Source organism: Variovorax sp. VaC1, assembly GCF_043658315.1.
GTDB lineage: Bacteria > Pseudomonadota > Gammaproteobacteria > Burkholderiales > Burkholderiaceae_C > Variovorax.
Map to the genome: position 1 here is coordinate 283,158 of NZ_JBIGLT010000008.1, position 112,652 is coordinate 395,809.

99 protein-coding genes (2 of these 99 cut by a window edge) are annotated in these 112,652 nt (G+C 68.0%); 55 read left to right on the forward strand and 44 right to left on the reverse strand.

What is annotated here, in order from left to right; all coding sequences use genetic code 11:
- On the forward strand, positions 1-1,490 hold the 3' portion of the coding sequence (locus ACGLHS_RS29170) for a phosphocholine-specific phospholipase C (protein ID WP_394485314.1). It extends 700 nt beyond the left edge of the window; 1,490 of the gene's 2,190 nt are visible here — the last part of the coding sequence; the start codon falls outside the window, past its left edge; it ends in the stop codon at positions 1,488-1,490.
- A gap of 49 nt (positions 1,491-1,539) precedes the next feature.
- Here ACGLHS_RS29170 and ACGLHS_RS29175 read toward each other — a convergent pair whose 3' ends face one another.
- On the reverse strand, positions 1,540-2,550 hold the full coding sequence (locus ACGLHS_RS29175; RefSeq protein WP_394485315.1) for a bile acid:sodium symporter family protein: 1,011 nt from the start codon (positions 2,548-2,550) through the stop codon (positions 1,540-1,542).
- Between the two features lie 70 nt (positions 2,551-2,620).
- On the opposite strand from ACGLHS_RS29175, the gene ACGLHS_RS29180 reads away from it, so the two are divergent.
- Positions 2,621-3,559 (forward strand): LysR family transcriptional regulator, encoded by a 939-nt coding sequence (locus ACGLHS_RS29180; RefSeq protein WP_093245904.1) that lies wholly within the window; start codon positions 2,621-2,623, stop codon positions 3,557-3,559.
- On the opposite strand, the gene ACGLHS_RS29185 is transcribed toward ACGLHS_RS29180, so the two are convergent.
- The 7 genes from ACGLHS_RS29185 to ACGLHS_RS29215 form a co-directional block, all read right to left on the reverse strand.
- Entirely contained in the window at positions 3,504-3,938 is a 435-nt protein-coding gene (locus tag ACGLHS_RS29185; protein ID WP_394485316.1) for a response regulator, read from the reverse strand. The genes ACGLHS_RS29180 and ACGLHS_RS29185 overlap by 56 nt on opposite strands.
- Before the next feature lie 121 nt (positions 3,939-4,059).
- Positions 4,060-5,046 (reverse strand): quinone oxidoreductase, encoded by a 987-nt coding sequence (locus tag ACGLHS_RS29190; protein WP_093245907.1) that lies wholly within the window; start codon positions 5,044-5,046, stop codon positions 4,060-4,062.
- A gap of 116 nt (positions 5,047-5,162) precedes the next feature.
- Positions 5,163-6,059 (reverse strand): DUF5672 family protein, encoded by an 897-nt coding sequence (locus ACGLHS_RS29195; protein ID WP_394485317.1) that lies wholly within the window; start codon positions 6,057-6,059, stop codon positions 5,163-5,165.
- A gap of 24 nt (positions 6,060-6,083) precedes the next feature.
- Positions 6,084-6,875, reverse strand: a complete 792-nt coding sequence (locus ACGLHS_RS29200; protein ID WP_093245910.1) for an SDR family oxidoreductase — start codon at positions 6,873-6,875, stop codon at positions 6,084-6,086.
- A gap of 11 nt (positions 6,876-6,886) precedes the next feature.
- The gene (locus ACGLHS_RS29205) at positions 6,887-7,849 is read right to left on the reverse strand and encodes a DMT family transporter (RefSeq protein ID WP_394485318.1); all 963 of its coding nucleotides are present in this window, start codon (positions 7,847-7,849) and stop codon (positions 6,887-6,889) included.
- Positions 7,850-7,886: 37 nt separating this feature from the next.
- Positions 7,887-9,500, reverse strand: a complete 1,614-nt coding sequence (locus tag ACGLHS_RS29210) for a gamma-glutamyltransferase family protein (protein WP_394485319.1) — start codon at positions 9,498-9,500, stop codon at positions 7,887-7,889.
- 16 nt (positions 9,501-9,516) lie between these two features.
- The gene (locus ACGLHS_RS29215; RefSeq protein WP_394485320.1) at positions 9,517-10,479 is read right to left on the reverse strand and encodes a Bug family tripartite tricarboxylate transporter substrate binding protein; all 963 of its coding nucleotides are present in this window, start codon (positions 10,477-10,479) and stop codon (positions 9,517-9,519) included.
- Positions 10,480-10,724: 245 nt separating this feature from the next.
- Here ACGLHS_RS29215 and ACGLHS_RS29220 point away from each other — a divergent pair, with 245 nt between their 5' ends.
- The 4 genes from ACGLHS_RS29220 (at position 10,725) to ACGLHS_RS29235 (ending at position 15,692) form a co-directional block, all read left to right on the forward strand.
- On the forward strand, positions 10,725-11,702 hold the full coding sequence (locus tag ACGLHS_RS29220) for a LysR family transcriptional regulator (RefSeq protein ID WP_394485322.1): 978 nt from the start codon (positions 10,725-10,727) through the stop codon (positions 11,700-11,702).
- Between the two features lie 158 nt (positions 11,703-11,860).
- Positions 11,861-13,432, forward strand: coding sequence for an AMP-binding protein (locus ACGLHS_RS29225; RefSeq protein ID WP_394485323.1), 1,572 nt, complete (start codon positions 11,861-11,863; stop codon positions 13,430-13,432).
- A 20-nt stretch (positions 13,433-13,452) separates the two neighbouring features.
- Positions 13,453-14,649: an acyl-CoA dehydrogenase family protein gene (locus ACGLHS_RS29230; RefSeq protein ID WP_394485324.1), complete on the forward strand. Its 1,197-nt coding sequence runs from the start codon at positions 13,453-13,455 to the stop codon at positions 14,647-14,649.
- Between the two features lie 50 nt (positions 14,650-14,699).
- Positions 14,700-15,692, forward strand: a complete 993-nt coding sequence (locus ACGLHS_RS29235) for a tripartite tricarboxylate transporter substrate binding protein (RefSeq protein WP_394485325.1) — start codon at positions 14,700-14,702, stop codon at positions 15,690-15,692.
- Between the two features lie 67 nt (positions 15,693-15,759).
- Here the strand turns inward: ACGLHS_RS29235 and ACGLHS_RS29240 are convergent, their stop codons facing one another.
- From ACGLHS_RS29240 to ACGLHS_RS29270, 7 genes are all read right to left on the reverse strand, one after another.
- A complete protein-coding gene (locus ACGLHS_RS29240) occupies positions 15,760-17,271 on the reverse strand; it encodes a tripartite tricarboxylate transporter permease (protein ID WP_093245921.1) in 1,512 nt (503 codons plus the stop codon).
- A 19-nt stretch (positions 17,272-17,290) separates the two neighbouring features.
- Positions 17,291-17,779, reverse strand: a complete 489-nt coding sequence (locus tag ACGLHS_RS29245; RefSeq protein WP_093245923.1) for a tripartite tricarboxylate transporter TctB family protein — start codon at positions 17,777-17,779, stop codon at positions 17,291-17,293.
- A gap of 133 nt (positions 17,780-17,912) precedes the next feature.
- Entirely contained in the window at positions 17,913-19,709 is a 1,797-nt protein-coding gene (locus tag ACGLHS_RS29250) for a GspE/PulE family protein (protein ID WP_093245924.1), read from the reverse strand.
- Positions 19,706-20,500 carry a spermidine synthase gene (locus ACGLHS_RS29255; protein ID WP_394485326.1) on the reverse strand — a complete coding sequence of 265 codons (795 nt, stop codon included), beginning with the start codon at positions 20,498-20,500 and terminating at the stop codon, positions 19,706-19,708. The genes ACGLHS_RS29250 and ACGLHS_RS29255 overlap by 4 nt, the downstream gene beginning before the upstream one ends.
- Entirely contained in the window at positions 20,500-21,027 is a 528-nt protein-coding gene (locus tag ACGLHS_RS29260; RefSeq protein ID WP_394485327.1) for a DNA-deoxyinosine glycosylase, read from the reverse strand. The genes ACGLHS_RS29255 and ACGLHS_RS29260 overlap by 1 nt, the downstream gene beginning before the upstream one ends.
- An 89-nt stretch (positions 21,028-21,116) precedes the next feature.
- Positions 21,117-21,521, reverse strand: coding sequence for a hypothetical protein (locus ACGLHS_RS29265; RefSeq protein ID WP_093245927.1), 405 nt, complete (start codon positions 21,519-21,521; stop codon positions 21,117-21,119).
- 135 nt (positions 21,522-21,656) lie between these two features.
- Entirely contained in the window at positions 21,657-22,517 is an 861-nt protein-coding gene (locus tag ACGLHS_RS29270) for a TatD family hydrolase (RefSeq protein ID WP_394485328.1), read from the reverse strand.
- Between the two features lie 88 nt (positions 22,518-22,605).
- Here ACGLHS_RS29270 and ACGLHS_RS29275 point away from each other — a divergent pair, with 88 nt between their 5' ends.
- Genes ACGLHS_RS29275 through ACGLHS_RS29290 form a run of 4 tightly spaced genes read left to right on the forward strand, consistent with a single transcriptional unit; the run spans position 22,606 to position 26,652 of the window.
- The gene (locus ACGLHS_RS29275; RefSeq protein ID WP_394485329.1) at positions 22,606-23,598 is read left to right on the forward strand and encodes a S1C family serine protease; all 993 of its coding nucleotides are present in this window, start codon (positions 22,606-22,608) and stop codon (positions 23,596-23,598) included.
- A 24-nt stretch (positions 23,599-23,622) separates the two neighbouring features.
- Positions 23,623-24,648 (forward strand): MoxR family ATPase, encoded by a 1,026-nt coding sequence (locus tag ACGLHS_RS29280; protein WP_093245932.1) that lies wholly within the window; start codon positions 23,623-23,625, stop codon positions 24,646-24,648.
- On the forward strand, positions 24,629-25,618 hold the full coding sequence (locus ACGLHS_RS29285) for a DUF58 domain-containing protein (protein ID WP_093245933.1): 990 nt from the start codon (positions 24,629-24,631) through the stop codon (positions 25,616-25,618). Before ACGLHS_RS29280 ends, ACGLHS_RS29285 begins: the two co-directional genes overlap by 20 nt.
- Positions 25,615-26,652, forward strand: coding sequence for a VWA domain-containing protein (locus ACGLHS_RS29290; protein ID WP_093245934.1), 1,038 nt, complete (start codon positions 25,615-25,617; stop codon positions 26,650-26,652). Before ACGLHS_RS29285 ends, ACGLHS_RS29290 begins: the two co-directional genes overlap by 4 nt.
- Positions 26,653-26,659: 7 nt before the next feature.
- Here the strand turns inward: ACGLHS_RS29290 and ACGLHS_RS29295 are convergent, their stop codons facing one another.
- A complete protein-coding gene (locus ACGLHS_RS29295; RefSeq protein WP_093245936.1) occupies positions 26,660-27,244 on the reverse strand; it encodes a TetR/AcrR family transcriptional regulator in 585 nt (194 codons plus the stop codon).
- Between the two features lie 135 nt (positions 27,245-27,379).
- Here ACGLHS_RS29295 and ACGLHS_RS29300 point away from each other — a divergent pair, with 135 nt between their 5' ends.
- The gene (locus ACGLHS_RS29300) at positions 27,380-28,186 is read left to right on the forward strand and encodes an SDR family NAD(P)-dependent oxidoreductase (protein ID WP_394485331.1); all 807 of its coding nucleotides are present in this window, start codon (positions 27,380-27,382) and stop codon (positions 28,184-28,186) included.
- On the opposite strand, the gene ACGLHS_RS29305 is transcribed toward ACGLHS_RS29300, so the two are convergent.
- Positions 28,165-28,818: a TetR/AcrR family transcriptional regulator gene (locus ACGLHS_RS29305; RefSeq protein ID WP_394485332.1), complete on the reverse strand. Its 654-nt coding sequence runs from the start codon at positions 28,816-28,818 to the stop codon at positions 28,165-28,167. The genes ACGLHS_RS29300 and ACGLHS_RS29305 overlap by 22 nt on opposite strands.
- A gap of 78 nt (positions 28,819-28,896) precedes the next feature.
- Positions 28,897-29,499, reverse strand: a complete 603-nt coding sequence (locus ACGLHS_RS29310) for a phenylacetic acid degradation protein PaaY (protein WP_394485333.1) — start codon at positions 29,497-29,499, stop codon at positions 28,897-28,899.
- 152 nt (positions 29,500-29,651) lie between these two features.
- On the opposite strand from ACGLHS_RS29310, the gene ACGLHS_RS29315 reads away from it, so the two are divergent.
- The 21 genes from ACGLHS_RS29315 (at position 29,652) to ACGLHS_RS29415 (ending at position 50,491) form a co-directional block, all read left to right on the forward strand.
- Positions 29,652-30,455, forward strand: coding sequence for an enoyl-CoA hydratase-related protein (locus ACGLHS_RS29315; protein WP_394485334.1), 804 nt, complete (start codon positions 29,652-29,654; stop codon positions 30,453-30,455).
- 6 nt (positions 30,456-30,461) lie between these two features.
- Entirely contained in the window at positions 30,462-30,905 is a 444-nt protein-coding gene (gene paaI, locus ACGLHS_RS29320) for a hydroxyphenylacetyl-CoA thioesterase PaaI (RefSeq protein WP_093245942.1), read from the forward strand.
- A 17-nt stretch (positions 30,906-30,922) separates the two neighbouring features.
- Complete coding sequence (paaK, locus tag ACGLHS_RS29325) at positions 30,923-32,233, forward strand: phenylacetate--CoA ligase PaaK (RefSeq protein ID WP_394485335.1); 1,311 nt, start codon at positions 30,923-30,925, stop codon at positions 32,231-32,233.
- Between the two features lie 40 nt (positions 32,234-32,273).
- A complete protein-coding gene (paaA, locus tag ACGLHS_RS29330) occupies positions 32,274-33,284 on the forward strand; it encodes a 1,2-phenylacetyl-CoA epoxidase subunit PaaA (RefSeq protein WP_394485336.1) in 1,011 nt (336 codons plus the stop codon).
- Positions 33,281-33,580, forward strand: a complete 300-nt coding sequence (paaB, locus tag ACGLHS_RS29335; RefSeq protein WP_394485337.1) for a 1,2-phenylacetyl-CoA epoxidase subunit PaaB — start codon at positions 33,281-33,283, stop codon at positions 33,578-33,580. The genes paaA and paaB overlap by 4 nt, the downstream gene beginning before the upstream one ends.
- 14 nt (positions 33,581-33,594) lie before the next feature.
- Positions 33,595-34,374, forward strand: a complete 780-nt coding sequence (gene paaC / locus ACGLHS_RS29340) for a 1,2-phenylacetyl-CoA epoxidase subunit PaaC (protein ID WP_394485338.1) — start codon at positions 33,595-33,597, stop codon at positions 34,372-34,374.
- On the forward strand, positions 34,374-34,898 hold the full coding sequence (paaD, locus tag ACGLHS_RS29345; protein WP_394485339.1) for a 1,2-phenylacetyl-CoA epoxidase subunit PaaD: 525 nt from the start codon (positions 34,374-34,376) through the stop codon (positions 34,896-34,898). The genes paaC and paaD overlap by 1 nt, the downstream gene beginning before the upstream one ends.
- 13 nt (positions 34,899-34,911) lie before the next feature.
- Entirely contained in the window at positions 34,912-36,006 is a 1,095-nt protein-coding gene (paaE, locus tag ACGLHS_RS29350; RefSeq protein WP_394485340.1) for a 1,2-phenylacetyl-CoA epoxidase subunit PaaE, read from the forward strand.
- Between the two features lie 50 nt (positions 36,007-36,056).
- Positions 36,057-37,202, forward strand: a complete 1,146-nt coding sequence (locus ACGLHS_RS29355; RefSeq protein WP_093245952.1) for an ABC transporter substrate-binding protein — start codon at positions 36,057-36,059, stop codon at positions 37,200-37,202.
- A gap of 199 nt (positions 37,203-37,401) precedes the next feature.
- Positions 37,402-38,430 carry a branched-chain amino acid ABC transporter permease gene (locus tag ACGLHS_RS29360; protein WP_394485341.1) on the forward strand — a complete coding sequence of 343 codons (1,029 nt, stop codon included), beginning with the start codon at positions 37,402-37,404 and terminating at the stop codon, positions 38,428-38,430.
- Entirely contained in the window at positions 38,427-40,343 is a 1,917-nt protein-coding gene (locus ACGLHS_RS29365) for an ATP-binding cassette domain-containing protein (protein ID WP_394485342.1), read from the forward strand. The genes ACGLHS_RS29360 and ACGLHS_RS29365 overlap by 4 nt, the downstream gene beginning before the upstream one ends.
- Complete coding sequence (locus tag ACGLHS_RS29370; RefSeq protein ID WP_093245956.1) at positions 40,340-41,071, forward strand: ABC transporter ATP-binding protein; 732 nt, start codon at positions 40,340-40,342, stop codon at positions 41,069-41,071. Before ACGLHS_RS29365 ends, ACGLHS_RS29370 begins: the two co-directional genes overlap by 4 nt.
- A 180-nt stretch (positions 41,072-41,251) precedes the next feature.
- Positions 41,252-43,303: a phenylacetic acid degradation bifunctional protein PaaZ gene (gene paaZ / locus ACGLHS_RS29375; protein WP_394485343.1), complete on the forward strand. Its 2,052-nt coding sequence runs from the start codon at positions 41,252-41,254 to the stop codon at positions 43,301-43,303.
- Entirely contained in the window at positions 43,303-44,061 is a 759-nt protein-coding gene (locus ACGLHS_RS29380; RefSeq protein WP_394485344.1) for an SDR family NAD(P)-dependent oxidoreductase, read from the forward strand. The genes paaZ and ACGLHS_RS29380 overlap by 1 nt, the downstream gene beginning before the upstream one ends.
- A gap of 29 nt (positions 44,062-44,090) precedes the next feature.
- Complete coding sequence (locus tag ACGLHS_RS29385) at positions 44,091-44,651, forward strand: isoprenylcysteine carboxylmethyltransferase family protein (protein WP_093245960.1); 561 nt, start codon at positions 44,091-44,093, stop codon at positions 44,649-44,651.
- A 110-nt stretch (positions 44,652-44,761) separates the two neighbouring features.
- Entirely contained in the window at positions 44,762-45,211 is a 450-nt protein-coding gene (locus ACGLHS_RS29390; RefSeq protein WP_093245961.1) for a hypothetical protein, read from the forward strand.
- A 171-nt stretch (positions 45,212-45,382) separates the two neighbouring features.
- A complete protein-coding gene (locus ACGLHS_RS29395; RefSeq protein WP_394485345.1) occupies positions 45,383-45,967 on the forward strand; it encodes a phosphatase PAP2 family protein in 585 nt (194 codons plus the stop codon).
- A complete protein-coding gene (locus ACGLHS_RS29400) occupies positions 45,964-47,028 on the forward strand; it encodes a glycosyltransferase family 2 protein (protein ID WP_093245964.1) in 1,065 nt (354 codons plus the stop codon). Before ACGLHS_RS29395 ends, ACGLHS_RS29400 begins: the two co-directional genes overlap by 4 nt.
- Positions 47,025-48,668 (forward strand): ArnT family glycosyltransferase, encoded by a 1,644-nt coding sequence (locus ACGLHS_RS29405; protein ID WP_394485346.1) that lies wholly within the window; start codon positions 47,025-47,027, stop codon positions 48,666-48,668. The genes ACGLHS_RS29400 and ACGLHS_RS29405 overlap by 4 nt, the downstream gene beginning before the upstream one ends.
- Positions 48,661-49,527: a ChbG/HpnK family deacetylase gene (locus ACGLHS_RS29410; RefSeq protein WP_394485347.1), complete on the forward strand. Its 867-nt coding sequence runs from the start codon at positions 48,661-48,663 to the stop codon at positions 49,525-49,527. Before ACGLHS_RS29405 ends, ACGLHS_RS29410 begins: the two co-directional genes overlap by 8 nt.
- Positions 49,528-49,699: 172 nt before the next feature.
- Positions 49,700-50,491, forward strand: a complete 792-nt coding sequence (locus ACGLHS_RS29415) for a CPBP family intramembrane glutamic endopeptidase (protein ID WP_394485348.1) — start codon at positions 49,700-49,702, stop codon at positions 50,489-50,491.
- Positions 50,492-50,536: 45 nt separating this feature from the next.
- On the opposite strand, the gene ACGLHS_RS29420 is transcribed toward ACGLHS_RS29415, so the two are convergent.
- The 4 genes from ACGLHS_RS29420 to ACGLHS_RS29435 all read right to left on the reverse strand — a co-directional run bounded on the left by ACGLHS_RS29420 (position 50,537) and on the right by ACGLHS_RS29435 (position 54,310).
- The gene (locus tag ACGLHS_RS29420; protein WP_394485349.1) at positions 50,537-51,148 is read right to left on the reverse strand and encodes a flavin reductase family protein; all 612 of its coding nucleotides are present in this window, start codon (positions 51,146-51,148) and stop codon (positions 50,537-50,539) included.
- A gap of 92 nt (positions 51,149-51,240) precedes the next feature.
- The gene (locus ACGLHS_RS29425) at positions 51,241-52,800 is read right to left on the reverse strand and encodes a transporter associated domain-containing protein (RefSeq protein ID WP_394485411.1); all 1,560 of its coding nucleotides are present in this window, start codon (positions 52,798-52,800) and stop codon (positions 51,241-51,243) included.
- Between the two features lie 236 nt (positions 52,801-53,036).
- Positions 53,037-53,510, reverse strand: coding sequence for a hypothetical protein (locus ACGLHS_RS29430; protein ID WP_394485350.1), 474 nt, complete (start codon positions 53,508-53,510; stop codon positions 53,037-53,039).
- Positions 53,511-53,584: 74 nt separating this feature from the next.
- Positions 53,585-54,310, reverse strand: coding sequence for a hypothetical protein (locus ACGLHS_RS29435; RefSeq protein WP_256327446.1), 726 nt, complete (start codon positions 54,308-54,310; stop codon positions 53,585-53,587).
- A gap of 375 nt (positions 54,311-54,685) precedes the next feature.
- Here ACGLHS_RS29435 and ACGLHS_RS29440 point away from each other — a divergent pair, with 375 nt between their 5' ends.
- From ACGLHS_RS29440 to ACGLHS_RS29450, 3 genes are all read left to right on the forward strand, one after another.
- A complete protein-coding gene (locus ACGLHS_RS29440) occupies positions 54,686-55,603 on the forward strand; it encodes a class I SAM-dependent methyltransferase (protein ID WP_394485352.1) in 918 nt (305 codons plus the stop codon).
- A gap of 101 nt (positions 55,604-55,704) precedes the next feature.
- Positions 55,705-56,385 carry a ParB-like protein gene (locus tag ACGLHS_RS29445; protein ID WP_093245973.1) on the forward strand — a complete coding sequence of 227 codons (681 nt, stop codon included), beginning with the start codon at positions 55,705-55,707 and terminating at the stop codon, positions 56,383-56,385.
- Positions 56,382-58,055, forward strand: a complete 1,674-nt coding sequence (locus ACGLHS_RS29450) for a SulP family inorganic anion transporter (protein ID WP_394485354.1) — start codon at positions 56,382-56,384, stop codon at positions 58,053-58,055. Before ACGLHS_RS29445 ends, ACGLHS_RS29450 begins: the two co-directional genes overlap by 4 nt.
- Here ACGLHS_RS29450 and ACGLHS_RS29455 read toward each other — a convergent pair.
- On the reverse strand, positions 58,030-58,986 hold the full coding sequence (locus tag ACGLHS_RS29455; RefSeq protein ID WP_093245975.1) for a helix-turn-helix domain-containing protein: 957 nt from the start codon (positions 58,984-58,986) through the stop codon (positions 58,030-58,032). The two genes, ACGLHS_RS29450 and ACGLHS_RS29455, sit on opposite strands and share 26 nt — an antisense overlap.
- A 230-nt stretch (positions 58,987-59,216) precedes the next feature.
- On the opposite strand from ACGLHS_RS29455, the gene ACGLHS_RS29460 reads away from it, so the two are divergent.
- The 6 genes from ACGLHS_RS29460 to ACGLHS_RS29485 are packed head-to-tail and all read left to right on the forward strand — an operon-like array spanning position 59,217 to position 65,163.
- Complete coding sequence (locus ACGLHS_RS29460) at positions 59,217-60,407, forward strand: amino acid ABC transporter substrate-binding protein (RefSeq protein ID WP_394485356.1); 1,191 nt, start codon at positions 59,217-59,219, stop codon at positions 60,405-60,407.
- Positions 60,408-60,411: 4 nt separating this feature from the next.
- The gene (locus tag ACGLHS_RS29465) at positions 60,412-61,290 is read left to right on the forward strand and encodes a branched-chain amino acid ABC transporter permease (protein WP_394485357.1); all 879 of its coding nucleotides are present in this window, start codon (positions 60,412-60,414) and stop codon (positions 61,288-61,290) included.
- Positions 61,287-62,222 (forward strand): branched-chain amino acid ABC transporter permease, encoded by a 936-nt coding sequence (locus ACGLHS_RS29470; protein ID WP_394485359.1) that lies wholly within the window; start codon positions 61,287-61,289, stop codon positions 62,220-62,222. Before ACGLHS_RS29465 ends, ACGLHS_RS29470 begins: the two co-directional genes overlap by 4 nt.
- Entirely contained in the window at positions 62,215-62,967 is a 753-nt protein-coding gene (locus ACGLHS_RS29475) for an ABC transporter ATP-binding protein (protein WP_394485361.1), read from the forward strand. The genes ACGLHS_RS29470 and ACGLHS_RS29475 overlap by 8 nt, the downstream gene beginning before the upstream one ends.
- Positions 62,964-63,674, forward strand: a complete 711-nt coding sequence (locus ACGLHS_RS29480; RefSeq protein WP_394485363.1) for an ABC transporter ATP-binding protein — start codon at positions 62,964-62,966, stop codon at positions 63,672-63,674. The genes ACGLHS_RS29475 and ACGLHS_RS29480 overlap by 4 nt, the downstream gene beginning before the upstream one ends.
- 37 nt (positions 63,675-63,711) lie before the next feature.
- Positions 63,712-65,163 carry an aldehyde dehydrogenase gene (locus ACGLHS_RS29485; RefSeq protein ID WP_394485365.1) on the forward strand — a complete coding sequence of 484 codons (1,452 nt, stop codon included), beginning with the start codon at positions 63,712-63,714 and terminating at the stop codon, positions 65,161-65,163.
- Positions 65,164-65,181: 18 nt separating this feature from the next.
- Here the strand turns inward: ACGLHS_RS29485 and ACGLHS_RS29490 are convergent, their stop codons facing one another.
- The 6 genes from ACGLHS_RS29490 to ACGLHS_RS29515 form a co-directional block, all read right to left on the reverse strand.
- On the reverse strand, positions 65,182-65,811 hold the full coding sequence (locus ACGLHS_RS29490) for a hypothetical protein (protein WP_093245985.1): 630 nt from the start codon (positions 65,809-65,811) through the stop codon (positions 65,182-65,184).
- The gene (locus tag ACGLHS_RS29495; RefSeq protein WP_394485367.1) at positions 65,811-67,379 is read right to left on the reverse strand and encodes a substrate-binding domain-containing protein; all 1,569 of its coding nucleotides are present in this window, start codon (positions 67,377-67,379) and stop codon (positions 65,811-65,813) included. The genes ACGLHS_RS29490 and ACGLHS_RS29495 overlap by 1 nt, the downstream gene beginning before the upstream one ends.
- A gap of 11 nt (positions 67,380-67,390) precedes the next feature.
- Entirely contained in the window at positions 67,391-68,644 is a 1,254-nt protein-coding gene (locus ACGLHS_RS29500; protein ID WP_394485369.1) for a toxic anion resistance protein, read from the reverse strand.
- Positions 68,645-68,661: 17 nt separating this feature from the next.
- Complete coding sequence (locus tag ACGLHS_RS29505; protein WP_394485371.1) at positions 68,662-69,786, reverse strand: hypothetical protein; 1,125 nt, start codon at positions 69,784-69,786, stop codon at positions 68,662-68,664.
- A 66-nt stretch (positions 69,787-69,852) separates the two neighbouring features.
- A complete protein-coding gene (locus tag ACGLHS_RS29510; RefSeq protein WP_394485373.1) occupies positions 69,853-71,154 on the reverse strand; it encodes an aminotransferase class V-fold PLP-dependent enzyme in 1,302 nt (433 codons plus the stop codon).
- A gap of 3 nt (positions 71,155-71,157) precedes the next feature.
- The gene (locus tag ACGLHS_RS29515) at positions 71,158-72,051 is read right to left on the reverse strand and encodes an amino acid ABC transporter substrate-binding protein (RefSeq protein ID WP_394485374.1); all 894 of its coding nucleotides are present in this window, start codon (positions 72,049-72,051) and stop codon (positions 71,158-71,160) included.
- Positions 72,052-72,188: 137 nt separating this feature from the next.
- Between ACGLHS_RS29515 and ACGLHS_RS29520 the strand changes: the two genes are divergently transcribed.
- Together ACGLHS_RS29520 and ACGLHS_RS29525 are read left to right on the forward strand one after the other, a co-directional pair.
- A complete protein-coding gene (locus ACGLHS_RS29520; RefSeq protein WP_394485412.1) occupies positions 72,189-73,118 on the forward strand; it encodes a LysR family transcriptional regulator in 930 nt (309 codons plus the stop codon).
- A gap of 150 nt (positions 73,119-73,268) precedes the next feature.
- The gene (locus tag ACGLHS_RS29525) at positions 73,269-76,214 is read left to right on the forward strand and encodes a GH92 family glycosyl hydrolase (protein ID WP_394485375.1); all 2,946 of its coding nucleotides are present in this window, start codon (positions 73,269-73,271) and stop codon (positions 76,212-76,214) included.
- 153 nt (positions 76,215-76,367) lie between these two features.
- Here the strand turns inward: ACGLHS_RS29525 and ACGLHS_RS29530 are convergent, their stop codons facing one another.
- The 3 genes from ACGLHS_RS29530 to ACGLHS_RS29540 form a co-directional block, all read right to left on the reverse strand.
- Positions 76,368-78,602: a ParB/Srx family N-terminal domain-containing protein gene (locus ACGLHS_RS29530; RefSeq protein WP_394485376.1), complete on the reverse strand. Its 2,235-nt coding sequence runs from the start codon at positions 78,600-78,602 to the stop codon at positions 76,368-76,370.
- 204 nt (positions 78,603-78,806) lie between these two features.
- Positions 78,807-81,095: a hypothetical protein gene (locus ACGLHS_RS29535; RefSeq protein ID WP_394485377.1), complete on the reverse strand. Its 2,289-nt coding sequence runs from the start codon at positions 81,093-81,095 to the stop codon at positions 78,807-78,809.
- 339 nt (positions 81,096-81,434) lie between these two features.
- Positions 81,435-81,620, reverse strand: a complete 186-nt coding sequence (locus ACGLHS_RS29540) for a hypothetical protein (RefSeq protein ID WP_093245999.1) — start codon at positions 81,618-81,620, stop codon at positions 81,435-81,437.
- Positions 81,621-82,011: 391 nt separating this feature from the next.
- Here ACGLHS_RS29540 and ACGLHS_RS29545 point away from each other — a divergent pair, with 391 nt between their 5' ends.
- Complete coding sequence (locus ACGLHS_RS29545) at positions 82,012-83,547, forward strand: FAD-dependent oxidoreductase (protein WP_394485378.1); 1,536 nt, start codon at positions 82,012-82,014, stop codon at positions 83,545-83,547.
- A 22-nt stretch (positions 83,548-83,569) separates the two neighbouring features.
- Positions 83,570-84,832, forward strand: a complete 1,263-nt coding sequence (locus ACGLHS_RS29550) for a lactonase family protein (protein ID WP_394485379.1) — start codon at positions 83,570-83,572, stop codon at positions 84,830-84,832.
- A 13-nt stretch (positions 84,833-84,845) separates the two neighbouring features.
- On the opposite strand, the gene ACGLHS_RS29555 is transcribed toward ACGLHS_RS29550, so the two are convergent.
- From ACGLHS_RS29555 to ACGLHS_RS29595, 9 genes are all read right to left on the reverse strand, one after another.
- A complete protein-coding gene (locus tag ACGLHS_RS29555; RefSeq protein ID WP_394485381.1) occupies positions 84,846-86,318 on the reverse strand; it encodes an amidohydrolase family protein in 1,473 nt (490 codons plus the stop codon).
- Positions 86,315-87,226, reverse strand: a complete 912-nt coding sequence (locus ACGLHS_RS29560) for a MurR/RpiR family transcriptional regulator (RefSeq protein ID WP_093246006.1) — start codon at positions 87,224-87,226, stop codon at positions 86,315-86,317. The genes ACGLHS_RS29555 and ACGLHS_RS29560 overlap by 4 nt, the downstream gene beginning before the upstream one ends.
- Positions 87,227-87,237: 11 nt before the next feature.
- A complete protein-coding gene (locus tag ACGLHS_RS29565; protein ID WP_394485382.1) occupies positions 87,238-88,551 on the reverse strand; it encodes an amino acid deaminase in 1,314 nt (437 codons plus the stop codon).
- Positions 88,548-89,525, reverse strand: coding sequence for an ABC transporter ATP-binding protein (locus ACGLHS_RS29570; protein WP_093246007.1), 978 nt, complete (start codon positions 89,523-89,525; stop codon positions 88,548-88,550). The genes ACGLHS_RS29565 and ACGLHS_RS29570 overlap by 4 nt, the downstream gene beginning before the upstream one ends.
- A 172-nt stretch (positions 89,526-89,697) precedes the next feature.
- Positions 89,698-90,738, reverse strand: a complete 1,041-nt coding sequence (locus tag ACGLHS_RS29575; protein ID WP_394485383.1) for an ABC transporter ATP-binding protein — start codon at positions 90,736-90,738, stop codon at positions 89,698-89,700.
- Positions 90,738-91,577: an ABC transporter permease gene (locus tag ACGLHS_RS29580; protein WP_093246010.1), complete on the reverse strand. Its 840-nt coding sequence runs from the start codon at positions 91,575-91,577 to the stop codon at positions 90,738-90,740. The genes ACGLHS_RS29575 and ACGLHS_RS29580 overlap by 1 nt, the downstream gene beginning before the upstream one ends.
- Before the next feature lie 11 nt (positions 91,578-91,588).
- Positions 91,589-92,530, reverse strand: a complete 942-nt coding sequence (locus tag ACGLHS_RS29585) for an ABC transporter permease (RefSeq protein ID WP_093246181.1) — start codon at positions 92,528-92,530, stop codon at positions 91,589-91,591.
- A gap of 11 nt (positions 92,531-92,541) precedes the next feature.
- Positions 92,542-93,801 carry a lactonase family protein gene (locus tag ACGLHS_RS29590; RefSeq protein WP_394485384.1) on the reverse strand — a complete coding sequence of 420 codons (1,260 nt, stop codon included), beginning with the start codon at positions 93,799-93,801 and terminating at the stop codon, positions 92,542-92,544.
- Between the two features lie 18 nt (positions 93,802-93,819).
- Positions 93,820-95,394 carry an ABC transporter substrate-binding protein gene (locus ACGLHS_RS29595; protein WP_394485385.1) on the reverse strand — a complete coding sequence of 525 codons (1,575 nt, stop codon included), beginning with the start codon at positions 95,392-95,394 and terminating at the stop codon, positions 93,820-93,822.
- 193 nt (positions 95,395-95,587) lie between these two features.
- On the opposite strand from ACGLHS_RS29595, the gene ACGLHS_RS29600 reads away from it, so the two are divergent.
- Complete coding sequence (locus tag ACGLHS_RS29600) at positions 95,588-95,977, forward strand: RidA family protein (protein ID WP_093048728.1); 390 nt, start codon at positions 95,588-95,590, stop codon at positions 95,975-95,977.
- A gap of 4 nt (positions 95,978-95,981) precedes the next feature.
- On the opposite strand, the gene ACGLHS_RS29605 is transcribed toward ACGLHS_RS29600, so the two are convergent.
- Positions 95,982-96,578, reverse strand: coding sequence for an ATP-dependent Clp protease proteolytic subunit (locus ACGLHS_RS29605; protein WP_394485413.1), 597 nt, complete (start codon positions 96,576-96,578; stop codon positions 95,982-95,984).
- Between the two features lie 68 nt (positions 96,579-96,646).
- Here ACGLHS_RS29605 and ACGLHS_RS29610 point away from each other — a divergent pair, with 68 nt between their 5' ends.
- Entirely contained in the window at positions 96,647-97,480 is an 834-nt protein-coding gene (locus ACGLHS_RS29610; RefSeq protein ID WP_394485386.1) for a sigma-70 family RNA polymerase sigma factor, read from the forward strand.
- A 124-nt stretch (positions 97,481-97,604) separates the two neighbouring features.
- Here ACGLHS_RS29610 and lolD read toward each other — a convergent pair whose 3' ends face one another.
- Together lolD and ACGLHS_RS29620 are read right to left on the reverse strand one after the other, a co-directional pair.
- Positions 97,605-98,282, reverse strand: coding sequence for a lipoprotein-releasing ABC transporter ATP-binding protein LolD (gene lolD / locus ACGLHS_RS29615; protein WP_093246016.1), 678 nt, complete (start codon positions 98,280-98,282; stop codon positions 97,605-97,607).
- On the reverse strand, positions 98,275-99,531 hold the full coding sequence (locus ACGLHS_RS29620; RefSeq protein WP_093246018.1) for a lipoprotein-releasing ABC transporter permease subunit: 1,257 nt from the start codon (positions 99,529-99,531) through the stop codon (positions 98,275-98,277). Before ACGLHS_RS29620 ends, lolD begins: the two co-directional genes overlap by 8 nt.
- Positions 99,532-99,586: 55 nt before the next feature.
- On the opposite strand from ACGLHS_RS29620, the gene ACGLHS_RS29625 reads away from it, so the two are divergent.
- The 8 genes from ACGLHS_RS29625 to ACGLHS_RS29660 form a co-directional block, all read left to right on the forward strand.
- Entirely contained in the window at positions 99,587-100,552 is a 966-nt protein-coding gene (locus ACGLHS_RS29625) for a hypothetical protein (RefSeq protein ID WP_394485387.1), read from the forward strand.
- On the forward strand, positions 100,549-102,270 hold the full coding sequence (recJ, locus tag ACGLHS_RS29630; RefSeq protein ID WP_394485389.1) for a single-stranded-DNA-specific exonuclease RecJ: 1,722 nt from the start codon (positions 100,549-100,551) through the stop codon (positions 102,268-102,270). Before ACGLHS_RS29625 ends, recJ begins: the two co-directional genes overlap by 4 nt.
- A 161-nt stretch (positions 102,271-102,431) precedes the next feature.
- A complete protein-coding gene (locus ACGLHS_RS29635; RefSeq protein ID WP_394485390.1) occupies positions 102,432-103,580 on the forward strand; it encodes a diguanylate cyclase domain-containing protein in 1,149 nt (382 codons plus the stop codon).
- Positions 103,581-103,882: 302 nt separating this feature from the next.
- Positions 103,883-108,088, forward strand: a complete 4,206-nt coding sequence (locus tag ACGLHS_RS29640) for a DUF4132 domain-containing protein (protein WP_394485391.1) — start codon at positions 103,883-103,885, stop codon at positions 108,086-108,088.
- The gene (locus tag ACGLHS_RS29645) at positions 108,085-108,519 is read left to right on the forward strand and encodes a hypothetical protein (protein WP_394485392.1); all 435 of its coding nucleotides are present in this window, start codon (positions 108,085-108,087) and stop codon (positions 108,517-108,519) included. The genes ACGLHS_RS29640 and ACGLHS_RS29645 overlap by 4 nt, the downstream gene beginning before the upstream one ends.
- A 17-nt stretch (positions 108,520-108,536) precedes the next feature.
- Positions 108,537-109,694, forward strand: a complete 1,158-nt coding sequence (locus ACGLHS_RS29650; RefSeq protein WP_394485393.1) for an AAA family ATPase — start codon at positions 108,537-108,539, stop codon at positions 109,692-109,694.
- A gap of 10 nt (positions 109,695-109,704) precedes the next feature.
- Positions 109,705-112,164 (forward strand): DUF5682 family protein, encoded by a 2,460-nt coding sequence (locus ACGLHS_RS29655; RefSeq protein WP_394485394.1) that lies wholly within the window; start codon positions 109,705-109,707, stop codon positions 112,162-112,164.
- Positions 112,161-112,652, forward strand: partial view of a VWA domain-containing protein gene (locus tag ACGLHS_RS29660; protein ID WP_394485396.1) — the 5' end (the start) only. It continues 633 nt past the right edge of the window; the window shows 492 of its 1,125 coding nt (coding positions 1-492); it begins with the start codon at positions 112,161-112,163; its stop codon lies off the right edge, out of view. Before ACGLHS_RS29655 ends, ACGLHS_RS29660 begins: the two co-directional genes overlap by 4 nt.

The following is a 112,652-nucleotide window of genomic DNA, read 5'->3' on the forward strand; positions in this document are numbered from 1 at the left end:
GGACCACCTATCCGGAGCGGCTGGAGGCCAAGGGAATCCGCTGGAAGCTCTACCAGGGCGGCTCGGAGGGCTACAACAACCTGACCAAGGAGGCCGACAACTTCACCGACAACTCGCTGGAGCACTTCGCGGCCTACCAGACGAGCGGCGTCCTTCGGGACAAGGGCGCCTCCAGACACACCCTGGTCGAATTCGCCAGCGACGTCAGCAAGAACAACCTGCCGCAGGTCAGCTGGATCGTCGCACCGCAAAAATTCTGCGAACACTCGAGCGCCACGAGCGTCAATGGCGCGCTGTACATCGAGGCCATCCTGAGCGCGCTGACGTCGAACCCCGAGGTCTGGAGCAAGACGGTCTTTCTCATCAACTACGACGAGAACGACGGCCTGTTCGACCACGTCGTTCCGCCGATGCCGCCACTGCAAGCCGTGGCGGGCAACGCCAACGACAGCGGCCTTGTGTCCAAGGGACTGATCGACAGCCTCAAGGATGAGTTTCTCGACCTGGACCGCTTCCCTTACGAAAAGGGCTCGCTGGTGCCGAGCGGCGACCCCGGCGGACTGCAGCCCGTCGGCCTGGGTTCGCGCGTGCCCATGCTCGTCGTGTCGCCATGGAGCGCCGGAGGATGGGTCTGTTCGCAGACCTTCGACCACACCTCGGTCCTGCAATTCCTGGAAGCGCGGTTCGGCGTTGCCGAAACCAACATCTCGCAATGGCGCCGGGCCGTTTGCGGAAACCTGACGTCGGCCTTCGACTTTTCAGGCAACCAGGACACGTCGGTTCCGAAGATCGCGCCGGTCGCATCGATCACCGTCGGCACGCGGACCGACTACGTACCGAACCCGCAGTTGATGCCCTCCCAGGAGCCGGGCACGCGCAAGGCGCGGCCCCTGCCCTACGAGCACTTCGTGCACAGTCGCGTCGATACGCGCAACGTGCAGCTCTGGCTCGACTTTTCCAACACGGGCAGCGTGGGCGCCGCGTTCTGTGTGTACAACCGCCTGAAGCCCAACGACAACCCGCGCCGCTACACCGTCTCGCCGGGCGATGTGCTGTCGGACTACTGGCTCCTGTCGGACACCAAGGGCGCCTACGACTTCGCCGCCTACGGGCCGAACGGCTACCTGTGCCAGTACAAGGGCAATGCCTCCGCGGTGTCCCAAGGCACGGCCAGCCCCGAAGCGAAGGTCTGCTACGACGTCACCAACGGCAATGTCGCCCTGACGCTGACCAACAGCGGATCGGCGGCCTGCTCGGTGACGGTGAGCAATGCCTACAGCAAGGAGGCCGCACGCACCCACAACCTGGCCGCTGGAGCCACGCTGCAAGACCTCTGGGTTCTGGGTGCGAGTTCGGGCTGGTACGACCTGTCGGTCACCTCGGATGCCGGGTCGTCGTCCAACGCGCCGTTCCTTCGCCGCTTTGCGGGACACGTAGAAACCGGCAAGGCCAGCATGAGCGACCCGGGGCCGCTGAACAGCAACCGCTGAAGCCCGAAGCCATTGGGGCCCGGCGAATCTTCGCCGGGCCCCATGAAAGCTATTTGGCCTTGGCGAGCCCGCCAGCACCGGCGGGCTCGACCTCTCGCCGCGCATAGCGCTGCGCCAGCACGGCACAGACCATCAGCTGCATCTGGTGGAACAGCATCAGCGGCAACACGATCGCGCCCACCGCATGCGAGGCAAACAAGACCTTCGCCATCGGAATCCCGCTGGCCAGGCTCTTCTTCGATCCGCAAAAGACGATGGTGATCTCGTCGGCGATATCGAAGCCGAACTTGCGCGCCATCAGCGTGGTGAGACCCAGGGCCAGGGCCAGCAGCACGGCGCATACCAGCAGCAGGCCCAGCAGCGCACTCACGGGGATCTGCTTCCAGAGCCCTTCGATCACGGCCGCGCTGAACGCGGTGTAGACCACCAGCAGGATCGAGCCCTGGTCGACGAACTTCAGCACGGCGGCGCGCTTCTGGATCCACTTGCCGATCACCGGGCGCAGCAGGTGGCCCGCCACGAAGGGCACCATCAGTTGCAGCAGGATGCGGCCGATCGAATCGAGCGACGACGACGAGGTGATGCCGCCGCCGTTCGGCAGCACGATCAGGTTCACCAGCACGGGCGTGATGAACACGCCCAGCAAGGTCGAGGCCGAGGCACTGCAGATGGCCGCGGGCATATTGCCGCGCGCCATGGCCGTGAACGCGATGGCGGACTGCACCGTGGCCGGCAGCACGCAAAGGAACAGCACGCCTGTGTAGAGCTCGGGCGTCACCAGCGGCGACAGCACCGGCCGCAGCGCCAGCCCGAGCAGCGGGAACAGCACGAAGGTGCTCGCGAACACCAGTAGGTGCAGCCGCCAGTGCGTGATGCCCGCCATGATCGCCTCGCGCGACAGCTTGGCGCCGTGCAGGAAGAACAGCAGGCCGATGGCGACGGTCGTCAGACCCTCGAAGAAATGTGCGATGCGCCCGCTCGCGGGCAGCAGGCTGGCGAAGGTCACGACCGTGACGAGCGCGAGCGTGAAGTTGTCGGGGAGAAAGCGTGAACGGGCCATGGGGTGCATTGGAGCGCTTTGGCATTCAAAAGAGAAATGGATTTATCGGATGGATATATGATTTCGACGCATGAACGTCACGCTTCGCCAGCTCCGCGTCTTCCGCTCGGTGGCCGAGGGGCGCAATTTCAGCCGCGCCGGCGATCAGGTCGGCCTGAGCCAGCCGGCCGTCAGCCGCTCGATCCTGGAGCTTGAATCGCAGCTCGGCCTGAAGCTGCTCGACCGCACCACGCGCGAGGTGATGCTGACCGAAGCCGGCCAGTCGCTTGCGGCCCGGCTCGACCGCGTGCTCGACGACCTCGACCAGACGCTGCAGGACGTGGCCGGCCTGGCCAGCGCGCGCGGCGGCAAGGTGCGGGTGGCCAGCAGCCCCACGCTGTCGGCCAACCTGATGCCCGGGTGCATCGCGGTCTGCGCCGACAAGGCGCCGGGCATCCAGTTCCTGCTGCTCGACCGCATCCAACAAGACGTGCTGGACAGCGTGCGCAGCGGCGAAGTCGATTTCGGCGTGGTGATCGAGCCTTCGGAAGCCGACGACCTGCATTGCGAGCCGATTCTGAACGACCCCTTCGTGCTGGTGGTGCCGCCCGCGCATCGGCTGGCCCAGAAGGCCTCGGTGCGCTGGACGGCACTCGACGGGCAGCCGCTGGTGCTGCTCGACCACGCCTCGGGCAGCCGCCGCCTGATCGACCAGGCCCTGGAGCGCCACGGCGCGCAGTGCGAGGTGAAGCAACAGCTCGGCCATCCGACCACCGTCTTTCGCATGGTCGAGGCGGGCATCGGCATCAGCGTGATGCCGGGGATGTCACTGCCGCCCGAAGGGCTGGCTCAGTTGGTCGTGCGCCCGCTGGTGCCGCGCGTGCAGCGCGCGATCATGCTGATCCGCCGGCGCAACCGGGCGCTGTCGCCGCTCGCGCAGCAGGTGTGGGGCATCGTGCGCGACACCGCCGCGCTCAGTGCGACAACGGAGTCTGGCGCGACGACGCCGGCAAGGAAGACGGCCGCCTGAACCGCTCCTGCCGGTGGCGCAGGCAGAAGTCGATCAGGTCTTCGACCTCGGTGGCCTTGTCGAACACCGCGTCGGCGCCGAGCAGTGCGCATTTGCGGCGCATGGCCGGCGTGGCGTGGTTGCTCAGCACCACCATCTTCTGCATCGGGTCGCGGTTGCGGCAGGCTTCCAGCACGCTGAAGCCGGTGCCGTCTTTCAAGAACAGGTCGACGATGGCCAGGTCCCACTGCGAGGGGTTGTCCGTCAGCCAGCGCGAGCCCTCGGCTTCCGATTCGGCCTGGCCGACAGGATCGCAGCGCGCCACCTCCCGCAAGGTGCCCACGAGGTTCTCGCGGATGGTGGGGTTGTCTTCGACGATGAAGGTGCGGACGGTGTTCATGACGCTTGCCTCGTAGCTTTTGCCACAGGCTACAAAGTGCGCCCGGCACAAGTCGAAGGCATGACACCCCCACGCGGGTAGGACAAGGCTGGCGACGCCCGTCCCTCCCTTTCGCGCAGGCCTACAGCGTCAGGATCGTGCAGCCCGTGGTCTTGCGCGCTTCCAGGTCGCGGTGCGCCTGCTGCACGTCGGCCAGTGCATAGCGCTGGTCGATCGGGATCTTCACCGCGCCGCTGCGCACCACCGCGAACAGGTCGTCGGCCATGGCCTGCGTGCTTTCGCGCGTGGCCATGTGCGTGAACAGCGTGGGCCGCGTGACGTAGAGCGAACCCTTCGATGCGAGCGTGCCGAGGTTGATCGGCGGCACCGGGCCCGAGCCGTTGCCGAAGATCGCCAACAGGCCGAAGGGGCGCAGGCAATCGATGGAGCCCTCGAAGGTGTCCTTGCCCACCGAGTCGTACACCACCTTCACGCCCTTGCCGCCGGTGATCTCTTTCACGCGGGCCGCGAAGTTCTCGGTGCTGTAGTTGATGGCATGCGCCGCGCCATGCTCGAGCGCGAGCTTGCACTTGGCGTCGCTGCCGGCCGTGCCGATCAGCTGCAGGCCCAGCGCCTTGGCCCACTGGCAGGCGATGAGGCCGACGCCGCCGGCGGCCGCGTGAAACAGGATGAAATCGCCGGGCTGCAGGCCTTCCGCAGGCAAGGTCTTCTTCAGCAGGTACTGGGTGGTGAGGCCCTTGAGCATCATGGCCGCGCCGGTCTCGAAGGAGATGTCGTCGGGCAGCTTGCAGACGTTCTTGGCCGGCATCACGCGCAGCTCGCAGTAGGCGCCGGGCGGCGGGCTGGCGTAGGCGGCGCGGTCGCCGGCCTTCAGGTGCGTCACGCCCTCGCCCACCGCCTCGACCACACCCGAGGCTTCCATGCCCAGTTGCAGCGGCATCGCGAACGGATAGAGACCGCTGCGCTGGTAGGTGTCGATGAAGTTCAGGCCCACGGCCTTGTGGCGGATGCGGATCTCGCCGGGGCCGGGTTCACCGACTTCGACCTCGACGATCTTCAGTTCTTCGGGACCGCCATGGCGGTCGATACGGACGGCTTTGCTCAACATCGTTGCAGTCTCCACAGGCGGAAAAAGAAGAGGCGCATCGTGCCACGTTTGGCGTTTGCGCGACGCCGCGGGACATTGCCCCGGCACGTCGGCGCCCATGCAGGCGCGGCCTGGCCTCAGGCCGGGTTTTGTGGCAGCTCGGGCGCGAACTCGATGCGGTAGCCGCTGCGCTCGAACATCTGCAGGATCTCGCGCTCGCCATACCAGCCGTCGAGTTGCGACAGCGGAATCAGCGAACGCAAGGTGAGCGGCGCCAGGCTCACCAGTTGCCGCACCTTGGCATGGTGGCCGAACAACTGCATCGCGTCATAGCCGTGGTGCAACTGCGGCCCCGCATGCTCGATGGCGAAGCTGCGCGCCAGATCCAACGGCGCGAAGCGCATGCCGACGGCTTCGAGGGCCGGACGCAGCACGCCGCTCAGTTGCACGTCTTCGAGCAGCGCGTTGTGCTGCCAGTGCATCCTGAGCGGATCGCCCGCCACCACATCGGGCGGCGGAATCTCGACGCGGATGTGCGGATGGTCGACCAGCGCCCGCATGAAGCGCCGGCTGCGCAGGCTGAAGCCGCCGTTCTGGATCGGCGTGACGACGTGGTCGGGCTTCTGCAGCTCCTGCGCCCAGTCGAAGCTGTTGCGCCAGAACGTGCCCTGCGGCGAATCGATCTTCGCCAGATGGATCGGCGCACCGATGTAGTCGCAGTTCAAGAACGCGTCGTTCCAGTTGGCGGCATTGACGACCCAGCCGTCGTCCTGCACCACCAGCGCGAACTCGGTCTGCACCACGCGCCAGAGCGCGAACATCATGAACCAGCCGTACTCGTGGTAGTTCATCGGCGCGATCGCCACATGCCCGATGCCCGGCGCCAGGTTGTCGGGCGCCTGCGGGCTGCACAGCAGGGCGAGCGTACCGGGCATCTGCGACTGGCTCAGTTGCAGGGCCATCGCCGCGCCGCGCGCATCGGGCAGGCCGGTGACCGACACCAGGGTGATCTGCCGGAAAGCCTCCCCGCTCATTTGCACGCGCGCTCCGCGGTGGCGTCAGTAGGTGCCGGGGTAGGCGCCGCCGTCGGCCAGCACGTTCTGGCCGGTCATGTAGCCGGCCTGCATGCTGCAGAGAAAGGCGCAGATGGCGCCGAACTCGGCCGGCGTGCCGAAGCGCCGGGCCGGAATGTTCTTCTTGCGGGCTTCCCACACGGTGTCGAAGTCCTGCCCGGTCTTCTGTGCCGTGCCGGCCATCGTGCCCTTCAGGCGGTCGGTGTCGAAGGAGCCCGGCAGCAGGTTGTTGATGGTCACGCCCTGCGCCGCGATGGGCGTGCGCGCCACGCCGGCCACGAAGCCGGTCAGGCCGCTGCGCGCGCCGTTCGACAGGCCCAGGATGTCGATGGGCGACTTCACCGAACTCGACGTGATGTTCACGATGCGACCAAAGCCGCGCTTGGCCATGCCGTCCACCGTGGCCTTGATCAGCTCGATGGGCGTGAGCATGTTGGCATCGACCGCCTTGATCCACGCCTCGCGGTCCCAGTTGCGGAAGTCGCCGGGAGGCGGGCCGCCTGCGTTGGTGACGACGATGTCGAAGTCGTGCCCCAGCGCGAACACCGCCGCACGGCCGGCTTCGGTGGTGATGTCGGCCGCCACGTGCTTGACGAACGGACCCGATGCACCCGCGGCTTCGGCCAGCTTCTTCGCGGCCGCATCCAATGCCTCGGCGCCGCGCGCCACGATCACCACGTTGACGCCTTCGCGCACCAGCGCCTCGGCACAGCCGTAGCCCAGCCCCTTGCTCGCGCCGCACACCAGCGCGGTCTTGCCTGCAATACCCAGATCCATGTTGTTTGCTCCTATCGTGCAGGGGCTTGCCGCCCCTTGCGTGTGAAAACGAAGATGCCCGCGATGACGAGCACGGTGCCGGCGGCGATCCACGGTGTGAACGGCTCGCCGAGTATCACCACCCCCATGAGGATGGTCGACAGCGGCCCGATCATGCCGGTTTGCGCAGCCACGGCGGGGCCGATGCGCTCGATGGCCATCATCACCATGAGGACGGGCACCGCCGTGCACAGCGTGGCGTTGAGCACCGACAGCCAGATGACCTCGGGCGCGAGCCCGAAGGCCACACCCATCGGCCGCGTCAGCACGAACTGCAGGATGCACAGCACGCAGGCCACGGTGGTGGCCAGGCCCACCAGCCGCAACGAGCCCAGGCGCTTGACGAACTCGCCGCTGTAGACGAGGTAGCCCGCATAGCTCACCGCGCTCAGGAACACAAGGAACGCGCCCCAGGCCGCCGCGCCGCCGCCCTTGCCGCTGCCGCCGGTCCACAGTTCGTGGCCGAACACCAGCAGCACGCCGGCATAGCTCACGACCATGCCCAGCACCTGCTGGCGCGTGGCGCGCCGGCGGTACATGAGCCAGCCGAACAGCAGCACCAGCGTGGGGTTGAGATAAAGAATGAGCCGCTCGAAGCTGGCAGAGATGTAGGCCAGCCCCGCAAAGTCGAGAAAGCTCGCAAGGTAGTAGCCCGAGAAGCCCAGCCCGACCACGCCGAACCAGTCGCGCGAAGTGAGCTTCGGCTTGCCGCGCCCCGCCCACCACGCCATGACGGCGAAGAGCGGCAGCGCGAACAGCATGCGCAGCATGATGAGCGTGATGGCGTCCACGCCGTAGCGGTACGCCAGCTTGACGATGATGGCCTTGCCGCTGAACGCGATGGCGCCCAGCGTGGCAAGGACCAGGCCGGTCGCATAGCCTTTTTTGGCGCCGTCGTGAGGGGGGATGCCGAGCGACGCGGCTGTCTTGTTCATCCCCCGATCATCGCGGCAACCCCGAGACCTTGCTTGCTCAGTACCCTGCCGCCACGCCGTCGCGGCGCGGGTCGCTGGCGGCCACATAGCCTTCGACCGACGGCTCGCCCGCACGCCAGATGAACTGGCCGGCGCCGAAGTCCTGGTACGAGTCGTTGATCACTTCCAGGTGATGGCCCAGGTCGCGCAGGCCTTGCAGGGTGTTGGGGTTCATCGCGGCCTCGACGTTGATCTCGAGCCCCGCGTTGAAGCGCCAGCGCGGCGCATCGCAGGCCGCCTGCGGGTTCTGCTTGTAGTCGAGCATGCGCACCAGCGTCTGCATGTGGCCCTGCGGCTGCATGTTGCCGCCCATCACGCCGAAGCTCATGACCGGCTGGCCGTCCTTGGTGAGGAAGGCCGGAATGATCGTGTGGAACGGGCGCTTGCCCGGTGCCACCACGTTCGGGCTTTCGGCCTTCAGGCTGAAGCCGTGGCCGCGGTTCTGCAGGCTGATGCCGAACTCGGGCTCCACGCAACCCGAGCCGAAGCCCATGTAGTTGCTCTGGATGAAGCTCACCATCATGCCGCTCTCGTCCGCTACCGTGAGGTAGATGGTGCCGCCCTTGACCGGGTTGCCGGCCTTGAAGTCCTGTGCCTTCTTCACGTCGATGAGGCGGGCGCGCGAGGCGAGGTAGGCGTCGTCGAGCATCTGCTCGGTCGTCACTTCCATGGTCTTGCGTTCCGACACGTAGCGGTACACGTCGGCAAAGGCCAGCTTCATCGCTTCGATCTGCAGATGCTGCGACTGGACCGAGTCGACCGGCAGCGAGGCGATGTCGAACTTCTCCAGGATGCCCAGCGCGATCAGCGCCGCGATGCCCTGCCCGTTCGGCGGGATCTCGTGCAGCGTGTGGCCACGGTAGTCGCGCGAGATCGGTTGGACCCACTCGGGCTGGTAGGCCGCGAGGTCGGCCACCGTGAGCGCGCCGCCCTGCTCCTTCGAGAACTTCGCGAGCGCCTCGGCGATCTCGCCGTTGTAGTAGGCCTCGCCCTTGGTGCGGGCGATGGCCTTGAGCGCGCGTGCCGCGGCGGTGAAGCGGAACATGTCGCCCACCTCGGGCGCGCGGCCCCAGGGCAGGAAGGTCTGCGCAAAGCCCGGCTGCGACTGCAGCACCGGCGTGGCCGCGGCCCACTTGCCCTGCACCACCGGCGGCACGAGGTAGCCGCGCTCCGCGATGTCGATGGCCGGGGCCAGCAGGTCGGCGAAGGGCAGCTTGCCGAAGCGATCGCTCATCGCGACCCAGCCGCGCACCGCGCCCGGCACCGTGACCGAGTCGATGCCGCGCATCGGCGGCGTGGCGGCGTCGGCGCCGTACTTGGCCTTGAAGTATTCGGGCGTCCAGGCCTTGGGCGCCGGGCCCGAGGCGTTCAGGCCGTGCAGTTCCTTGCCGTCCCACAGGATGCAGAAGGCGTCGCTGCCCAGGCCGTTGCTCACGGGCTCGACCAGCGTCATCACCGCCGCGGTGGCAATGGCCGCATCGACCGCGTTGCCGCCCTGCTGCAGGATGCGCAGCCCGGCCTGCGAGGCCAGCGGGTGCGAGGTCGACACCACGTTGCGCGCAAAGATCGGGATACGGGTGGAGAGGTAAGGGTTGTTGAAGTCGAAGTTCATGTCGGTGTGCCTTGCCTTATTCGTTGGTGATCTTGCGTTCGACCACGATCTTCTTCCACTTGGCGGCGTCCGTTGCCACCAGCTTGGCGAACTGGTCGGGCGTGCCCGGCGTCGCGGGCTCGATGCCCAGGCGTGCGAGCTTTTCTTTCACATCGGGGTCGGCCAGCGCCTCGTTGGCGGCCTTGTTGACCTTCGCGACGATGTCGGCCGGCAGGTTCTTCGGACCATAGAAGCCGAACCACGTGTTCGACTCGTAGCCGGGCAGCGTGTCGGCGATGGGCGGCAGGTCGGGTGCCAGCGGGCTGCGCTTGAGCGATGTCACGCCCAGCGCGCGCAGGCGACCATCGCGCACGTGCGGCATGCCGGTGGGCAGCGAGTCGAACAGCACGTCGACCTTGCCGCTGATCAGGTCGGGAATGGCCAGCGCCGTGCCCTTGTACGGAATGTGCGTGACGAAGATGTTGGCCTGCGACTTGAACAGCTCGGCCGTGAGTTGCACGATGGTGCCGTTGCCGCTCGACGCGTAGTTGAGCTTGCCGGGGTTCTTCTTGGCGTAGTCGATCCACTCGCGCACCGTCTTGGCCGGCGAGTTCACGGGCACCAGCATGATGCTGGCCGCGTCGCCCACATGCGCGATGGGCGTGAAGTCGCGCACCGTGTCGTAGGGCAGCTTGTTGATGGCCGGGCCGATGGCGTGCGTGCTGGTGGTTGCCAGCAGCAGCGTGTAGCCGTCGGGCGCGGCCTTGGCGGCCTGGTCGGAGCCGATGGCGCCGCCGGCACCGGGCTTGTTGTCGATGACGAGCGTGGTGCCGAGCTTCTCGCCCATCTTCTGGCCCAGCGTGCGGGCAAAGAGGTCGGTGGCACCCGCCGCGGGGAACGGCACGATCAGCCGGATCGGTTTGTTCGGGTAGTTCTGGGCCAGGGCGGAAGTCGCGGCCAGCATCATTGCGGCAGCAAGCACGAAGCTTGTTCGTTTCATGGTGATGATTTTCTCCGAGGTCTTTGTCTTTGTATCGGTGCGCCGCGACCCGGCGTGGCCGAAGGATTGGACGCCTGCGGCATTGAAAATGGAAATGGATTTATCGGATAGATATATGAGTCGAATGCATTAATTGCGCCCACGGCCACCCAGGGCCGCGACACGCCGGTGCTTTCCTGCCGACAATGCCCCGTTCCGCATCGCCCGACACTGCCCACCTTCCTTCCAACCGCAACGACAACACCGTGGACCTTCGCGCGCTCCGCTACTTCATCACCGTGCTCGAGGCCGGCAGCCTCTCGCGGGCGGCTGCCCTGCTGTACGTGGCCCAGCCGGCGCTCACGGCGCAGATCAAGAAGCTCGAAAGCGAACTCGGCGCCCAGCTCTTCGAGCGCTCGCACGCGGGCGTCACGCCGACGCCCGCCGGCATGCAGCTCTACCACGATGCGCGGCGGCTGCTGTCCGACGCGGCCGCGTTGCGGGAACGCTTCCAGCGCCCCACGCAGGGCCTGGAAGGCTCGGTCACCCTCGCGGTCCCGTCGCTGCTGTCGTCCCTGCTGATGGGCCCGGTGCTCAAGCAACTCAAGCTGCGCCATCCCTTCGTGCGCGTCTTCGTGCTGGACGACCTGAGCCTGATGGTGAAGAAGACCATGCTCGACCGCCGGGCCGACGTCGGCATCATGGTCGACACGCCGACGCTCGAAGGCCTGGTGTGCGAGCCGCTGGCGAGCGAATCGATCTTCCTGTGCGGCTTCGACGTGAACGGCATCGCCGCGCCCTTGCTCAAGCGCCGGCGCGCCGCCCGCAAGGCAACAGCCCGCCGTGGCCGCGACGAAATCACCTTCGCGCGCGCGGCGCAATTGCCGCTCGTGCTGCAGTCGCGCCGCTTCAGCATCCGGCAGGCAGTCGAGCAGGCGGCATCGGAGCTGGGCATCGAGCTGAACGTCGCCTACGAGCACGACTCCGCGCGCGTGCTGCGCTCGCTCTACCAGGCCGGCGCCGGCTTCACCTTCACGCCGGCCTGCGCACTCGACGACTCGGCCCTCGCGGACGAACGCTGGATCTGCGCGCGCGTGACGCAGCCGCAACTGCCGCGCAGCTACACGCTGGCCACGCTCGCGAACCGCCCGGCCGACCCGGTCGTGCAGGCCGTGATCGACGTGCTGCGCGAAGAAATCGCCCGCATGGTCGGCCAGGGCCTCTGGGACGCCGACCTGCCCTGACCCCGGCCCGCCGACGCGGGCGCCACGGCCTTCGCAGCCGGCCATCAGAAATAGTGATGGCCGCGCATCAGCAAACGGTATTTCCTCCCTGGCGCCCTGCGCCGCGATAGTCGCGCCAGTCCACTCGCACATGGAAGTGGCGCACAGGAGATAGCCTTTTGAATTCCCCATCCTTCGAGGTCGCCAACGTCGGCGCCCTCGTCTCGCGCGCATCCCGCGCATTTGCCCGGCAGGTCGCGATCAAGAGCCCGGCACGCTCGATCACCTACGAAGAACTCGACAGGCGCTCCAACCGCCTGGCCAATGCGCTGCTCGCGCACGGCCTGGCGCGCGGCGCGCGTGTCGGCGTGTGCCTGCCGAACTGCATCGAGGTGGTCGAGCTCGAACTGGCCTGCTACAAGGCCGCGCTGGTGAAGGCACCGATCAACGCGCGGCTCTCGCCGGTCGAGGTGGCCGGGATGATCGCCAACAGCGAAGCCGAGCTGATCGTGACCACGGCCGCGCGCGCCGAGGCCTTCCTGCCCCTTTTGCAGACCGCCCCGCCGCAACTGCTGCTGATCGACCAGCCCGGCGGCAGCGCGCACAGCTACGAAGCCGCACTGGCCGCCGCCAGCGACACCTTCGACGCCGCGCGCGTGCAGTCCGGCGAACTGGCCGTGCTGCACTACACCTCGGGGTCGAGCGGCGTGCTGAAGGCGGCGATGCAGACCTTCGGCAACCGCCTGGCGCAGCTGCGCAAGTTCCTCATGCGACCCGACGGCATGCGGCCCGGCGAACTGCTGGGCCTGGTCGGGCCGATCACACATGCCTCGGGCATGCAGCTCGTGCCGGCGCTGTGCAGCGGCGCGACCATCCGGCTGTTCGACGGCTTCGAGCCCGACCGCTTTCTGGCCGAGATGCGCGCCGACCGCGTGGCCCACACCTTCATGGTGCCGACCATGATCAACATGCTGCTCGCGCAACTGCAGGGTCAGTACCTGCCGTTGCCCGACCTGAAGCGGCTCGGCTACGGCGCGGCGCCGATGGCACCCGCACGCATCATGCAGGCGATGGACGTGTTCGGGCCGATCCTCTCGCAGGGCTACGGCGCCGGCGAAACCACTTCCGGCGTGTGCGGGCTCTCGGTCGAAGACCACCTGTTCGCACGCGCCGCCATGCCCGAGCGCCTGGCCTCCTGCGGACGGCCCTTCCTCGAATCGCGCGTGGAAATCGTCGACGACGAAGGGCGGCCCGTGGCGGTCGGCAAGATCGGCGAGATCGTCGTCAGCGGCCCCGACATCTTCGCGGGCTACTGGCGCGCGCCGGAGCTGACGGCCGAGGTGCTGAAGAACGGCAGCTATCACACAGGCGACCTCGCGCGTGCCGACGACGACGGCTACATCTACATCGTCGATCGCAAGAAAGACATGGTGATCACCGGCGGCTTCAACGTCTACCCGTCGGAGGTCGAGGCGGTGCTCTACCAGCACGCGGCCGTTGCCGATGCCTGCGTGTTCGCGGTGCCCGACGACAAGTGGGGCGAGGCCGTGGCCGCGCACATCGTGCTCAAGCCCGGCGAGGTGCCCGACAGCGCCGCGCTCGATGCGTTCTGCGCCAGCCGGCTCGGCGGCTACAAGCGGCCGCGAACCATCGAGTTCGTGAACGCGCTGCCCAAGAACCCGAACGGCAAGGTCGCGCGCAAGGTCATCCAGGCGCCCTACTGGGCCGACCGCGCGCGGCGCGTCAATTGAACGGACGGGAAGGAACATCCATGAACGACGCACTTGCCGCAGGCACGCACTTCGAAGGCTCGGCGCAGGCCGCGGAACTGATCGGGCGCATCCGCGATTTCATTCACGGCGAGCTGGCCGCCATCGTTGCCGAGCACGGCATCGACCATGAGCACAGCCCCGACCGCGAAACGCTGCGGCGCATCTGGCGGCGCTCCAACGAACTCGGCTTCTACGGCATCACGCTGCCGAAGGCGATGGGCGGGCTGGGCCTGTCGGTGCTCGACCACGTGCTCATCAAGGAAGCCATCTACGCCAGCGGTTCGCCGCTCGCGCCGCACGTGTTCGGCGAACTCAGCGGCCCGCCCCGGGTGGGCGCGCTCGCGCGGCAGGCCACGCCCTGGCAGCTCGAACAGTTCATCGTGCCGGTGGCAAATGCCGACAAGGCGATCTGCTTCGCGCTGACCGAGGCCGAGGCCGGCTCCGATGCCGGCGCGGTCCAGACGCGGGCCGAGCGGCAGGGCGACGACTACGTGCTCACCGGCCGCAAGCGCTTCATCTCGGGCTCGCCTTTTGCCGACTTCGCGCTCGTGATGGCCTCGACCGCCCAGGACCCCGCCCAGCGCGAGGTCTCGGCCTTCTTTGTCGACCTGGGCCTGCCGGGGGCGCGCGTGGAGTCGGGCTACAAGACCATGGCCGGCCAGTCGCACACGGGCGACATCGTGCTCGAAGGCTGCCGCGTTCCCGCGCGCAACATGATCGGCGAGCCGGGCCGCGGCCTGGCGCTGGCGCTCGGGCGCATCACGGTGAACCGGCTGCTGCATTGCCCGGCCATGGTCGGGCTGGCGCGCGTGGCGCTCGACGATGCCATCGCCTACGCAAAAGGCCGCCGCCAGTTCGGCCGCGCCATCGCGCAGTTCCAGGCCATCCAGCACATGCTGGCCAACATGGCGACCGACCTGGCCGCCGCGCGCGGACTGATGATCGCCACCGCGCGCCAGATCGACGCCGGCGGCGAGGCGCGCGCCGAGGCCTCGATGGCCAAGCTGTTCTGCTCCGAGTCGGCCTTCCGCATCGCGGATTCGGCGGTGCAGATCCATGGCGGCGAAGGCATCGTGCAGGGCCGGCGCGTGGAGTTTCTGTTCCGCATGCTGCGCATGTACCGCGTGCTCACCGGCACCAGCGAAATCCAGCGCAACACCATCGCGCGCGAACTGCTGGGCGACCCGGCCCCCTGATGCCGCCGCAGCGCCGCCCTTCACAACAACCAGACCGAGAGACAAGCACCATGAACCCCGATTGCATCGCCTCGCGGCGCCTGCTTTGCCAGGCGCTGGCCGCGTCGCTGCTGCCCGCCGCATGGCCCGCGCTGGCGGCCGACAGCGACTGGCCGAGCCGGCCCATCAAGTGGGTACTGCCCTACCTTGCGGGCACCGGCCCGGACATCACGGCACGCACGCTGGCAGAGGCCGTGAGCCCGCTGCTCGGGCAGCCCGTCGTGATCGAGAACCGCGCCGGCGCCGCCGGCAACATCGGCGCCCGGATGGTCGCGCACGCGCCCGCCGACGGCTACACGTGGATCTATTCCGCCGCGCCGATGGCGGCCAACATGCGCATGTACGCCAACCCCGGCTACGACGCGGTGAAGGACTTCCGCCACATCATGCGGCTGACGACCTCGGACATCCTGCTGATCGTCCACCCGTCCTCGGGCATCCAGAGCGTGCGTGAACTGGTCGAGCGTGCGCGCGCCAATCCGGGCAAGCTGGACTACGCCTCGGGCGGCGTGGGCACACCTTCGCACCTGGGGGTCGAGCTGTTCCTGAGCGCCGCCGGCGTGCAGGCCACGCACGTGCCTTACAAGGGCGCATCGGAAATGGTCAACGCGGTGCTCGGCAAGCAGGTCTTCTTTGCGATGCCGATCTTCAGCGTGGCCTTTCCGCATGTGCAGGCAGGCCGGCTCAAGGCGCTGGCGATTGCCGGCAACCAGCGCAACGCCACGCTGCCCGATGTGCCGACGCTCGCCGAAGCGGGTGTGCCGGGCGTGTCGCTCACCTCGTGGGGCGGCATCTCGGTGCCGGCGCGCACGCCCGATGCCATCGTCTCGAAGATCCACGCGGCGTTCGAGCAGGCCATCCGGCAACCCGCGGTGCGCACGGTGATCGAGGCCTCGGGCGGCGTCGTCAGCCCGTCGAGTCCACAGGACTACGCCAAGGGCTTCGCGCAAGAGATCGCACTGACCGAAACCATGATGAAGAAGGCGCAGCTGGCGCCGATGTAGCACCGGCTGCTTCTCCATGAAAAATGGCGCCCTCGGGCGCCATTCTTGTTTGTACGAAAGACCGGGGTCAGTCTTCGACGAAGGCCTCTTCGCGCTTCGACTTCACGGCCGGCAGCAGCACGATGATCAGCAGCAGCGCGGCGGCGGCCAGCAGGCTGGCGGAGATCGGACGCGTCACGAACACGCTCCAGTCGCCACGCGACAGCAGCAGCGAGCGGCGCAGGTTCTCTTCCATCATCGGCCCGAGGATGAAGCCCAGCAGCAACGGTGCAGGCTCGCAACCCAGCTTGAAGAACATGTAGCCCACCAGACCGAAGATGCCGACCATCCACACATCGAAGGTGTTGTTGTTGGTCGAGTACACGCCGATGGCACAGAACAGCACGATCGCCGGGAACAGGTACTTGTACGGCACCGACAGCAGCTTGATCCACATGCCGATCAGCGGCAGGTTCAGGATGATGAGCATCGCATTGCCGATCCACATCGAGGCGATCAGACCCCAGAACAGCTCGGGGTTGCTGGTCATCACCTGCGGGCCCGGCTGGATGTTGTGGATGGTCATCGCGCCCACCATCAGCGCCATCACGGCGTTGGGTGGAATGCCCAGCGTCAGCAGCGGAATGAAGGAGGTCTGCGCGCCGGCGTTGTTGGCCGACTCAGGCGCCGCCACACCGCGGATGTTGCCCTTGCCGAAGGGCACTTCGCCCGGCTTCAGCTTGGTCTTCTTCTCGATGGTGTAGGCCGCGAAAGCCGCCAGCAGCGCACCGCCACCGGGCAGGATGCCCAGTGCAGAACCCAGCGCCGTGCCGCGCAGCACCGCGGGCGTCATGCGCTTGAAGTCTTCCTTGGTCGGGAACAGGCCCGAGACCTTGGCGGTGAACACTTCGCGCTCGTCGTCCGGACGCGAGAGGTTGGCAATGATTTCGCCGTAGCCGAACACGCCCATGGCGATGGCCACGAAGCCGATGCCGTCGGTGAGTTCAGGAATGTCGAAGCTGTAGCGTGCGACGCCCGAGTTCACGTCGGTACCGACCAGACCCAGCAGCAGACCCAGCACGATCATCGCGATGGCCTTGAGCAGCGAGCCCGAAGCCAGCACCACGGCGCCGATCAGGCCCAGGATCATCAGCGAGAAGTACTCGGCCGGGCCGAACTTGAAGGCCAGCTCGGTCAGCGGCGGCGCGAACGCGGCCAGGATCAGCGTGCCGACGCAACCCGCGAAGAACGAGCCCAGGCCCGCTGCCGCGAGTGCCGGACCTGCACGGCCCTTGCGTGCCATCTGGTAGCCGTCGATCACGGTCACCACCGACGACGATTCGCCCGGCAGGTTGACCAGAATCGCGGTGGTGGAGCCGCCGTATTGCGCGCCGTAGTAAATACCGGCCAGCATGATCAGCGCCGACACGGGCGGCAGTGCGTACGTGGCGGGCAGCAGCATCGCGATGGTCGCGACCGGGCCGATGCCGGGGAGCACGCCGATCAGCGTGCCCAGGATGCAGCCGACCAGGCAGTACAGCAGGTTGGTGAAGGTAAAGGCAACGCCAAAACCCATCGAGAGGTGTTCAACCAATTCCATGATGTGAGCAGCTTTCTTCTCAGCCGGTGATGAAGGTCGGCCAGACCTGGATCTGGAGCTTCAACGCCCAGATGAATGCGACATAGCTGCCAACGGCCAGTACGGTCGCGAGGGCCAGTACTTTCTTCAGATCGAACTCGCTGCCTGCGAGGCTGGAGATGATCACCAGCGCGTAGATGGCAATGATCATGCCCATGGCCGGCACGCCCACGCTCGGCAGGCCGCCGAGCAGCACGCCGAAGGCAAGGTTGGCGCCCAGGATGAACACCACCTGCTTCCAGGCCCATTTGCCGATCTTTTCGCCGTCGGTGGTTTCAACGGTGAGCCCGCTGAACATGATCCCGAGGCCAATGAGGGCCATCAGGATGCCGAGCATCAACGGAAAGTAACCCGGCCCCATGCGGGCACCGCTGCCCACGCTGTAGGTGGTGGCACCCCATGCGAATCCGACGCCCACGATGGTGAACATCAGACCCGAGAAAAAGTCTTTCTGACTTTTGATCTTCACGAACAGTCTCCTCGAACAATTTCGATGCGGGATTGTCCAGTCAGGCACTGGTCAGGTTGATGTGGATTCCACTAACGAAAGACCTAGGGATAACCCGAAAGACCACACACCCTCTTTCGCGGAGGGCCAGAGCTTATTCGAGCGGAGGCGTCGCGCTCAACACTTCTTCGATGGTCGTCACGCCTTCGGCCACGCGCAACGCACCGGCCAGGCGCAGCGGCCGCATGCCGTCGATCACCGCCTGGCGCCGCAGGCCCGTCAGGTTCGGCTCCTTGGTGACCTGGTCCTTGAAGGGCTCGGTCACGCTCAGCAGTTCGTACAGGCCCATGCGGCCCATGTAGCCGGTCATGCGGCAGTCGACGCAACCCACCGGCTTGTAGGCCCGCACCGAGCCGGTGATCTGCCAGGGCTTGACGATGGTCTCGAGGCTTTCGCGCGTGACCGTGTCGTCGGGCTGCTTGCAATGCGGGCACAGCGTGCGCACCAGCCGCTGCGCGAGCACGCCCAGCATCACGGCCGTGATGAGGTACGAGGGCACGCCCAGTTCCATCATCCGCGTGATGGCGCTCGGCGCGTCGTTGGTGTGCAGCGTGCTGAACACGAGGTGGCCGGTGAGCGCGGCCTGCACCGCCATCTCGGCGGTGGCGAGGTCGCGGATTTCGCCGACCATGATGATGTCCGGGTCCTGGCGCATCAGCGCGCGCAGGCCTTCGATGAAACCGAAGTCGAGCTGCGGCTGCACCTGCGTCTGGTTGAACGAAGGCTCGATCATTTCGATCGGGTCTTCGACCGTGCTCACGTTGACCTCTTCGGTCGCCACGCGCTTGAGCGTGGAGTACAGCGTGGTGGTCTTGCCCGAGCCGGTCGGCCCGGTCACCAGGATGATGCCGTTGGGCCGCGTCACGAGCTGCTCCCAGCGGTGCGCATCGTGCTGCGCGAAGCCCAGCGCGTCGAGGTCTTTCACTGCCGTGTCGGGGTCGAAGATCCGCATCACCATCTTCTCGCCGAAGGCGGTCGGCAAGGTCGACAGGCGCATTTCGATTTCGTCGCCGCGCATGTTGCGGGTCTTGATGCGGCCGTCGAGCGGACGGCGCTTTTCGACCACGTCCATGCGGCCCAGCAGCTTGATGCGCGCGACCATCGCGTTCATCACGCCCATCGGCATCTGGTAGGCCGGATGCAGGATGCCGTCGATGCGAAAGCGGATCACGCCCTGCTCGCGGCGCGGCTCTAGGTGGATGTCGCTCGCGCGCTGGTCGAAGGCGTATTGCCAGAGCCAGTCGACCACCTGCACCACGCTCTGGTCGTTGGCATCGAGCTGCTTGTTGCTCTTGCCCAGCTCCACCAGTTGCTCGAAGCTCGCGCCGCCGGTGTTGCCGCCGGCCTTCTGCGCGGCGCGCACCGACTTCGCAAGCGCGAAGAACTCGGCCGTGTAGCGTTGGATGTCGGCCGGGTTGGCCACCACGCGCCGCACCGTGCGCTTGGACTGGCGCTCGACCTCGGCGATCCAGTCTGTAAGGAAGGGCTCGGCCGTGGCCACCACCACCTCGTTCGGCAGCACCTGCACCGGCAGCACCTTGTGGCGCTCGGCATAGGCCGCGCTCATGGTGTCGGCCACCTTGCCCACGTCGACCTTGAGCGGGTCGATGCGCAGGTACGTCAGGCCGGCGCGGCCCGCCAGCCACTGCGTGAGCATTTCGAGATCGAGCGGCTTGCTGTCGCTCTCGCGGGTCATCGCCACATTGGCCAGGCGCACCAGCGGTGCCTGCCGGCTCTCGGCCTGCGCGCAGCGCGCGATGGTGCGCTTGGCCTCGACCGGAGAAATGACGCCATCGGTGGCCAGCCATTCGATCAGGCGGCGCAGGTCGAGCGGGCCTTCGTGGCGGCCGGCCAGGGGAACAGGGGCGGAAGCAGCAGGAACAGCGCTCATGAGCCGGAAGGTCGGGTGATTGAAATATTCAGGGGCTTGAACACCCGCAACCACTTCGGCGCGGGCAAACCCCAGCGAGTCTGGATCGTTTGCGCGCGCTCGGCAAGCACCTCGCGCTTCGGGCGGCTGGGCGTGCGCTGCGCCAGCACCACCGTGTTGCCTTCGCGCGTCGGCTTGAAGGCCCAGACGGCATCGGCACCGAAGGCGGCCACGATTTTTTCGAGGCTGCGCTCATAGCTCGACGAACGGCCGAAGAGGTTGACCGTCATGCAGCCGTCTTCGGTGAGCAGCGCACGGCAGTCGGCGTAGAAATCTTCGCTGTCGAGCACCGGCGCGGCGGCCTCGTGGTCGTACAGGTCGACCTGCAGCGCATCGACCGTGCCCTGCCATTCGGGCTTGCGGATCTCGAGCGCCGCATCGGCGATCACCACGCGCAGCTTCGGGTCGTCGGCCGGCAGCTTGAACCAGCCACGACAGGCCGACACCACCTGCGGATTCAGCTCGACGGCGGTGGTGCGCATGCGCAGCGTCTTGCGGCTGAACTTGGTGAGCGTGGCCGCGCCCAGGCCGAGCTGCATCGCATGGTGGCTCGCCACGGTCTTTCCGTCGACGAACAGCAGCCACGCCATCATGCGTTGCACGTATTCGAGTTCGATCTCGAACGGCGCGTCGAGCTTCATCGAGCCCTGGACCCATTCGGTGCCCAGGTGCAGGTAGCGGATGTCGCCCCAGTCGGAAAAATTGACTTCGGGGAGAACGAGGGCTTTGGCGGGTGTTTTGCTCGATGCCATCAGAGAAGGTGGTGGGCGACGAAGACCTCGCGCCAGGCCGCGAGCTTGCGCTCGAAGCTCCACGACGCGTTGGCGGGACTGGTGGAAGGCAGCTGGTAGACCGGCACGCCCAGGGTGCGCGTGTGGCGGGCGTGCTTGAAGCTCTCGCCACCGTTGTGCGCAATGGCCGCGAGCCGGGGCAGGTGAAGGCCGGCGATGTCGTTGGCCACCGGCGCGCGGATGGCCGAATCGAGGCTGCCCTCGCGCTCGCAGGCGCCGTACACGTCCCACACGCCCAGGCCGCGATCGAGCAGCCAGCCGCAGCGCTTGCCGTAGCTGTCTGCGCCCGACGGGAGTGGTTTTTCGGGCCAGACGGCTTGCAAGATCTTCCAGAACTGGTTTTGGGGGTGTGCATAGTACTGCTGCTGCGCAAGCGACTTGACCCCGGGAAAACTGCCGAGGATCAGCACGACCGTGGACGGCGAAACGATGGGCGCGAGCCCCGTGAGCACGGTGCTCGCGGCGGCGGGTGCGGCGGATGGATTCATGGGCGGTATCTTGGCACCGCTGGCGAGCGCCCATGAAAAAACCCGCCGCAGCGGGTTCTTTCGTTCAGGCCGAAGCCTGTGCTGCCAATTTACTTCTTGGCGGCTTCGTTCTCGGCGGTGCCGGGGATCTTCTCGCCGATGGCCTTGCCGGTGCTGCGCATGCCGTCGGCCGTCTTGTGGCCGGCGTTTTCAACGGCTTCGCCGGTCTTGGCGGCGGCATGCTTGGTGGCCTTGGTGGCCTTCTTCGTGGTGCGCTTGGTGGCGTCCCATGCCTTCTTGGTGCCGCGTTCGGTGGCGGCAACGGCCTTCTTGGTGGTGCGCTTGGTCGCGTCGACTGCGTCCTTGCCGGCTTCCTTCACCTTTTCGGTGGTGCTGGGTTCGGCCGTAGCAGGCGTCGCAGCGGGAGCGGTGGTCTGCGCCACGGCCGACACGCCGATGGAGGCGAGTGCCAGGGCGAGGACAACGGGCACGGTGCGAATGAAAGACGTGGTCATGAAAAAGCTCCTGGATGTTGGATGAAGTTTTTGAAGTGACGTGCTTGCCACTGGACTAGCAACGAACTTGCGAACCTCAAGGATGACAGCAAATCTGCAGCATCTGCACACACGGGCGCAGAACGGGGCATTGACCTACGCGGCCTGCGGCGGGCGCGCCGACAAGGCCATCAGACTTTCGAGCTTCGGCAGCGTTTCGACCGCATTGCGCGTGGTGGCCCGGGCCAGCTCGTCGATGCCGATGCCCCGCAGGCCGGCCACCACTTCGGCGATGCGCGGCAGCTCGCCCGGCTCGTTGCGGCCCTGCGGCTCGCCAGCGGCGCGTTGTTCTTGCGTGCGGTAGAGCCAGTGCGGCTGGATGTCGGGCGCATCGGTTTCCATCACGATCGATTCGAGCGGCAGCGTGCTGGCCAACCGCCGCAACTGCAGCGCGCGCTCGAAGGTCACGGCGCCGCCGAAACCCAGCCTGAGCCCGAGCGCGATGCAGGCCTGGGCCTGCTGCTCGCTGCCGTTGAAGGCATGCGCGATGCCGCGCCACGGTTGGCCGCCCGCCGTTTGCCGCAGATGCTTGAGCACCTTGTCGACCGAACGCCGCACGTGGATGAGGATGGGTAACCCGTGCTTGCGTGCCAGTTGCAACTGAGTGTGAAAGAAGCGCTCCTGTTTGTCGCCGTCCAGGCCCTCGACGAAATAGTCGAGCCCGATCTCGCCGACGGCCACCAGCCGGGGGTCGTCGCGGCGCGCGGTCAGCTCGGCGTCGAGCGCGTCCAGGTCGGCGTCTTTCGCGTCGCCGGTGCACAGCGGGTGGATGCCCAGCGCGTACGCGTCGCCCTGCGCGTAGGCCAGTTCGCGCACGGTGGCGAAGTTGAAGACGGCGACCGCCGGAATCACGCACATCGCCACCCCCAGCCCGGCGGCGCGGGCGCGGATCGCGGGCATCTCCGCACCGAATTCGGGCGCATCCAGGTGGCAGTGGGTATCGACAAATGCAGCCATCGCGCGATGATGCCCGAAGGGATGCGCAGGCGCGGAAAGCGTGCTACTGTGAACTCCTTCACGCGATTTTTTTGCCGGAGGTTCTCCGATGCGCAGGCCCGCTTTCTACAGCCGTTCGCCCCGCACGCTGCCGCCGGCCGCAGAACAGGCGGCCGACGAGGCAGAGGCGCCGGCGTCGCCTGATGCGGCAGCCGGTGCCGCGCCCAATACCTCGACACACACCGGCTGGCAACCGGGCCGCCGCAGCTTCGCGCTGCTGATCGTGCTGAGCGCCGCGCTGGTCACCGGTGCCGCGCTCTGGGCGCCGCGCCCCGGAAGCAAGGTCCTCACGCAAAAGGACATCGACGCGGCCGTGCTGCGCACGCTGCAGACCAACACCCTGCCCTCGCCCGCGGCCAAGGCGGCCGACATCATCCGGCCCTCGGTGGTGCGGGTCGTGAGCTACGGCGAAGAAAAGAACACCCCCGAGGCCCGGCTGCAAAAGCGCGGCCGCAACCTCGCCAAGGGCAAGCCACCGGACGCCGCCTCGCCGCCCGGCGAAGTCGAGCGCGGCGTGGGCACGGGCGTGGTGATCGTCGACAAGGGCGTGATCCTTACCAACCTGCACGTGATCGCGGGCGCCGACAAGATCAAGGTCACCTTCTTCGACGGCCTCGAAGCCGTCGCCACCATCACCGGCGTGCAGCCCGAGAACGACCTTGCCGTGCTGCAGGCTCAGAAGGTGCCCGACGACCTGATCCCGGCCACCATGCGCTCGACCGCCGACCTGCGCCCCGGCGACCAGGTGGCCGCGGTGGGCTTTCCGTTCGGCATCGGGCCGTCGGTGTCGGCCGGCGTGGTGTCGGGGCTCAACCGCTCCTTCCGTTCGCCCGAGGGCAAGCAGGAGCTGGGCAACCTGATCCAGTTCGATGCCGCCGCCAACCCCGGCAATTCGGGCGGCCCGCTCATCAACATGGACGGCGAGGTGCTGGGCATCGTCACCGCCATCCTCAACCCGACGCAGCAGCGCACCTTCATCGGCATCGGCTTCGCGGTGCCCATCGAGAACGCGGCCTCTGCGGCAGGTTCGCCGCCTTTCTGATTTCTTCGAAAGAAAGCCCTTCGCATGAGCACAGAGAACCCGATCCCCTCCACCTTCGCCACCGCGCCCGCCACCGCCGAGCTGATGGAGCAGATCCTCTACGAGGTCAAGCGCGTGGTCGTGGGCCAGGACCGCTTTCTCGAGCGCGTGATGGTCGCGATGCTCGCAGGCGGCCACCTGCTGGTCGAGGGCGTGCCGGGCCTGGCGAAGACGCTCACCGTGAAGACGCTGGCCGACACCGTGCGCGGCCAGTTCAAGCGCATCCAGTTCACGCCCGACCTGGTGCCGGCCGACCTGGTGGGCACGCGCATCTACAACCAGAAGACGGGCGAGTTCAGCACCTCGCTCGGCCCGGTGTTCGCCAACCTGCTTCTGGCCGACGAAATCAACCGCGCGCCGGCCAAGGTGCAGAGCGCGCTGCTCGAAGTGATGCAGGAGCGGCAGGTCACCATCGCCGGCGAAACGCACAAGGTGCCGCGCCCCTTCCTCGTGATGGCCACGCAGAACCCCATCGAGACCGAAGGCACCTACCCGCTGCCCGAGGCGCAGGTCGACCGCTTCATGATGAAGGTGATGGTCGACTACCCGAGCGACGAAGAAGAGTTCGTGATCGTGCAGCGCGTGATCGGCCCGCAGGTGCAGGTCAACGCGGTCGCCACCACCGACCAGCTCGCGGCGCTGCAGGCCGAGGCGCGGCGCGTGTATGTCGACCCTTCGCTGATCCAGTACGCCGTCAAGCTGGTCTCGGCCACGCGCACGCCCGAGAAGCACGGCCTGAAAGACCTGCGCCGCTTCATCACCTTCGGCGCCAGCCCGCGCGCCAGCATCAGCCTGACCGAAGGCGCGCGCGCCCTGGCGCTGCTGCGCGGCCGCAGCTATGCGCTGCCCGAAGACATGACCGCGCTGGTGCCCGACGTGCTGCGCCATCGCGTGACACTGTCCTACGAGGGCCTGTCCGAAGGCCTCACGCCCGACGGGCTGGTGGAAAAGATCATGCGTGCAGTCCCCGCTCCCGCGAAACCCTTGGAACATGAAAAGCTGGTGGCGTAAGGCCCCCGCGGCCGCGAACGACGAACGGCTTGCCGCGCAGGCCGGTGGGGCGGAGCGCGCGTTGCGCCGGCTCGAATGGACCGTCATCCGCCGCCTCGACGGCCTGCTGCAGGGCGACTACCGCACGCTGATGCGCGGCGTCGGCCTCGACCTGGCCGACCTGCGCGAGTACCAGCACCACGACGACGTGCGCCACATCGACTGGAACGTCACCGCGCGGCTTCAGGTGCCGCATGTGCGCGTGTTCACCGAAGACCGCGAGATGGCCGCCTGGTTCGTGCTCGACCTGAGCCGCTCGGTCGATTTCGGTTCGGGCCTGAAGGCCAAGCGCGAAATCTCCGCCGGCTTCGTGGGCGTGCTGGCACGCCTGCTTACGCGGCACGGCAACCGGGTCGGCGCGCTGGTCTACGGCAAGGACCTCGAAGCGGTGATTCCCCCGCGCACCGGCCGCCGCCACGTGCTGCACCTGCTGCATGCGATGGAGCGCCGCGCCGACAAGGCCGATGCGGCGCCCGCGCAGAAGGGCATGACCCGTCTCGACGAACTGCTGAAGTCCGCCGCCGCGCTGATGCCGCGCCGCTCCACCGTGTTCGTGGTGTCCGACTTCCTGAGCGAGCCCGGCTGGGAGCGTCCGCTGGGCCAGCTGGTGCAGCGCCATGAAGTGATCGCGGTGCGCCTGTTCGATCCGCTCGAACTGGAGCTGCCCGACCTGGGCCTGGTGCCGCTGCGCGACGCGGAAACCGGCGAGCAGCTCTGGGTCGACACCCACGATGCCGGCTTTCGCAAGCGCTTCGCGCGGCTGGCGTCCGAGCGCGAAGCCACGCTGCGCGCGGCGCTCGCCAAGGCGGGCGTCGATGCGCTCGAACTCTCGACCAACGACGACCTGGTGGAAGCCATCGTTCGTTTTGCCGACATGCGCAAGCGCCGCGCGCGCATCGGCCTGGCGGGCCTGAAGGCGGTGGCAGCATGAACTTTGTCTGGCCTCAATTCCTCTGGCTGCTGGCGGCGTTGCCGCTGCTGGTGTTGCTCTACCTCTGGCTGATCCGCCGCAAGAAGAAGCTGGCGGTGCGCTATGCCAGCCTGTCGATCGTGCGCGAGGCCATCGGCACGGGCCAGAGCGTGCGGCGCCACATCCCGCCCCTGCTGTTCCTGCTGGCCATGGCCGCGATGCTGGTGGCCGCCGCGCGGCCGCTGGCGGTGGTGGTGCTGCCGTCGAACCAGCAGACCATCATCCTCGCGATGGACGTGTCGGGCAGCATGCGCGCGGCCGACGTGCTGCCCAACCGGCTGGTGGCGGCGCAGGAAGCGGCCAAGAGCTTCATCAAGGACCTGCCGCGCAGCGTGAAGGTGGGCATCGTCGCCTTCGCGGGCAGCGCGCAGGTGGCGCAGTTGCCCACCACCAACCACGACGACCTGGTCACCGCCATCGACAGCTTCCAGCTGCAGCGCGCCACGGCCACCGGCAACGCCATCGTGGTGTCGCTGGCCACGCTGTTCCCCGACGCCGGCATCGACGTCGAGCAGTTCAGCGCGCCGAGCCGCCAGCGCGGCATGCCGCTCGACCAGACGGAGAAAAAGCTCAAGGACTTCACGCCCGTCGCGCCCGGCTCGTACACCTCGGCCGCGATCATCATGCTGACCGACGGCCAGCGCACCACCGGCGTCGATCCGCTCGATGCGGCCAAGGCCGCGGCCGACCGCGGCGTGCGCATCTACACGGTGGGCGTGGGCACGGTCGATGGCGAAACCATCGGCTTCGAGGGCTGGTCGATGCGCGTGCGGCTCGACGAAGACACGCTCAAGGCCATCGCCCAGAAGACGCAGGCCGACTACTTCTACGCCGGCACCGCGAACGACCTGAAGAAGGTCTACCAGACGCTGAGTTCCAGGCTCACCGTCGAGAAGAAAGAGACCGAAATCTCGGGGCTCTTCGCGCTCGGCGCGGCGCTGCTTGCGCTGCTGTCGGCGGGGTTGTCGCTGCTCTGGTTCAACCGGATTCTCTAGGCCGCTTTCAGGCGCCCGTGGCCGACTTCGACGCCAGTCGTTCGAGGCCGGTGCGCACTTCGTCCAGCACCTCGTTCGACAGGGCTTCGTCGTTCACCGCGCGGGCGATCACCACGCCGCCGAGCATGGCGGCGAGCATCAGGATGGCGTCGGCGCGCGCGGCCTTCTTCGTGCGCCACGGAAAGTGTTTCGTGAAGCGCTCGATGGTGGCCTTGAAGTGCGCCGTCAGCGACGCACTCAGGCCCTGCTCGCGCCCCGTCTGCTCCGCGAATGCCGCCATCAGGCAGCCCTGGCTGCGGTCGTCGCGGTGGTCGGCGCTCAGGTAGGCGCGCATGTAGGCCAGCAGGCCTTCCGGCTTTTCGGCCACGCTGTCGATCTGGTCCAGCGCGGCGGCCGAGGCATGGTCGATGCACTCGGCCATCAATGCCTCCTTCGAGGCGAAGTGGTTATAGAACGGCCCGTGCGTGAGGCCCGTGGCCTTCATGATCTCGGCCACGCTCACGCCACCGAAGCCGCGCTCCTTGAACAGGCGCGAGGCTTCGGCAAGGATCTTCTGGTGCTTTTCGGCGGTTTCTGCTGGGGGGTATCGCATGCGACCTCTTCCTGTTCCGGGCTGCGTCAAGCGCGTGCTTGACGTTAAGCATGATAACCATCATGCTTCGCCATCTCAAACATGACGACCATCATGTTTGAAACCGACCCACCCTATTTCCTGAATGGAATCGACATGAGCGAACAAGCAAACCCCGGCACCGCCGTCGTCACCGGCGCCTCGGCCGGCCTCGGCAAGATCTATGCGGACCGCCTCGCCCGGCGCGGCCACGACCTGCTGCTGGTGGCCCGGCGCGGTGACCGGCTCGAAGAAGTGGCCCAGGCCCTGCGCGCCGCATACGGCGTGAAGGTGCAGACGCTGGTGGCCGACCTGGGTGCGGCCGACGACCTGGAACGCGTGGCGGCCGTCGTGGCCGCCGACCCCGCCATCACGCTGCTCGTCAACAACGCCGGCACCTCGACGCTGGCACCGGTCGCGCAGACCTCGACCGCGCAGATGCAGCAGATGCTCGGCGTGAACATCCACGCCCTCGCCCGCCTGAGCCATGCGGTGCTGCCGGCCTTCAAGGCGCGCAACCGCGGCACGCTGGTCAACGTGGGCTCGGTGCTGGGCTTTCACACGCTGCCAGTCAGCAGCATCTACAGCGGCACCAAGGCTTTCGTGGTGGCCTTCACGCGGGGCCTGCAGGCCGAAGTCGCGGGCACCGGCGTGAAGGTGCAGCTGGTGTTGCCGGCCGCCACGGCCACCGACATCTGGGAGCTGTCGGGCGTGCCGAAGTCGACCCTGGCCGAGGGCACGCTCATGGCCGCCGAAGACTGCGTGGACGCCGCGCTGGCCGGGCTCGACCTGGGCGAGCCGATCACGCTGCCTTCGGTGAATGAAGCCGCGCTGCTGGCCAGCTTCACCGACGCGAGCGCCCGCCTGTTCACCGCCTCGCAGACCGGCAAGCCGGCAACGCGCTACCTGGCGGCGGCTGCCTGAGCCTCGGCCATCTTGGCCGCGATCGCGGCGTAGTCCGGTGACTGGACCGCGCCGACACCGCCCAAAAACAGATCGGCCACGATCGGCGCAATCGCCGCGTGGTCGAGTTTTCCGCCGGGCTTCATCCAGGTGAACATCCAGTTGATCATGCCGAACAGGAGCATGGTCAGCGGCTTGGCCAGGTCGTCGCTCGGCGCGCCGGGCCGCAGCGCGGAGACGGCGCGCGCAAAACCCGCGACCACCTCGCGCTCCTTGTCGAGCACGCGCTCGCGGTCGGCCTCTTCCAGAAAGCGCACGTCGTCGGTCAGCACGCGGTGCGCGTCCTGCGCGCCGGCGTATTCTTCGACGATGCGGTAGATGAAGCGGCGCAGCCGCTGCTCGTCGGTATGGGGCGAGGCCTCTTCCTCGGCCACCAGCGCCGCCAGCTTCGAGACGTGCGTCTCGGCGATGCTGATCAGGAGGCTGCTCTTGTCCTTGTAGTAGTGATAGAGCGTGGCCTTCGAGAGATTGCAGGCCTCGGCCACCTGGTTCATGGACGTGGCGGGATAGCCCCGGCGCGCGAACAGCTGGGCCGCCTGCGCAAGGATCAGTTCACGCTGGTCGTCGTAGGTGGCGGATCTTCCACGCGGCATCGGGTCTGGTTCCTGGAGTGAGCGGTTGGGGGCAACGCGCGATCTTGCACGAAGCGCGAATGGCGTCGTCGGCTGCCGTCAGTTGCGCTTCGTGGCAATGAGCGAGCGCACGTCGGTGGCAGGCAGGCGCGGCCGGTCCTGTTCCACCTCGGCGAGCGGCGCCACCTCGCGCAGGCTGGCCAGGCTGCGCACCGTGAGCGCCTGGTAGGTGTGCGTGCCTTCGAGCTTCCAGGCGATTTCTTCCGCGCTCAGCTCGCGCCGCACCTTGGCCGGAATGCCGGCCACCAGCGAGCGCGCCGGCACCTTCATGCCGGCCGGCACGAAGGCACAGGCCGCGACGATGGCCTGCGCGCCGATCTCGGCCTCGTCCATCACCACCGCGTTCATGCCCACCAGCGCGTCGCGCCGCACGATGCAGCTGTGCAGGATGGCGCCGTGCCCGATGTGGCCGTTGACCTCGATCACCGTGTCGTTGTCGGGAAAGCCGTGCACGCAGCAGTGGTCCTGCACGTTCGAGCCCTCCTGCAGCACGATGCGGCCGAAGTCGCCGCGCAGGCTGGCACAGGGGCCCACATAACAACGGGGGCCGACGATCACGTCGCCGATCAGCACGGCCGTGGGGTGCACGTACGCGCTCGGGTCGACGACCGGGATCACGCCGTCGATGGAATAGCTGGGCATTGGGTCCGTCTCCTTTTTTGCAGGGCTCAGGGTTTGCCCTGAAATCAACCCGCTTGTGCTGGAATCATGGTCGATCCTAAAATCAACCGAACGGTCGGTCAATAGTGTTTGCACGCCGATACGTCCCCCACACAGGATGAGAGACACAAGCCATGAGTGAATCTTTGGTACTCACCAGCAACGCCGGCGCGGTGCGCACGCTGAGCCTGAATCGCCCCGCGGCGCTGAACAGCTTCACGACGGAACTGCACGCCGAACTGCTGGCGGCGTTGTCGCAAGCCGCCACGGACGACACCGTGCGCTGCGTGGTGCTCACCGGCGCCGGGCGCGCCTTCTGCGCCGGGCAGGACCTGGCCGATCCCTCGGTCGCGCCCGACCCCACGCCCGGCGCGGCCCCCAAGGACCTGGGCCACGTCATCTCCACCTACTACGCCCCGCTGGTCGACATGCTCCGCTCGATGCCGGTGCCGGTGATCGCCGCCGTCAATGGCGTTGCGGCCGGAGCGGGTGCCAACCTCGCGCTGTGCTGCGACCTCGTGGTGGCGGGTCGCTCAGCCAGCTTCATCCAGGCCTTCACCAAGATCGGCCTCGTGCCCGACACCGGCGGCACCTGGCTGCTGCCGCGCCTCGTGGGCCCGGCGCGCGCGCTCGGCATCGCGATGCTCGGCGACAAGCTGCCCGCCGAAGAAGCCGCGCGCATCGGACTGATCTGGCAGTGCGTGGACGACGCGGCGCTGGCCGACACCGTCGCCTCGCTCGCCTCGAGGCTCGCCGCCATGCCGACCCGCGCGCTCGTCGCCACCCGCCACGCCATGGCCGCCGCGCAGAACACCGACCTGGACACGGCACTCGCCGAAGAAGCCCGCATCCAGCGCGAGATGGGCAATGCCAGCGACTACCGCGAAGGCGTCGAAGCCTTCCGCGCCAAGCGCGCCCCGCAATTCAAGGACCGCTGACACGCCATGACCGAAACCAACCGCACGCCCCAGCAAACGGCCGAGTACGTCCGCGACGGCATGTTCGCGAACGACAACGCCACCAAGGGCCTCGGCATGCGCATCGTCGAGGTCGGCCCCGGCCAGGCCACCCTCGAGATGCGGGTGCGCCCCGACATGCTCAACGGCCACGCCACCTGCCACGGCGGCTTCATGGCCACGCTGGCCGACTCGACCTTCGCCTTCGCTTGCAACTCGTACAACGAGCTGACCGTGGCCTCGGGCTTCTCGATCGACTTCATCGCACCGGCGCGCGAAGGCGACCTGCTCACCGCACGCTGCCACGAAGTGTCGAAGGCCGGCCGCACCGGCGTGTACGACACCGAAATCACCAACCAGCGCGGCGAGCGCATCGCGATGTTCCGCGGCCGCTCCTACACCGCCAAAGGCCGCCCCGCCGTCCCCGCCTGAAGAAGAGACAAGCCACCATGACCGCCCGACACCCCGCCCCCGGCGAACTCGACCCCATCGAAACCGCGAGCCGCGACGAGATCGCCGCGCTGCAGCTCACCCGCCTGCGCGCCACGCTGCAGCGCGCGTATGACAACGTGCCGCACTACCGAAAGGCCTTCGATGCCAAGGGCGTGCACCCGAACGACCTGAAGTCGCTTGCCGACCTGTCGAAGTTTCCGTTCACGGTGAAGAGCGACCTGCGCGACAACTATCCCTTCGGCATGTTCGCGGTGCCGCGCGAACAGGTCGCGCGCATCCACGCGTCGTCGGGCACCACCGGCAAGCCGACGGTGGTGGGCTATACGCTGAAAGACATCGACACCTGGGCCGGCCTCGTCGCCCGCTCCATTCGCGCGGCGGGCGGACGGCCCGGCGACATGGTGCACGTGTCGTACGGCTACGGCCTCTTCACCGGCGGCCTGGGCGCGCACTACGGCGCCGAGCGCGCGGGCTGCACCGTCATCCCGATGTCGGGCGGCCAGACCGAGAAGCAGGTGCAGATCATCCAGGACTTCAAGCCCGACATCATCATGGTCACGCCCAGCTACATGCAGGTGATCATCGAGCAGTTCGAGCGCCAGGGCCTCGATGCAAAAGACAGCTCGCTCAAGATCGGCATCTTCGGCGCCGAGCCCTGGACCGAAGCGATGCGCCGCGACATCGAGGCCAAGGCCGGCATCGATGCGGTCGACATCTACGGCCTGTCGGAAGTGATGGGCCCCGGCGTGGCCAGCGAATGCGTCGAAAGCAAGGATGGCCCCGTGATCTGGGAAGACCACTTCTATCCCGAGATCATCGACCCCGAGACCGGCGAGCTGAAGGCCGACGGCGAAGAAGGCGAACTGGTCTTCACCTCGCTCAGCAAAGAGGCCATGCCGATCGTTCGCTACCGCACGCGCGACCTCACGCGCCTGCTGCCGCCCACCTCGCGTTCGTTCCGCCGCATGGGCAAGATCGTCGGGCGCAGCGACGACATGATGATCATCCGCGGCGTCAACGTCTTCCCCACGCAGGTCGAAGAGATCGTGCTCGCGCACAAGTCGCTCTCGGGCCTCTACCAGGTGCACGTGAGCCGTGCCGACAAGCTCGACCAGGTCGAGGTGCACTGCGAGCTCAACCCCGCCGAGGCGGCTTCGGCGGACCGCTCCGCCATCGGCGAATGGGTGCAGCACCGCGTGAAGACGCTCATCGGCATCTCCACGCGCGTGGTCGTCCACTCGCCCAACGAGATGGAACGCACCCAGACCGGCAAGGCCCGCCGCGTGATCGACACCCGCCCGCGCTGAACGCACAGCGCGCGCACCACCCCACCGAAAGGACACGCACATGTACACCCAGGCCATGGACACCATGGGCAAGGACGCAGGCGACGGCAAGCAGAAGGCCGTGCGCTCCGCCGAGGAGATGCGGCTCGAGGAGCGCTTCGACGCGCACATCGACGCCGGCGACTTCATCGAGGCGAAAGACTGGATGCCCGAGCACTACCGCAAGACGCTCGTGCGGCAGATCAGCCAGCACGCGCATTCTGAAATCGTCGGCATGCTGCCCGAGGGCAACTGGATCAGCCGCGCGCCCACGTTGAAGCGCAAGGCCATCCTCTTGGCCAAGGTGCAGGACGAAGGCGGCCACGGCCTCTACCTGTACGCCGCCGCCGAAACGCTGGGCACCTCGCGCGACCAGATGTTCGACGCGCTGCACAGCGGCAAGGCCAAGTACAGCTCGATCTTCAACTACCCCACGCTCACCTGGGCCGACATGGGCACCATCGGCTGGCTGGTCGATGGCGCGGCCATCATGAACCAGGTGCCGATCTGCCGCTGCTCGTACGCACCGTATGCGCGCGCCATGATCCGCATCTGTCGCGAGGAGAGCTTTCACCAGCGCCAGGGCTACGAGGCCCTGCTGACGATGATGACCCACGGCACCGACGCGCAGAAGGCGATGGTGCAGGACGCGGTCAACCGCTGGTGGTGGCCCTCGATCATGATGTTCGGCCCACCCGACGACCAGTCGCCCAACAGCGCGCAGTCGATGCGCTGGGGCATCAAGCGCTTCAGCAACGACGAGCTGCGCCAGAAGTTCATCGACGCCGCCGTCGAGCAGGCCCGCATCCTCGGCGTGACGCTGCCCGACCCCGACCTGAAGTGGAACGAAGAGCGCCAGGCGCACGACTTCGGCGCCATCGACTGGAGCGAGTTCTGGCGCGTGGTGGGCGGCGACGGCCCCTGCAACCGCGAGCGCCTGCAGGCGCGCGTCGACGCCTGGGAAGACGGCGCCTGGGTCCGCGAAGCCGCGATGGCCCACGCCAACAAACAACCATTGAAGGAGGCCGCATGAGCGCCGATACCAGCAAACAAGAGTGGCCCCTGTGGGAAGTGTTCGTGCGCAGCAAGGCGGGCCTGGACCACAAGCATTGCGGCAGCCTGCACGCGGCCGATTCGAAGATGGCGATCCAGATGGCGCGCGACGTGTACACGCGCCGCCAGGAAGGCAGCAGCATCTGGGTGGTGCGCTCCGAGCAGATCGTGGCGAGCGACCCCAGCGAGAAGGACATGTACTTCGATCCGGCGGAAGACAAGGTGTATCGCCACCCGACCTTCTACGCGCTGCCCAAGTCCGTGGACCACATGTGAGCGAGCGGCACGCCATGCAAGCATCGATCGAACTGAACCGCACGCCGGCCGTGCAATACCTGCTGCGCATCGGCGACACCTGCCTCGTGCTCGCGCAGCGCCTGGGCGAGTGGTGCGGCCATGCGCCCGTGCTCGAAGAAGACATCGCGATGGCCAACATCGCGCTCGACCTCGTCGGCCAGGCGCGCGGCCTGCTCACGCATGCCGGCAAGCTCGAAGGCGAAGGCCGCGAGCACGACGAAGACCAGCTCGCCTACCTGCGCGAGGAGCGCGACTACTTCAACCTCACGCTGGTCGAGCTGCCGCGCGGCGACTTCGCCTTTGCGGTGCTGCGCAACACCATGGTCGCCACGCTGCTCAAGCTGCTGTGGCAGCGCCTGGCCGCGTCGAGCGATGCCGAAGTGGCCGCCATCGCCGGCAAGGCCGTGAAGGAAGCGCGCTACCACCAGCAGCACTCGGGCGACTGGGTCGTTCGCCTGGGCGACGGCACCGACGAATCGCGCCGCCGCACCGAGAAAGCGCTGAAGCAGCTCTGGCTCTACGTGCCCGAGCTGTTCGAGAGCGACGCGGTGGACGAAGCAGCCAGCGCCAGCGGCCTCGGCCCGGCATGGAGCGAACTGCGCGAAGCCTGGCTTGCAGAGATGCAGCAGGTGCTCGACGCCGCCGGCCTCGCGATGCCTGCCGAAGCCGCCTTCCGCAGCACCGGCAAGCACGGCGTGCACAGCGAGCACATGGGCTACATCCTCACCGAGATGCAGCACCTGCAGCGCACCTTCCCCGGAGGCGTGTGGTGATGAACGCAGTGGCGTCGCGCGTCGATGCGGCGTGGGCCGTGCTGCACACGGTGCTCGACCCCGAGGTGCCGGCCGTGTCGGTCTGCGACCTGGGCATCGTGCGCGAGGTGATCGAACACGACGACGGCCTGGAGATCGTGCTCACGCCGACCTACTCCGGCTGCCCCGCGACCGAAGCCATCGAGCACGACGTGCTGGCCGCCATCGAACAGGCCGGCCTGGGCCATGCCCGCGCCACGCTGCGCCGCGCGCCCGCATGGAGCAGCGACTGGATCAGCGACGAGGGCCGCGCCAAGCTCAAGGCCTACGGCATCGCACCGCCGGCCCACCTCACACCCGAAGCGGCGGCCGACACCGCCATGCCGATCAAGCTCTTCGGCCGCATTGCCGGCGAACGCATCGCCTGCCCGCGCTGCGCGAGCGAGCGCACCGAGCGCCTGTCGGCCTTCGGCTCAACCGCCTGCAAGGCCCTGTACCGCTGCATGGCCTGCCGCGAGCCTTTCGAACACTTCAAGCCAATCTGAGACGGTCCCCACGATGAGCACCCTTTTCCATCCCTTGCGCGTGAAGGCCATCGAGCCCGACACGGCCGAGGCCGTCATCGTCTCGTTCGAAGTGCCGGCCGACCTGCGCGAAGTCTTCGGCTTCACGCAGGGCCAGTACCTCACCCTGCGCCACGCCGTCGACGGCCAGGACCTGCGCCGCTCGTACTCGATCTGCGCCGGCCTGGACGACGGCGAGCTGCGCGTCGGCGTGCGCAAGGTGCGCGGCGGCGTGTTCTCCAACTGGATCAATGCCAGCCTGCAGCCCGGCGACACCCTGCAGGTGATGGCGCCGCAGGGCCGCTTCTTCGTACCGATCGAGCCGGCCTCGGCGCGGCACCACGTCGGCATTGCGGGCGGCAGCGGCATCACGCCGATCCTGTCGATCATGAAGACGGTGCTGGCGCGCGAGCCGCAGAGCCGCTTCACGCTGATCTACGGCAACCGGCAGCTGCAGTCCACGATGTTCAAGGAAGAGATCGAGGACCTGAAGAACCGCTACATGACGCGGCTGGTTCTGCAGCACGTGTTCTCCGACGAGCACACCGATTCGCCACTGGGCTTCGGCGTGATGAACCGCGAGAAGATCGGCGAGTTCCTGGCGTCGGTGGTGCCGGCGAAGAACATCGACCACGTGTACGTCTGCGGCCCGTTCCAGATGAACGACGAGGCCGAGGCCGCGCTGCTGGCCGCCGGCGTGCCCGAAGAGCGCATCCACATCGAGCGCTTCGGCGTTGCGCTGCCTTCGGCCACCTCGGCCAACCAGGTCGGCGCGGTGGTGCACGAGGCGCTGCCGGGCGATGCCAAGCAGGCGCGCATCACCATCGTGCGCGACGGCCTGCAGCGCGAGATCACCTACACCGAAGGCCAGCCGAGCATTCTCGATGCGGCGTCGGCGGCCGGCCTCGAAGTGCCGTTCTCCTGCACTTCCGGCGTGTGCGGCACCTGCCGCGCCAAGTGCGTGGACGGGGAAGTCCGAATGGAACGGAACTTCGCGCTCGACAAGAATGAGGTCGCTGCAGGTTTCATATTGACCTGCCAGGCTCACCCCCTCACCGAACGCGTCACGCTCTCTTTCGACGAGCGGTGATCGAAGATACTTCAGGCCTCAACCATTTTTCAACCCGGAGACAAGTCCAAATGAAATTCTTCAAGCCCTTGCTGATCGCCGCGCTGTGCGCCACCGCCGCCGCGGCCTGGGCCGACGTCAATGTCGGCGTGACGGTCTCGGCCACCGGCCCGGCCGCCTCGCTCGGCATTCCCGAGAAGAACACCATCTCGCTGATGCCCAAGACCATCGCGGGCCAGAAGATCAACTACATCGTGCTGGACGACGCCTCGGACACCACGGCCGCCGTGGCCAACACGCGCAAGCTCATCGCCGAGAACAAGGTCGACATCATCCTGGGCTCGACCACCACGCCCAACTCGCTCGCCATGATCGACGTGGCCAGCGAAGCCAAGACGCCGATGATCTCGGTGGCCGCCTCGGCCCGCATCATCGAGCCGATGGACGCCAAGAAGAAGTGGGTGTTCAAGACGCCGCAGAACGACATCATGATGTCGCTCGCCATCGCCGAGCACATGGCCGCCAACGGCGTGAAGACGGTGGCCTTCATCGGCTTCTCGGACGCGTACGGCGAAGGCTGGTCGGAAGAATTCGCAAAAGCCGCCGCGCTGAAGAAGATCACCGTGGTTGCCAACGAGCGCTACTCGCGCACCGACACCTCGGTGACGGGCCAGGCGCTGAAGATCATGGCCAGCAAGGCCGACGCCGTGCTGGTCGCGGGCTCCGGCACGCCGGCCGCGCTGCCGCAGAAGACGCTCAAGGAGCGCGGCTACACCGGCAAGATGTACCAGACCCACGGCGTGGCCAATGCCGACTTCCTGCGCGTCGGCGGCAAGGACGTCGAAGGCACCTTCCTGCCCGCGGGCCCGGTGCTCGTGGCCGAACAGCTGCCGGCCAGCAACCCCGTGAAGAAGTCCGCGCTGGCTTACGTCGCGGCCTATGAAGCGGCCTACGGCAAGGGCTCGGTGTCGACCTTCGGCGCGCACGCCTGGGACGCCGGCCTGCTGATGAGCTCGGCCGTGCCGGTCGCGCTGAAGAAGGCACAGCCGGGCACGCCGGAGTTCCGCGCCGCGCTGCGCGATGCGCTGGAGCAGACCAAGGAAGTGTCGGGTGCGCACGGCGTGTTCAACATGACCGAAAAGGACCACCTGGGCCTCGACCAGCGCGCACGCGTGATGGTGAAGATCGAAAACGGCGCCTGGAAATACCAGCCCTGATCGCGTCTGCCTTGCTCCCTCCCCCGCTGGGGGAGGGCCGGGGTGGGGCAGGCGGCACGTGATGAAGCACTGCGCCGAACGCGCCACGCCCCCTTCCCAACCTTCCCCCAGAGGGGGAAGGAGCAACACAGAGCAGTGCGGCTGAAGGCGCTGCCGCAGACACTGATTCGACACACGGGCCGAGCCCAAAGGTTTTTTTATGGATTCGCAGATTGCCCTGCTCCTGGGGCAGGACGGCATCGTCAACGGTGCCGTCTACGGCTTGATGGCGCTCGCGCTGGTGCTGGTGTTTTCAGTCACGCGCGTCATCTTCATTCCCCAGGGCGAGTTCGTCGCCTTCGGGGCGCTCTCGATGGCGATGCTGCAAGCCGGCCGCGTGCCGGCCACGCTGTGGCTGCTGCTGGCGCTGGCGGTGATGGTGCTGGTGGTCGAGGCCTGGCGCTGGAAGCGCGGCGCGGTGGTCGACTGGGCCTCGGCGCTCGTGTGGTGCGTGGTGCTGCCGCTGGCCGCCGCCGCGCTGGTGCTGCTGCTCAAGCCCACCTCCATGGCGGGGCAGACGCTGACCACGCTGGTTCTCATCACGCCGCTTGGGCCCCTGCTCTATCGCCTGGCCTACCGGCCGCTGGCGGATGCCAACGTGCTGATGCTGCTGATCGTCTCGGTCGCGCTGCATGGCGTGCTGGTCGGGCTGGGCCTGTTGTTCTTCGGTGCCGAAGGTTCGCGCACCACGGCGTTTTCGGAAGCGCGCTTCGACATCGGCGGCATTCCGATCAGCGGGCAATCGCTGGTCGTGGTCGGCGTCACGCTGCTGCTGGTGATCGCCATGTTCCTGTTCTTCGGCCGCTCGATGGTCGGCAAGGCCTTGCGCGCCACCGCCATCAACCGCGTGGGCGCCCGGCTGTCGGGCATTCCGACCGAGCTGTCGGGTGACCTGAGCTTTGCGCTCGCGGCGCTCATCGGCGCGGTCTCGGGCCTGCTGATCGCGCCGCTGACCACCGTGTACTACGACACCGGCTTCCTCATCGGCCTGAAGGGCTTCGTGGCCGCCATCGTCGGCGGGCTCGCCAGCTATCCGCTCGCGCTGGCCGGCGCGCTGCTGGTCGGCCAGCTCGAAGCCTTCGCCTCTTTCTGGGCCAGCCCCTTCAAGGAAGTGCTGGTCTTCACCTTGATCATTCCGGTGCTGTGGTGGCGTTCGCTGCGCAGCCATCACGTGGAGGACGAGGAATGAACCCGTCTTCGAACAACATCGCTGCCGTCGACAACGCGCCCCCCATGGGCAAGCCGCTGGTCACGCCGCGCCAGCTCACGCTGGTCCTCGTGGTCCTGCTGGCGCTGGCCTGGGGCTTCCTGCCCGAATTCACCGTCTCGGTGCTCAGCAACATCGGCCTCTATGCATTGGTCGCGGCCGGGCTGGTCATGCTGACCGGCGTGGGCGGCATGACCTCCTTCGGCCAGGCCGCGTTCGTCGGCATGGGCGCCTATGCCACCGCGTGGATCTGCACCTCGCCCACCGCCGCCGCGTGGATGGGCGGCGCGGTCAGCCCCGCGCTGCTGCCATGGGCCGGCCTGCTGCTGGGCCTGGTCTTCACCTTCGCGCTCGCATGGGCGCTGGGCGCGGTCACGCTCAAGCTGCAGGGCCACTACCTGCCGCTGTGCACCATCGCCTGGGGCCTGAGCCTGTACTACCTGTTCGGCAACATGGAGTTCCTGGGCGGGCAGACCGGCATCACCGGCGTGCCGCCGCTGGTGGTCGCGGGTGTCTCACTGGCCACGCCGCGCGCGCTGGGCGTGGTGATCTGGGCCGTGCTGCTGCTTGCGCTGTGGGCACTGCACAACCTGCTCGACTCGCGCGAAGGCCGCGCGATCCGCGCGCTCAAGGGCGGACGGCTGATGGCCGAGTCGATGGGCGTGGACACGGCGCGCCACCGCATCAAGCTGTTCGTGCTGGCTGCGCTGCTCGCGGCGATCTCGGGCTGGCTCTACGCGCACCTGCAGCGCTTCGTGAACCCGACGCCCTTCAACCTGAACATCGGCATCGAGCTGCTGTTCATGGCGGTGGTCGGCGGCGCGGGCCACCTGTGGGGCGCGGTGCTCGGCGCGGCGCTCATCACGCTGCTGAAGGAAAAGCTGCAGGACGTGCTGCCCTCGCTGCTGGGCACCAGCGGAAACTTCGAGGTGATCGTGTTCGGCTTGCTGATGCTGTTCGTGCTGCAGCGCTTTGCGGATGGCCTCTGGCCCACGCTGTCGCGGCTGACCAGCCGCTGGGTACGCAACGAGGCGAAGCCCGCCGCAGCCTCTTCGGCAACGGCATCGAAGGTGGCACCCGCGCAACTCGCGCAGCGCACGCTGCCGGCCAGCGGCGAACTGCTGCTGCAGGCCGACAACGTCAGCAAGCGCTTCGGCGGCCTCGTTGCCAACAACGAGATCTCGATGACGCTGAAGGCCGGCGAGATCCATGCGCTGATCGGCCCGAACGGCGCCGGCAAAAGCACCTTCTTCAACATGATCTCGGGCGTGGACGATCCCAGCTCCGGCGAAGTGCGGCTCTCGGGCCAGTCGATGGCCACCAAGCCGTCGCGCGCCTTCGCCGCGCTGGGCCTGGGCCGCACCTTCCAGCACGTGCGCCTGCTCGGCCAGCGCAGCGTGGTCGAGAACGTCGCGCTCGGTGCCCACCTGCGCGCCAGGCGCGGCTGGCTCTCGGCGATGCTGCGGCTCGACCGCGCGGAAGAAGCCGCGCTGATGGCGGAAGCTCGCAGGCAGATCGAACGCTGCGGCCTCGGCGCGCATGCCGACACGCCGGCCGCGTCGCTCTCGCTCGGCCAGCAACGCGTGGTCGAGATCGCGCGCGCACTGGCCGGCCAGCCGTCGGTGCTGCTGCTCGACGAACCCGCCGCCGGCCTGCGCCACCTGGAAAAGCGCGCCCTCTCGGAGCTGCTGAGCCAGCTGCGCGCCGAGGGCCTGGGCATCCTCGTGGTGGAACACGACATGGAGTTCGTGATGAACCTCGCCGACCGCATCACGGTGCTGGAGTTCGGCACCGTCATCGCCACCGGCACGCCCGCCGAAGTGCAGGCCAACCCGCGCGTGCTCGAAGCCTATCTGGGCGGCGCCGACGACGAACTGCTGGAAGACGCACGATGAGCCACCCCCTGCTTCAACTCGACGGCTTCTGCGTCGCCTACCGCACCGTCGAAGCGGTGCACAGCGTGCACCTGCATGTGAACGAAGGCGAGATCGTCACCGTGATCGGCCCCAACGGCGCCGGCAAGACCACGCTGCTGTGCGCGGCGATGGGCCTGCTGCCCTCCACCGGCAGCCTGTTGCTGAACGGCGAGCGCATCGCCCGCCCCGGCGTCGAAACCATGGTGGCGCGCGGCGTGGCCCTGGTGCCCGAGCGGCGCGAGCTGTTCGGCGAGATGTCGGTCGAAGACAACCTGCTGCTCGGCGGCTTCTACCAGTGGCGCAAGGGCAAGCGCGACCAGCGCGCGCGCATGGAAGAAGTCTTCGAGATCTTTCCGCGCCTGCGCGAACGCCGGCCGCAGATGGCCTCGACGCTGTCGGGCGGCGAACGCCAGATGCTGGCCATCGGCCGCGCGCTGATGGCGCGTCCGCGCCTGCTGATGCTCGACGAACCTTCGCTCGGCCTCGCGCCGCTGGTGGTGCGCGAAGTGCTGCGCGTGGTCGCGCAACTGCGCAGCCATGGCGTCTCGGTGCTGCTGGTGGAACAGAACGCACGCGCCGCGCTGCAGGTGGCCGACCGCGCCTATGTGCTGGAGATGGGCGACGTGGCGCTCGAAGGCAACGCGCGCGACCTGCTGCATGACCAAAGAATCATCGACACGTATCTGGGCATCGGCAACAAGCATTGACGCCGTTTCCTCGCTCCCGGTCTTTCTCCCTCCCCTTCCGGGGGAGGGTCGGGGTGGGGGCAGGCGGCACTTGATGAAGCACTGCGCCGAACGAGCCATGCCCCCATCCCTGCCTTCCCCCAAAGGGGGAAGGAGCAAGACCCGGACGGCCTCATCCGTCACTGACGAAAGGACACCCTCATGACCACCCTTCAAAGCTACATCGCCGGCCGCTGGATCGGCAAGGAGGCCTCGCAGCAACTGCGCAGCGCCATCAACGGCACCGCCGTGGCCAGCACGCACGCCGAAGCCATCGACTTCGCCGAAGCGCTGAACCACGCGCGCCGCGTCGGCCTGCCCGCGCTGATGGCGCTCGACTTCCAGCAGCGCTCCGAGCGGCTGAAGGCGCTGGCCAAGTTCCTGGCCGCGAACAAGGAAACGCTTTACGCCATTTCGGCCCACACCGGTGCCACGCGCGCCGACAGCTGGATCGACATCGAAGGCGGCGCCGGCACGCTCAGCGCCTACGCCGGCATCGGCTCCAACGAGCTGCCCTCGGGCAACCTCGTGCACGAAGGCCCGGCCTTCCCGCTCGGCAAGAAGGGCGGCTTCGCGGGCACGCACATCCTGGTGCCGCGCGGCGGCGTGGCGGTGCACATCAACGCCTTCAACTTCCCGGTGTGGGGCCTGCTCGAGAAGTTCGCGCCCAGCTTCCTGGCGGGCATGCCGTGCATCGGCAAGCCGGCCACGGCCACCAGCTACCTCACCGAAGCGCTGGTGCGGCTCATCGTGCAGTCGGGCATCCTGCCCGAAGGCAGCCTGCAACTGGTGATCGGCTCCACGGGCGACCTGCTCGACCGGCTCGAAGGGCCGGACGTGGTCACCTTCACCGGTTCGGCCGACACGGCAGCAAGGCTGCGCGTGAACGCGAACCTGGTGCGCCAGTCGATCCCGTTCAATGCCGAGGCCGACTCGCTGAACTGCGCGATCCTCGCGCCCGACGTGACGCCCGACGACGAGGAGTTCGATCTCTTCGTGAAAGAGGTGGCGCGCGAGATGACCATCAAGGCCGGCCAGAAGTGCACGGCGATCCGCCGCGCGATCGTGCCGCGCCAGCACCTCGATGCCGTGGCCGAACGCCTGCGCGCACGGCTCGCGAAGACGGTCATTGGTGACCCGTCGCGCGAAGAAGTGCGCATGGGCGCCCTCGCCTCGCATGCGCAGCAAGCCGACGTGGCCGAGCGCGTCGCGGCGCTGCTGCAGGGCGCCGAGATGGTGTACGGCGAGCGCGACGGCTTCTCGCCTGTGGGCGACGGCGTGAACGAAGGCGCCTTCTTCGCGCCCACGCTGCTGCTGAGCCGCAAGCCGCTCGAACACGATGCAGCGCACGACATTGAGGCCTTCGGCCCCGTCAGCACGCTGATGCCCTACGACGGCATCGACGAAGCGTTGGCACTGGCCGCGCGCGGCCGTGGCAGCCTGGTCGGCACGCTGGTCACGCGCGACCCGGCCATCGCGGCCAAGGCGATTCCCGTCGCCGCCGCATGGCACGGCCGCCTGCTGGTGCTCGACCGCGAAGCCGCCGCCGAATCGACCGGCCACGGCTCGCCGCTGCCGCAGCTCAAGCACGGCGGGCCCGGCCGCGCGGGTGGCGGCGAAGAACTCGGCGGCCTGCGCGCCGTGAAGCACTACCTGCAACGCGCCGCGGTGCAGGGCTCGCCCACCATGCTGGCCGCGATCACGCGCGAGCACGTGCGCGGCGCGGCCGTGCGCGAGAGCGACATCCATCCGTTCCGCCGCTATTTCGAAGACCTGCAGATCGGCGACTCGCTGCTCACGCACCGCCGCACCGTCGGCGAGGCCGACATCGTGGCCTTCGGCGGCATCTCGGGCGACTATTTCTACATGCACTTCGACGACGTGGCGGCCAAGGAATCGCCCTTCGGCAAGCGCATCGCGCACGGCTACTTCGTGCTGTCGGCGGCGGCGGGGCTGTTCGTGTCGCCCGCGCCGGGCCCGGTGCTCGCCAACTACGGGCTGGACACGCTGCGCTTCGTCAAGCCCGTGGGCATCGGCGACACCATCCGCGCGCGCCTGACCTGCAAGCGCAAGATCGACCGCAACAAGAAGGACGCGAGCGGCCAGGGCCAGGGCGTGGTGGCATGGGACGTGGAAGTGACGAACCAGGACGGCGAACTGGTCGCCAGCTACGACATCCTGACCCTCGTTTCCAAGAAGCCCGAGGCCTCCTGATGTTCGATCTCACCGGCAAAACAGCGCTCGTCACCGGCGGCAATGGCGGCATCGGCCTGGGCATGGCGCAGGGGCTGGCCAGGGCCGGCGCCCGCGTCATCGTCGCCGCGCGCAATGCGCAGAAATCGGCCGCCGCGGTCGAGGCGCTGAAGGCGCTGGGCAGCGACAGCTTTGCGCTCGAAGCCGACGTGAGCGACGAGGCCTCGGTGCAGAAGCTGTTCGACGACGCCGCCGCGCGCTGCGGGCGGCTCGACATCCTCATCAACAACGCCGGCACCACGGTGCGCAAGCCGGCCGACCAGCTCTCGCTGGACGAGTGGAACAAGGTGCTGGGCACCAACCTCACCAGCGCCTTTTTGTGCAGCCGCGCCGCGCATCCGCACCTGAAGGCGGCGGGTGGCGGCAAGATCATCAACATCGGCTCGATGATGTCGATCTTCGGCGCGCCCTACGCGCCGGCCTATGCCGCGAGCAAGGCGGGCATCGTGCAGCTCACCAAGTCGACGGCGCTCTCGTGGGCGGCGGACAACATCCAGGTCAACGCCATCCTGCCGGGCTGGTTCGAGACCGAACTCACCGACGGCGCGCGCAGCCAGATCCCGGGCCTGTACGACCGCGTGGTGGCACGCGCCGCCGCCGGCCGCTGGGGCCAGCCGGTCGACATCGCGGGCACGGCCGTGTTTCTGGCGAGCCCCGCGTCGGACTACGTGACGGGCACCGCCATTCCGGTCGACGGCGGGTTTTCGATCTCCGGCTGAGGCGCGCGGCGCGTGTAGATTCGGCCGCCATGCTCCTCTGGTTCCAGATCCTCGTTTTCATCGCCGGCACGGCCGCGCTGCTGTATGTCTCGCGCGGGCCGCTGCGGCAGCCCGGCTCGCACGGCTTCTACCGTTTCTTCGCGTGGGAATGCATGCTGGTGCTGATCCTCGTGAACCTGCCGGTGTGGCATGTCGACCCGCTCTCGGCGACGCAGCTGCTGTCGTGCGTGTTCCTGGCGCTGTCGATCTGGCTGCCGATCCATGCGGTGCGGCTGCTCAAGGCACAGGGCAAGCCGAGCGATGCGCGCAATGACGACCCGGCCCTCTACGGTTTCGAGAAGACTTCGTCGCTGGTGACCAGCGGCGCCTTCCGCTACATCCGCCATCCGATGTACACGGCGCTCATGCTGCTGGCATGGGGCGCCTTCCTCAAGCAGTTCACCTGGCTCACGCTGGCGCTGGTGCTCGCGGCCACGCTGCTGCTGGTGCTGACGGCGCTGCGCGACGAGAAGGAATGCATCGCGCATTTCGGCGATGCCTACCGCGCGTACATGCGGGGTACGCGGCGCTTCATTCCGTTCGTGCTTTAGTACGCCCCGGCGCGGGTGCGCGCCTTATACCCGCACCCCGTGACATTACCTTGCGGGAAGCTGACGCTGACGATCAGGTTCCATTCACGAGAGCGGTCTAGCATCCGCGCATGTTGCTCGCACGCGTCCGCAATTTTGCGCAAGCGCACCACAGGATGTGGTGCGTCGCGGGCGTCTTCCTGATCCTTCTGCAGCCCTTCATCGCGGTCCATTTCCGCTGCGACGGGCTCGAAGACGAGCCGATGCTGCGGGTACGCAGCCTCGGCGACACCACGCAGTTCGAGGCCGACGACCGCGCCGACCACCCGCGCGACCACGAAACCACGGTGTTCGCCCAGACACCGGCGAGCATCGACCACCCCGACGCGCTGGCCTCCGCGCTGGCCGGCTTCATGGCGATGGTCCTGGCCATGCTGCCGCTGGCGCTGGTGATGACCCGGCTGGTCACGCCGGTCGAACGCGAAGCACCGGAACACGTGCCGCCGCATGGTGGCGCCCCGCCTCTTCCACGGCCCTGGCGGCGACTGCCGCCCACTGCTGCTCCGCCTTCCGGGACCTGAGAAGCGACGCCGCGCGCGCCGCATGTTCCCGCTGCGCTATGGCGTGCGGGCTCTCTTCCTCGCCGAAAGGTCGTGACCCATGACCCCTTTTTTCTGGTGCGTGCGCAGCAATTGGCGCCACCGTGCGCCCATCTCTTTTTCTTTCTTCAACCCTCTCGCGAGGGTCGCATCGTGAACGCGCTGAATCTCGCTCTCTTTCATTGGATCAATGCCGGCAACCAACCCACCCAGGGGGTGCTGGTGGTCGCAAGGGGTTTTGCCCTCTGGGCCGCCTGGCTGTCCGCCGGCATCCTCGCCCTCGCCCTGTGGCGCCGCCGTGGTGAACGCGCCTACCTGTTCGCCGTGGCGGCAACGGCCGGCGTGACCTCGCTCGTGTCGCACGGCATCGCGATGCTGCTGAACGTGCCGCGCCCCTTCGTGCAGGGGCTGTCCCCGGCCTACATCACGCATGCCGCGAGCGGCTCGCTGCCCAGCACGCACGCGGCCGTGATGTCGATGGTGGCGCTGGCCTTCCTGCTGCGCCCCGGCCTGCGCGCCCTCGGCGTGGTGCTGCTGGCGCTGGCCGCCGCCACCGGCTGGGCACGCATCTACGTGGGCGTGCACTTTCCGATCGACATCGCCGCGGGCTTCGTGCTCGGCAGCGCGATGGCCTGCGCGCTCGCCCTCGCCTTCCGGATCTTTCATTTTTTCGCGTTGCGGGCCGGCCGCGCGTCGGGCCACGGCCCCGCCGACCGCTCGCTCTGGAGACCCTCATGACCTCTTCGACCACCGCGAGGCATTCGCGCGCCGGCATCGGCGCCATCCCGTCGCAAGCCGGCCAGGACACGGCGCCCCAGGCCGCCATGCCGACGGCGGCGGAGACGCACACCCGCAGCATCTCTTGCGTGATCCCTTGCTACAACGAGGCAGCCAACCTGCGCCACCTGCTGCCGCTGCTCGAAGACATTCTCTGGGCCACGCGGCTGCGCTGGGAAATCATCGTGGTGGACGACGGCAGCACCGACGACACCGCCGCCGTCGCGCAGGCGTGGTGCGAGCTGTCGGGCTTTCGCTGCATCTCGCTGTCGCGCAACTTCGGCAAGGAAGCCGCGCTCACCGCCGGCCTTGCCGCTGCCAAGGGCGACGCCGTGGTCCTGCTCGACGGCGACCTGCAGCATTCGCCCGAGCTCATCCACGCCATGATCGCGCAGTGGATGGCCGGCGCCGAGGTGGTGTACGCGGTGCGCCAGGAGCGCAGCGACGAAAGCCGCTTCAAGCAGATCGGCAGCAAGCTGTTCTACAAGTTCGTCAACTCCTCCGACCGTTTCGAGGTACCGAAGGACGCGGGCGACTTCCGCCTGATGGACCGCAAGGTGGTCGATGCGCTGATGAGCCTGCCCGAGCGCAGCCGCTTCATGAAGGGCCTGTACGCGTGGGTGGGCTTCCGTGCCGTGGCGCTGCCGTACACGCCGGCGCCGCGCGCCGAAGGCACCACCACGTTCAATGCGCGGCGGCTGCTGAACCTGGCCATCGACGGGCTCACCGCCTTCACGACCTGGCCGCTGCGCCTGGTCAGCGTGGCGGGCCTGATGCTCGCCGTGCCGGCCTTCGCCTATGGCGCCTACGTGGCCGTGGACCACCTGCTGTTCGGCAACTCCGTCTCGGGTTGGACCACCATCGTCGTGAGCCTGATGTTCTTCATCGGCATCCAGATGATCTCCACCGGCATCGTCGGCGAGTACATCGCGCGCATCTACGAAGAGGTCAAGGGCCGGCCGCTGTACGTGGTGCGCGACGAGCACGGCAGCGGGATCGCGAGCGAGGCCGAAGAGACATGAAGCGACCCGGCAATGGCAATGCCTGGTGGACCTCGCCCCAGCCCCTGTGGCTCATCGCCGCGATCTTCGCCTGGCTGCTGGTAACGGCCTGGGTGCGCCCCTTGATGGCGCCCGACGAAGGCCGCTACGCCGGCGTCGCGCTGTCGATGCTGCATTCGGGCGACTGGCTGGTGCCGCGGCTGGACGGCCTGCCCTTCTTCCACAAGCCGCCGCTGTTCTACTGGATCGGCGCGGCCGCCATGTCGGTGACCGGGCCGGTGGAATGGGCGGCGCGCCTGCCCTCCATCCTGGGCGCGGGCGCGGCGGCTTCGGCGCTGTTCCTCTTCCTGCGGCGCTGGTCGACGGTGCGGCAGGCGCTGCTGTCCACCATGGTGCTCGTCACCACGCCCTTCTTCTTTTTGGGCGCGCAGTTCGCGAACCTCGACATGCTGGTGGCCGGCTGCATCTCGGCCACCGTGCTGCTGGCCGCCGCTGCCGCGCTGGCCCGCGAGCGCGCCGAGCCCTGGCGGGCGCTGCTGGCGGGTGCCTACCTGTTCGCCGCGGCCGGGCTGCTGGCCAAGGGGCTGATCGGCGTGGTGCTGCCCGTGGGCGTGCTGCTGACCTGGTGCGTGGTCACGCGCAGGGCCGCGGTGCTGCGGCTGTCGGTCTGGCTGCCCGGCTGGGCCATCCTGCTGGCGGTGGCCGGCCCGTGGTTCGTGGCGATGCAGATGAAGTACCCGGAGTTCTTCGACTACTTCGTCATCACGCAGCACTTCCGGCGTTTTGCGTCCTCGGGCTTCAACAACGAGCACGGCATCTGGTTCTACCTGCCGGTGCTGGCAGCCTTCACGCTGCCATGGTTTGCCTGGTTCGCCTGGGCGCTGGTGCCGCGGCGCAAGGACGAAGACGCACGGCCCCGGCTGTCCGACGTCGACTGGCTGATGTGGATCTGGCTCGCGGTGATCGTGGTCTTCTTCTCGCTGCCGCGCTCCAAGCTCGTGGGCTATGTGCTGCCGGCGCTGCCGCCGCTGGCCTACCTGATCGCAAAGCACGTGCTGGCCGGCCGGTCGATGGAAGCGCTGTGGCCCAAGGCGCGCGCGATGACGCTGGCGGCCGCCACTTTGTGCGTGGCCTGCGTGGCCGCGATCGCGATCTACGCCGTGCCGCACGGCACCCGGCTGCGCCTGCCCGAAGGCCAGGCCGTGGCCGCCGGCGACCAGGTGCTGATGCTCGACAACTACTTCTACGAAGTCCCGTTCTACTGGAACCTGCACCAGACGGTGCTGATCTCGGACGACTGGAAAGCCGCCGCCACCGACACCCGCGACAACTGGCGCAAGGAAGTCGTGGACGCCGGCCGCTTCGAGCCCGAGCGCGCCGCCCGCACGCTGGTCGACCGCACGCAGCTCGCGGCCACGCTCTGCGTGCCCCGCACGACCTGGCTGGTGGGGCCGAGCAACGCGCAGATCGCGCACCCGTGGCTGGCCCGCGCGCAACTGGTCTCGGCGCACCAGAGCGTCGCGGCCTGGCGCTTCGCGGGCAGCGCCACGAGCGACGCGCACTGCCTGGATGTCGCGGCCGCCTCCACGCCCGCACCTTCTTCCTCTTCTTCTTCCGCGCCCCTGCCGGCCAATGGAACCGCAACGAATGGCGATGACTGAGACTTCCGGCGCCCCGGCGCCGACCACGCGCTACCTCTGCATCTGCGCGGACGACTTCGGCATGAGCACCGGCATCAACGCGGCCGTGCTCGACCTTGCCGCGCAGGGAAAGATTTCGGCGACCAGCGGCATGGTGCGCCGCAGCGCATGGCTCGAAGGCGCCAAGACGCTCCGGCAGGTCGACCCCGCGCGGCTCGACGTCGGCCTGCACCTGGACCTCACGCGCCCCGACACGCCCGACGGCTTCGAGCCCGGCCTGCTCGGCCTGCTTGCGCGGACCTACTCGCGCACGGTGTTCTCGCCCGCGCTTCATGCCGACATCCGCGACCAGCTGAGCCGCTTCGAAGACGCCATGGGCCGCGCGCCCGCCTTCATCGACGGGCACCGGCACGTGCATCAGTTTCCGGTCGTGCGGGATCTGCTGGTCGACGAGATCACGCGGCGCTACCCCACGTCGCCGCCCTGGGTGCGCTACACCGCGCCGGTCTGGCGCGGCGGCCCCGAGCGGCTGAAAGCCCAGGTCATCCACGCGCTGGGCGGCGCGCGGCTGGCCGCGCTCGCCCGCAAGCACGGGATTCCCGTGAGCCGCCGCCTGCTGGGGGTCTACGATTTTTCGGGCGACACGCAGGGCTATGCGGCGCGGCTGTCCGAGTGGCTGTCCGAATGCCGCACCGGCGACGTGCTGATGTGCCACCCCTCCGCCGGCGCCAACCTGCCGAGCGATCCGCACGGGGCGGCCAGGCTGCGCGAATACGCGGCGCTGCAGCGCCTGGCGTTCCCGGTGCAGGGACGGCTCGGCGAGGTCGCGCTCGCGCCCTTGTCCCAGCTCGTGCAGCGCGGCGAACTGGCCTATGCGTAGTAGGCCGTCGTTCGTCGCGGCCTTGCCTGCGCAGCCGTCGTTCTGCTTTCGCTGACGCGGGCACCGGCCGACCCGCAGTCCGATTTCTTCCGCGCATGGTTCTCATCGCAAGGTTGATGCAATCCCCGGCGGGTCAACTTGCGCGCCGCCCCTTCGCGACCCCACCAGACCCATGCCTTTCCTGAAACGCACGGCCTTTCCGTCGGCCATGCAGGCCGTGCTGCTGTTCGCCGCCCTGCTCCTTTGCGAATTCATTGCCGGTGCCGCGCTGCGCGACGCCAACGGGCTGCTCGGCCTCGACGACCTGCAGATCGGCGTGCTCTCCACTGTGATGGGCAACGGCTTCGTGTTCGTGGTGGTGATGAACTTCCAGAAGCTCACCTACCGCAGGCTGTTCCATCGCTCGCGGAACTCCGCCAGGGCCACGCTGATGTTCGTGGTGCCGCCGACCTTGCTGCTGGTGCCGGCGCTGCTGCTGACGATCACGGCCGTCGTGAACCTGATGATGCGGGTCGTTCCGCCATCGGCCTGGGAAGAGTCGCTGTTCAGCCGCCTGGCCGACGGCAGCATCGCCGCCATGCTGGCGGTGTGCGTCGTGGCACCGGTGCTCGAAGAGATGCTGTTCCGCGGCATCGTGTTGCGCGGGTTCCTGCGGCGCTATTCGCGCTCGCAGGCCATGGTCATGTCGGCGCTGCTGTTCGGCGCGGCGCACCTGAACATCTACCAGTTCGTGGTCGGCTTCGTGCTGGGCATGGTGCTGGCGTGGCTGTACGAACGCACGCACTCGCTCATTCCGTGCATTGCCCTGCATGCCACCTACAACGGCACGACCTTGCTGCTGGGCGACCGGCTCGGCGTGGCCCCGCCGTCGCGCCTGGTGTGGGCCATCGTGGCCGCATCGGCTGCCGCCGTGTGCGGCCTGCTCGCCTTGCGGGCCGTGCTGGTGCCGCGAGCCACTTCCTGAAGCTTCCCGGGGCTTGCTGATTCGCGCCTCGGGTCGGCCGAAGCGCTACGAGGGAAGCACAGGCGGCAGTGCCCGCGCATTCACCTGCTCGCCATCGACGATGAAGTGCCCACCCGCCACATGGTGCAGCGTGCGCAGGTCGTCGTGCCCGGAGAAGTTCCAGCGCCCATCGGCGAACACGCGGGCGTCGGCCTGCGCCGCGATCACCTCGCCGAGAAACAGGTCGTAGCGCTGCTGGATCGGCGGCTCCGGCAGCAGCCGGCATTCGAGCCAGGCCACGCAGTCTTCGAGCAGCGGCGCATCGGTGGCGGTGCCCGCAAAAGTCTGCAGCCCGTAGGCCGCGAACTTGTCATGCCCCGCGCGCTCGACGATCTCGCGGCCCGAGCTGTTGCCCAGCGCCTCGGTCAGGTCGAGCTGCGCGCGCGTCGGTACCTGCAGCGCAAAGCTGCCCGCGCCTTCGAGCAGCACGCGCGTCCAGGTGCTCTTGTCGAGCACCACGGCCACCTTGGGCGGATCGAAGTCGAGCGGCATGGCCCAGGCGGCAGCCATGATGTTGCGCTGGCCGCCGTGCGCGGCGCTCACGAGGACGGTCGGGCCGTGGTTCAGCAGGCGGTAGGCCTTGGCCAGCGGAACCGGCCGGCGGTGAGAGGCGTTCATGCGCGTGGAATGAAGGTTGCAACGACGGGGTGCCAGCCTAACAAATCGGCCGGCCCCACGTCGCACTCGATCATCGCGCCTGGTCGACGTGTTCAGGCCTCGGCTTCCGGCAGCGGCAGCCGGCGCACGGCCACGGTCCGGATGCGCTGTGCATCGACATCGGTCACCACGAATTCGTACCCGTCGTGCACCCACGTCGCCTTCGCGGGTGGCAGTCCGCCGAAGCGGGCCAGCAGGAAGCCCGCGACCGAGGTGTAGCTGTCGTCGTCGCTCACGAGGCCATGGGTCTGCAGCGCCTGTTCGAGCAGGTGCAGGTCGGCACTGCCGGACACGGTCCACGCATCGGATGCGGTCTGCAGGATCTCCAGGGTCTCGTCCTCGTCGGGGAACTCGCCGGCAATCGCCTCCAGCACGTCGATGGGCGTGACCACGCCGGTCAGCGTGCCGTGCTCGTCGTTGACCAGCGCGAGCTGCCCGCGCGCACCGCGCAGCGTGTCGATGAGCTTGATCACGGTGGTCGATTCGGGCACGTAGATCGGCGTGCGCAGGCCGCCGCGCTCGTCGATCTTTCCGTCGCGCAGCAGATGGCCCAGCAGGTCCTTCGCGCGCGCCACGCCGACCACGTCGTCGAGCGAGCCCCGGCACACGGGGAAGATGCCGTGCGGCGTATCGAGCAGTTGCTCGCGCACCGCGTCGGGGTCGTCGTTCAGGTCGACCCACGAGATGTCGGTGCGCGGCGTCATCACCGAGCGCACGTTGCGATCGGCCAGTGACAGCACGCCGCTGACCATGTTGCGCTCTTCCACGGCGAAGGCGGGCTCCGTCGCGAGCGCCGCACCGGGCGCGCCGCCCGCCGGCACCGGCTCGCCAGGGCCGCGGCCGCCGAGCAGCCGGATGATGGATTCGGCCGTGCGGTCGCGCAGCGGCCGGCGCGCCTCGTGCCGCAGCGCATTGCGCTTGGCCCACTGGTTCAGCGTCTCGATCATCACGGAGAAGCCGATCGCGCCGTACAGGTAGCCCTTCGGAATGTGGAAGCCCAGGCCCTCGGCCACCAGGCTCAGGCCGATCATCAGCAGGAAGCTCAGGCACAGCACCACCACGGTCGGGTGCGCGTTGACGAAACGCGTGAGCGGCTTCGACGCCCACAGCATGATGCCAATGGAAATGACAACGGCCGCCATCATCACCGGCAGGTGCTCCACCATGCCCACGGCGGTGATCACCGCGTCGAGCGAGAACACGGCGTCGAGCACCACGATCTGCGTGACCACCAGCCCGAAGCCCGCATAGACCGTCGAGCCGCTGGCCGTGTGCGTCACGCCCTCCAGCCGCTCGTGCAGCTCGGAGGTGGCCTTGAACAGCAGGAACAGGCCGCCCAGCAGCAGGATCAGGTCGCGGCCCGAGAAACCCTGGCCGAACACGCTGAACAGCGGCGTGGTCAGCGTGACCAGCCACGAGACGATCGACAGCAGCGCCAGCCGCATGAAGAGCGCCAGGCTCAGGCCGATGAGCCGCGCCCGGTCGCGCTGGTGCGGTGGCAGCTTCTCCGCAAGGATCGCGATGAAGATCAGGTTGTCGATGCCCAGCACGATCTCCAGGACGACCAGCGTCAGGAGGCCGATCCAGGCGGCGGGGTCGGTGAGAAGTTCAATCATGGGGTGCGTGCGTGCAAGCGGGTGCGGCCCGGCATGGCGCGGGCCATGTCGGGCAACAGGGAAAAGACGGGGAGGATGCGCGCTGCGAAGGCGTCGTTCGCAACGCAGCGATGCAGGCTGAAGCTGGCGCAGGCCAGCGACCTACTGGGAGGCTCTGAAGAAGATTTCACCCCCCCAGTTTATCGGACCCTTTTTTGACGGTTCGCCGCCAAGGGGTTTTCGGCCTCAGCGGATCAGCGGTAGGCGTCGCACAGCGCGAGGTATTCGTCGCCCGAAATCTGCAACGCGGTCGCGCGGCGCAGCACGCGGGCCTTGGGCTTGGGCAGGTCGGTCTTGATCTGGATCTGCCGGCCGATGGGAATGCCCATGTAGCTCTGGTTGACCCAGATGTTCTCGACGATGTTCTGCCATGGAATCAGCAGGCCGTTCTCGAAAGTCAGGCCCTGGTGGCCCACGACGAACGCGGGCGTTGCGATGTTGCCCAGCTGCCGGATGCACTTGAACGCCAGCCATGCGGCCAGCAGGCCGAACGCTGCGGCAATGAGGATGCCGATGTTCTTGTCTTGCGCGCGAATGCAGAGAACGGCCAGCACGCACGCCACCACCACCCAGAGGGCGGCACCGGCGATCAGGCGTGGGCGGGAGTAGAAGACCGGGCGGTCCTGGCGGGTCTGTTCGCGCTGGCTGGTGGAGCTGTAGATTTCCATTTTCCTGATTCGCTTTGCGTTGTTGGAGTGGTTGAAGGAAGGAAGGGCGAGAGAAAAAAGAAGAAAAGAATGGCTCAGGCAGCGGGAAGGCGCTGCATCAGGCAGGCCATCAGCACGGGCTCGTTGTCGATCTTCGAGCGGTCGATCTTGCGGGCCTTGCCGTTGGCGACGATCACGAGCTGCTCGTCCACGTCCATGCCCTCTTCATCGGACTGCGTACGGATGGTGTCGATGCTCGACCACGCGATGAGCTGCCCCTTGTGCACCAGCCCTTCCGCATTCAGGCCGAGCGCGCCGAAGGGCACGGTGTCGCCCGCATGCAGGCGCCGCTCGACGTCGTGCCGCAGCACTTCGCCGACGGCTTCCTCGATTTCGGCGAGCAGCGCGGGCGCGTCGTCCCACAGGTCGAGGCGCAGCCGCAGCGTCTTGCCGTTGCGCGTGGTGAGCAGCAGGTGGTTGCGGTTGTGGCGCTGGCGCAGACGCGTCACGTCCTTGAAGGCCACGATGGTGCCGCCGACCTGCAGGCCGTGCGCGCCCACCGTCATCACCTTCGGCGTGCGCCACCATGCAAGGAAGTCGCTGCCCTTCCAGAAGATCAGGTAGATCGCCGCCGGGATCGCGAGCACCAGCACGAAGAAGGCGCTCTTGTAGCGAACGAAGTCCGCCGTGACGAGATAGGGAAGGATGTAGATCTTCGCGGGCACCAGCATCATGGCGCAGAAGACATAGATCGCGGCAAGGCCGCCCAGCACGCAGTAGAACGCGTAGCGCGGAAAGACTCGGGCGTGACGAATGGGCATGTGAATGGCCCAATGCGTCGACAGCGGGCGTGGTGGCGTGAAGAAGGAAAGAACTGCGCGCACGACCATACCAGCGCGATGCGTCATGCATGAGGCCCGGCGTGTCGTCCGGTGACTCATTTTGCGAATGAAAAACGTGCGCTGAAGAAGCTGCTAATTAGGAAGATTTAAGTTTGACGCTTACTTCGGCACAACCGCTGCTTAAGCATTCATGACGCGTGCGGGACAAGCGGGCGGCAAGAGCGCGGCCGCCACCGACGCACCACCTCGGCACCATCAGCGCACCACGAACACCGCATCGCCCCGCACAAGGCCCTGTACAGATCCGCCGCGCGGGCCGAAACTTCGCGCCCTCTCAATGCCGGAGCTTCTTCAGTGAATCCATCGCACGCCAGCCGCACCGCCCTTGCCACTTCGCTCATGCGCGCCCTCCACACGCGCAGCGACCCCGCCCCGCTGCTGGACGACCCGTGGGGCGACCGCCTCGTTCCCGAGGCCGTGCGCGCAGTCTTTCGCGAGCGGGCACTGGCGCAGCACGATGCATCGCATGGCGCCGCCGCGACGCCCGGGCAGGTGCTCGATGCCGCGCTGCACGCCAACGCGGCGTACCCCGAAGTGATCCTGCGCTCGCGCTACACGGAAGATGCTTTGAAGGACGCCGTGGCCCGCGGCGTCGGCCAGTACGTGATCGTCGGCGCGGGCTTCGACAGCTTCGTCTGCCGCCGCCCCGCGTGGGCCGAGGGCCTGACCATCTACGAAGTCGATCACCCGGCCACGCAGCAATTGAAGCGCCAGCGCCTGCGCGACTGCGGCGTTGCCGAAGCGCCCTCGGTGCATTTCATCGAGGCCGACCTGTCGGTCGAAGACCTCGGCAGCGCACTCGCGCGATCGCCCTTCCAGGCCACGAAGCCGAGCTTCTTCTCGTGGCTCGGCGTCACCGTCTACCTCACGCGGCAGGCCAACCTTGCGGCCCTGCACGCCATCGCCGCCTGCGCGCCGGCCGGCAGCGAACTGGTCTTCACCTACATCGACGAGGCGGCGCTGCGCCCCGGCCACCTGAACGCCGAGGCCTTCCGCAAGCTGCAGAGCGAGGTGTCGGCGGTGGGCGAGGCTTTCCTGTGCGGCTTTGCCCCGGCCGAGCTGAAGGCGCTGCTGCTGGAGACCGGCTTTGCCCTGAAAGAAGACCTGGACGGCCACCAGGCCCTGGCGCGCTACGACGCCGCGGGCGCCAATGGTTTCAAGCCCGCGGGGGCCGCCCACATCGCCCACGCCGTCAGGTTCCCGTCCGTCTGAGACTGCTAGCGTGCGGGCCACTTGTGGCGCGGCTTGTCGATGGCGATGATGGCGCCGACGCGCTGCCACCGGTTTCCACAACCACAACAAGAGGCCCTGTCATGACCGCAAAACCCAACCTGATCTCCGTCGCCCTCGACGAACTCCACCCGACCCAGATCACCGTCGGCGGGGCCGAGGTGGCGACCAAGCGCGCGCAGTGGAGCCAGCTCAAGCGCAAGGACCGCGAGCGCACGCTGGCCGCGCACTGGTTCCCGGCCGTGCGTGGGCCAGCCGGGCGCTACTACATCGTCGATCACCATCACCTCGGGTGCGCGCTGCACCAGGAGTCGGTCGACAAGGTGTGGGTGATGCAGCTCGACGACCTCTCCGAAGTCAAGGGCGAGCAGTTCTGGCGGCTCATGGAGTTCCACCGCTGGGCGCACCCGTTCGACGAGAAGGGCAAGCGCCGCGAGTACGGCGCGATTCCCTCCAGCGTGGCGAAGATGCGCGACGACCCGTACCGCGCCCTCGCCGGCTTCGTGCGCAAGGCCGGCGGCTACGCGAAGGATGCGGCGCCGTATGCCGAGTTTCTGTGGGCCGATCATTTCCGGCCGCTGCTGCCCGCCAAGAAGCTCCAGCCTTCGGCCACCGAGCCGATGCCGCAGGCCTCCATCGACAAGGCCGTGGCGCTCGCGCGCGCCGCCGCCGCACGCTACCTGCCGGGCTGGACCGGCGTGACCAACGCCACGCCCGCCGCGGTGATGGCACCGGCCGACGCCAACCACAAGCCCGCACCGTGAGCACCACGTCGCGCCGGCCCGGCATCGCCGACCTGGTGGCGGGCGTGTCCATCGCGGGGCTGCTGCTGCCCGAGGCGGTGGCCTATTCGGGCATCGCGGGGCTGCCGCCGCAAGCCGGCGTGATCGCGCTCTTCGCGGGGCTGCTGGTCTACGGCATCTTCGGCAGCAGCCGCTTCGCGATCGTCTCGGCCACCTCGTCGTCTGCCGCGGTGCTGTTCGCGGCCACCACCTCGATTCCCGGTGTCGACACCGCCACGCGCCTGGCGCTGGGCGCGGGCATCGTGCTGCTGGCCGGGGTCTTCTTCGTCATCGCGGGCATCGCCAAGCTGGGCGCGGTGTCGAGCCTGATCGCCAAGCCGGTGCTGCGCGGCTTCGCGCTCGGGCTGGCGCTGACCATCGTCATCAAGCAGTTGCCGAAGGTGCTGGCGGTGCAGCCGGCGCACAGCGATTTCTTCCGGCTCATCGCGGGCCTCGTGTCCGAGTGGCGGCACTGGAACCTGGCCGGCGCGGCGATGGCGCTGGCCGCGCTGGTGCTGCTGCGCGGCCTCGCGCGATGGCGCGCCGTACCGGCGGCGCTGCTGGTGATCGTGTGCGGCATCGCGCTCGACATCAGCGGGCTGTGCCATGCCTGGGGCGTGGCGGCGGTGGGACCGATCTCGCTCGACTTCTCGCACCCCGGCGTGCCTTCGCTCGACCGCGCGCAATGGCTGGGGCTGGGCGAGCTGGCCTTCGCGATGGCGCTGATCCTCTATGCCGAGTCCTATGGCTCGATCCGCACCTTCGCGATGCGCCACGGCGACAACGTGTCGGCCAACCGCGACCTGCTCGCGCTGGGCGGCGCCAACCTGCTGTCGGCGCTGTTCCAGGGCATGCCGGTGGGCGCGGGCTACTCGGCCACCTCGGCCAACGAATCGGCGGGCGCGCAGAGCCGCGCGGCGGGCATCGTGGCGGGGCTGGTGGTGCTGGTGGCCGTGCTCACGCTGCTGCCGTGGATCGCGCACACGCCCGAGCCGCTGCTGGCGGCCATCGTGATCAACGCGGTAAGCCATTCGCTGAACCCCTCGTCGCTGCGGCCGTATTTCCATTGGCGGCGCGACCGGCTGGTGGCATTGGTGGCGGTTGCCGCCGTGCTGCTGCTGGGCGTGCTCGACGGCCTGCTGGCGGCCATCGGCGTGAGCCTCTTGATGCTGCTGCGCGGCTTCTCGCGCACCACGGTGAGCTGGCTCGGCCGGCTGGGCCAGAGCCACGACTACGTTGACACCGCCCGCCACCCCGAGGCCGTGGTGCCGCCGGGCGTGCTGATCGCACGGCCCGAGGTGCCGCTGTTCTTCGGCAATGCGGATGCGGTGTTCGTGTCGATCCGTGCGCGCATCGATGCCACGCCGGGGCTGCAGCGCATGGTGTTGAGCCTGGAAGAATCGCCGGACCTCGACGCCACCAGCATCGAGGCGATGTGCGACTTTGCCGCCTACGTGCGCGTGCGCGGCGCGCGCCTGTCGCTGGCCCGCGTGAAGGACAACGTGCGCGACCTGCTCGCCAAGGTCGATTCGCCCAACCTCAAGGCCGAGGTGTATGCGCCGTGGAGCGTGGACGACGCGGTAGAGGTGTCGCAGAACGCAGGCAGCGGCACGCCGACACCCGCCGTCAGCGCTGCGCCGCCTGCCGCCTGAACTCGCTCGGGCTGCCGCCCGTGTGCTCGCGGAACACGCGGCTGAAGTGCGACAGGTTGCCGAAGCCGGCGGCCAGCGCGATGTCGGTGATGGAGCGCGCCGCATTCGCCGGGTCGAGCAGCTCGCGGATGCTGGCCGCCAGCCGCTGGTGCTGGATGTAGCCGGTCAGCGTTTCGTCGTCGCCCGCGAAGGCGCTGTGCAGCAGGCGCTTGCTGCAGCGCAGGGCCAGCGCCATGCTGTCGATCGACAGGGCCGGGTCGCGCAGGTTCTGCGCGACGTGGCGGCGGATGCGGTCCTTCAGCGCCTCGCGCTGGGTCTGCGGTGTTTCCTGCCCCGCGAGTTCCATCAGCGACAGCCGCACCAGATGGATCAGCAACTCGCCCGCACCGCGCGCGGCGGCCTCGCTCATGAAGGGCAGTTCGAGGTAGGTGCTGCGCATGGTCTCCAGCGCCACGCGCGAGATGCCGCTGCCCCCGCCGATGCGGCGCGCCACGAGGTCGTTGAGTGGCAATGCGGGCGTGGCGAGCTGGTCTTTCGGCAGCATCACGATCAGGTGGTCGCTGCGCTCGGGGTTGGCCACGGTGTAGTCGGCGGTGGTGTCGTAGAGCGTCCATCCGCCTGAACGCACCGCCGCCGCGCGGCCACGCTGCGTGACCTCGGCCGAGCCCTGCCAGGGCGCGACGATCTTCAGGTAGGGCGTTTCGCTCAGGCGCGCCATCTGCGTGGTGCGCAGCACGCGGTGCCGGTTGGCTTCGAGCCGCGTGAGGATCACATCGCCCGCATGCGAGGCCGCAAGGTGGCCGTCGAATTCGCTGTCGTCGTACAGATCGGAGCCCAGGCCGCCGAAGTGGCGCCACACCCATTCGCACCACAGCGGCCCGCGCTCCTTCGGCGGGATCTGGTCGGTGGACAGGAGCAGCGAAGCGGTCATGCAGGCGAGGACGGCAGGGACGGCAAGGACGACGGGAGCGAAAGATTTCAACACGAAGCCGGGATGCCGCGCATTGTGAAGCGCCTTCGCCGACCAGGGATTTGCGGGTTAACCACTAGGCGCATGCACGCTGCGTCAAGTGCTTTGTGCGCGGCGGGCACAGCACCCGAAGGCCCCCGTTTCTACGATTCCGGGCAGCGGGCGCATGTCGACGCCCACAGGAGACTTTCATGCTTCACCCCAACCGCCGCCACTGGATCAAGGGCACCGCCACCGCGCTCGGCGCGGCCGCCGTCGCGCCGCAACTGTTTGCTCAGAGTGGCCCCGTGCGCATCGGCTACGCCATCGCGCGCACCGGCCCCTGGGCCGCGGGCGCGCAAGTGAGCCAGGAACCCAACTACCTGCTGTGGGCCGAGCAGGTCAACGCCGCGGGCGGCCTGTCGGTGAAGGGCACCAGGCGCCCCATCGAGCTGATCGGCTACGACGACCGCAGCGAGACCGAGACCTGCGTGCGCACCTTCGAAAAACTCATGGGCAGCGACAAGGTCGACCTCGTGCTGCCACCCTGGGGTTCGGGCGCCAACTTCGCGGTGGCCCCGCTGGCCAACCGCTTCGGCTATCCGCTGCTGGCGCCCACGGCGCTGTCGCGCAAGCTGATCGACATGCACCTGCCCTTCTTCTTCTCGCTGCTGCAGCAGCCCGACAAGATGATGGGCGCGCTGGTCGACATGCTGGTGGCGAACAACGTGAAGACCATCGCCATCGTCTACATGGACGACCTGTTCGGGCTGGAGAACTTCGCCGCACTCAACGCTGCGCTGAAGAAGACCAGCATCCAGGTGCTCGACCGCAAGAGCTACCCGCTGGGCGTGAAAGACCTCGCGCCGGTGCTGCGCACCATGAAGGACCTGAACCCCGACGCCTTCATCGGCATCACCTACCCGCCGGACACCATCCTCGCGAGCCGGCAGTCGCGCGAGGTGGGCTTCAACCCCAAGTACTTCTACGCCTCGGTGGGCACCGCCTTCCAGCTCTACAAGAACGTGATGGCCGCCAACACCGAAGGCGTGATCGGCATGGGCTCGTGGAACGGCAAGACCAGCCCCGAGGCCAAGGCGTATTTCGACGCGCACACGAAGAAGTTCGGCAAGGAACCCGACCGCTGGGCCAGCGGCCACGCATGGGCGGGCCTGCAGATTCTTCAGCAGGCGGTGGAGAAGGTGGGCCTGGACCGCAAGGCGCTGCGCGACCAGATCGCGAAGAACGAGTTCAAGACCATCCTCGGCCCGATCCGCTTCGAGGGCAGCGAGAACGCGTCCATTCCCGGCACCGTCGCGCAGTGGCAGGGCAACGACTTCGAAGTGGTCTGGCCGAAAGACCGCGCCACCGCCCAACTGATGCCCAAGCCGGCCTGGAAATAACGACGTGTCATTCACTGGATGGGCCGAGCTCCTGGCCGGCGGATTGATCACGGGCGGCATCTATGCGCTGGTCGCCATCGGGCTGAACCTGCAGTACGGGCTGATGCGCATCATGAACATCTCGCACGGCGAGTTCCTGATGCTCGGCGCCTTTCTCACATGGTGGGCGCATACGGCCTTCGGCGTCTCGCCGCTGGTCTTCATGCCCGTGGCCTTCGCGGTGCTGATGGTGCTGGGCATGGCGGTGCACTGGCTGTGCTTCCGGCAGGTGGCGGCGCGCGCACCCAACGTCGATGTGTTCGAAGCGCGCAGCCTGATGGTGGGCTTCGGCCTGATGTTCCTGGTGCAGAACACCGCGCTGCTGATCTGGGGCGGCGACCTGCGCGGCTACGACTACCTGGCCGACCCGGTGCAGTTCGGCGAGATGCGCTTCACCGCCAACAAGCTGGTGCTGTTCGGCGTGGCGCTGGCACTGAGCCTCGGGCTCATCGCGCTGCTCAAGCTCACGCTGCTGGGCAAGGCGGTGCGCGCGCTGATGCAGTCGCCCACCGGCGCGCAGCTCGTGGGCATCAACACGAAGCGGCTGCATCCGCTGATGTTCGGCATCGGCCTGGGCCTGTCGGGCGTGGCCGGTGCCCTGCTGTCGATGACCTACGAGATATCGCCCTCGATGGGCGAGCCCTACACGGTGACGGCGCTGATCGTCATCACCCTCGGCGGCTTCGGCAGCATCGCGGGCAGCCTTGTCGGCGGCCTGCTGCTGGGCGTGGTGGAAGCGCTGGGCATGTACTACACGAGCCCCTCGCTCAAGATGCTGCTGTCGTATGCCGTGTTCATCGGCGTGCTGATCTGGCGGCCCAACGGACTGTTCTCCAGAAAATGATTTCCCATTTCCACAACAAGCCCTGGTGGGTGCTCGCCGGCGGCCTCGTGCTGGCAGCCGCCGTGCCGTGGGTTGCGTCGGAGTTCGTGGCCTCGGTGGCGCTCGGCTGCCTGATGTACATCGCGCTGGCCACGAGCTGGTCGCTGTTCTGCGGTGCCACGCGCTACCTGTCGCTCGCCACTTCGGCCTTCTTCGGGCTGGGCGCCTATGCCAGCGCCACGCTGCTCGACGTGCTGCCGTGGCCGCTGGTCATCCTCTCTGGCGCGGCCATCGCGAGCGCGGTGGCGGTGCTGATGGGCGCCGCGGTGCTGCACCTGCGCGGCACCTACTTCGCGGTGCTGACCTTCGGCATGACGGAACTGATCCGTCATGCCGTGACCTTCGTCGAGAAGCAGGTGTCGGGCACCGTCGGCCGCGTGCTGACCGTGGTGCCGTCGAACGAGACGGTGTACCTCACGGTGCTGGCGATCGCGGGCGCGGCCATCGCAACAGCGCTGCTGGTCAAGCGCAGCCGCTTCGGACTGGCGCTGGCCGGCATCGGTGCCGACGAACAGCGCGCGCAGACGCTGGGCGTCGACACGCGCCGCGTGAAGGTGATCGGCTTCGCGCTCACCGCCGCCTTCGCCGGCGCGGTCGGCGCGGCAATGGCCGTGCGCTGGACCTACATCGATCCGCCCGCGGTGTTCAGCCCCTTCATCGGCTTCCAGACCGTGCTGATCGCGATGATCGGCGGCGCAGCCAGCATCGGCGGGCCGGTGGCGGCGGCCATCGTGTTCAGCCTGTTGTCGGAAACGCTGCGGCTACAGCTGCCCTACGGCTACATGATGGTGCTGGGCCTGCTGCTGATCCTGTGCGTGATGTACCTGCCCAACGGCCTCGCGTCGCTGTGGCAGCGCAAGGCGGCGGTGCTGCGGAGGCATGGCCATGAATGAGCGCCCTCTTCTTCTCGAAGCCCGCGAACTCACCGTGCGCTTCGGCGGCCTCACGGCGGTGGACGCGGTCAGCGCCACGCTGCATGCGGGCGAGCTGGTCGGCATCATCGGGCCGAACGGCGCGGGCAAGACGACCTTCTTCAATGCGATCTCGGGCGTGGTCATACCCACTTCGGGCCAACTGCTGGTGGAAGGCGATGTGGACCTCACGCGGCGCGGCCCGCATCTTTATGCGGCGCACGGCATCGCGCGCACCTTCCAGACGCCGCGCGTCATGGCCGACATGACGCTCGAAGACAACGTGCGCTTCGGCATGCAGTTCGCGGGGCGGCATCGCGCACCCATCGCGGGGCTGGGCAGCACCGGCGAAATTCTCGACATGCTGGGCCTCGGTGGCCTGGCGAAGAACATCGCCGCCGACGTGACGCCATCGCAGCAACGCCTGCTGGAGATCGGCATGGCGCTCGGCACCCGCCCGCGCGTGCTGCTGCTCGACGAAGTGGCGGCGGGCCTCACCGAAGCCGAGGTCGACGCCATGGCGCGGCGCATCCGCCGGCTGCGCGACGAGCACGGCCTCACGGTCGTGTGGATCGAGCATGCGGTCGCCACGCTGCTGAAGTACGTCGAGCGCGTGCTGGTGCTGCACCAGGGCCGCAAGATCGCCGACGGCACGCCGGCAGAAGTGGTGCGCAATGCCGAGGTGGTCGAGGCCTATCTGGGCGACGAGATGGAGGCCACCGCATGAGCGCCGCACAACTCACCGTGCGCGGCCTCTCCGCCGGCTACCACGGCTTCCAGGTGATTCAAGGCATGGACCTCGATGTGTCGCCCGGCGTCACCGTCGTGCTCGGGCCCAACGGCGCGGGCAAGACCACGCTGCTGAAGGCACTGGCCGGTTTGCTGCCGCGCACGGGCGAAGCCTTGCTCGACGGCGCCGCGCTGCCTTCGGGCGAGGCCACGGCCTGCGTGCGGCGCGGCCTTGCGCTGGTGGCCGAAGGCCGCCAGCTCTTTCCGCAGATGACCGTCACCGAGAACCTCGAACTCGGCGGCTGGCTCATTCCGGCCCGCCTTCGCGCCGAACGCCTCGCGCGTGCCTTCGACGACTTTCCGCGCCTGAAGGAACGCGCCACGCAACTGGCCGGCACCATGAGCGGCGGCGAGCAGCAGATGGTGGCGGTGGCGCGCGCCATGATGAGCGGGCCGCGCCTGCTGATGCTCGACGAGCCTTCGCTCGGCCTTGCGCCGCGCATGGTCGACGAGCTGCTGGCCATCGTGCGCCGCATCGCGTCGCAGGGCGTGACCGTGCTGATGGTCGAGCAGAACGTGCGCAAGGCGCTGCAGGCCGCGGACCGTGGCTACGTGCTCGAACGCGGCCGCGTCGTCGCCTCGGGCGAAGCGCAGGCGCTACTGCATTCCGACGTGGTGCGCCAGGCCTACCTGGGCGTCGCCTGATCCATCCACTCCCCTTTTTCCTGAAGGACACACACCCATGACCGACATCTCCATGTTCATCGACGGCGAGCATCGCGCCGCCACCGGTGGCGCCAGCTTCGAGCGCCGCAACCCGCTGGACGGCGGCATCGCCACCCGTGCACCCGCCGCCACGTCGGCCGACGCGGTCGCCGCCGTCGAGGCCGCGCACCGCGCCTTCGCCACCTGGTCGCAGACCGGTCCCGGTGCGCGCCGGGCGTTGTTGCTCAAGGCCGCGCATGCGCTCGAATCGCGTGCCGACGCCTTCATCCAGGCGATGGCGCGCGAGACCGGCGCCTCGGCATTGTGGGCCGGCTTCAACGTGCACCTGGCGGCCGGCATCCTCACCGAAGCCGCCTCGCTCACCACGCAGATCAGCGGCGAGGTGATTCCGTCCGACGTGCCGGGCAGCCTGGCCATGGGCGTGCGGCAGGCAGCCGGCGTGGTGATCGGCATTGCGCCGTGGAACGCACCGGTGATCCTGGCCACGCGCGCCATCGCGACGCCGCTGGCCTGCGGCAACACCGTGGTGCTCAAGGGCTCGGAGCTGTGCCCCGAGACGCATGCGCTCATCATCGAAGCACTGGCCGAAGCCGGCTTGCCCAAGGGCACGGTGAACTTCGTCACCAACGCGCCCGCCGATGCCGGTGCCGTGGTCGAGGCGATGGTGGCGCACCCGGCCGTGCGGCGCGTCAACTTCACCGGCTCGACGCGCGTCGGCAAGCTGATCGCGCAGACCTGCGCCAAGTACCTGAAGCCCGCCGTGCTCGAACTGGGTGGCAAGGCGCCGTTCGTGGTGCTGGACGATGCGGACATCGACGCGGCGGTGAACGCCGCGATCTTCGGCTCCTTCGCCAACTCCGGCCAGATCTGCATGTCGACCGAACGCATCGTGGTCGACAACGCCATCGCCGATGAATTCGTCGCCAAGTTCGCGGCCCGCGCGCAGGCCCTGCCGCTGGGCGACCCGCGCGAAGGCCCGGTGGTGCTCGGCTCGGTGGTCGACATGAGCACGGTCAAGCGCTGCAACGCCCTCATCGACGACGCGCTGGCCAAGGGCGCCAGGCTGGTGTGCGGCGGCAAGGCGACCAATACGCTGATGCCCGCCACCGTGCTCGACCACGTGACACCGGCCATGGAGATCTACCGCGAGGAATCCTTCGGCCCGGTCAAGGCCGTGGTGCGCGTCAGCGGCGTGGAAGAAGCCGTGGCCATTGCCAACGACAACGAGTTCGGCCTGTCGTCGGCCGTGTTCGGCCGCGACGTGGCACGCGCATGGAACGTGGCGCAGCGCATCGAAGCGGGCATCTGCCACGTGAACGGCCCCACGGTGCACGACGAGGCGCAGATGCCCTTCGGCGGCGTCAAGGCCTCGGGCTACGGGCGCTTCGGCGGGCGGGCCGGTGTGGAAGCCTTCACGGAGCTGCGCTGGATCACGGTGCAGACGACGCCGCGCCACTACCCGTTCTGATTGCTCGCCCCGTAAGCCTCAACCCGCCAGGAAGTCCGGCTGGTTGAATTTCTTCTCGAGGAACTGCCCATTGGCCACCAGCGCGGCCGCGTCGCTGGAGGCCACGTTGGCCACGATCTCGCGCAGCTTGCCGTCGAGCAGGCCCAGTTGTTCGCCGAGCAGCTGGCGCGCGGTCTTGCCGTCTTTCACGGCATGGGTGATGCGAAAGGCGGGCGGCAGCGCGACGTAGTTGGCCAGCGTCTCGGGCAGGTAGCGCAGCACGGTCTCGCGCACGGTGAACAGGTCGTCGCCATGCGAGCCGGCCCCCACCAGGCGCGGCAGCACCTCGCCCACCGAGCCGCGCACGCTGTCCAGGCTCTTGCGCATGTCTTCGGTCAGGTGCGGCTGTGCCTGCGCCACCACGCGGTCCAGGCGCTCCAGCGTCTGCTCGACGCTCAGGCTGTCTTCGATGCGGCGCTCCAGTTCGGGCGCCTTGCGGCCCAGCAGCCAGCCGGCCACGTACAGGCCGGCCGTGATCAGCAGCCACCCGCGGTCGATGACGCCAGCGAACAGCAGGGCCGGCCCGAGCAGCGCCAGCGCGCAGCCCAGGATGTTGGCGTTGCCGTACAAGAACAGCAGCGCCCGCAGTTTCAGCGAACGCTCCGGCATCACTGGTAGCCCCGGATTTCCTTGAACACCTGGCCCAGCTGCAGCTTGCGGCCGTCGAACTCGCGGCCGCCCGAGAGCTGCGCGATCTGCTGCATCTCGGACACGTTGCCCTCGCCGAACAGGATCGGGAAGATGCGCGCAGGCAGGCCGCGCGCATAGCGCTCGCGGAACTCGTGCAGCTTCAGGCCCGAGTTGTTCTCGCCATCGGTCAGCAGCACGATGCTGACGAAGCGGTCGGGCTCGCGTTGCTGCTCCTGCCGCGCCAGGTCTTCGGCGGCGGCGAGCGCGGAGTAGATCGCGGTGCCGCCATCGGCCCGCATCGCATCGGCCTGGCGGCGCAGCTCGGTGCGCGCGGCATCGATCTGGTCGGCATCGAAGCGCACCCACACGGGCTCCGACACCTGGGTGGAGAAAGGAATCAGCACCACGCGCTCGCGGCTCTGGAAGGCGCTGTAGCGCGTGCTGGCGGTGCCCGCATCGGCGCCCGAGAGCAGCTTGAGCGCCTCGCGCATCGACGCCAGGCGCTGGCCCGCCATCGAGCCACTGAGGTCGAGCACGAAGATCGAGGTGGCGGGCTTGCGCCATTGCGACTGGTAGGTGCCGAGCACCGCGTCGATCACTTCCAGCCGGTTGGGAAAGCCCAGCTCGGCCACGGCCGCCGTGGGCAAGGCGCTGGCGGTGGCCACCTCGGGGTTGGCGGGGCGCAGGAACGCGGCCGAAAGCGCATCGCGCTGGAACGGCGCGGCCTTGAGCGTGGCCACCAGCTGGGTGTAGGCCTCGCGCTTGTCGGCGTTGAGCAGCATCAGCGGGTAGTCGGCCGAGATCATGCCGTCGCGCGGGTAGATCAGCGCGAGCTGGTCGGCGGCGGGCAGCTTCTCGTTGGCGCGCAGGATCACGGCCTCGTAGTTCACCATCGCGTCGATGGCCGACGGGTCCTTGATGTAGGCCTCGGCCAGCCAGCCGGAGCTGCCGGCGGTGAGCTTCTGGCCCGAGAGAAAGGCCTTGAGCGTCTTGCCGTCCACGTCCTGCGCGCTCAGGTCTTCGGTCTTGCCCGCCAGCGCGGACGCCACCGCGAACAGCGCGCTCATGCCGGTGTTGGAGCTGGTGGCATTGGTCATGCCGTAGCGCAACTGGCCGCTGCTCGCGGCCTTGGCGATCTCGGCCCAGCCGGGCGGTCGCTTGTTCCAGCCGAGCTGCGCCGCCTTGGCGTTCTTCACGCCGAGCGCGATGCGCGAATAGAAGAGCTTGTCGCGCGCCAGCGGCTTGGTCTGCAACCCGAGCGCGGGGTAGGCGCCGTTGGGCGGCAGGATCGCGTCGAAGCGCTCGCCGGCGTTGATGCGCTCGACGATGTCCAGCGTGCCCGCGTACGAGAGCTTCAGCTCCACGCCCGCCGCCTTCGCGGCTGCCACGATGGGCCCTTCGAGATCCTTCAGTTCCGAGCCCGCGAGGATGGTGAAGGCGGCGCCCGACGCCGCCGCCGGCGCGCCGTTGGTGGCCTGCGCGTCCTGCTGCGGCTCGCAGGCCGCGAGGCCCATCGCCAGCAGCACGGTCGCGAACAGCCAGCGCATGCGCGCCAGGCTCACAGTGCGACCTCGCCGCGCGGCTGCTGCAGCGCCTGCGCGCCTTCCTGGCGGCGCACGCGGTCCAGGTAGGTGCGGCTCTTGGCAACTTCGTTCGTCAGCGTGTCCACCGTGGTCTGCATCGAATCGAGCGCGCGGCTCTTGAAGTCGGCGATCGTGTCCATGGTCTGGTAGATGTTGGCAAAGGCCTGCTGCAGCTTGGCGATCTCGATGGTGCTCGATGCCGCCTGCTGGTGGATGGCGCTGCTCTGGTCGCGCAGCATCTCGCTGGTGCTGGCGATGAGGTTGCCGGTGGTGGCGTTGAGCGCGCTGATCTGGTCGAGCACCAGCTTCTGGTTCGACAGCGCCTGCGCCACGATCACGGCGGTGCGCAGCGCGGCCACGGTGGTGGTGGTGGCGCGGTCCACGCCCTTCATCAGCTCCAGGTTGTTCTTGCGGATCATGTCCAGCGCCAGGTAGCCCTGGATGTTCACCGCCAGTTGGGTCAGCAGGTCGGTGACCTTCTGGCGCGAATAGAACAGCATTTCTTCGCGCACCACGCGGGCCTTCTCGGGGTCGCTCGCCTCCAGCTCGCGCGCCTTGGCATCGAGCTGGCTGTCGAGCGCCTTGCCGATGTGCACGTATTTTTCGAGCCGCTCCATCAGCGTCCAGAGGTTGACCTTTTCCTGCTCGATGGCGGTGTTGTCGCGCAGCAGTTCGTCCTTGCCGCGCTTGAGCGATTCGATGATGGCGTTCAGGTGCGTCTGCGACGACTGGTAGCGCTCGAAGTAGGCGATCAGCTTGTTGCCCAGCGGAATGAGGCCCAGCAGCTTGCGCGCCGAGAACAGGTCGCCCTGCTTCGAGGGATCGAGGTCTTCGACCTGGTGGCGCAGGTCGATGAGCGACTGGCCGATCTGCGCGCCCTTGTCGAACAGGCCGTTGCGCAGCGAGCCCACGGGCCGGTCGAGCATGCGGTTGGAGACCGAGGCCGAAGCCTCGATGTCCTTGGTGCCCATCGAATGGATGCGCTCCACCGCTTCCTTGAACTGCGGATGCTGGCTGTCGTGCTGCGTGATGTCTTCGATGAAGCGCGCCACCTGCGCGTCGAGCTCGGCCACGTCCTCGGGCTTCAGGCGCACCTTGCCGCTGGCGGATTCCACCGGCACCACCGCGACGGCGGCCGGCGGTTCGAGCGTGAAGGCCTGCGGCGGCTGGAGTTCGACCGGCGCGGGGGCCGTGGTGGTGGTGTTCGTTGCAGTGACGGGCGCGTTCATGAGGGTTCCTTGATTCATTACTTGAAGCGGGCTTCGATGCCCGTGGTCATTCGTTCCAGCCACTCGAAGCTGGGCGGGTCGATCACGTCGACCAGCACGTCGGGCACCTTCACGCCGCGCGCGGCCCAGGTCTCGGGGCCCTTGGTGTCGCCGCCGGTGCGGTAGCCGTATTCGTGCGCCAGCTCGCGCAGCGTCGGGTCGTTCTCGAGCGCCGCGCCGAGCCGCGCGCCGCCCGGCGTGTAGGGCACCAGCACATGCTTCGAAAAGACGGTGGGCTTGGGGTAGAGCAGCACCATGTCGCTCTTGAGGCGGTCGGGGTTCTTCAGCCAGAACTCGACCATCTGCGATTCGTAGGCCACCAGCAGCGGCGCCTTGCCCATGCCGAGCGCCAGGTAGTCCTCGAACGGGCCGGCCGACGACTGTTCCTGGAAGCCCTGCCGCAGGAACAGCGGCGCGACCACCGGCATGACGCGGTCCACGTCTTCCTGGCTCTGCACGATCTGCTGGCTGTTGGCCAGGTAGCTTGCGAGCGCAAGGTACATCGCGGCCGAGTTGGACGTGCGCACGTCGGTCGAGTTGATGAGCAGCGACTTGCTGGTGGCAAAGGCGCTGCTGGCCTTCAGCTCCTTCCAGCGCGTGCCCTTCTCGATCATGGCCATCAGGCCCGGCAGGTCGACCACGTAGTAGAAGTCGCCCTGCTTTTGCGCCATGCCGTTGGCCACGAGAATTTCGGCGATGGGCCGCCAGCTGGCCAGCACGATCGGCGTGTAGAACGGGTTGAAGACGTTCGGCGCCTTGGCCAGCGTCTTCAGTTGCGCGGCGGCGGGCGCGCCCGAGGGAAAGCCGAAGTCGAACTTGCTGGCGTCGTAGCGGCTCGCAATGGCGCGCGAGCCGGCCTTTTCGACGATGACGGTGATGCCCTGCGCGGCCAGTGCCTTCTGCACGCGCGGGTCGGCGAAGAAGGTCTCTTTTTCGGAGCCGATCAGGCCACGCAGCGTGACCTGTTTGTCCTGCTCGATCCGCGCGGCGGCGGCGGTGGCCGATTCATCGTGCAGGCGGGTGTTGGAATACCAGACACCGGACGCGACCGCCGCCAGCAGCACCACGGCCAGCACCGGCGCGATCAGCTTTCGAATTTCCAAATCTCATGCTCCTCACCTCCCTGTGAGCGGGAGGCGAGAAACATCCTACCGACCGAATATGACGGTTTATGACACGCCGATGTCAGCCGCGATCTCGGCGGTGATGCGCAGGAATTTCTCCATGTCGGCCACCGAGTTGCAGTGCAGCGGCGACACGCGCACGGTGCCCGCCAGGCCGAAGGATTCGAGCATGCGCTTCGAGTAGATGCTGGTCGCCACGCGCTCGTAGACCGTCACGCCGCGCTTGCCGTACTCGACCACCGCCTGCGTGCAGTCGATGCGGTCGAAGCCGATGCCCAGGATCAGGTCGCGCTTGCTCAGGTCTTCATGGTCGAGGAAGACGTTCACGCCTTTCATCTCGCGCAGGCCGGTGGCGTTGGCGGTGCCGTCCAGCAGCGTGGCGAGCAGCGCGCGTTCGTGCAGCTCGATGTGCGTGATGCCGGCCACGAACAATGCGCGGCGGTCGGAGGCGTCGGTGAAGTGCCCGCCCAGCCAGCACACGTAGTCGACGATCTCGGTGAGCACCGCGAACTGCCACGGCGCGGCGCTGCCCAGGTCCCAGTAGTCGGGCTTCTTGCCCGCCAGCTTGTGGTGCGGCAGCACGGCCGCGCGGTCGGACACCCATGTCAGGCCCGAGCCCCGGCAGCCGAAGAACTTGTAGGGCGCGATGTTGATGCCGTCCACCGGCGTCTTCTGCAGGTCGATCAGGCCGTGCGGCGCGTGCTGCACCGCGTCCACCACGATGTACAGGTCGGGCTTGACGGCGCGCGCGCGGCGCACGATCTCTTCGATGTCGAGCTTGGCGCCGGAAATGTTCGACGCGTAGATCACGTTGAGCAGGCAGGTGCCCTGATCGACCAGCGCAACGATGGCATCGACATCGACGCCGCCGGTGACGGGGTTGCTCGGCGCCACGCGCAGCTCGCGGCCGAGCCGTTCGGCATAGAGGCTCATCGCGTCGAAGGCCGACGGGTGCTCCAGCACGGTCGTGACCATGTTCGTGCCCGGCACGTTCTCGGCGATGGCGCGCACCATGTCGAACATGGCGCCCGATGCGGTGAGCGAGGCGTACACGCTGCCGCCCTGCGCATTGAGGATGGTGCGCAGGTCGGCGCAGCCCCTGGCCTGGATGTCCTGCAGCTCGACGGCGGTGGCGTGGATGCGCTCGGCGTTGTCGGGAATGGCATCGACCTGCGCGAAGCGCTCGACCGCCGCCTTCAGGCGAAACGAGCCGCCGGCGTTGTCGAAGTACAGCCGCTCGCGGCCGTGATGGTCATGGTCGACCAGCAGAAAGCGCTGCTTGACCTCGCGCATCAGCACGCTGGAGAAGGCCTCGCCACGGGTGCGGTTCATCAGCTTGGAAACCATCGCTCAGACGCCCTTGTTGTTGGGGTTCTTGTAGATCTCGCGCACCGCGTCCGACATCGGGAAGTTCAGGTTCGCGTTCTTCGGCGGAATCGGCGACATGAACCACTTGGCGTAGAGCTGCTCGATGGCGCCCGACTTCATGAGGCCGGCCACGGTCTGGTCGACCAGCGCCTTGAACTGCGGGTCGTCCTTGCGCAGCATGATCCCGTAAGGCTCCTGGCGCAGCGACTCCTTCAGGATCTTGTAGTCGCCCGGGTTGGTCGCGCTGGCGATCATGCCGGCGAGCTGCACGTCGTCGAGCACGTACGCGTCGGCGCGGCCGGTGGACAGCAGCAGGAAGCCGTCGGAGGTGTCCTTGCCGGCGATCTCGTTCACTTCGATGGTGCCGTTCTTGCGCGCGCCGCGCAGCAGCTGGATCGAGGTGCTGCCCGAGACGGTCGCCACGTTCTTGCCGTTGAGGTCGGCGAAGGTGTTGATGCCGGAGTTCTTGCGCACCGCGGCGGTGATGTTGGTCACGAAGTGGCTGGGCGCGAAGTCGACCTGCGCCTGGCGCTGCGTGGTGTTGGTGGTGGTCGCGCAGTCGAGGTCGACCGTGCCGTTCTGCAGCAGCGGAATGCGATTGGTCGAGTTGAGCATGGTGTAGCGCACCTCGATCTTGGGCAGGCCCAGCTTGGCCTTGATGGCATCGACGATCTTCAGGCAGATGTCGTTGGTGAAGCCGATGGGCGCGCTGTCGGCGCTGAGCTTGTACGAGAACGGGATCTGGCTGTCGCGCGCGCCGATCTGGACCGTGCCGCTCTCCTTGATCTTCTGCAGGGTGCCGCCGTCCTGCGCGCTGGCGGCGGCGCACGTGAAGGCAAGGGCGAATCCGAATGCGAGAGGCAGTTTGAAGTCCATGGTGTGTGTATTCCTTGGTTTGCAATGACGGTGGCCTGGCCCGGATCTTCAGCGCCTCGATGAATTTCTAAAAGCGATTTTTTGTGATCGAATCACATGAATAAAAGCATTCTTTTGACCAAGGACCGCCCACCGTGATGACCTTCAAGCAGCTCGAAGCCCTGTACTGGATCGGCCGGCTGGGCGGCTTCGCGCAGGCGGCGAACCAGCTGCACACCTCGCAGTCGGCCGTGTCCAAGCGGGTGCATGAACTGGAGCTGCTGTTCGACACCGAGCTGTTCGACCGCAGCCAGCGCACCGCGCGCCTGACCGAAAAGGGCGAAGAGATGTTCGTGCTCGCCAAGCGGCTGCTGGAGCAGCGCGACGCGGCCGTCGAGCAGTTCGGCAAGCCCGGCGTGGTGGAGCGCCGCATCCGCATCGGCGTGACCGAGCTCACGGCCATGACATGGCTGCCCCGGCTGGTCGGGCTGATCCAGCAGCACTACCCGAAGGTGATCCTCGAACCCGACGTGGACGACAGCCTGCAGCTGCGCGACAAGCTGCTGGCCGACGAACTCGACCTTGTCATCGTGCCCGACACCTTTGCCGACTCGCGCCTGCCGAGCAAGGCCATCGGCCAGGTGCAAAGCGCATGGATGTGCAAGCCCGGCGTGGTGCCCGCCACCGCCGGCGCTGGCGCCGTGCGGCTGCATGAACTGGCGCGGCACCGCATGCTGGTGCAGGGCAACAACTCGGGCACCGGCCGCGCCTACGACGCGTGGATGAAAGAGCAAGGCGTGCAGCCCGCCAACGTGATCGTGGTGAGCAACCTCGTGGCGCTGACCGGCCTCACCGTGTCGGGGCTGGGCGTGAGCTACCTGCCGCGCGAGTGCCTGTCGCCGCTGGTCGCGGCCGGCATGCTCGCGGTGATCGACGTGACGCCCGCGCTGCCGGTGGTGAACTACGTGGCGATGCACAAAGGCGAGCACCGCAGCGCCCTCACCTCTTCCATCGTGATGCTGGCGCAGGAGTGCTGCGACTTCACTCGGATGTTTCAGGCGCAAGCGGAAGCCGAAACCTCCGACTGAAACCTGCGGCCGGACGCGCCGGCACAACCTCCTTGTTGCGCAGTGAACGCCGTGTTCGCTACGGGAAATGCACATGCATCGCCGTGGCGATCGGTTCCTACACTGCCTCGCGCACCGTCGAACCCGTGCGCGCCACCCAAGGGGAGACACATGAAACTACAAGCAGCAGGCCGGCTCGCGCTGGCCATTGCACTGGCGTCCCTGGTCGCATGCGGCGGCGGAAGCAGCTCGAACACGATGTGGCCGACGATGCCTTCCAGCACCAGCACCAGCACCAGCAACACCGCCACCGCCAGCACTGGCCCCAGTACCCCCACGACCGCGCCGCCCGGTGAGGTCTCACCACCCGTGGCGGCCCCAATCGCGCAAGAAACGCCCTTCGTCAAGCAGGCATTGGCCAGCTACGTGAACACCCTGCGTGGCGCCAACTCCAATGGCGACTTCACGCGCGGCAACACATTCCCCGCCGTCGCCGTGCCCTTCGGCTTCAACTTCTGGACGCCGGTGAACCGCAACGATTCGAACTGGTTCTATCAGTTCTTCGAGGATGAGGCCAACGAGGTGCGTCTCGACAAAGTCATGGGCTTTGGCGTCGTGCACATGCCCAGTCCGTGGATCGGCAACCGGCAGGCCATGCAGATCATGCCGATCAGCGAAGTCGACAGCCGGGGCGACTTCATCCTCGACAAAGAGGGGCGGGCGATGCACTTCGAACGCACCGACGAGATTGCCAAGGCGCACTACTACAGCCTGATCTTCGGCAAGAGCGAGAGCAAGAACAGGCTGCGCACGGAAATCACGCCGACCGACCATGCGGCGTACTTCCGGTTCACCGCCATCGACCAGCAGCAGAACATGACGGTGCTGTTCGATCTCTTCGAAGGCGGCGGGAGCCTGAACGTCGACCAGGCCGGGCGCACGATCGAGGGCACGGCCAGCTACGTGGGCGACAAGAACGCGCCACCGCTCTACTTCCACGCCGAGTTCGACGCGCCGATTGCCAAGGTGCAGGGCACGACCGGCTTCCCGGCATGGGTGCAGTTCGACACGCAGAAGACCGGCAAGACCGTCGGCATGCGGATCGCCACCTCGTTCATCAGCGTCGCGCAGGCGAAGGACAACCTCGCACAGGAAATCGCCAGCAAGAGCTTCGACGACATCAGGCAGTTGGCCGAGGCCGCCTGGGACGACAAGCTCAACATCGTGCAGGTGAAGGGCGCCACCGAAGACCAGAAGGTCACGCTCTACTCCAACCTGTACCGCAGCTTCCTGTATCCGAATTCGGCCTGGGAGAACGTGAAGGGCCAGGCGACGTACGTCAGCCCCTACGACCCATCGCTGCCCGTCAAGCCCGGCAAGATCTGGGTCAACAACGGCTTCTGGGACACCTACCGCACCACCTGGCCGCTCTACACGCTGCTGATGCCCAAGCAGGCGGGCGAGATGCTCGACGGCTTCGTCAATGCCTACAAGGACGGCGGCTGGGTGCCGCGCTGGTCCGGCCCCGACTACCGCGACAGCATGGTCGCCACCAGCTCCGACGTGATCTTCGCGGACGCCTACCTGAAGGGCGTGCGCAACTTCGACGTCGATGCGGCGTACGCCTCGATGCTGCGGAATGCATCGGTCTACAGCAGCGACAACAGCAAGGGGCGCAAGGGCACGGACAGGTCGGTCTTCTATGGCTATGCGCCATCGGATGTGCTGTCGAGCGAGAGCGTGGCGTGGTCGCTGGAGGCCAACCTCAACGACTTCGGCATTGCACAGATGGCCAAGGCACTGAACAAGCCCGACGACCAGGCCTACTACGCGAGCCGCGCGCTGAACTACACCCGGCTGTTCTCGGACGAGAACTCGGGCACCTGGGCGGGCAAGTGGTTCCGCGCGAAGAACAGCGCGGGCGCATGGACCGACCTTCGGACCACGCCCGACGACTGGGGTTATGGGTACACCGAAGGCAATGCCTGGTCCTACGCTTTCCTGGCGCCGCAAGACGGCCAGGGCCTGGCCAACCTGCACGGCAGCCGACCGCAGCTCAAGGCCGACCTCGATACCTTTTTCGCGGCACCGACCTACCTGGCGCCGGGTAGCTACTGGACGGTGATCCACGAGATCAAGGAGGCTCGCAGGGTCAGCGAACTTGCGAACGTGGGCCAGTACCAGCACTCGAACCAGCCGGTGCACCACGCGCTCTACATGTACAACTACGCCGGCGCACCTGCACAGGGACAGAAGCACCTGCGCGACGTGATGGGCAAGCTCTACACCTCGGGCCTCGACAGCAAGGGCGTGCCCGACGGCAGCGGCTACATCGGCGACGAGGACAACGGCGAGCAGTCGGCCTGGTACGTCTTCAGCGCCATGGGCTTCTACCCGGTCAGCATGGGCCGACCGGAGTACGCGATCGGCGCGCCCTACTTTCCGCAGATGGTCGTGAACTTGCAGAACGGCAAGCGGATCACCATCAGCGCCCCCGATGTGAGCGACACCAACCGCTACGTGCAGAGTCTGCGGCTGAACGGCAAGGACATCACGCGCAGCTACCTGCTGCATGCGGAGATCGCCGAAGGCGCAACGCTGGAGTTCGTGATGGGCCCGCGGCCCTCGGCCTGGGGTACGGGCGACAACGACGTGCCGACCTCGATCACGCAGGGCGACGCCAAGCCGGCTCCGCTGGTGTCGCTGCTGCCGACCCAGAGCTACGACGTATCGGCGAAAACGGCCGACGCGCTGTCCAGCCTCTTCGACCGGGATTCCGGCACGGCCTGGCAAAGCGGCACCGACGGCACGTGGATCGAGGCGTCGCTGCGCGCCGGACAACCGGGCGGCGCGGTCAAGGTCTACACGCTGACCTCCGGCACGCAGGATGCGGCACAGGACCCGAAGAACTGGCGGCTCAAGGCCTCCACTGACGGAACCACCTGGGTCACGCTGGACGAACGCAAGGGCGAAGTGTTCCCGTGGCGCCAGCAGACCCGCCCCTTCGCCGTCAACGACAAGTACAACGGCCAGGCCTATGCGAAGTACCGGCTTGAAATCGATGGTCCGGGTGCGGTGACGGTGTCGGAATTCGAGTTGCTGGCGCAGGTGAAGTGAGGGATCGGTCGAACGACAGGCCGCCCCCACCCGGTATGGCGGTGCTTGGAGGAGGCAAGACATCCCGCAGGCGTTGATTCTTGCGGCAGCACAAACAAGAACGGCCGGGCATCAGCCCGGCCGTTGTGCGTCGCGTGGCGCGAAATGCGGCGTTTACTTTGCCGCCAGCGAGGCGCGGTAGCTCAGCGCATAGGCCAGCTTGCCGGGCTTGAGCGGGTCGCCAGATGTGTAGAGGGCTGCCAGGGCGGCCGGGTCATAGGCCTTCGGGAGCTGCCCCATATCCTTCGCGGTCTTCCCCGACGAGCCGATCATCGTGGCGGGATCTGCACGGTTCATCAGATCCGATGCCGCGCCAATGGCTTGCAGATAGCTGGCCGCATTGGTCAGGTTGTAGGCCGACAGCTTCACGTTCTGGGGGCTCGCCTGCAACCATTCGGACCAGTAGAACTCCAGGAACTCAGTGCTGCTGATGGGGTTGGCGGGGTCGGTGCTGGTGGGCGGGGCGTAGCCCAGGTCGCGCGTGAAGTACAGCAGCGCACGGTACGGATCGTCCTGCAGGCCGTTGTTCAAGCCCAGTTGCTGCGGCAGTTCCGCAGGCGTGATGGCGCGGCCATCAGGCAGCTTGAGCCACACCATCTTGCTCGTACGCATCCCACGCCAGAAGGTCGCGTTGTTCTGGGTCATGAAGTTGCCCTTCATCACCACGGGAATCCGGACCTCTGCACCGCCGCCGTCCGGTGCGTCCCAGAAGCTGGTGAGGGTGTGGTGGCCATCGGTGAGATACAGCACGCCGCGCGGGCCGACGACCGCGGACTTCATCGCGGTCTGGTCAACCGTTTTTCCAGAGCAGGTGAAGGTGGTGGTGTCGGTGAGCTTCGAGGTGCCCGCGATGACAGTGCTGCCCTTCGAGTCGCTCAAGCCGGCAGCCTCGCAGAAGTCAGCGAACTCCTTCTTCCACTCATTGGAACCACCGGAGCTGTTGCGATAGCGCGCCTGCTTGTAATAGACCTGGTCATAGCCGATGGCCGGCTGCGTCGTGCGGGCGTCGCCGATGCGGATGGTCATGGGAACGTTGACAGCCGCCGCCGCGTAGGTATTGATCACTGGCTGCACCGGCAACGCACGGCACACGCCCGAGATGTTGCTGGCCGCAGCAGCGCCCGTGCTGGCGCCGGTGCCGATGTAGTACGCCGTCTGCTTGCCCACGGGCAGCAGCACGCGTCCGGCCTTCTGGCTGTCGCTCCACTGGCCGGCGACGAGGCCGTTCATGCCGCTGACGGTGGAGGTCGACGCGCCGCCGATGCCGGCGTTGGCGCTGAGCTTGACGTCGGTGTCGATGGTGTCGGTCTGCAGCAGGCCGGTGCCCACCGAGACGAAGTTGCGCTGCGTGCGGCCGGTGGCGGCGCCGGTCCTGGCGTCGAGTTCGGGCTGGCTGCACAGCCATTCGCCATCGAGCGACGTGGCGGGCAGTGCCACCGCCGCGCTCTGCAGCACCCAGGTGCCGGTGCGGAAGCTGCCGTCGGCGGCACTGGTGAATTCGTCGGCGAGCAGCGTGGCCGCGCCCGATTGCGCGTTGACCATGACGCGGCCGATGCGCTGGCCGTCGATGGTCAGGGCCAGGGCGCCGGGGTAGGTCTTCTGGTCGGCTTCGGCGGCGAGCTTGCCAGGCTGGCCGGCGCTGCAGTTGTCGGCATAGGCCTGGCCCACGCAGGCGCGCACGCTGCCGTCGGCCTTGATGTTCAGCTGGCCGAACTCCGCCGCAGCAGCCCCCTGCGCCACGCCTTTGGCGTTGTAGGCCGTCGTGCGCTTGATGAAGCTGTAGACACCGGCCAGCCGCGCCACGTCGGCCGCGCCCTGGTTCGACGCCGCCACCTCGCCCTGCAGCAGCGAGCCGTCGGCGGCCTTAAGGTTGGGCACCTGGGCCAGCGAACCGCTGAGCAGTGCGCCGTCGACATGGAAGCGCAGGCTGAGCTTGGGCAGTGCGGCGGTGAGCGCATCGGGCACGCCCGTGCCCGCGACGGCCGCGAACTTCGTGGCGAGCAGCGAACCATCGGGCTGCGTGGCGTAGCTGGCGCTCAACGCACCGGCCAGGCCGAAGCGCGAGTCCACAAAGCGCAGCGTGAGCTGGCCGGCGGCCGGCTGGTCGAGGGTGATGGAAACGGTGTCGCCAAAGCTGGCCGTGCCCGCGTACTGCGAACCGCCCGCCAGCGGCTGGAGCGCCACGGGTGGCGTGTCGGGGTTGGCTGGGGTTCCGGGGTTACCGGCGACAGGTCCGGCGATCGGAAAGAAACCACCGCCACCACCACCGCCGCCACAGGCTGCGAGCGACAGGGCCGCGAGGCCGACCAATCCCGCCATGCGCGCGCGGGTCCAATGAGAGTTCGTCATGAAGGTCCACAGAAAGGGGCTGAACACACGCCAGCGCAGGCTTGGCCCGCAACCGCCGGAAGCGGCCCGATTCTGTGAACTTAAGGTGACATTCGTGTGACGACTTGTGCAGTGTTATGAAATCGCAGCGGGCGCCCAGAGCCTGCATCGAGGACCGCAGGAGCGGAACCGGGATGGGCGCGCAGCGGGTTCATTCGCAGCTTGTCAGTCCATGCGCTGCAACTGGACGTCGGTGACGGCCACGCTGCCCGAGGCCTTCGGAAACCGGAGCTTCACCTGCTTGATGTGTTCGAGATCCACCGCATGCACCGCGAAGGCCTTGAGCGGCACGGCCACCATGTTCAGCAGCGGGCGCGTGGTGCCGGTGTCTGCGTAGATCGCGTCTTCCGGCGCATCGACCAAGGGGATCGAGCCGTTGGGCTTGCGTGCAACGCCATAGAGAGCGTCGCTGAAATCGCTGCCCTTCAATGCCACCGTGCGGTCCTGCGTGTCGATGATGGAGACCTCGACCTCCTGCCCGACCGGCGCCGCGACGGCGACGCGGAAGCTGAGGGTGTCGAAGCCCTTGGCCGAAAGGTCGCCGGTGTTGACGGCCATGGTCGGGCCGGGCGCATCCCACTGCAGTTGCGCCTGGTCCGTCACCGACCAGATCAGCAAGGTCTTCGGGTCGTAGCTGCGCCAGTTGTACTTCTCACCTTCCCCGAACAGGGACGCAACGGAGATGTTGGTCACGGGATCGGTGCATGCCACAGGCCTTGTCGGTGTGATCTGCGAGCCCCGGATTCCCAGAAACTGGCATTGCACCATCCGGTTGAATTTCTCGAGCACGGTCGGCAACCCGCTGGGGTTCTTCGCCATGCTGTCGGCAGTGCGAAAGCCCTGGAGCAGCTTGCGCTGCGCCGCCGGCTGATGAATGGTCAACACCACGCGTTCGTCGCAAGTGGCCTCGCCCACAGGGCATCCCGCGACGGGTGTGGGCGCCTGCCCTTTCCAGTAAGGCGCGAACTGGACTTCGTCGCCGACGAAGTAGCGCATGAACGATTCGATCAGGAAGGCGCCATTGCGCCGCTGGTCGGTTGCAGTCAGGCGCAGCGTTTCGATCCGCCCGGGCTGGCGGCAATAGAGAGGCGCGCTCCCGGCCGAATCGTCGCTCTCCGACCAATAGCTGTTGTAGAAATTGTGGTTCGCGCCCCGCACGACCACCTGGAACTTCGGTGCGCTCTCGTCCTGCGCGGTGTAGCGGCTGTCGTCGAAGATCTGCGCGCCCGGCATGTTGTAGACGTCGCCATCGCAGGTGGGCAACAGGGTCGCGAACGGCACATGGGTCACGCGCGACAGTTGCCTGGCATTGATCGGCGCCAACGAGAAAACCGCGCGGAGCTTGTGTGGCGCTTCGGTGCTGGACGGCAACACGATGCCGGACGATGCAAGCGCATCCGGCGAGGTCGTCAGCTCCAGCCATTTCGTGCTGTCTGCGTTGATGCTCTTCAGCGGGATCGCTTGAGCCTGCCTGAGCTTGATCCTGGCCTTGTCCAGTTCGGCCTTCTCGGCATCGAGCGTTGCCTTTGCCTGCTGCGATTCGGCCTGGCGCTGTGCCACTGTCTGGGTGAAGGCCGCGATGGAAGGAGAGTCCGCCGGCAACGCGGCCAGTGCGCTCTTTGCCTTCGCCAGTTCCGCGGCTGCCGCGTTGAAGGCCGCCGTGGCCGCATCCACGCGCTTCTGGGCCGCCGCCTGCTCGGCCATGGCCAATGCAACGGCCATGCGAAGCTCGCGCGCCGTCTCGACGTTCTCGTAGCTGATGCCGATGCGCTGCTTGTTCAGCTCCACCGCATAGGCCACCGCTTCCGCACCACGCGAGTGCCCGAGGATGCCCACGCGATCGAGGTCCAGCTTGCCCTTGAGCCCCGCCAGCTCGATGCCATTGAAGACGCCCGTGGCATTGCCGGCGCGCAGCAGGTCGAGCGTGGTCATCAGCAACTGGCCGCGCGCCAACGCACCTGCGTCGGAGGCGTTGCTGTTGTTGAGCCCGTTGATCTTTCCGGCATCGATGGACAACGCCACGTAGCCATGCTCGGCCAGGCTCTTCTGCAGGTAGTCGTAGCCCTTGGCGTTGTTGAGTTCCGTCGCATCGTGCATGCCATGCAGGAACACGATCACCGGGAAGCCGCCCGATGGCGAGACCCGCACCTTCGACAGGCCCGGCGCAGCGGCGTCGCCTGTCGGGTATCTCACCGTGCCACGCAGCGGCACGGTGTAGATCACGTCCTTGTTCAGCGCATCGGACACCGCGGTGGTGCCGAGCCGGTAGACCACCTGCTCGGAAGCCACGAAGCTGCCCTTTTCACCGAAGGGCACGGTGGACGAATACCGGGTGATCTCGGAAGGGTCGGTCGGGTTCGGCATGACCGTGACCGGTGCCGTCGGTTCGGGCTCTGCGGGTGGCGCTGCGGCTTCGGCCGCGCTGGCAGGTGGAGGCGAAGGTGCCGGGGGCATCACGGCAATGGGCAGGGCGCCGCCCCCGCCTCCGCCGCCACCACATCCGCCCAACAAGGCCCACACCAAAAAGAACGCGCACGCCTTCGGCATGCGCTTCGCGCATCTGACATTCATTTTTCTCTCCCTGACTCTCTCGATGCACAACGAGAGCGCGCCGTTCGCATGACGACCATCGCGCTCCTGCGAGTGTCTGGATGTCCGGGAGTTGTGCGTTACCGCGGGCTGCGGCTCGATGGCCTGCCCGTCTGCTGATGAACTCCTCCCTCGCAACCGACGCAGCACCGTCGCACTATCTGTGCCAAGGCTCGAGGTCGTTCTTCCTGCAAGGAAGGTGCTTCAGTCGGGGCTGCCGAGGCGGGGCGTTTCGGGGTGCAGCCGGCGCAGCGCCAGCGAGAGCTTCATGGCGAGGTCGCGCGCACCGGGCTCCCCGCGGGCCAGGGCGGCCAGCGCTTTTTCGTAGTCGTCGGTGAGCTGTTGCCACAGCTCGAAATCAGCGCCCAGACCGTCGGCGTCCTTGTCCATCTGCGCTCCTGTCTCCGTGTCCTCCGCCCTGCGTTCGGCAGTTTGACTGATTTTTCGCACGAGCGTGAGAACTTTAGGTTTGCCGGGTGCCGCATGCCCATGGATGGGGGCCCGCGCACCTCGGCATCGAAGGTCATCGGCATCGCGTCACCTTCGTGAAAATACATTTCAACAATTGCAGAATTTGCGTCAATATTGGCGAAATTCCGTGATTTCAGACCAAATTCAAGGAGATTAAGAAAAAACATTTCATTTCAGGTCTTCCGCGCGGGTGGCTCCTTTCCCGCGAAAAACGCGCCCTGCCCCGCGCCGCCAATCCACCGCCAGAGGCGCCACAGGTGCCCTCTTCCTCCGGTTCCCACCGTCGCAAGACGTCCATCAGAAAGTGCACATGACCATCACCGTGACACGCCAGGATGCCCGCTACAACACCTTGAAAAAGGGCTTCAACCTGCGATGGCCTGCGACGGAATCGGATGCGGCCTCACGCATCGAGTTGGCCGAAAGCGCCGGCGATGCCGCCACCGCGTTGCAGCGCATCGTCGATGCGGGCCTTCGGCCCACGCTGCGCAGCGGCGGCCATTGCTATGAAGACTTCGTGTCGAACAACCCCGACGGCGCGATCCTCGACCTGAGCCTGCTCACCCAGGCCAGCACCGATGCCGCCAGGAACGACGGGCGCTACCGCATCGGCCCCGGCATGCAGAACTGGAACGAATACCTCGAGCTGTACAAGCGCAGCAACGTCACGCTGCCCGGCGGCTCCTGCTACTCGGTGGGCGCGGGCGGACACATCTGCGGCGGCGGCTACGGCCTCTTGTCGCGCCTGCAAGGCCTGACGGTCGACTGGCTCTCCGCGGTGGACATCCTGACGGTCGACAGCCGCGGCAAGGTCGTGCCGCGCACCGTGGACGCGAGCCACGAGCCCGAGCTCTTTCGCGCCTGCCGCGGCGCGGGCGGCGGCAACTTCGGCGCGATCACCAGCTATGTGTTCGACACCTTGCCGCAGGCGCCGCGCGAAGTGGCACTGGCGGTGGTCGCGTTCGACTGGGCCACCATGACGCCCGAGCGCTTCACCGCATTGCTCACCACCTATGGCGAGTACTGGGCAACGCGCGGCAAGTCGCCAGACACCTGGGGCATGTTCTCGCTGCTCAAGCTCACGCACCGCTCGTCGGGCCAGATCGTGATGCTCACGCAGTTCTGCAACCCCGACGGCACCTGCAACGACCTGACGGTGCTCAATGAATTCCTCGACCGCTTCAAGGCCTGCGCGCCGGTGCCCGCCAAGGGCCGCGCGCCCGGCGTGGGCCCGGCCCCGCAACGCGACGCGGGGCAGTTGCTGTGCTCCAAGCCGCACACCGTGACGCGCTACGACTGGCTCACGGCCACGCAGTACCTGAACGGCTCGGGCGACAACCAGCGCGGCAAGTACAAGTCGTCCTACATGAAGCAGAACTTCAGTGCCCGCGAGGCGCAGCGCATCTACATGCACCTGACGCGCGTCATGCCCGGTGTCGATCTGAGCCAGTCGCTGGTGCAGGTGGACTCGTACGGCGGTGCCATCAACAAGCCCGAGCGCATCAACGACACGGCGGTGCCGCAACGCGCGTCGATCATGAAGCTGCAATACCAGACCTACTGGCGCAGCGCCGCCGACGACGCCGGCCACCTGCGCTGGATCAGCGACTTCTACCGCGACGTGTACGGCACGCCCGATGTGCCCGAGCGCTACGCCGGCACGCCCTACCCCGGCGAGCGCTACGAAGGCTGCTACATCAACTACCCCGACAACGACATGCTGGCCTACCCGTTCTGGTCGCAGCTCTACTACGGAGACCGGGGGCTCTATGGCTTCCTGCAGAAAGTGAAGCGCCGGTACGACCCGAACAACATCTTTCACCACGCCATGTCGGTGCGGCCCTGAGCCAGAGGACGAGAGGAATCCCATGACCCACAACGCCAGCAACCCCGGCAAGAATCGCCGCACCGTCATGCAGTGGATCGGCGGCGCATCCGCCCTTGGCGCATTGACGCCGTTGGTTCCCGCCGGTGCGCAGACACCCGACGCCGCAAGCCGCAACAGCCCGGCCGCAACGCATGCGCTGCCGCCGCGCTTTGCCTACGTCGGCACCTACACCAGCGATGCGCCGGGCGGCACGGCCGGCGGACCGGCATCGAAGGGCATCTACGTGCTCGCCGTCAACGACGGCGGCTGGACGCAAGTGCAAACGGTCGCCAGCGCGAACCCTTCGTTTCTTGCCGTGCACCCCAGCCAGCGCTTCCTGTACGCGATCAACGAGATCGACACCTACCAGGGCCTGCCCACTGGCACGGCCGAGGCCTATGCCATCGACGAGCGCAGCGGCCGCCTGACGTTGCTCAACCGCCAGCCGCTGTCGCTGTCGGGCGTGATCCCGGCGCACCTGGCCGTGTCGCCCGACGGCCGCGCGCTGGCCGTGGCCCTGTATGGCGGTGGTGCCTACAACGTGCTGCCGATCGACGCGGACGGCAAGCTCGGCAAGGTTTCGGGCATCGAGAAGGAAACCGGCTCCGGCCCCGATGCCGAGCGCCAGGAGTCGCCGCATCCGCACATGGTGCTGTTCGATGCCTCGGGCCAGCGCCTGCTCGCCACCGATCTCGGCAGCGACCGCATCAATGCCTTCACGCTCGCCGACGGCAGGCTCGCATTGCTCGGCCGCACGGCCACGCAGCCCGGCGGCGGCCCGCGCCACCTTGCGCTTCACCCTTCGCAACGCTTCCTGTACCTCGTGAGCGAACTCGACGCCACGGTGGCCTGCTTCGGCTACGACGCGGCAAGCGGCAAGGTGGGAGAGCAGCGCCAGCGCATCGCGACCGTGCCCGATGGCTTCAGCGGCCAGAAGAACGCGGCGGCGCTGGTCATGCACCCCTCGGGCCAATTCCTCTACGCCAGCAACCGCCGGTTGAAATCGGACCACCCGATGGCCGACAGCGTTGCTGCCTTCCGCATCGATGCGAGCAGCGGCACGCTGACGCCGCTGCAGCACTGGAACGAGGGCCTGCGCTTTCCGCGCGCACTGGCGATGGCGCCCGGTGGCAGCCACCTCTACGCGCTCAGCCAGAAGGGCGACACCATCCTGCGCCTGCGCATCGACCCCGCGAGCGGCAAGCTCGACCAGCCGGTGCAAGTCGCGCAAGTGCCGACACCGGTGTGCCTGGTATTTGCCTAACGGTTGATAGTGCCTAGCTCCCGCGCGTAAGCATCCGCCCCGCGCGCGCAAGCACGCGGGCTTCGGGCTCGCCGCCGTGATAGGCCAGCACGCCGTTCACGAACACGTGCTCCACGCCCAGGCTCACGCCGTGCGGCTTGTCGTAGGTGGCGGTGTCGGCGATGGTCTCGGGGTCGAACACCACCACGTCGGCCATGCTGCCCGCGCGCAGCAGGCCACGGTCGGCAATGCGCAGGTTGCGCGCGGTCATGCCGGTCATCTTGTGCACCGCCTGCTCCAGCGTGAACAGCTTGCGCTGGCGCCAGTAGCGCGCAAACACGCGCGGGAACGCGCCCCACAGGCGTGGATGCGGATGGCGGTCGTGCGGCAGACCGTCGCTGCCGATCATGGTGAACGGGTGCGCGATAACGCGTTCCACGTCTTCTTCCTGCATCTGGAAGTAGCAGGCGCCGCCGGGCTTCAGGCGCAGGCAGGCCTCTTGTTCGGTGGTGCCCCACTCGCGCGCGATGTCGGAGATCAGGCGGCCCGTCATCTCGGGGTGCGGGTCGGACCAGGTCAGCAGCACGTCGATGACGCCATCGACCAGGTCTTCGCGCAGCACGGTGGAGCCGGCCACGTAGGGGTACACGTCCATCGCGATCTTCTGGCGCCTGGCCAGGGCTTCGATGAGCGGCAGCGTTTCCTTGGTGCGGCCCCAGTTGGCGGGGCCGGCGCACTTGTGGTGCGAGATGACGAGCGGCACGCCGGCGTTGAAGGCCGAGTCGCCCGCCTCGTGCAATGCTTCGATGATCTGCTGCATCTCGCTGCGCAGATGGGTCGCGTACACGCCGCCGTGCCGCGCCACGACGCGTGCGAGCGCCGTCACTTCCTCGGCCGGCGCGGCAAAGGCTTCTTCGTAGAACAGGCCCGAAGACATGCCATGCGCGCCATCGGCCATGCAGCTGTCGAGCAGCGCTTCCATGCGCGCCAGCTCATCGCTGCTCGCCGGCCGCTCGAGCGCTTCCATGGTCGCAAAGCGCAGCGTGGTGTGGCCGACCAGCGCGGCCACATTCAGCGCGGGCTGCGTCGCATCGACGGCCGCGCGGTACTCGGCCATGGTCGCGTGTTTGAAAGATTCCGCGCCCAGCAGCGTGAGCGGCGGCTTCGACTGCGGCGTGCGATACGGCGCAAGCGAGATGCCGCAATTGCCCGTCACCACCGTCGTGATGCCCTGCGACACCTTCGGCAGGCAGAGCGGATCGCGCAGCACGATCGCATCGTCGTGCGTGTGGGCGTCGATGAAACCGGGCGCGATCACCTTGCCGCGGCAATCGACGATCTCGATGTCGGCCAGCGCGAGCCCTTCGGGCAATCGCGCGCGCAGGCCTTCGCCCAGCGCAAGGATGCGGTCGCCCTGCAGCAGCACGTCGCCGGGCCACGAGGGGCCGCCCGAACCGTCGACCACGAGGCCGGCTTCGAGCAGGATGGCTTTGTTGGGGTCGCTCACGATGCGCGTCCTCCTTCGTTGATGCCGCCGCCGTCCCAGCTTTGCAGCGGATGCGTGGTGGCATCGATGCCGTGGCGCTGGAAGGCTTCGCGTGCGCGCTGCAGGCGCTGCACCGCGGGCTCGCCACGGCGCTGGGCCACCAGCACGGTCAGGATTTCGATGGCGGTGAGGTGCGTCAAATAGGCATCGATGCCCACGTGCATCACCGCGTCGTCGGGCACCGAGAGGCCCAGCAGAAAGTCGGCCTTGGCCGCGAGCGCCGTGCCGGGCCGCGTGAGCGCGACCACCTTGGCGCCCTGCCCGCGCGCGATGTCCACCGCATCGAGCAGCGAAGGCATGCCGCCCACGTGCGAGATGGCAATGACCACGCCGCCGGGCCGCTGCGCCGCGCCGGCCACCTGCTGCAGGTGGTAGTCGGCCCAGGCGTTGGCCGAAATGCCGAGGCGGAACAGCCGCGCCTGCAGGTCGTTGGCCATGAACCACGAGGTCGCGCCGGCGCCGTACAGGTCCACGTGCGGCGCGGCGGCAATGGCCGCCACGGCGCCGTCGAGCACCTGCATGTCGAGCTGGCCGCGCACGCCCGAGACCGAGGCGGCCGCGCTGCGCGCGATCTTGCTGACCACTTCGTCGGCCGCGTCCTCGATGTTGACGCGGCGGTGGAGGGGCGAGCCGCCCAGCGCCAGTTCCTGCGCGAGCGCGAGCTTGAACTCGCGCAGCCCGGCAAAGCCGAGGTCGCGGCAGGTGCGCATGATGGTCGGCACCGAACTGCGCGAACGCTCGGCCAGTTGCTCGAAGCTTTCTTCGAGCACGCGGTCCGGGTCTTCGAGGATCAGGTCGAGAATCGCGCGCCGCGTCGCCGGGGCGCCGCTGCGGGTTTCCGCGATTTTCTGAAGCAGTGAAGGAGTCATCGGGTCCGGGTTCAGAAGTGCATGGCGACGGCGTCGCTCACGCGGTAATCCTGTTCGACGACAGGCATCCAGTGCCATTTGTCGAAGGTGGTGCAGGGGTGCGAAATGCCGAGGCCAACGCGGTCGCCCACGGCCGGGGCCTGCGCCTCTTCGGTGGCATCCCAGCGCAGGTAGGCGTGCTGGTCGTTCAGCGCGGTGATCTTCCAGCCGGCGGGCACGGCCTGCGCTTGCAGCGCGCCACGCGCCGCGCGTGCGATCGGCACGGGCATCGACAGGTCGAAGGAGATGTCGCGCTTGCCCACGGCAAGAATCGCCAGGCCGGGCTCGGGACGCGACTGCACGGTGGCCCAGACTTCCATGGCCGGTGTCAGGCCCTCGCCGCAGCCGCAGCCCAGGCGCTCGTCCACCGCGTTCACCATGCGCTTGTAGAAGCCGTGGTCGTGCGTGACGTAGCAGCCCGAGCGCAGCAGGCCGCGCACCGGCGCACCCAATGCAGGCTTCAAGCGCCCGGCCACGAGGTCGAAGATGGCCGAGCCGCCGGCCGAGACCAGCACCTCATCGGTCTCGAAGAGCTTGTTCGTGTCGCAGTGGCGCGCCACCGCTTCCACGCGGTCCATCAGCGTGTTGGCATAGGCCGTGTCGGGTTCGCTGGCACCGGTGGCGCCCTGCCCTTCGTAGGTCTCGATGCCCACGAGCTTGACGGCGTCGCTGGCGCGCAGCCGGGTCGCGAGCGCGATGGCTTCCTCATGCGTGCGGCAGCCGGTGCGGCCGCCATCGACACCGATCTCGATCATCACGTCGAAGGGCACGCTGGCGGGCTCGCGCTTGGTCCAGTCTTCGATCAGCGCCAGTTGCGCGAGCGAATCGACCAGGAACACGATGCGCAGGTCGGCATGCGCGCGCAGCAGCATCTGGATGCCGGCCAGGTCTTCGTCGCTCACCACCTGGTTGGCGATGAGCGCGCGGCGCGCACCGGCGGCCACGCCCACGGCCAGTTGCGTGACGGTGGCGAAGGTCAGGCCCCAGGCGCCCGCATCGAGCTGGCGCCGGAAGAGTTGCGGCGACATCGTCGTCTTGCCGTGCGGTGCGAGATCGATGCCCCATTCGCGCACGCGCGCCTGCATCCACGCCAGGTTGTGTTCGAGCGCCTCGCGCTTGAGCATGGCCAGCGGCAGCGGCAGGTCGCCGGCCAGCACGTTCCAGCCTGCCTGGCCGATCTCGCTGCGGCGGCGCGGCGGCTGGGTGCGCGGGTAGCCCTTGAAGTTGCTGCCCAGCAGCGGGTCCTGGAAGTCCTTGGCGGCGGCGTCGGTGGTGGTCATGGTCATGCGGCAATGTTGGAGAGCAGGTCTTTGCGGAGGCAGGCGCGATAGTGTCCCGCCGAAATTTCTTCGAGCGCGGGCACAGTCTGCGCGCAGATGTCGATGGCATGCGGGCAGCGGGTGCGAAACACGCAGCCCGAGGGTGGCGAAATGGGGCTGGGAATGTCGCCCTTGAGCGCGATGCGCTCGGTGGCCATCTCGGGATCGGGCTTCGGGCTCGCGGCCAGCAGCGCCTGGGTGTAGGGGTGCGAGGGGCGCGCGAACAGCTCGTCGGTGGTGGCCACTTCCATCACCTTGCCCAGGTAGAGCACCACCACGCGGTCGCACAGGTACTCGACCACGTCGAGGTCGTGCGAGATGAAGAGCATGGTCAGGCCCAGGCGCTCGCGCAGGTCGGCCAGCAGGTTGATGACCTGCGACTGGATCGACACGTCGAGCGCCGACAGCGGCTCGTCAGCCACGATGAACTCGGGCTCGACCGCCAGTGCGCGCGCCACGCCGATGCGCTGGCGCTGGCCGCCCGAGAACTCGTGCGGAAAGCGGCTCGCATGCTCGGCGCGCAGGCCGACGGTTTCGAGCAGCTCGGCGATGCGCTTGTCGCGTGCCGCCGCACCCTTGTGCAGGCCGTGCGTGGACAGCGCCTCGCCCAGGATGGCGCTGATGCGCATCTTCGGGTTGAGGCTGGCGTACGGGTCCTGAAAGATGATCTGCAGCTTGCTGCGCAGCTTGCGCATGCGCTCGCCCGAGAGCGCCCCGATGTCGTCGCCCCGGTAGAGCACCTGCCCTTCGGTGCGCTCGAGCAGCCGCAGCACGGTGCGGCCGATGGTGCTCTTGCCCGAGCCGGATTCGCCGACGAGGCCCAGCGTTTCGCCGGGCTGGATGGCGAACGACACATCGTCGACCGCGCGCACGGGGCGGTCGCTGCTGCCGAAGTATTTCTTGAGTCCGCGGACTTCGATGAGGGGAGCTGCGGTGGTCATCGTGGGCTATTTGGTCGTGGGCTTTTGGGGTTTGGCTCCCTCCCCTTCCGGGGGAGAGTTGGGGCGGGGGCACGACGGCACTTGATGAAGCACTGCGCCGAACGAACGCCGCTTGCCCCCATCCCAGCCTTCCCCCGGGAGGGGAAGGAGCAAGACGGGAGCGATGCGCGGGTCATGCGGCCCTCGCCAGCAATTGATCCGGCTGCACGCGAATGCAGCGCGCCTGGCGGTCTTGCCGGATGTCGATCAGCGGCGGCATCGCATCCTTGCAACCCGCCAGCGCCTGATCGCAACGCGGCTCGAAGGCACAGCCCGGCGGCGGCGCGAGCGGGCTCGACACCTGCCCGCGAATCGCGAAGAGGCGCTTGGGCTTGGGCTGCCCCGGCAACCGCGCCTTGCCCGGCAGGCAGGCCAGCAGGCCCTGCGTGTACGGATGCTCGGGCTGCGCGAACAGCGGCCGCACGGGCGCGCTCTCGACCACGCGGCCCGCATACAGCACCACCACGTCGTCTGCATGGTGCGCGACCACGCCGAGGTTGTGGGTGATGAAGAGGATGCTCATGCCCGTCTCGGCCTGCAGCCGGCGCATGAGTTCAAGGATCTGCGCCTGGATGGTCACGTCGAGCGCGGTGGTGGGCTCGTCGGCGATCAGCAGCGTCGGGTCGCAGGCCATGGCCAGCGCGATCATCACGCGCTGGCGCATGCCGCCCGAGAGCTGGTGCGGGTACTCGTGGATGCGTTGCGCGGCAGCCGGTATCTCGACCAGCTCCAGCATGCGCAGCGCATGGGCCAGCGCCGACTTGCGGTCCAGCCCCTTGTGCAGCCGCACGCTCTCGGCGATCTGCTCGCCGATGGTGAAGACCGGGTTCAGGCTGGTCATCGGCTCCTGGAAGATCATCGACAACTGGTTGCCGCGCAGCGAGCGCATCTCGCGTTCGCCGATCTGCAGCAGGTCGAGCGACTTGCCTTCGCGCGTCACGAACGACGCGGTGCCGCTGACCTGCGCGTTCGCGGTCTTGGGCAACAGGCGCATCAGCGTGAGGCTGGTGACCGACTTGCCCGAGCCCGACTCGCCCACCAGCGCGGTGGTCTTGCCGGGCTGGATCGAGAAGCTCACGTCGGCCACCGAACGCACGAGGCCGTCTTCGGTAGGGAAGCTGGTACTCAGGTTGCTGACCGTGAGACGCGGTGTGTTGTGGGAGGCGTTCGTCATCACGAGGTCTTCTTGAGCTTGGGGTCGAGCAGGTCGCGCACGCCGTCGCCCAGCAGTTGCAGCGACAGTGCCGTGAAGATGATCGCGAGCCCCGGGAACAGCACCACCCAGAAGGCCTGGTGCGCGTACTGCTGGCTGCCCGCGACCATGGTGCCCCAGGTCGGGATCTCGGGCGGCACGCCGACACCGAGGAACGACAGGCCCGCTTCGGCCAGGATGGCGTAGGCAAAAATGAACGACACCTGCACGAGGATCGGCGACATCAGGTTCGGCAGGATGTGCCGCCACAAGATGCGCGAGGTGCGCACGCCCAGTGCGCGCACCGCTTCCACGAACAGCAGCTCGCGCACCACCAGCGTCGAGGCCCGCACCACCCGCGCCACGCGTGGCGTGTAGACCAGCACCAGCGCCAGCACGGTGTTGACCAGCGAGGGCCCGAGGATCGCCACCAGCGCGATGGCCAGCAGGATGTCGGGGAAGGACATCATCGCGTCGACCACGCGCATCAACGGCGTGTCGAGCCGACGGAAGAAGCCGGCCATCAGGCCCAGCACGGTGCCGGCAATGACCGAGCCCAATGCCGTAAGCGCGGCGATGGCGAGTGAGTAGCGCGCGCCGTGCACGATGCGCGAGTACATGTCGCGCCCGAGTTCGTCGGTGCCCAGCAGGTGCTCGGCACTCGGCGCCTTCAGGCGCTGCAGCACGGCCGTGTCGTTGGGGTCGGCCGAGGCGAACAGCGGCGCGCCGATCGCCAGGATGGCGATGACCAGCAGCACCAGCGCGGAGACCATCACGATGCGACGGTGCATCAGCTGGCGGAGCATTCTTGGCATTTGCATGGTGTTTCTCTTCAGACCTTCACGCGCGGGTCGACCACCGCGTACAGCAGGTCGATGGAGAAATTGATCAGCACGTAGATCGCCGCGATCACCAGCAGCGCGCCCTGAATGACGGGATAGTCGCGGCGCAGCACCGCGCTCACCACGAGGTTGCCCACGCCGGGCAGGCCGAACACGGTCTCGGTGATGACGGCGCCGCCGATCATCAGCGCGACCGTGAGGCCGATCACCGTGACGATGGGCACGAGCGCATTGCGCAGCGCGTGCTTCAGCACGACGACGCTTTCGCTCAGGCCCTTGGAGCGTGCGGTGCGCACGTAGTCTTCGCCCAGCACATCGAGCATCGAAGCGCGCGTGAAGCGGATGATGAGCGCCGAGTTCAACAGGCCCAGCACTGCCGCCGGCAGCACCAGCGAATGCAGCCGCTCGGCCAGCGCCGCGTCGGGCGCGCCGTAGCCCGACACCGGGAACCAGCCGAAGGACACGGCAAAGATCTGGATGAGCACGATGCCGAGCCAGAAGCTCGGAATGCTGGCGCCCAGCATCGCGATGCCGGTGAAGAGCTGGTCGACCACGCGCCCACGGAACACGGCCGAGACGATGCCGCAAGGCACGCCGATCAGCGCCGCGATGGCCACGGCCATCAGCGCGAGCAGCGTGGTGGGCTCGGCGCGCTCCCACAGCGCCTGCGTGACCGGGCGCTGCAGAAAGATCGAGGTGCCCAGGTTGCCCTGCAGCACTTCGCGCAGCCAGTAGCCGAACTGCACGGGCAGCGGCTTGTCGAGGCCGTATTCCTTCTGCACGCGAGCGATGTCGGCGGCGGTGGCCTGGTCGCCCAGCAGCACCGAGACCGGATCGCCCGAGGCCGCGCGCGTGAGCACGAAGACGAGCACCGCCACGATGGCGAGCACGACGAGCATGCCGCCGGCCCGCGAGGCGATGTAGCGAAGCAAAGACTTTTTCATCACGCCGAAAACTCGATGGCTGCCGCGCTGCCCACGGCCACGTACTGGCCGGTGAACTTCACGTCGCCGCCCTGCACGCGGAAGACCGTCACGTTGTCGCCCTGCTTGTTGTGGCACACGTAGAGGAAGCGGCCGCTCGGGTCGAGCGTGCAGCTGCGCGGGTAGTTGCCGCGCGTCCATTCCTCGCGCACCAGCGTGGGCGCACCGGTGCGCGCATCGATCCTGAAGAGCGAGATCGAATCGTGCAGGCGGTTGAGCGACACGAAGTGCTGGCCGTCGGGCAGCATGCGGATGCCCGATGCGTAGCTGGTGCCCTTGAAGCCCTTCGGCAGCGCCGAGGTTTCGCTCACGAGCGTGAGCACGCCAGTGGCGTTGTCATAGCGCATGAAGGCGATGGTCGATGCCTCTTCATTCACCAGGTAGAACCACTTGCCGTTCGGATGAAAGATGAAATGGCGCGCGCCCGAGCTTTCGGACACAGCCACGGTGCTCGGCTGGCTCAGCACGCCGGTGATGCGGTCGAAGCGGTACGAGATGACGCGATCGAGCCCCAGGTCGGCCACCAGCACGAAGTTGCCCTTCGGGTCGGCATGCACCATGTGGGCGTGCGGGCCGTCGTGGTCGCTGGTGGCAAAGCCTTCGTGCGAGCGCGCGGCTTCAGGCACCACGTCGGCGCCGGGCTTGCACGGCGTGGATGCACCGCAGGCCTCGACGTCCTTGTAGACGACGGCGGGAACGCTGGCATCGGGCGTGCCGTCGGCGCGCAAGGCGATCACGCTGACGTCGCCGCTCGCGTAGTTGGCCGTGAACAGAAAGCGGCCGTCGGGGTGCACGCTGATGTAGGCCGGGTCCTTGCCGCCGCAGGGCGTCTCGGACACGAACGAGAGTGCGCCGTTCGCGCCGATGCGAAAGGCCGAGACCGAGCCGGCCTCGAACTCGTTGGCCGCATAGAGCATCGGCAGCTTCGGATGGCGCGCGAGCGAGGCGGGGTTGCGCAGCTTCGCACCCTCGCCCGTGCTCGCCACGGCCGGTGGCGCACCGGGGATGGGCTTGAGCGCGCCGGTGGCGCTGTCGAGCACGAACTGGTGCACGCCCAGGCCGCGCCCGCCGCGCCACGGCTTGCCGCCGTCGGAGTAGGTGCCGACATAGGCGTAGACCGGGCCGGACGTTGCGGCCTGAACGGTAGAGGCCGTGAGGCCAAGGGCTCCGAGGCCGGAGGCCAGTGCGCTGGCTTGCAAAAGTTGGCGACGCGATGGCATGGCTGTGTTCCCCGTGCCTTACTTGATCTTCGCGTTCCAGAAGAACGGCCAGGTCGCGGGCGTGTAGTTGTCCAGCGCCGGGCTCTTGGCCGAGAGGCCGTTGAACTTGCCGACGTTGATGTAGGGCACTTCGTCATAGACGACCTGCTGCACCTTGCCCCACAGCGCGCCGCGCTTGGCCGGATCGCTCTCGGTGTTGAAGGCATTCAGCGCCGCCTTCTTGGCGGGCGTGTCCCACCAGCCGGGCGCACCGTCGCCGAGCTGCGGCGGCGAGAGCATCGGCTCGGGGAACTGGCCCGAGTGGGTGACGTAGACGTCCCACAGCTTGGAGTCGTTGCGGCGCTGCACCAGCGTGGCCCAGTCGACCACGTTGAGGTCGACCTTGAAGCCGGCGCGCTTGAGCTGCTCGGCCATCAAAAGGGCCATGTTGTAGTGGAAGTCGTACTGGCGGCTGGTGAGCACGCGGATCGGCTCGCCCTTGTAGCCGGCCTTGGCTGCGAGTTCCTTGGCCTTGGGGGCGTTGCGCTGGTTGTACTGGTTGACGCCCGAGGCCGAATAGAACGGCGAGCCCTTGGGGAAGTGATTGCCTTCGGCCACGAAGAAGCGCGTGTCGCCGAAGCCGGCTGCGAGCATCTCGCCTTCGCCCAGGGCGGTCTGGATCGCCTGGCGCACGGCCGGGTTGGCGGCCACGCCTTCCTTGGTGTTGAGCACGAGGTACGGGAAGCCGAACGACGGCGTCATGATCGGCAGCGTCTTGCCGCCCGCGGCCTCCAGGCGGGGCAGGGCTTCGACCGGCAGCAGGTCGGCAAAGTCGTACTGGCCGGCCAATGCGCCTTCGACGCGCGTGCTGGCGTTGGGCACGGGCACGAAGCGCAGCTCTTCGATGGCCGCCTCGCGCTTGCCGCCGTAGCCGCTGGCCGGCTCCTTGCGCGCCGAGTACTTGTCGAAGCGCGTGAGCAGCACGAACTGGTCGGGGCGGCGCTCCTTGAACTTGTAAGGGCCGGTGCCGATGAATTCCTTGAGCGGCGAAGCGATCGAGTCCTTCGCCATGATGGCCGCCATGCCGCTGGGCAGCGCCAGTTGCGACAGCAGCGGCGCGTAAGGTTCCTTCAGCACGATGTCGACGGCCAGCGGGCCCTTGGCCTTGAGGCTGTCGATTTCCTTGCCCACGGCCTTGCCGCGCGGCGACTGGTCCATCCAGCGCTGCAGGCTGGCCACCACGTCGTCGGCCGTGAGTTCACGGCCGTTGTGCAGCATCACGCCCTTGCGCAGGGTGATGGCGTAGGTCTTGCCGTCGGCCGATATCTTCGGCATGCCCTCGGCCAGCATCGGCACCACGTTCCACTTGGCGTCGAAGGTGTAGAGCGTTTCGTACACGTGCTGCATGATGGTTCCGACCAGGTCGGCGGTCGATGCCATCGGGTCGAGCGTCTGCGGCTCGGCCACCATCGCCAGCGTGGCGAAGTTGCGCGGGCCTTGTGCATGCGCTTGCTGATGGGGCAGCGCGGCGCAGAGCATCGCGAGCAGGGAGGCGCCCAGCAGGCTGCGCTTCGACAGCAGGGGCAGGCGCTGGACAAGACCGACGTGGGGCATGGGGAACTCCTTCATGGGGGCGGGCAAGTTTGTGAAAGAAATTTTCTTTTCGGCCCGGACTTTGAAGCAGTATTCATGCCAAATCATCCGTGTTAACCCTTGATAGAGGGTTTTTCTGAAATAGATTTTCAGATTGGATGGATACTCGCACATCCCCTTCCATCGTTCACTTCACAACCTCAGGAGCCCCCTCATGCCTCTCGAATACCTCGGCGCCCCGCCCCTTGCCTCCGACCGCCAGGTCCGCCCCTTCTCCCCGGCCGTGCGCGCCGGCGACTTCGTCTATGTGTCGGGCCAGGTGCCCGCCAACAAGGACGGCGAGATCGTGGTGGGCGGCATCGAGGCGCAGACGCGCCAGGTGATGGAAAACCTCAAGACCGTGCTCGCCCTGGCCGGCGCCACGCTCGACGACGTGTGCAAGAGCACCGTCTGGCTGCAGGACGCGCGCGACTTTGGTGCCTTCAACCGCATCTACATGAGCTACTTCGGCGAGAACAAGCCCGCCCGCTCGACCACCGAGGCTCGGCTGATGGTCGATGCGAAGGTCGAGATCGACGTGGTGGCTTACAAGCCCAAGGCCTGATCGATCAGGCCTGCAGCAGCTCGGTCTTGCGCTGGATGATGCGCGAGACCAGCCCGTATTCGACCGCCTCGTCGGCCGACAGCCAGCGGTCGCGCTCGATGTCGGCCAGCACCACGTCGATCGGCTTGCCGGTTTCCCGCGCGATCTCGTGCGCGATGCGCTGGCGGGCCTTGATGATCTCTTGCGCCTGGATGGCGATGTCGGTCGCCTGGCCGCCCGCGCCACCGCTGGGCTGGTGGATCAGGAAGCGGGTGTTGGGCAGACACACGCGGCGCTCGCGCGGTGCCGACAAAAACAGATGGGTGGCTGCGCTGCCGACCCAGCCGGTGCCGATCATGTTCACCGGCGCGCTGATGAAGCGCACGATGTCGTGGATGGCATCGCCCGACTCCAGGTGGCCGCCCGGCGAACTCACGAGGATGTCGATGGGTTGCTGGTTGTCCGCATCGAGCGCGATGAGCCGGCGCGTCACGTCGGCGGCCACGGCGTCGGTGATGGTGCCGAAGATCAGGAGCGTGCGCGATTTGAATGCCTTCTCCTCCAGGTAGGAGTTGCGCGGCTCGGCGGTGGCCGCGGGCTTGGTGTCGTCGTCGGTTTCCATTGAGAACATGGGCTGCATGGAGAAAGCTCCTGTGGTTGAACTGTCTTGACGAACAAGCCCACAGTTTCGTGACATTGCCGCTGCTGTGGCAAGCTGCGCCGATGCTCGATGAACGCTATCTGTCGCAATTCCCGGCGCATCGCGGCCGGCTGGTTCGTGCCGCCATGCGCCTGCTCGGCGGCAAGGCCGAGGCCGAAGACGTGGTGCAGGACACCTACCTGCGCGCACTGGAAACAGGCCAGGGCAACGCCCGCGAACTCGATGCGGCCCAAGCCTGGCTGACCACGGTGATGCAGCACCTGGCCATCGACCGGCTGCGGCGGCGCAACTGGATGCAGGCCTGGCTGCAGGATGCCGGCGCCGAGGCACAAGGCACCGCGCACGAGGCGCCTTCGGCACAGGACGACGCGGCACTGGCCGAATCCACGGCGCAGGCGCTGCGCCTGTTGGCCACGCGGCTGTCGCCGGCGGATGCGGCCGCCGTGCTGCTGCGCGAGGTCTTCGAGGCCAGCTTCAAGGAGATCGCGGAGGCCAGCGGCAAGACCGAGTCGGCCTGCAGGCAGCAGCTGCATCGTGCGCTGCTGCGGCTGCGGCAGGAGAGCCGCGCGGACGAGGGGCGCGACAACGACGCCGGATCGGACGCGCACTTTCACGTGTACCGGCAGGCGCTGCACGACTGCGATGCGAAGCTGCTGTTCGCGATGCTGCGGCAACCACCCACGCGGGCCTTCGGGGCGTCGGCCTCGATGGCCGCCACAGCCGGTGGTGCGCCGCGCGCGGTCTGCCAGGTCATGCAGATCGGTGGACGGATCGGCCTTGTGCTGACGCTGGGTGGAAAGGTGTTGTGCGTACTGCCGCTGGATGCGCGGCAGACGGAAGAAGAAGCCTTCTCTTCGCATTAGCCCCTTTCCCCTCTGGGGGAAGGTTGGGATGGGGGCCGCGCGGCCTCAAAGACTGCGCGGCATCGAAGGGGCCGCCGTGCCCCCACCCCTGCCCTCCCCCGGAAGGGGAGGGAGAAAGACGTGATCAGCCGGCCAGCCGGCCGGCCACGAGTTGCAACACCCGATCGCAACGCTTCGCCAGATCCTGGTCATGCGTGACCATCACAAAGGCGGTGCCATGTCGATGCGCCAGATCGAGCATCAGCGCGAATACCGTATCGGCAGTGCTGCGGTCGAGGTTGCCCGTGGGCTCGTCGGCCAGCACGCAGGCAGGCTGCGTGACCAGCGCCCGCGCGATCGCCACGCGCTGGCGCTCGCCGCCCGACAGCTCTGCCGGCCGATGGTGCAAGCGCTCGGCCAAGCCCACACTCGACAAAATCTTCGTCGCCGACTGCACAGCCTGCGCCGGCTCCACGCGGCGGATCTTCAGCGGCATCGCCACGTTGTCGAGCGCGCTGAACTCGGGCAGCAGATGATGGAACTGGTAGACGAAGCCCAGGTGCTGGTTGCGCAGGCGCCCTTGCTCGGCGGCATCGGCATGCGCGATGTCCTTGCCCAGCAGTTCGACCTTGCCGGACGTGGGCGCATCGAGCCCGCCCATCAGGTGCAGCAGCGTGCTCTTGCCGGAGCCCGAGGCGCCGACGATGGCCAGCGTTTCGCCGGCATGCACGTCGAGGTCGACACCGTGCAGCACCGTCAGGTCGAGGCGGCCTTCGTGGAAGCGCTTCGTCAGGCCGCGGGCCTTCAATACAACGTCACTCATAGCGCAGGGCCTCGGCGGGGTTCACGCGGCTGGCGCGCCAGCTCGGGTACAGCGTGGCCAGGAACGACAGGACAAGGGAAATGATGGCAATCGGCATGATGTCGCTGCGCTGCGGGTCGCTCGGCATCTTGCTGATCAGGTAGATGTCCTTCGGCAAGAAGCTGGCGTGGAAAAGCCGCTCGAGGAAGGGCACGATCACGTCGATGTTGTAGGCGATGCCCAGCCCCAGCAGCAGGCCGATGCCGGTGCCGATCACGCCCACCATCGCGCCCTGCACCACGAAAATGCCCATGATGCTGCGCGGCGAGCTGCCCAGCGTGCGCAGGATGGCGATGTCGGCGCGCTTGTCGGTCACCGTCATCACCAGCGTCGAGACGAGGTTGAAGGCCGCCACCGCCACGATCAGCGTGAGGATGATGAACATCATGCGTTTCTCGACCTGCACGGCCGCGAACCAGGTCTTGTTCTGGCGCGTCCAGTCGCGGATCAGGAACTGGCCCGGCAAGGTCACGGCCAGCTGGTCGGCGATGTCGCGGGCCTCGTTCAGGTCTTTCAGCTTGAGGCGGATGCCGGTCGGGCCTTCGAGGCGGAACACCTTGGCCGCGTCTTCCTCGTGGATCATGGCCAGCGCCGAGTCGTACTCGTAGTGGCCCGAATCGAAGGTGCCGACCACGGTGAACTGCTTGAGCCTGGGCACCACGCCGGCCGGCGTGACCTGCCCGCCCGGTGCCACCAGCGTGACCTGGTCGCCCGGCTGCACGAACATCGAGCGCGCCAGCTCGATGCCCAGCACGATGCCGAACTGGCCCGGCACCAGCTTGTCGAAGGTGCCGCCCGCGGCAATGCCGTTGGTGTCGGTGACTTCGGGCTCGAGCTTGGGGTCGATGCCGCGAATGATCGCGCCCTTCATGTCTTCACCGCGCGCGATCAGCGCCTGCGTGTTGATGAAGGGCGCCGCGCCGACCACCTCGGGGTTCTTGCGCGCCGCCGCCATGATCTGGTCGATGTCCTGCAGCGCCTGGCCGTCGCGCGAAAGGATCTCGATGTGCGACACCACGCCGAGCATGCGGTCGCGCACCTCTTTCTGGAAGCCGTTCATCACACTGAGCACAATGATCAGCGCCGCCACGCCCAGCGCGATGCCGAGCATCGAGACACCGGAGATGAAGGAGATGAAGCCGTTGCGCCGCGTCGCCCGGCCTGCGCGCGTGTAGCGCCAGCCGAGCTGCAGTTCATAGGGGAGTCGCATAGGGTCGGAATTGTGGCATCCCGGATTCCCTTGGGGCTTCCCGGACAATAAGGGGATGGCCGAACACCCCCCACGTCATTTGTTGATCCCCTTTGCCGGCCGCGGTTCCCCTGCTTGCCGCGCCGCGCTGCCCACCCTGCGGCTGCCGAACCTCGAAACCCTGTTGCTGCGACTGACCCTGGCCGACACCGACTCGCAGGACGAAAGCACGCGCTCGCCTCCGCATGAACGCGCGCTCGCAACGGCACTGGGCATCTCCGCCGCCGATGGCTGCATTCCCTGGGCCGCGCTCGAAGCCCGAAAAACCGGCCTGGCCGCGCCCGGCGACCACGAAGGCTGGGGCCTCGTGACGCTGTGCAACTGGCAGGTCGGCATCGACGACGTGGCGCTGGGCGATCCGTCCGCCATCGAGATCGACGCCGCCGAATCGATGGCCCTGCTGGCTGTCGCGGGCCCGTTCTTCGAAGAAGACGGCATTGCGCTCTACCCCTCCGACACGCCGGGCCGCTGGCTCGCATGCGCGCCCATCTTCGACGGGCTGGCCACCGCCTCCATCGACCGCGCGGTGGGCTTCCCGATCTCGCAGTGGTCGCCGCTGGGCGACTCGGCGCGCCCCCTGCGCCGCCTGCAGAACGAGATGCAGATGCTGCTCTACACGCAACGCGTGAACGACGACCGAGCCGCGCGCGGCGTGCCGCCCATCAACTCGTTCTGGCTCAGCGGCACCGGCGCGCTGAAGAACGAGGCAGCGCGACCCGCCGCCACGCCCGAAGTCAACGATGCCCTGCGCGTCGCCGCCCTGCGCGACGACGGCGCGGCCTGGGCCGCCGCCTGGCAGGCGCTGGACGCCGGTGCCATCGCCGACCTGCTGACCGACTACACGCGCGGCGCCGACGTGACCCTCACACTTTGCGGCGACCGCGCGGCGCAGCGCTACACCGTGCAGCAGCGCGGACTGGCCCGCTGGGCCAAGAGCCTGTTCGATCGCACGCGCGCATCGAGCGTGCTGGAGTCGCTATGAAGATCGTCGCCCGTGAGATCCCGCCGCGCACCGTCTGGGCGCTGGAACAGGCCGGCGTGCATCCGCTGCTGGCGCGCCTTTTCGCGGCGCGCGGCGTGCGCGCCAAGGAAGAACTCGACGACGGCCTGGTCCGCCTGCTACCGCCCGACACGCTGCGCGGCACGCGCGAAGCTGCTGTGCTGCTGGCCGACGCGATGGCGCAAGACAAGCGCCTGTGCATCGTGGCCGACTACGACTGCGACGGCGCCACCGCCTGCGCGGTCGGCGTGCGCGGCCTGCGCCTGCTGGGCGCGAAGAACGTGAGCTACCTCGTGCCCGACCGCGTGGTCGATGGCTACGGCCTCACGCCGCCGATTGCCGAGCGCGTGGCCGACAGCGGCGCCGACATGCTGATTACCGTCGACAACGGCATCGCCAGCGTCGAGGGCGTTTTTGCCGCCAAGGCACGCGGCCTGCAGGTGCTGGTGACCGACCACCACTTGCCCGGCCCCGAGCTGCCGGTGGCCGACGTGCTGGTCAACCCGAACCAACCGGGCTGCGAGTTCGAGAGCAAGAGCATCGCCGGTGTCGGCGTCATGTTCTATGTGCTGCTGGCGCTGCGCTCCGAGTTGCGCGCGCGCGGCGTGTTCGACGTGGCGACACAGCCCAAGCTCGATGCGCTGCTGCCGCTGGTCGCGCTCGGCACCGTCGCCGACGTGGTGAAGCTCGACGCCAACAACCGCCGGCTGGTGGCGCAAGGCCTGCGCCGCATCCGCGCGGGCGCGATGCCTGCGGGCGTGGCGGCGCTCTTCAAGGCCGCGGGCCGCAACGCCTCGGTCGCGACCACCTTCGACTTCGGCTTTGCACTCGGCCCGCGCATCAACGCGGCCGGCCGGCTGGCCGACATGACGCTGGGCATCGAATGCCTGCTGACCGACGACGCGGGCCGCGCCGAAGAACTCGCGCGCATGCTCGACGGCATCAACCGCGAGCGGCGCGACATCGAAGGCGGCATGCGCGACCAGGCACTGCTGCTGGCCGAATCGCTCTTTGCCGCCGACGGTGAAGGCATCGAAGCCCCACCACCGGCCATCAGCGTGTTCGACGCGAACTTCCACGAAGGCGTGGTCGGCATCGTGGCCTCGCGCATCAAGGACCGCTTTCACCGGCCGACCTTCGTGTTCGCGGCCAGCGGCGCGCCGGGCAAGGAACAGGAGCTGAAAGGCTCAGGCCGCTCGATCCCCGGCTTTCATCTGCGCGACGCGCTCGACCTCGTCGCCAAGCGCCACCCCGGCGTGCTGCTGCGCTTCGGCGGGCATGCGATGGCGGCCGGCTGCACCGTGGCGCGCGAGCATTTCAAGACCTTCGAGCAAGGGCTCGCGCAGGTGGCCGGCGAATGGCTGGCCGCCGCCGCGCTCACGCGCCAGATCGAAACCGACGGGCCCATCGCACGCGAGTACATGCGCATCGACCTCGTCGACACGCTGCACAAGGAGGTGTGGGGCCAGGGCTTCGCGCCGCCGACCTTCAGCGAAGAAGTCGAAGTGGTGTCGCAACGGCTGGTGGGCGAGAAGCACCTGGCGCTCAAGCTCAGGCACCAGGGCCAGCCGATCGATGCGATCTGGTTCAGCCACACCGAGCCGCTGCCGCCGAAGGTCAAGCTGGCGTTCCGGCTCGATGCGGACGAGTGGCAGGGCGTGCGGCGCCTGCGCTTCCTGGTCGAAGGCGCGGAGTTCTAGCCTTTCAGCCGGGCCCCAGGCCGGCGACATAGGGGTCACAGGGGACACCCGCATCCGGGCTTCGGAGATACGATCGGTTACTTTCGTATTCCACAAGAAGAACTTCGAGACGCCCGGATGCCTTCCTGCCATGTCCCCCTCCCTTCCACCGGCCTGCGGCCATGATCGATGGCGTGAGCTACGGCCTGCTGGCAGGCCTCATGGTGTGCGGCCTCGTCCTGCTGCTGGCGTTTCGCGCGACGGTCCATAGCTACTACGCGCTGGCCTGCGCCTGCGCGCTGGTCGCCTTTGCCGGCCTGAACAGCCTCGCGTTGCGCACGCCGCCCGCGTCGTCCGCCCATTGGCCGGCGGTGGCGCTGGTGTTGTGGACGGTCTGCCGCCTGCAGTTCGGCCGGCAGTTGCTGCGGCTCAAGGACTTCGCGCCCCGGCTCGACCGGGTTGCACAGGCCACGCTGGCGGTCTTCGCAGTCGCCGCGCTTTACGCGGCGGTCGAAACGCAGCTCGTGTGGACGCTGCGCGTGGTGCAGGCGCTGGTGGTGGCCTCGACCGTGCTTCTTGCCGTCGGCGCGGTGATGGCGCTGCGCCGCCTGCCCTGGCCGTCGGCGCTGTTCCTGGCCGGCATGGTGCTGCTGCTCGGCGGCATCTCGGCCACGCCGATGTCGATCTGGCTCGACCCGGCCTGGGCGCCCCGCCGGATGAATTTCGCGCAGGCCGCCGTGATCGCGGAACTGCTGGTGTTCGCGGCCGCCATGGGCGTGCGCCTGCGGACCGAGCAGGCGCTCGAAACGCGCGTGCAGCGCAAGGTCGAAGACCTGGGCACCGACGCGCTGACCGGCGCCACCAGCCGCGCCGGCTTCGAGAGCCGCGGCAAGGACTGGCTGCGCGAGGGCCGCCCCTTCTCGTTGATGCTGGCCGACCTGAACGGCTTCAGGCGCGTGAACGAACGGCACGGGCGCGCGGGCGGCGATGCCGTGCTGGCGGCCATGGCCCGGCGCCTGCGCCAGCAGGTGCGCGCGGACGACATGGTGGCCCGGCTCGGCGGCGACGAATTCGCGATCCTGCTCGTCGGCACCCCGGCGCGGCAGAAGCTCGCGGAAATGGCCATCCGCATGCTGACCGCCGGCGCACGGCCGGTCGAGCACGACGGCCGGCTGCTCGCGGGTGGCGAGCTGAACTTCGGCATCGCCAGCCACCCCGCCGATGGCGACACGCTCGAGAGCATCGTGCAGGCGGCCGAACGCGCGCTGCGCCATTGCGAGCAGCAACGGATGGGCCCCGCCTATGCGTTCGCGAACGAGGTGGCCTCATGAATGAATTTTTCGTACCCCTCGGCGCACGGGGCGCCGTGCATCATTCAGGCATGAGATTTCCTTCACTCCCATCGCCCGTTTCTTGCGCACCACCGAAGGCCCGGCTGTCACGTTTTTGACAGGTCGGGCTTTCACATCGGGCCTTTATCCTCGCAAGGTGACACAGCGTGCGGGGGCACGCGGGCGGCACGCATCGCGCGGGCCCTCACGCCCCATGCCCAGGCACCGCTGTTGCGCCGATCCATTCGCCACATGCAGCGCCGACAGGGCGCATCGTCGATTCACAGGAGGACGTTTTTTCCATGCGCCGTTTTGAACTGATCGAAGGAACCGCCAGCAAATTCTGGGAAGTGGAACAGGCCGACACCGACCTCAACATCCGATGGGGCCGCATCGGCACCGCGGGCCAGAGCCAGACCAAGTCTTTCGCCGACGCCACCAAGGCAGCCGCACAACTGACCAAGCTGGTGGCCGAGAAAACCGGCAAGGGCTACAGCGAAGTCGGCGTGGCCGCCAACGCGGCCATCGGCAAGACCGAAGCCAAGCCAAAGACCGAAACCGCCGCCGAAGAAAAAGCAGCCACGCCCGCACGCGCACCCGCAGCTGCGAAGCCTGCGGCAACGGCCGGCGACGACACCGCCAGCGCACCTGCGCAAGAAGAAGCCGCAACCCCCGCCAGCGAAAGCATCGACAGCCAGGCCGACCGCGTGTTCGAAGCGGTCCGCGCCAAGATGGAAGCAGGCGAACTCACAAGCACAGACACCTTGTCCCCCGGCACGCTCAAGCGCCAGCATGGCGTGAGCGAGCAAGGCGCGGCGCTGGCGTTCAAGCGGCTCAAGGCCGAGGGCCTGCTGGATGGCTGGGGCACCAGTTGCACGCCCGCCAAGGACGCGCAGGCGATCGCCAGGCAACTCGGTGCGGCCGCATCGCAGGCCGCTGCGCAGGCACCTGCCGCGCCATCGGTCGCGGAGCTGCCCGTCGATGCCGACACACCGCCCTGGCTGGCCGGCGGCACGCCCGTGCGGCTCTCGCCCGAGATGCTGCGCCAGGCCTTCCCCTCGCGCCGCTTCCCGTCCAAGCCGGCCGCCGCCACGAGCGTGGCCGCCACCTGGCTGCTGGTGCGCCGCAAGCTCGACCCGAAGGTCGATGTGGGCAACAGCGATGCGGCCCTGCAGCCTGCGGTGCAACGCATGCTCGATCGCGTGGCGCTGCCCGAGCCGCCGGCCGATGCCGAGTCCGACACCGTGCTGCTGGCGCTGGCACTCAGCACCGGCGGCTACTACGGGGAAAGCGAGCCCGGCGAGGTGGTGGCGAACTACCTGGTGGCGCAATACGGCCTGCCCGGCGCCATCGACCTCCTGCTCGCTGCACAGAAGATCCAGGTGCAGACCGACTACGACCGGCAGGCCCAGGCCCGCCGCAGCAGCTTCGGCAGCGCGGTGAACCGCGCCATGGGCAACAGCTACCACGGGCCGCTCGGACAGGGCGAGCAGGCATTGCGCGCGCACCTTGCCGGCGCTGCCCCCGATGTCTGGCAAGACTGCCGCGACCGGATCGAAGCCGCGCTGCCCGGCATTCACCCCAGCCGCCAGTCCACGCTGGCCCTGATGCTGCCCGACGCCCCCGAGATCTCGAATGCGCTTGTGCATTCGCTCGCGGCCGAAAAAGACACGCCCGAAACCATGCACTGGCTGCTGCTGACGGCCACCGACCCGGCCGCCATCGCGCTGGCCGCCAAGGTCCGGCTCAGCTATTCGAGCGGCTTCTGGGGCGACAGCCACATGACCAGCACGCTGGTGCAGGAGCGCGGCACCGAGGCCGTGCCCGTGCTGGAGCGCGGCGCCGCCAACGACGACGCGGGCGATGCGCTCGCCTGCATCGGCACCCCCGAGGCCGTGCAGGCGCTGGCCCGCGTGGCGAGCAATTCGAAGGGCGCGCTGGCGCGCCTTGCGCTCTCGGTCGACCGCTGGCCGATGGCCGCCATCGCCGCGCTGTCGCGGCTGGTGGCCGCTGGCGGCAAGGACGCCAACCTCGTCACGCCCAGCCTCACGCGCCTGCTGCGCGCCCACGGCGCCGCCCTGCCCGCGCTGCGGCCCTGGCTGGACGCCGGCGCGCAAGCCGTCATCGACAAGCAGCTCGCGCTGCTGTCCGGTCCCGCCGAAGTGGCCGGCGCCGATGAATTGCCGCCCGTGCTGGCCGCGCCGCCATGGCTTGCCAAGGTGCAGAAGAAGGCCGCCGGCACGCTGGTGCTGGAGCCGCTGCCACTGCCCGCGGTGGAGCAATGGAACGAAGGCGAACGCGAGTCCGCGCTGCGCCTGAACTCATGGCAGGTGAACCGCCATGCATCGGCACGGCAGAACGTGGAGGTGCTGCTCGACGAGCTGGGTTTCGACAAGAAAAAGCAGAAGACGATCGCCCCGCTCGGCGAGGCTGCCGCGGCCGCCATCCGGGCCGGCGATGCCGGCGCCCTGATCGACAGCTGGCGCGCGATGGTGGCCGAGCGCAAGAAGGAGCGCTACTACTGGTTCACCTTCAATTCGAGCTATGCCGCGCTGCTGCCGGCCGCCATCGGCGTGCCCTTCTGGAACGCGGTGGCCGGTGAGACCGAAAGCGACGACATCGGGATGATGCTGGCCACCCACGGCCTGGCGGTGCTGCCGGGGCTGACCTCGATGGTGCGCTCGAAGCCGACCGAGAACCTGTCGTATGCGCTCAACTACGGCGCGCCCGGACTGGCGGCACCGGCCGCGCGCGCCTTCGCCAAGCTCAAGACCCTGCGAGCCACCGGCCGCGAATGGCTGCTGAAGTTTCCCGAGCACGCGGCCTGCGGCCTGATCGCACCGGCGCTGGGCAAGGCCGGCGAGGCACGCGACTGCGCGGGCTCGGCGCTGCGCCTCTTGCAAGCCAACGGCCACGAGGCCCTGCTGCTCGACGTGGCCGGCCGCTATGGCCAGCCCGAGGTGGTGCAGGCGCTGCGCGCTGTGCTCGACGAAAGCCCGCTCGACCGCTTTCCCACCAAGCGCGCCAAGCTGCCCGAGTTCTGGCAGCCGCGCGGCTGGCGCCGGCCGACGCTCAGGAACGGCAAGGCCTTGCCCGACGAGGCGCTCGACCATCTCGGTCAGATGCTGACCTTTCCGACCAACGAGGAAATCTACGGCGGTATCGCCATGGTCAAGGAAGCCTGCGACGCCGACTCGCTGGCCGAGTTCGCGTGGGACGCGTTCAGCGCCTGGCTCGACGCCAGCGGCCCGAGCAAGGAAGGCTGGGCGCTCACCGCGCTGGGCCTGTTCGGCAACGACGACACGGCACGCAAGCTCACGCCCTTCATTCGCGCGTGGCCCGGCGAAGCGGCGCATGCACGCGCCGTGACCGGCCTGGACGTGCTGGCCACCATCGGCAGCGACGTCGCGCTGATGCTGCTCAACGGCATCGCGCAGAAGGTCAAGTTCAAGGGCCTGCAGGACAAGGCGCGCGAAAAGATCGACACCATCGCCGAGGCGCGCGGCCTGAGCACCGAGGAACTCGAAGACCGGCTCGCGCCCGACCTCGGCCTCGACGAGCAGGGCACGATGCTGCTCGACTTCGGCCCGCGCGCCTTCAAGGTCGGCTTCGACGAAGCGCTCAAGCCCTATGTGCGCGAAAGCACCGGCGGTGCGAATGGCAGTGTCGACGGCGCACGGCTGCCCGACCTGCCCAAGCCCAAGAAGACCGACGACGCCGAACTGGGCAAGGAGGCCGTCGAGCGCTTCAAGCTGCTCAAGAAGGACGTGCGCACCATCGCGAGCCAGCAGCTGCTGCGCCTCGAAGTGGCGATGTGCGCGCGCCGGCGCTGGACGCCCGAGGTGTTCCGCACCTTCCTGGTCGAGCATCCGCTGGTGCGCCACATCGTGCAGCGGCTGATCTGGGGCGTGTATGTGGTGGAAGGCGGTGGCAACTACGGCGGCACGCTGCAGGCGTGTTTCCGCGTGGCGGAAGACGGCAGCTACACCACGGCCGAAGACGACGCCTTCGATCTTCCCGAAGGCGAGAACATCCGCATCGGCGTGCCGCATGCGCTGGACCTGTCGGCCGCCGACGCCGGCGCCTTCGGCCAGGTGTTCGCCGACTACGAGCTGCTGCAGCCCTTCGCGCAGATCGGCCGCGATGTCTACACCCTGACCGACGAAGAAAAGAAGAGCCTGAAGCTCGAACGCTGGAAAGACGTGAAGGTACCCACCGGCCGCGTGCTGGGCCTGGTCAACAAGGGCTGGCGCCGCGGCCAGGCGCAGGACGCGGGCTGCATCTGGTACTTCAGCAAGCCGCTGGGCACGAACCGCGTGATCGAGCTGAGCCTCGACCCCGGCATCATCGTCGGCATGGTGGACGAGTACCCCGAGCAGACGCTGGGCCAGGTGCAGGTCGGCAAGCCCTCGGGCTGGGGCGACATGCGCGACGCCGAAACGTTGAACCTGCTCGATCCGATTTCCGCGAGTGAACTGATCCGCGACATGGAAGGCCTGCGGGCATGAATGCCGCAGTCGCGCGGCTGCGCCCCTGGCTGCTGGCTGCGGGGTTGCTCGCGGCCATGGCTCCAGCGACCGCCCGCGTGGCGGCACCCGAGGTGCCGCCGCAGGTCGACACCGTGGCCGCCGGCGGCGAATGGCGCTCGGCCCGCGACAGCGGCGTGCTGCGCATCGTGATCGTCCAACAGGGCGTCGAACACGTGCACTCTCGGCTGTGGATCGAATGGCTGGCGGTCGGCGAACGCGGCGCGCCACGGCGGGTGGCGCGCGTGCTGGTGAAGGAGCTGTCGAACGGCATGAACGTCATCGACGTCGGCAACCGGCGCGAGACCTTCCAGGACGGGCGCATCCGGCTGCGTGCCACCCACACCTATTCGCACGAAAGCTCGGACATCACCATCGAGACCGGCAAGCCCGGCCAGTACAAGCTCCTCTAGTTTCATCAGCACCCACCATGGCCACATCCAGCAAAAGCTCCAAAGACACCGGTGCGCCGCAAACGCCAACGCAACTGCAGCGCCCGCCGGCCGAGATCCAGTACGCCGCGCAACTCGCACGGCTGCAGGCGCAGGACAAAGACCCGCGTCCGCCCGGCTGGGCGCTGGGCCTGAAGGCCGCGCGCGCCTTCATCCTGGGCGATGCGTCGCTCGACATCGCACCCAAGATCGTCGCGCCCGTGGCCAGCATCGAGCGCATGCTGGTGACGCTGGCCACCGGCCGCGGGCTGATGCTGGTGGGCGAGCCGGGCACGGCGAAGTCGATGCTGTCGGAGCTGCTGGCCACGGCCATCTCGGGCATTTCGACGCTCACCATCCAGGGCGGCGCCTCGATCACCGAAGACCAGATCAAGTACGGCTGGAACTACGCGCTGCTCATCAACGAAGGCCCGAGCCCGCGCGCGCTGGTGCCGGCGCCGCTGTACCTGGGCATGCAGAAAGGCCAGGTGGTGCGCTTCGAGGAAATCACACGCGCGCCGCTCGAGGTGCAGGACTGCCTGCTCGGCATGCTGTCGGACCGCGTCATGGCGGTGCCCGAGTTGTCGGGCGAGCACGGCATGCTCTATGCGCGCGAGGGCTTCAACATCATCGCCACCGCCAACACACGCGACCGCGGCGTGAACGAAATGAGCGCGGCGCTCAAGCGCCGCTTCGATTTCGAAACCGTGTTCCCCATCCTCGACTTCGACCGCGAACTGGCGCTGGTGCAGGAGTCGTCCACGCGCCTGCTGGCACAGAGCGGCATTCCGAAGACCATTCCCGCACCGGTGCTGGAACTGCTGGTGTCCACCTTCCGCGACCTGCGCGGCGCGCCGGCCAAGGAAGGCGGCAACGGCAACAACAGCAATGGCGGCGATGCGGCGATGGACCGGCTCACGGCCGTGATGTCCACCGCCGAGGCCGTGAACGTGGCGCATGCGGTGGGCGTTCGCGCATGGTTCCTCGAGCAGCGCGAAGGCTCGCCGGCCGACCTCGTCGACTGTATCGCGGGCACGGTGGTGAAAGACAACGCGGACGACCGCGCAAAGCTGCGCCGCTACTTCGAGCAGAAGGCCGCCAAGCGCAGCGGCGCGCACTGGCGTGCGTACTACGAGGCGCGACATCGTCTTCCCTGAACGTGCGGCCATGACACAGCCCCACATCGTCGGTGTGCGCCACCACAGCCCCGCCTGCGCGCGGCTGGTGGCCGAGCGCATCCGCACCTTGCGCCCGTCGTACGTGCTGATCGAAGGGCCGGCCGATTTCAACGAACGGCTCGACGAGCTGTACCTGCCGCACCGGTTGCCAGTGGCGATCTACAGCTACCTCTCGGGCGACGAAACGCATCGCGGCTCGTGGTCGCCCTTTGCCGAGCACTCGCCCGAGTGGCAAGCGCTGCAGGTGGCGCGCGAAACAGGCGCGCAGGTGCGCTTCATCGATCTGCCCGCGTGGCACGACGCCTTCTCGCGCATGGAGAACCGCTATGCCGACGTGGCCGATGCGCAGCATGAAGAGCGCGCCGAAGCCTACGAACGCGCGCTGACCGAAAAGCTCTCGGTGCAGGGCCGCGACGCGCTGTGGGACCACCTGTTCGAAGACGGCTGCGATGCGGCCGAGCTGGCGCGGCGCCTGGCCACCTACTTCGAGCACCTGCGCGGCGAAGACCCCGGCTCGCTGGGCAACCAGGCGCGCGAACAGATGATGGCGCGCTGGATCGCCTGGGCGATGGCGCAGCCGGCCGAGCCGGGCCGCACGCAGGCGCTGGTGGTGTGCGGCGGCTACCACGCGCCTGCGCTCGCGCGGCTCTGGCAGAGGCAGCCGGCCGACCTGCCCGCAACGCCCGCGCCATCACTCGAAGCTTCCGATGAAGCAGGCCACGATGCCAAAGCCGATGCGCCGCTGCGCTTCGGCTCCTACCTCGTGCCCTACACCTTCAAGCGCCTCGATGCCTTCGCCGGCTATGCCTCGGGCATGCCCTCCCCGGCCTACTACCAGTGGGTCTGGGAGCATGGTCCCGAGGGTGCCGCGCACCGCGCGCTGCAGCATGTGATGCAGCGGCTGCGCGACAAGAAACTGCCCGCCTCCACCGCCGACCTGATGGCCGTGCACCTGCGCGCGCAAGGCCTTGCGCGGCTGCGCGGCCACGAGAAGCCGCTGCGCTCCGACTGGCTCGACGCGCTGGCCGGCGCGCTGGTGAAAGACGCGCTCGATGCGCCACTGCCCTGGACCTATCGCGGCGCGATCCGCCCCGGCACTGACCCGGTGCTGGTGCAGGCCATGGACGTGCTGGCCGGCGACACCGTCGGCCGCCTCGCGCCCGGCACGCCGCAGCCACCGCTGGTGGCGGCGGTGGCGGCCGAGCTGGCGGCGCACGGCATCGTGCTGCGCGGCCAGCTCAAGATCGACCTGCTGGCCGACGCCGACCGCGCGAAGAGCCGCGTGCTGCATCGCCTGTCGATCCTTCGGCTGCCCGGCGTACGCCGCACGCAAGGGCCGGCGCTGGCCATGTCGGGCGAACGCACCGAAATCTGGGCACTGTCCGAGCCGCTGGAGCAGCAAGCCGCGCTGATCGAGGCCGGCGCCTGGGGTGCGAGCCTGCATGACGCGGCGCGTGCCCGGCTCGAAGACGATCTGCGGCAGGCGCAGGGCCGCATCGGGCCGCTGGCCGATGGGCTCAACCGGGCCGCGTGGGCGGGGCTCTCGGCACTGAGCGATTCGCTGCTGCGCGAGCTGCAGGGCGCCATCGCCAACGAGCCGCGCTTCGAGGCGCTGGGTCCGGCCCTGTCGGTGCTGCACACGCTGCTGCGCCACGGCCAGATGCTGGGCATGGCCGATGCGCCGGTGCTGCGCGTGGTGATCGAGTCGGGCTTCGACCGCGCGCTGTGGCTGCTGGAGCCGCCCGCAGCCGTCATGCCGGCCGACATGCAGGCGCATCTGCAGGCCCATCTGGCATTGCGCCAGATCGTGGCCGATGTGCTGGCCCATGCGGCCGACACATCGCACGACGCACATGCACCGGCCCTGCTCGACGTGGAGCCGGCGCGCGCCCTCGCCGTCTGGCAGCGCAAGGCCGCCGACGCCAGCGCCGCGCCGGTGAGCCGCGGCGCCGCGCTGGGCGCCACGCTGAGCCTTGCGGGCCGCACGGCAGGTGCACAGCAGCAACACGACGATGCAGGCGCAGGCGTGAACGAGGCGATGCAGCTGCTGCATTCGCTGTCCGCACCGGTGCTCGGCGATGCGCTCACCGGCCTGCTGGCGCTGGCGCGCGAAACGCTGTCGTCCGAGCCGGCCTTCGTCCGCGGCATGGACCGCACGGTGCAGGCGCTGGACAACGCCGACTTCGTGCGCGCCATGCCCAGCCTGCGCGCCGCCTTCTCCTGGCTGCCGCCACAAGAGCGCGGCCTGCTGGCCGAACAGGTGCTGACGCTGCACGACGCCAGGCACCTGTCGCGCCGCGCGCTCACCGCACCGCACGCCGGCGAAGTCGCGCCCGAAGCGCTGGCCCAGGCGCGCATGGTCGAAGACGCCGTGCTCGCACGCCTTGCGGCCTGGGGCGTCACGCTCGACAACGACGACAAGGATTTCGACGGGAGCCCCCGCCCATGAGCCTGGACATTCCCGATCCGCTGCAACGCTGGCGCCTGCTGCTGGGTGACCCGGCCGAAGCGTCCTGCGGCAGCCTTGGCGCCGAGGCGCAGGCCGCCGACGCCGCACTCGACTGGCTCTACGGCCGCGACGGCGATCGCGCCAGCCGCGGCGAACGCAGCGCGGGCCTCGGCCCCTCGGCGCTCAGCACGCCCGACTGGATCAACACCATTCACACGCTCTTTCCGAAGGAAGTGATCGAGCGGCTGGAGCAGGACGCGGTCGAGCGCTACGGCATCGACGAGGTGGTCACGAATCTTGAAGTGCTGGAGCGCATCGAGCCTTCCGAATCGCTGCTGCGCGCGGTGCTGCACACCAAGCACCTGATGAACCCGCAGGTGCTCGCGGCCGCGCGCAAGCTCGTGGCCGAGGTGGTTCGCCGCATCATGGAAAAGCTCGCCACCGAAGTGCGGCAGGCCTTCAGCGGCAGCCGCGACCGGCGCCGCCGC

Excerpts from the sequence above, each read along its gene's own strand:
- ACGLHS_RS29210 (WP_394485319.1), bottom strand. The coding sequence starts at position 9,500 with ATGAACTTCGACTTCAACAACCCTTACCTCTCCACCCGTATCCCGATC.
- ACGLHS_RS29280 (WP_093245932.1), top strand. The coding sequence starts at position 23,623 with ATGAGCACAGAGAACCCGATCCCCTCCACCTTCGCCACCGCGCCCGCC.
- ACGLHS_RS29175 (WP_394485315.1), bottom strand. The coding sequence starts at position 2,550 with ATGGCCCGTTCACGCTTTCTCCCCGACAACTTCACGCTCGCGCTCGTC.
- ACGLHS_RS29590 (WP_394485384.1), bottom strand. The coding sequence starts at position 93,801 with ATGCCATCGCGTCGCCAACTTTTGCAAGCCAGCGCACTGGCCTCCGGC.
- ACGLHS_RS29300 (WP_394485331.1), top strand. The coding sequence starts at position 27,380 with ATGAGCGAACAAGCAAACCCCGGCACCGCCGTCGTCACCGGCGCCTCG.
- ACGLHS_RS29530 (WP_394485376.1), bottom strand. The coding sequence starts at position 78,602 with ATGACGAACTCTCATTGGACCCGCGCGCGCATGGCGGGATTGGTCGGC.
- ACGLHS_RS29650 (WP_394485393.1), top strand. The coding sequence starts at position 108,537 with ATGGCCACATCCAGCAAAAGCTCCAAAGACACCGGTGCGCCGCAAACG.
- ACGLHS_RS29460 (WP_394485356.1), top strand. The coding sequence starts at position 59,217 with ATGCTTCACCCCAACCGCCGCCACTGGATCAAGGGCACCGCCACCGCG.
- ACGLHS_RS29655 (WP_394485394.1), top strand. The coding sequence starts at position 109,705 with ATGACACAGCCCCACATCGTCGGTGTGCGCCACCACAGCCCCGCCTGC.
- ACGLHS_RS29560 (WP_093246006.1), bottom strand. The coding sequence starts at position 87,226 with ATGACTCCTTCACTGCTTCAGAAAATCGCGGAAACCCGCAGCGGCGCC.
- ACGLHS_RS29430 (WP_394485350.1), bottom strand. The coding sequence starts at position 53,510 with ATGGAAATCTACAGCTCCACCAGCCAGCGCGAACAGACCCGCCAGGAC.
- ACGLHS_RS29620 (WP_093246018.1), bottom strand. The coding sequence starts at position 99,531 with ATGCGACTCCCCTATGAACTGCAGCTCGGCTGGCGCTACACGCGCGCA.
- ACGLHS_RS29420 (WP_394485349.1), bottom strand. The coding sequence starts at position 51,148 with ATGAACGCCTCTCACCGCCGGCCGGTTCCGCTGGCCAAGGCCTACCGC.
- ACGLHS_RS29575 (WP_394485383.1), bottom strand. The coding sequence starts at position 90,738 with ATGACGAACGCCTCCCACAACACACCGCGTCTCACGGTCAGCAACCTG.
- ACGLHS_RS29470 (WP_394485359.1), top strand. The coding sequence starts at position 61,287 with ATGATTTCCCATTTCCACAACAAGCCCTGGTGGGTGCTCGCCGGCGGC.
- ACGLHS_RS29480 (WP_394485363.1), top strand. The coding sequence starts at position 62,964 with ATGAGCGCCGCACAACTCACCGTGCGCGGCCTCTCCGCCGGCTACCAC.
- ACGLHS_RS29200 (WP_093245910.1), bottom strand. The coding sequence starts at position 6,875 with ATGGATCTGGGTATTGCAGGCAAGACCGCGCTGGTGTGCGGCGCGAGC.
- ACGLHS_RS29580 (WP_093246010.1), bottom strand. The coding sequence starts at position 91,577 with ATGCAAATGCCAAGAATGCTCCGCCAGCTGATGCACCGTCGCATCGTG.
- ACGLHS_RS29570 (WP_093246007.1), bottom strand. The coding sequence starts at position 89,525 with ATGACCACCGCAGCTCCCCTCATCGAAGTCCGCGGACTCAAGAAATAC.
- ACGLHS_RS29305 (WP_394485332.1), bottom strand. The coding sequence starts at position 28,818 with ATGCCGCGTGGAAGATCCGCCACCTACGACGACCAGCGTGAACTGATC.
- ACGLHS_RS29415 (WP_394485348.1), top strand. The coding sequence starts at position 49,700 with ATGCCTTTCCTGAAACGCACGGCCTTTCCGTCGGCCATGCAGGCCGTG.
- ACGLHS_RS29385 (WP_093245960.1), top strand. The coding sequence starts at position 44,091 with ATGCTCCTCTGGTTCCAGATCCTCGTTTTCATCGCCGGCACGGCCGCG.
- ACGLHS_RS29455 (WP_093245975.1), bottom strand. The coding sequence starts at position 58,986 with ATGACCGCTTCGCTGCTCCTGTCCACCGACCAGATCCCGCCGAAGGAG.
- ACGLHS_RS29215 (WP_394485320.1), bottom strand. The coding sequence starts at position 10,479 with ATGAAACGAACAAGCTTCGTGCTTGCTGCCGCAATGATGCTGGCCGCG.
- ACGLHS_RS29475 (WP_394485361.1), top strand. The coding sequence starts at position 62,215 with ATGAATGAGCGCCCTCTTCTTCTCGAAGCCCGCGAACTCACCGTGCGC.
- ACGLHS_RS29625 (WP_394485387.1), top strand. The coding sequence starts at position 99,587 with ATGGCCGAACACCCCCCACGTCATTTGTTGATCCCCTTTGCCGGCCGC.
- paaA (WP_394485336.1), top strand. The coding sequence starts at position 32,274 with ATGTACACCCAGGCCATGGACACCATGGGCAAGGACGCAGGCGACGGC.
- ACGLHS_RS29410 (WP_394485347.1), top strand. The coding sequence starts at position 48,661 with ATGACTGAGACTTCCGGCGCCCCGGCGCCGACCACGCGCTACCTCTGC.
- ACGLHS_RS29550 (WP_394485379.1), top strand. The coding sequence starts at position 83,570 with ATGACCCACAACGCCAGCAACCCCGGCAAGAATCGCCGCACCGTCATG.
- ACGLHS_RS29250 (WP_093245924.1), bottom strand. The coding sequence starts at position 19,709 with ATGAGCGCTGTTCCTGCTGCTTCCGCCCCTGTTCCCCTGGCCGGCCGC.
- lolD (WP_093246016.1), bottom strand. The coding sequence starts at position 98,282 with ATGAGTGACGTTGTATTGAAGGCCCGCGGCCTGACGAAGCGCTTCCAC.
- ACGLHS_RS29640 (WP_394485391.1), top strand. The coding sequence starts at position 103,883 with ATGCGCCGTTTTGAACTGATCGAAGGAACCGCCAGCAAATTCTGGGAA.
- ACGLHS_RS29240 (WP_093245921.1), bottom strand. The coding sequence starts at position 17,271 with ATGGAATTGGTTGAACACCTCTCGATGGGTTTTGGCGTTGCCTTTACC.
- ACGLHS_RS29400 (WP_093245964.1), top strand. The coding sequence starts at position 45,964 with ATGACCTCTTCGACCACCGCGAGGCATTCGCGCGCCGGCATCGGCGCC.
- paaE (WP_394485340.1), top strand. The coding sequence starts at position 34,912 with ATGAGCACCCTTTTCCATCCCTTGCGCGTGAAGGCCATCGAGCCCGAC.
- ACGLHS_RS29230 (WP_394485324.1), top strand. The coding sequence starts at position 13,453 with ATGAACGACGCACTTGCCGCAGGCACGCACTTCGAAGGCTCGGCGCAG.
- ACGLHS_RS29185 (WP_394485316.1), bottom strand. The coding sequence starts at position 3,938 with ATGAACACCGTCCGCACCTTCATCGTCGAAGACAACCCCACCATCCGC.
- ACGLHS_RS29535 (WP_394485377.1), bottom strand. The coding sequence starts at position 81,095 with ATGCCCCCGGCACCTTCGCCTCCACCTGCCAGCGCGGCCGAAGCCGCA.
- ACGLHS_RS29405 (WP_394485346.1), top strand. The coding sequence starts at position 47,025 with ATGAAGCGACCCGGCAATGGCAATGCCTGGTGGACCTCGCCCCAGCCC.
- ACGLHS_RS29260 (WP_394485327.1), bottom strand. The coding sequence starts at position 21,027 with ATGAATCCATCCGCCGCACCCGCCGCCGCGAGCACCGTGCTCACGGGG.
- ACGLHS_RS29515 (WP_394485374.1), bottom strand. The coding sequence starts at position 72,051 with ATGGACTTCAAACTGCCTCTCGCATTCGGATTCGCCCTTGCCTTCACG.
- ACGLHS_RS29520 (WP_394485412.1), top strand. The coding sequence starts at position 72,189 with ATGACCTTCAAGCAGCTCGAAGCCCTGTACTGGATCGGCCGGCTGGGC.
- paaB (WP_394485337.1), top strand. The coding sequence starts at position 33,281 with ATGAGCGCCGATACCAGCAAACAAGAGTGGCCCCTGTGGGAAGTGTTC.
- paaK (WP_394485335.1), top strand. The coding sequence starts at position 30,923 with ATGACCGCCCGACACCCCGCCCCCGGCGAACTCGACCCCATCGAAACC.
- ACGLHS_RS29285 (WP_093245933.1), top strand. The coding sequence starts at position 24,629 with ATGAAAAGCTGGTGGCGTAAGGCCCCCGCGGCCGCGAACGACGAACGG.
- ACGLHS_RS29565 (WP_394485382.1), bottom strand. The coding sequence starts at position 88,551 with ATGACCATGACCACCACCGACGCCGCCGCCAAGGACTTCCAGGACCCG.
- ACGLHS_RS29635 (WP_394485390.1), top strand. The coding sequence starts at position 102,432 with ATGATCGATGGCGTGAGCTACGGCCTGCTGGCAGGCCTCATGGTGTGC.
- paaZ (WP_394485343.1), top strand. The coding sequence starts at position 41,252 with ATGACCACCCTTCAAAGCTACATCGCCGGCCGCTGGATCGGCAAGGAG.
- ACGLHS_RS29605 (WP_394485413.1), bottom strand. The coding sequence starts at position 96,578 with ATGGAAACCGACGACGACACCAAGCCCGCGGCCACCGCCGAGCCGCGC.
- ACGLHS_RS29205 (WP_394485318.1), bottom strand. The coding sequence starts at position 7,849 with ATGAACAAGACAGCCGCGTCGCTCGGCATCCCCCCTCACGACGGCGCC.
- ACGLHS_RS29445 (WP_093245973.1), top strand. The coding sequence starts at position 55,705 with ATGACCGCAAAACCCAACCTGATCTCCGTCGCCCTCGACGAACTCCAC.
- ACGLHS_RS29485 (WP_394485365.1), top strand. The coding sequence starts at position 63,712 with ATGACCGACATCTCCATGTTCATCGACGGCGAGCATCGCGCCGCCACC.
- ACGLHS_RS29545 (WP_394485378.1), top strand. The coding sequence starts at position 82,012 with ATGACCATCACCGTGACACGCCAGGATGCCCGCTACAACACCTTGAAA.
- ACGLHS_RS29510 (WP_394485373.1), bottom strand. The coding sequence starts at position 71,154 with ATGGTTTCCAAGCTGATGAACCGCACCCGTGGCGAGGCCTTCTCCAGC.
- paaC (WP_394485338.1), top strand. The coding sequence starts at position 33,595 with ATGCAAGCATCGATCGAACTGAACCGCACGCCGGCCGTGCAATACCTG.
- ACGLHS_RS29365 (WP_394485342.1), top strand. The coding sequence starts at position 38,427 with ATGAACCCGTCTTCGAACAACATCGCTGCCGTCGACAACGCGCCCCCC.
- ACGLHS_RS29595 (WP_394485385.1), bottom strand. The coding sequence starts at position 95,394 with ATGCCCCACGTCGGTCTTGTCCAGCGCCTGCCCCTGCTGTCGAAGCGC.
- ACGLHS_RS29495 (WP_394485367.1), bottom strand. The coding sequence starts at position 67,379 with ATGCGCTGGCTGTTCGCGACCGTGCTGCTGGCGATGGGCCTCGCGGCC.
- ACGLHS_RS29435 (WP_256327446.1), bottom strand. The coding sequence starts at position 54,310 with ATGCCCATTCGTCACGCCCGAGTCTTTCCGCGCTACGCGTTCTACTGC.
- ACGLHS_RS29265 (WP_093245927.1), bottom strand. The coding sequence starts at position 21,521 with ATGACCACGTCTTTCATTCGCACCGTGCCCGTTGTCCTCGCCCTGGCA.
- ACGLHS_RS29295 (WP_093245936.1), bottom strand. The coding sequence starts at position 27,244 with ATGCGATACCCCCCAGCAGAAACCGCCGAAAAGCACCAGAAGATCCTT.
- ACGLHS_RS29190 (WP_093245907.1), bottom strand. The coding sequence starts at position 5,046 with ATGTTGAGCAAAGCCGTCCGTATCGACCGCCATGGCGGTCCCGAAGAA.
- ACGLHS_RS29270 (WP_394485328.1), bottom strand. The coding sequence starts at position 22,517 with ATGGCTGCATTTGTCGATACCCACTGCCACCTGGATGCGCCCGAATTC.
- ACGLHS_RS29380 (WP_394485344.1), top strand. The coding sequence starts at position 43,303 with ATGTTCGATCTCACCGGCAAAACAGCGCTCGTCACCGGCGGCAATGGC.
- ACGLHS_RS29290 (WP_093245934.1), top strand. The coding sequence starts at position 25,615 with ATGAACTTTGTCTGGCCTCAATTCCTCTGGCTGCTGGCGGCGTTGCCG.
- ACGLHS_RS29390 (WP_093245961.1), top strand. The coding sequence starts at position 44,762 with ATGTTGCTCGCACGCGTCCGCAATTTTGCGCAAGCGCACCACAGGATG.
- ACGLHS_RS29600 (WP_093048728.1), top strand. The coding sequence starts at position 95,588 with ATGCCTCTCGAATACCTCGGCGCCCCGCCCCTTGCCTCCGACCGCCAG.
- ACGLHS_RS29500 (WP_394485369.1), bottom strand. The coding sequence starts at position 68,644 with ATGAACGCGCCCGTCACTGCAACGAACACCACCACCACGGCCCCCGCG.
- ACGLHS_RS29360 (WP_394485341.1), top strand. The coding sequence starts at position 37,402 with ATGGATTCGCAGATTGCCCTGCTCCTGGGGCAGGACGGCATCGTCAAC.
- ACGLHS_RS29370 (WP_093245956.1), top strand. The coding sequence starts at position 40,340 with ATGAGCCACCCCCTGCTTCAACTCGACGGCTTCTGCGTCGCCTACCGC.
- paaD (WP_394485339.1), top strand. The coding sequence starts at position 34,374 with ATGAACGCAGTGGCGTCGCGCGTCGATGCGGCGTGGGCCGTGCTGCAC.
- ACGLHS_RS29645 (WP_394485392.1), top strand. The coding sequence starts at position 108,085 with ATGAATGCCGCAGTCGCGCGGCTGCGCCCCTGGCTGCTGGCTGCGGGG.
- ACGLHS_RS29235 (WP_394485325.1), top strand. The coding sequence starts at position 14,700 with ATGAACCCCGATTGCATCGCCTCGCGGCGCCTGCTTTGCCAGGCGCTG.
- ACGLHS_RS29255 (WP_394485326.1), bottom strand. The coding sequence starts at position 20,500 with ATGGCATCGAGCAAAACACCCGCCAAAGCCCTCGTTCTCCCCGAAGTC.
- ACGLHS_RS29490 (WP_093245985.1), bottom strand. The coding sequence starts at position 65,811 with ATGCCGGAGCGTTCGCTGAAACTGCGGGCGCTGCTGTTCTTGTACGGC.
- recJ (WP_394485389.1), top strand. The coding sequence starts at position 100,549 with ATGAAGATCGTCGCCCGTGAGATCCCGCCGCGCACCGTCTGGGCGCTG.
- ACGLHS_RS29310 (WP_394485333.1), bottom strand. The coding sequence starts at position 29,499 with ATGCCCAGCTATTCCATCGACGGCGTGATCCCGGTCGTCGACCCGAGC.
- ACGLHS_RS29540 (WP_093245999.1), bottom strand. The coding sequence starts at position 81,620 with ATGGACAAGGACGCCGACGGTCTGGGCGCTGATTTCGAGCTGTGGCAA.
- ACGLHS_RS29180 (WP_093245904.1), top strand. The coding sequence starts at position 2,621 with ATGAACGTCACGCTTCGCCAGCTCCGCGTCTTCCGCTCGGTGGCCGAG.
- ACGLHS_RS29195 (WP_394485317.1), bottom strand. The coding sequence starts at position 6,059 with ATGAGCGGGGAGGCTTTCCGGCAGATCACCCTGGTGTCGGTCACCGGC.
- ACGLHS_RS29275 (WP_394485329.1), top strand. The coding sequence starts at position 22,606 with ATGCGCAGGCCCGCTTTCTACAGCCGTTCGCCCCGCACGCTGCCGCCG.
- ACGLHS_RS29315 (WP_394485334.1), top strand. The coding sequence starts at position 29,652 with ATGAGTGAATCTTTGGTACTCACCAGCAACGCCGGCGCGGTGCGCACG.
- ACGLHS_RS29355 (WP_093245952.1), top strand. The coding sequence starts at position 36,057 with ATGAAATTCTTCAAGCCCTTGCTGATCGCCGCGCTGTGCGCCACCGCC.
- paaI (WP_093245942.1), top strand. The coding sequence starts at position 30,462 with ATGACCGAAACCAACCGCACGCCCCAGCAAACGGCCGAGTACGTCCGC.
- ACGLHS_RS29525 (WP_394485375.1), top strand. The coding sequence starts at position 73,269 with ATGAAACTACAAGCAGCAGGCCGGCTCGCGCTGGCCATTGCACTGGCG.